We start from the raw sequence: 114,714 nt of genomic DNA, 5'->3' as shown, positions 1-114,714 counted from the left end.
CGGCTACCGACAACTCTCCCATCAGCATGATTGAAAGCATTATCATCCTTAAACCCCGTGACCAGTGGCGGGAAGGAATGACAAAGGAGAAGTTAATCCAGGAAATGAACAATAAAATAAGAATTCCGGGGGTCTCAGTGGGCTGGACGCAGCCCATCATCAACCGAATTAATATGCTGTCAACCGGTATCCGCACCGATGTGGGCATCAAGGTGTACGGGCAGCGCCTTGATTCCATCTACTCCCTGTCTTTACAGATAGAAAAAGTCATCAAAGGCGTGGAGGGATTACAGGATTTATACGTCGAGCAGTTGATGGGTGGAAAATACCTTGAATTAGCCATGAAACGCAAGGAGATTGCCCGGTACGGCCTTGATGAGGAAGATGTAGGAATGATCATAGAAACCGCCCTGGGCGGGGCGAATTTAACCAGTACCGTGGAGGGTCGCCGTCGCTTCAATGTAAATCTGCGCCTTGGGCAGGACTATAGGAACGATATTGCTGAAATTAAACGAATTCCAATCCTTACGGAGCAATATGGTACCATTCCCCTTTCCTCCGTTGTGGATATCCGAGTGACCGAAGGGCCACCAATGATTAATTCTGAAAACGCATTGCTACGGGGAACGGTACTCTTTAACGTAAGAGGCAGGGACATGGGTAGTGTGGTGAAAGAGGCTAAACTTCGCGTTGAAGAGCAGTTTAAAACACTACCGCAAGGGTACTTCATCCAGTGGAGCGGGCAATATGAAAATCAAGTCAGAGCCCAACAACGACTGACTTTCATTATTCCCATCGTGCTCCTTATCATCACTTTGGTCCTATACCTGACGTTCAAATCATTACGAGAAGTATTAATTGTGCTAAGCAGTGTACCTATTGCCTTAATGGGGGGCGTATACTCATTGCATTTCTTTCAGGTAAATTTTTCAGTGGCGGTAGCGGTCGGCTTTATTGCACTCTTTGGGGTAGCCGTAGAGACGGGTGTATTAATTCTGGTCTACATGAATCAATCCTTGGGAAACTTAGTTCGGCAGAAGGGGCAGCGCCAGGAAACGCTATCCGAAACCGATATTGAAAATGCAATTTTTGCAGGAGCTGTTTTACGAATTCGGCCCGTATTGATGACGGTAGTGGTGGACATGATTGGTTTATTCCCGGTTTTGATTTCAACGGGGGTAGGTAGCGACATCATGAAGCCCATAACATACCCGTATGTTTTTGGTCTGGTTACGGCAACAATATATGCCTTAATTATCTTACCCGTGATCTTTTCACTTGTAAAAATCTGGGAGTTTCGGCGGCAGGGCAGGCTTTCTTTTCTCACTGTGGAGAATTAATCGGTTCTTTTACCCGATATAAACACGATTATTCAAAAATCAAAGCAAATGTTTTCCATAGGTTGCTTTTATCCTTTTTCCTGGAAACAAATAATTCTGTTCCTATTGATGCTATCTTACCCGGTAGGTTGCACTCAAAAAGAACACCTGTCTGGCGAGCATCCTTCGTCTTTAGATCTATTGAATCCGCAGGAAGTGCAGTTAATGGAAGACATCGCTCAATCCACTAATCACACTGTTATTTCCAACCAGACGCTGGTTAAACCAAAGTTTGTACCACACAATCTCCGTGTTCCTATTAAGGGATATCTTACTTACGATAGTCGTCGGAACAATAAAGTAGCCATTCGGGTAGGAGGTCGGATAGAAAAACTCTACTATAAATACAATTATCAGTTCATTCACAAAGGCGATAAAATCATGGACCTTTATAGTCCAGAAATTAACACCTACCAAGCCGAGTTTCTGTACCTTTTGCAATCCGATAACGATCCTAACCTTATTGAGAAAGGACGGGAAAAACTCCGGCTGTTAGGGCTATCAGATGACCAAATAGGTCATTTAGAAAAAACGGGGAAATTTACTGAAACGATTGCTGTTCATAGTCCCTATCAGGGGTATATCCTTTTTGAAACCGCATTAGATGCAGAAACCTCCATGGGCGACAGTGGCTCCGAAACAGAACCCAATGGCATGAAAAAGATGAATAGTAATTCTGAGGAGGTGACCTCATACAGCACTTATAGGAACGATGAACTACGGGAGGGAAACTATGTAAATACCGGGCAAACCTTATTTTCAGTAAATGATTTAAACATTCTTTGGGCAATTGGATCCTACGAAACCCGAATGTCTTTTGATGTCCGATTAAACGATCCAGTGATATTATACAGCGATCTGGTGCCGAATCAGAAGTTAGCCGGAAGAGTTAACTTTATTGAGCCAATTTTTCAAAAAAACCAAAAGTTTACGCAAGTAAGGATTTATCTAAACAATTCAAGCCACCGGTTAAAGATAAACGCTCTGGTGAGCGGGATACTTATTCCGCGATCTTCAAGCCTCTTCGTTGTGCCTGTATCGAGCGTGTATGACCTAGGACGACGAAAGATTATTTGGGTATATGCGGGTAAAACACCAAGCGGCAAGAAGCGTTTTAAAGCCCGCCAGGTATTAACAGGTGTACCGCAAGACGGCTACATACCTATACTTCAAGGGCTAAATGGACAAGAGGAGATTGCCCAGGAAGCTGGCTATCTGGTAGATAGTGAAAGTTATATTGAGCCTTCGGTTTATCCTTTCTAGCCTTTATTTCCCGTGCAGATGTATAAAACTATTGGATTTCGTTCCTCGCCTATCATTTGCGGCCTGTTGTGGTGGGTCATCGGTTGCGGTATATCCACCTCCCCGGAAGGGCAACCTAAGCAAAATGTACCGACACCTCACACCGGCCACAAAACCCATAAGACTGGACCGGAAACTCATCCAGCCATAGAAGGTGATACGTTACATTTGGAAGCCTTGCCAAGCTTATTGGCTGCTTTAAAATTAGATACGGCGAAACAGAAGTCTATTTCTCAGTTCGACAACTTGGTGGGCATAGCTGCTGTGGACCAGGAAGCCATAACCGTCGTAAGTGCCCGGGTGAAAGGAAGAATTGAAAAACTTCTTGTGCGAAACCCGGGGATAGCTGTGATGAAAGGTCAGGCACTCTACCAAATGTATAGTGAGGAGTTATTGATTTACATCAATGAATACCGATTCGCCCTCCAGCAGTTGGCTGCTGATGCACCAAGTAGCCAACTGATAAGTAGGCGAATTCAGGAAGGCGCTAAACGAAAATTACTATTGTTAGGCCTCACCGAATACCAAGTCCACCAAATTGCCAGCACAGATACGCCACCTGCTATTATTACTTATTATAGTCCTGCTTCGGGCTACCTGATAGATTTACAGGTGAAAGAAGGACAGTACGTAGAAATTGGATCTCCCCTTTTCACACTGGCCGATTTGCAGACACTGTGGATTGAAACTCAACTCTATTCCAACGAGGTGCAGTATATGGATCAACAGCCAAAAGTAATGCTCCATTTCGAAGCTTCCCCCTCCCGGATCTACGTTGGCAAGTTGGTGTTTAACAATCCCAAATTGGAGGAAAATCAAAAAATAAACCTGGCCCGTTTCCGGATCGTCAATACTGACTTAAAAATAAAGCCAGGGATGATGGCCTACGTGAATTTTAATCGAAACGGAAGAAGGGCGTTGGTCATTCCGAAGTCCTCGTTAGTTATTGGCACGATGACCGTGGCATGGGTAAAAACCGGCGAGGGAATGTTTGAACGCCGAATGCTTCAAACGGGGATTGAGAATAAGCAAGAAGTAGAAGTAGTTAAAGGTATTCATGATGGAGAAATAGTGGTTACTTCGGGAGGATACTTGCTCAGTGGTGAACTTACGCTCCGACAAGGTGGATTGAAAGGACATTCTCACTCTCAATAGTCAACTCTAACCTGCTCTACTTCTATGCCAACGTAATGACCTGCCTCAACTGTACCTAAAATAATCAACAGGTCCAAGTCGATACCGAGTTCACGAGCCGCTTCCTGAAAGGAGTTTTTTGCATAGGATAACTCGACCGGTCCGCCGGCCCGGGGCCATTTCTTTAAATACTTCCGGTCCGGCGGTGCGGTCAAATACACGCCTTTTTTTCATGGCTACTTTTAGATTTGTCCCAAATCTGCCTAAAAAAAGTCTCCAGTCAAATGTAGCAAGTCCAGTCTACAAGTACTCGAAAGTACTCGACTGGGTAGAGGCTGGCGACCTTGCCACTGGCGTTCACCTTTTACCAAATGCTCGACTATCGTTTGCCAAATCTGCTTTAGTAGTGTACAGTGGCGAAAATAGTACGGGATATAAGATGGCTAGGTGAATTGGATTCGCATGAGAGGTGAAATTCAGATTCGACACGGATCGGTTTGCCACGTTAAATCTACCGCCAATACCCACTTTTTAGTGCGACGATTGGCAAAGTCACAAAAACAGTTAACCTAATTTAAAACTCACTCTTACGATTATTAATTTATCTCACGTTTTAATAATTGGGCGTTCAACGCAACAATCACCGTGCTGGCGCTCATCAGGACAGCACCCAGCGCCGGGCTCAGGACAAAATTGGGGTATAAAACCCCGGCAGCCAATGGAATAGCGACCACATTATACCCCGTGGCCCAAATAAGATTTTGAATCATTTTTCGGTAAGTGGCTTTGCCGAACTCAACCAGATTGGTAATATCGGTAGGATTGCTGTTGACCAGTATAATGTCGGCGGTTTCTGCCGCTACATCCGTTCCCGACCCAACGGCGATGCCCACATTGGCTTGTGCCAGGGCCGGTGCATCATTGACCCCATCACCCGTCATTGCCACAAATTGACCTTTTTGCTGTAAGTCTTTTACAATTCGAACTTTTTGATCCGGCAACACCTCAGCAAAAACCCCATCCAGACCCAATTCCTTCGCCACGGCATCGGCCACTTTTTGATTATCACCCGTCGCCATATAGACTTTGATACCCGCTTCCTGCAAACGTTGTACGGCTTCTTTAGAGTTTGATCGAATCGTATCAGCCAGTGCAATGAATCCAATTATTTGTTGATCTTGCAGAACAAAGACAACTGTCTCCGCTCCACTGCTATAGGCGCCTTTGGGCAATTCGATCCCATGTTCTTTTAAGTAGCCGGGACTCACTACGGCCACTTTTTTTCCATCCACGGTGGCTGAAATGCCCTTCCCCGTAATCGACTGAAAGTCACTAATGGAAAGTGGTGCCAGGTTACGGGTCTTTGCTTCCCGTACAATACCCTGGGCGATGGGGTGTTGCGATTGTTGCTCCAGGGCTGTGGCTGTGCGAAGCAATGCCGTTTCATCTACCTGATCCACGAGTGACACGACGCGGGTCACACCGAATTGTCCTTCCGTTAAGGTGCCTGTTTTATCGAAAACCATCGCTGTTATTTTACGGGACTCTTCAAAAGCTGTTCGGTTTCGGATCAACAAACCTTTTTGCGCGGAAATAGCGGTGGAAATTGCCACGACCAGGGGAATCGCCACTCCCAGGGCATGCGGACAGGACGTAACCATGACGGTCACCATTCGTTCGACAGCAAATGCCGTGTCCTTGCCGCTGAACAGCCAGAACAATAGTGTAATGACCCCTACGGTTAAAGAAATTAGGGTTAACCATCCGGCCGCCCGGTCGGCCAGCGTTTGGGTTTGGGATTTCGCACCCTGAGCCTCCTGAATCAGCTTAACAACCTTGTTGAGGTAACTGTCTGCCCCTTGGTGGGTTACTTTCACTTTTAGAGCGCCTTCGCCATTGATGCCCCCGGCTATGACGGTATCTTGTTGCTCTTTCTGCACCGGCACACTCTCCCCCGTCAGCATACTTTCATTGACAAAGCTGTTCCCTTCAACCACCTCACCATCGGTCGGAATCCGCTCACCGGGACGTACCAAAACAATATCACCAATGGTAAGCTGGTCAACTTTGACGTCACGAATTCCATCGCCATTCACTAAATGGGCATCGGAAGGAAGCATTTTAACAATCAATTCCAGTGAGCGTGAGGCTCCGGCAACGGATTTCATTTCCAGGTAATGGCCCAGCAACATAATATCAATCAGGGTAGCCAGCTCCCAAAAGAAATCCATGCCCGGCAGAATACCCAGGGCGACCACCATGCTGTAGGCGTAGGCTGCGGTTATAGCGACCGCTACCAAGGTCATCATTCCGGGTTGACGCCTGCGGATCTCACCGATCAAACCGGTCAGAAACGGCCAGCCACCGTAAAAATAAATGATCGTTGCCAAGCTCATGACGATCCAGTCGCGATAGAGAAAATCCAGGTGATAGCCCGCCACTTCCTGAAACATCATGGAAAAGGCTATGACGGGTACAGAAAGAACCAGGCATACCCAAAATCGACGCAGAAAATCGGCTATCATGGCACCATGATCATGGCCGGTATGTCCCTCATGATTCATTGAACTCCCATGGGAATGGGAATGACTCTGGTGGTGATCATGATTCATCACGTCGACTTTCCCTACGCTACCAGGGTCCGTGTCCATCGGACCGCTGTGATCATCATGCCCGATATGCTGTTGGGACTGCTGCACAGCGGGCGGCTCCTTGAGGTGATCGGGTGTCTGGTTTGGATTATTTTTCCGAGTATCGTGGGCAACTGGTGCTTCTCCCTCCGCGGCCTGGTGATGCGAGCCATGATGGGGGTGCGTGGTCGTTTCATTCCCCTTTTCGACTTCCATCAGATGAAATGACCCTACAGTAGAAACTACCTGCTGAAGTTCCGCCAAGATGGGATGTTTTTCAACGGTAACGAATACCTGGGGCGGATTTAACGTAACCTCCGCATCCAGTATGTCGGGGTGTTTTTGGAGAGCAACCCGAACTGCTTCCACTTCATGGGGTTTGGACAAGCCATGCAACCAATAGTGATGTTGATGTTTCATCTTGGAATCGAGTATGACAATGATTCGATATACAAAGTAACTCGAAAGAGGGACCAATTGCTTTACAAGGTTCGGGCTCTCACTTATAAAATTTTTGCCTATGTTTTTTATTTCAACGATCTACATCCTTGTAATTCAAAATAGCTTATCGTATCAAGTAGCTATAATCTTATAAGTTACACACAAAATTTTACAACAGTACATAAACTAGGTCGGTATACATTTGTAGTGGCAAACCAGCTTCAAAACCATGCAGCATATCAGCCACTGTTGCCCTTGATATAAGCGTTTTGAATGAGTTCTATGGCCCAATTTCAAGATCAGACAATTGCTTGATAATAGCTATGCCAGATGGCAACTCTTATTACCGATTAATGTGCAGTTCTTCAACGTAGACTTAGCTTAAAATTAAAGGGGATGAATACAGAATTGCGGATACGGGGTATGGTTTGCGGACGATGCATCCAAGCCGTCGAAGGGGAATTGAAGGCCTTGGGGTTGGTACCAACCGACGTTCAACTAGGTGTGGCAGCCGTCTCCTCTATCAATACGAAGCAGTTACACGAACTCAGTAAGCGATTAGAGACCTTGGGATTTTCCTTATTGGTTGATCGGAAGGCTGAACTCATTCAACTGGTAAAAGACCTCATCCAAGAAACCTTGCAACGATATGATTTAGGTGACAATAAAGTCCGTTATTCCGACCTGCTTGAAGAGAAAACGGGCGTGGACTACGACACATTAAGCTCGCTATTTTCTGGGTATGAGGGGATTACAATTGAAAAATACACCATTGAAAAAAGACTTGACAAAGTAAAAGAATGGCTGGTTTACTCTGACCTGACCCTATCGGAAATTGCCTATCGAACCGGCTTCAGCAGTCTCCAGCATTTGTCGAACCAATTTAAACAAGTCACGGGATTGTCACCTTCTCACTTTAAAATGATTAAAGTAGAACGCGATGAAATTCGCCATCGAATAGCGGAACACATGAACTCTTAGGATTATCACCAATAAGAGCTTACTATCCAATACAGACCAACCGTACTGAAAATAAAATGGAACCTCAGATCAGCAGAGAAGAATTAGAAGGTATTGAAAAATTAATTGTTAAAGTTAACCATGGCGAATTGCAACAACAGGTTCAAAAAGGCCATTATTCGCAAGCAGATAGTGATTCGGTTCTATCAGCTATTCGAAAACTACTGGAATTTGGTGAGAAGCATATAAAAACCAGGGCCTCTGATTATAAATTGTATCGCACCAATGGCGAAAGCAACCCCATGTTACTACTTGGCCTTGCTATTAATAACCCACAAATGATTCAGGAGCTAGTCAGCCAATACAGGCTTGCCGAACGAAATGCGGCCAAAGAGAAGTTTTTTTCAATGAAAGTTGCCGATATGACCGGAGCTGATTTAGCTCAATTCTTACAACTGGTTGGCAAATGAAACCTATTCTATAAACCGGGCAACCTGTATTTAATCTCACACTTTCGATTATGATACCATTCATACTTATTTGTCGAAAACGTAAGCCGGTGACTAAAATACCTGGAAGGGGCCATCTCGATTTTGGATAAATGCCTCGATCAATACTTAAATATTACAAAATATCTCCCGGTATTATATAACGTCCCCACTTGGCCAGCTTAGTAATTTTGCCTCATAAAGGTTAAAAGTGAACAGCTATGAAAGTCAATCCTGAAGATATAGCTCCCTCACCGGTCAAAAACCGAGGGGGTCGAGTTGTGAAAAAAAACTATCCGGTACTGGAAATGACCTGTGCCGCCTGCGCCATCAGTGTGGAATCGATGCTTAAAAATACGCCAGGCGTCGTTGATGCATCCGTAAACTATGCTAACCAGTCAACGACAGTGGAGTATGACCCCAAAGCGGTGACTCAGCAGGCGTTACAGAATGCGATTCGATCAATCGGTTATGATCTTATTATTGATGAGGAAAATCCCCAGCAGGTACAACAAGAAGCCCAGCAGCGAAACTATAAAGCCTTAAAAAAACGAACTCTTTGGGCGGTTATCCTCTCGATTCCGGTTGTCGTTATTGGTATGTTCTTTATGGACGGGGACTCCGGATCGCTGCCCTATGCCAACTGGATCATGATGGCCTTATCAGCACCAGTGGTATTCTACCTGGGCCGCCCGTTTTTTGTCAATGCCTGGAAACAGGCTCGTCACGGAAAGGCCAATATGGATACGCTGGTCGCCCTTTCAACCGGAATCGCTTTTCTGTTTAGTGTTTTTAACACTGTCAATCCTGATTTCTGGCATAGCCGCGGAGTCCATCCACACGTCTATTATGAAGCGGCAGCGGTCGTCATTGCCTTCATCTCACTGGGAAAGTTACTGGAGGAACAAGCCAAATCCAATACATCATCGGCCTTGAAGAAACTCATGGGCCTGCAACCTAAAACGATACGTATTATCGAAGAGGAGATCGAGCGCGAAATACCGATTGCCCAGGTCCGGGTTGGGCAAATTGTAATTGTGAGACCCGGCGAAAAGATTCCGGTGGATGGCGTCGTTTATTCAGGTTACTCGTATGTTGACGAAAGCATGATTTCCGGCGAACCGGTACCCGTCGAAAAAAAGGAAGGTGAAAAGGTTTTCGCCGGGACCATCAATCAAAAAGGAGCTTTTCGATTCCAGGCTGAAAGGGTAGGTGGCGATACCATACTGGCCCAAATCATTCGAATGGTTCAGGAAGCGCAAGGTAGTAAAGCCCCGGTACAGAAGTTGGTAGACCGAATCGCAGGCATCTTTGTTCCGGTGGTGATTGGAATTGCGCTGCTAACATTTGTCACCTGGATGATTGTTGGTGGTGATAATGCGTTTACCCATGCTTTACTAACGTCAGTCACGGTCCTGGTGATTGCCTGCCCATGTGCCCTGGGGCTGGCTACTCCAACGGCCATCATGGTTGGTGTTGGCAAAGGAGCCGAAAACAACATCCTCATTAAAGATGCAGAAAGCCTCGAACTAGGCTATAAAGTAAATGCCGTGATTCTAGATAAGACGGGAACCATCACGGAAGGCCGACCAAAAGTAACCGATCTGGAATGGTTTATGCCCAAAACAACCACTACTTACCTTCATGAAGTATTGTTCGCCCTGGAAGCTCAATCGGAACACCCGCTTGCGGAAGCGGTACTGGAAAGATTGAAAGCGGATGGCATCAAAGGAGCTCAGTTGGATGGCTTTGAGAGCCTAACGGGTCGCGGTGTCACGGGTTATTATCAGGGAGAGAAATACTTCGTTGGCAATCCCCGCTTGCTGGCAGAGGAAGGAATTAAGACGATTCCGCAGGCGAATGAGTTGGCTGATCGCTGGCAGAATCAGGCAAAAACGGTCGTTTATTTCTTCGATAAAACCTCCGTCAAAGCCATCATTGCGATCGCCGATCCCATCAAAGAGACTTCCCGGTTAGCCATTCAGACCTTGCAACGCCGTGGTATCGAGGTCTATATGATGACGGGTGATAATCGGCAAACGGCATCGGCTGTGGCGCAGGAAGTAGGTGTTACAGACTTCCGTGCTGAAGCCTTACCGAATGATAAAGCCGAATTTGTCAAACAGCTACAAAGCCAAGGAAAAGTGGTGGCGATGGTTGGGGATGGCATTAATGACTCCCAGGCACTGGCGCAAGCGGATGTGAGTATCGCGATGGGACGCGGATCAGATATTGCCATGGATGTCGCCAAGATGACGTTGATTACGTCCGATTTAGGAAGTATCCCAAAGGCATTACAACTCTCGAAAAAAACCGTGCAGACCATTCGGCAAAATCTATTTTGGGCCTTTATCTATAACGTGATTGGCATTCCTATCGCGGCTGGTCTCCTTTTTCCGTTTAATGGCTTTTTGCTCAACCCCATGATTGCCGGGGCAGCTATGGCTTTAAGCTCCGTTTCGGTGGTTACCAACAGTCTAAGACTTAAGGTAACTAAGTTATAAGGGAGTAATTTTGTAATCTTTAACGCTAAATATTACAAGCCGTTTAGCAGGACACTTTTTAATCAGCTGGGTTATCCTACTGTTCTGATTAGGTAGGGTACGAATCAACCGGCTTATTTACTACATAGAAGCGGCACGGGCTGATCACAAGAAGCCTGTGCTGCTTTTTTATTTTATAGTTTGAATTGGCATGATGAAAATAATCTTACTCCTTATTCTGACTCAGTGAGGTTTGGTCAACTTCTCTTTTGGGCAGTATCAGCATCACCCACAGGGTACCGCTCCAACCGACACGACCCGCTCAATAAAAGGAAGAACAGACCGTGGAAAATCTGCCCCGGGATACGAGTTCGGCAGATATGGGTCATTCAAACCAACACGGTGTGATGGATCAAATTAAATTGGCTAAACGATTTCACGTCATATTTATAAACACCGTCGTCCTTTGTGCCGAACCAAAGGTTACCTGCTTAGTCCTGTAGACTACAAAGAACATTGTCAGCGGGTTGTGAGCCTTGAGTTTTTATCAGTTTTGGTTGCCCGGCAGCTATTATTTATGATTCACTTCCCTTTTCTTCTGACAAGTCAGAAGAAAAGGGAAGTGCAAAAAAGAAAAATCAATAAAGCGGATGCAGGTATGTGTTTCATCATTTTTTCTTTTTGTCACCAAAGGATTTCAACAAACCTACACGTTTTTTTGCTGGAATCTGGTTCGGGGCTTATAAAACAATGTTAACGAAAAGCAAAAGTAGCTCTTACAAAATGATTTGGATTTTTGCCCCTATGTAGTTGGATACTATCCACGTAAAAGCCACTGTCAGACTCAGCAATAGCAACTGGTGATGATTTATCGCGCCATGGCCTACGTTTCTGCAAATATACCCAAAATCGCACCGATGGTTTTTAGTGCTTATCAGGAAGGCCTGACCATTCGGGACAACATGTAGGCTTTCTCCATTCCTTCCTCCGCTACGGTCTATAAACTCCTCAATCTAATTAAAGGGAACAAAAATACGAAAACAAGTACCTGATGATTAGGTAGTTAATTAGTGAAGGTAAAAGTTTTGTACCACTTTTACAGATTAACCTTTCCTACCGAGGAAAGGGATCTTTCTGAGCCCACTTACTTCCCGACAGACGATGTTATAAGGATTCGTTGTTTTGCATTACACCGCTATGCTTAGGTTCCGGCAAGCTTCAGCGCACCTGCGGCAAGCTTCAGCGCACTGGCGGCAGTGTTCATGATGGTGGGCGTGCTTTTCACACTCGGCCGCACAGGCTTCACAAATACGGGCACAAAGTTCACAAACCTGCGTAGTCAAGGGGCTATTGGAAGCCATAAAGGTTACGGCAGTCTGGCAAATGAGGGCGCAGGCCCGATCCAGGCGAATGCACTCCACCAGCATTTGAACGTTGGGTTCCATCAGACAGGCATTGGCGCAATGGTCACAGGCAACGGCGCAGGCCTGGCAGGCTTCGATGCAGCCTAGAAATTTTTCGTGTGACATGGATTTGGTTTTCGAATTAAGATGAAAAAGTCTATTAGAATGGTTTGTTTTTGATGAGCCAATCCTGAAGTTCCATGATCTCTTTTCGCTGGTCTTCAATCATTTTGCTGGCCATCTCCCGTATCATTGGATCATCCCCGTAGGCCAATTCGGCCATGGCCATCTCCAGAGCACTTTGGTGGTGATCGATCAGTAGCTGCGCATACGTTACGTCGCTATCTTCGGAGAGCACCCGGATGTCCTGGGCCTTCATCATTTTGTCCATGGACATCATCGATTCGGAATTAAACGTGGGACCATCGGGCTCCACGACCGGGGTGTGGGACTGCAGGTATTGCTGGAGCATGGCCTTTTCCGCCTGTTGGGCGTTAATTACCTGCTGCGCCATCTCTTTCATCTGGGGATCATCTCCGCTCTTGAGTTCCTCCTGGGACATATCAATGGCACTTTGATGGTGCATGGACATCATCATGGCGAAATCGTGATCCGGATCGTTGGTGTGTGTCATCTGGTCCATTTCCTCCATCATGCGGTGGTTGATTTGCATCAGTACGTTCTCATCATGCGGTTGGATTTCCAGACAGACCGCATCATCGCGGTGATCGGAACAACTTACTAAAAAGAAAAAAGCGCCCAGAAAGGTGTACGGATACAGCCTACGATAGATTTTATTCATGATTAAAATTTATTATAAAGGATGTGTTACTGCTACGGATAATGAATGGCTTTTATCAATCGTTCTGCAGGGCTAGTTAGCCATTCGATTCATTCCAACTGCACCTGAGGTCGCCATGAAAACTACTTTTTCCGTTAACCATCCCTATACTATTACCAAAGATTGGCTATAAATCTGGATCAGAGGCTCATACGGAAGAGCGTGCTTTGCATACAGTTTGTGAAACGACAGCCTGTAAAGAGTATAACTCCTAAAACCCGATCGTGTTTTTGCAATATTCATCCAGGAAGTTACAAAATTTTGGTCCCCCTTTTTTCTACCGCTTCTCACTAAAGCACCGTAACACGGGTGTTTTTCCGAACGACGGACTTTTGGGGATTACGTAGGAAAAGAGAAGCCTCGAATGGGTTGGGAAGTAAACCTCCTTTCTTTTCGGGCGAAGTCACCAAAAGAAAGGGCGGCCCTAGGGAAGGATGGAAGCAGAATATGCGGAAACGAAAAGTTTTATAAACCCGCTGAAAAATATTACAATACCTAAGCAATCGTATTCTATTAAGTTTGTAATGTGAAAAGTTCCGCTACTCATCTCTCCTTTTTAACCCGCCAGCTGTGTTTATGGCTGGCGGTGTCAGTGCTGCTGGGGAGTAGTGGATTTGTTGTGGTTGACCATTGGTGTTTGATGCATGGGGAGCAAGTGAAAGTTCAGCTGATGCCCAAAGAAGGTCAACGTATTACCTTATGATTTTAGGCGGTGGTTGGCCGTGTTGTTTCCCATGAATGGAATCGCTTTTGCGGCACCCCTGCTGGATGATCCGCTTATCCATTCCGCGCGTTTCAGGTTAATATTCCTCAGTATTTGGCTGGTTTGAGCCATCTTGCCAAGAACGACCCACTGGAGGCTGTAAGGCTATTACTACCAGCGTCTGGTCGCAGTTTGGAAATAGGCTGATATGTCTGTTGTTCTACGGACTTCAGCTCTTCGACCCCTGTAGGGACACATCCCTTACCTGCATTTAAATTAGACTTAAACGTATTTTTCAGACTGACCGGATTAACTCGCCATTGGGCATACTGGTCCTTTATAGTGCTCTATCATGAAACAACTCCAAGCCCTAGGATTATTGGTTTTCTTGCTGGTAAGCTTTCACATAAGTTACGCTCATCCGGGTCATCCTAAAAAGAAACCACAACCAGATACAACCCGCCTAAATTCGGACATGAATCCAGCCTATCCGGCTGGTGATCGAGTTACCGACACGATCACCAGAAAGCAGGTTCAGTCAATCGCTTCGATGCCCGCTCCCTTAGCCGACTACCCGACTTATCACCCCATGGTGGTCCATGTCCCCATCATGTTACTAATCCTGGCGGGGCTATTACAGCTGATCGCTCTGGTCAAACCATCGCGCCCTGTGCATGTGTTGACGCTCTTGCTGGCTGCCGGGGGAACGGTTGGAGCCTACGTTGCCAGTACATTAGTTCATCCCCATACATCAGGCATCAGCCAGGCCGCGCAACTGGTTCTGGAAGCCCATGAGATGTATGCCGACTATTCCCTCTGGTTGGGGGGATTCGGAACACTGTTCAAAGCAATCACGTTCTGGCAACCGCTAAAGTGGCTTGAAACGGTGACAGCGGCTGCTCTGGTGTGCGCCGGAATAGCCGTTGGGCTAGCCGGTCATCAGGGAGGTGTTTTAACTTATCAGTATGGTATCGGTCCTCGGGGGGCTTACCTGGAACAACACGGGGAAGGCCACGCAAATGGTCATGAACACGCGCACCCAAAAGCAACGCAGTAGCCACTAGGAAAAGACGGAAAGTTTTAAATAAAAACGGCTTTTAGAGTTTCATCAATATTTGAGCAAGATAATACCCAAAAATTCTATAACATTTCTGGAAAATCTTGTAATAACCCTCGGTTTAGGTCCGTAGTTATACTGAAGTCTAATCAATTACGAAACAGATGAAAAAAAGATTTTTTGCGGCAGCGGGTATTAGCTTGGCCTTGGTGCTAGCGCATCCAGCGGTGGCCCAACAGGGACAACATGCTGGTCATAAAACAACTAGCCCGGCGAGTGGCAACACTCTGATGAAGGCGATGCAATCGGGAATGGATAAAATGATGAGCATGAAAATGACGGGCGATCCCGATCACGATTTCGCTATGATGATGTTGTTGCACCATCAATCGGCGGTTGACATGGCAGATTTGGAGCTTAAGAAGGGCCAGAACACGCAGGTTAAAATGTTGGCCAGTAAAATAAAAGCTGCCAATCAAAAAGAGATCGAGAATCTGACCCAATTCATTGGTAGCCATAAACCCCAATCAGCTTCCTCGGCATTCGGAAAGGACGCGATGAAAATTATGCACAGCGGTAATCACACGATGAACGGCAAAGTCGATCATGACTTTGCTAGTATGATGGCGCAACATCACCAGCAGGGCGTTGACATGGCCCGTGCATTCCTGAAAGAAGGGAAGACAGAGAAAATGCAGACGATGGCCAGCAACGTTGTTAAGATGCAGACCAAAGAGATTGACGAATTAAAGCGGCTGGAAGCAAGCCTACGTTAATAATTAAGCCGCATCAACCAGCAAATGCTCCGGTCAGCTGATGCTATTTGATGCGGTAGCCAACGGTTTGATTACGAATCTTTTTTCGTCTTCATTTTGCTGTGATCCATTTTTTTAGCCGCCTTCGTTGACTTTTTTGGAGTTTTCACCTGTTTGGCGTCCTGAGCAAAAACTCCACCAAGTAGCAGTAGTGAGAGAGCCAGGGTAATCAGTGACTTTTTCATTATTAGTTGAGTTTTCCGTCGCTCATATGAACCAACAATATCAAAACAGCGGGTAAGGTGAATAGTTTAGCAACAGCCTGTCTGGGAGGAAAATCGGGCAAGGCCCGTAAAATAATACACGTTCCAGAAGCATGAGATGGCTATTTGTCTGATATTCTGGAAGTTCTGTAACGATATTACTAACTATTACAAGCCCCATTTCGCCCGATTGTTCGGAAGTCGAGTTCATGTAGCAGAGTCCTCAGTCGGTCAGGTATAAACTCAGGCGATCATGAACGAATCTTTTTTCTTAGCAGCAAACGGTAGTAGCTCCCCTGCCTGCAACCTGCCACACTAAAAACCGGGATTACCCTGTAGTCCGGCATCGTAGGCTGCCTCGCCATTGTGTGCGTGGCCCTCGCGGGTTGCAACTACAATACTGAAAAAGGAGCACCGATTTGGTGTCCCGCTCAACCGGGCAGTCCAGCAGGAAACAACAGGAAATGGGCGGCTAAAGGGCATAAAACTATTATTGTACGAGCCCACTGTCTATGCTAGCTTGGCCACCGACACGACTACCCAACCTGCTAATGCTGACGTTGGTCATTCGGCTACTTGCGAAATTGTCCGATCAGAAATTATACCCCAGCCCACCCCCGACAGTGCGGTACCGCGTGTCATAATCTGTGTGTAGAAAAAGGTTCTTGCTTACCGTATATTGCAGCTCAATGTGCGCCCGCACATAGCCTCCTACCAGCCACTGAGTCTGATACTGGAAATCTAAACGGGGAAACAACATCTGCTGCCCGGTAAGTTGGAAACGAACGTTGCCGCGTGTGTCGAGTTTTACCTCTGACTGAATCAAAAACGGCAGCATATACCGAATACCCGCCACGGCCCGGACGATGCGCCGATCTCCCGTTGGCTGTGCTTCTTCGGGCCGTATCCGGCGCAGGAATTCCTCATTACCGCCGTCAACCCCGGCAAACACCCGAAACCAGTCGCCGAGGTAGCGTTCATAGTCTAGGTCGAACTCGAACCGATTCGTGCGCCAGTCGTGATCGCCCCCGGCAACGATGGCGTTTTTATTATTGGAGACATTCAGATTAAAGTAATTGATCGGATAACCGGGTTGCAGAAAGCCCCAGACAAACGGCTGGTTGTCGCGCATATCGCGCAGGTGCTGCTTTTGAATGTTAGCAATGGATGAATCTGGCTTATCGCCATAGCTAACCACGCGAGCCATGCCACTAAGCATATGATAGAGCAGGTGGCAGTGAAAAAACCAGTCTTTCTCGTCATCAGCCATAAACTCAATTGTGATGTTCTCCATCGGCGATACGTTCACCGTGTGCTTCAGGGGTGAATACTGGCCCTGCCCGCTCAGCACCCGGAAGTAATGCCCGTGCAGGTGAATCGGGTGCATCATCATGGTGTTGTTCATCATGCGGATACGCACAATTTCGCCCCGCCGAATCTGAATCATATCCGCCCGTGACAGAGGCTGCCCATTGAAGCCCCAGATGTAGCGAAACATATTTCCCGTCAACGTGAGTGGTATTTCCCGAACCGGATGATTTGCCGGAAACACAATGGGTTCGGGAGATTTGAGAATGCTATAGTCGATGGTATTCTGCTCGTCCATCATACTCATACCGGCCATAGTACCGGATTTACTGTCCATGTTCATTTTGCTGTGATCCATGGCAGCCATGTTATCCGGCTTGTTGCCGTCCGTTTTCGTATTGGGCATCGAATCCATTTTCATGCCCATTTTACTATGATCCATGCCCGGCATGGAGGAGTGGTCCATCTGTCCATGGTCCAGCTCCGTCATGTCCATCTTACCATCTTTGGCCGTTTTCATGCCATCCATGTTCATACCACGATGATCCATCCCAGCCATTGATCCCACCGGTTTGGACGGCTTTGAGGCCTTTTTTGCCGGAATCGGCTGCTTGGCAGTCGGCTTTCCACCCATATCCATCTGGCTGTGGTCCATCCCAGCCATCGAATCCTGCTTTTTTGGTTTGATAGATACGGCATGTGCTGGCTTATCCTGTCCCATCTGCATCTGACTATGGTCCATGGTCCCCGTGGTCGGTTCTTTCGTGTTCGGTTTTGCTGGATTTACGGGTTGCTGGCTAGCCCCATGATTCATCCCGGCCATATTGTGCAACATAGGGCCGTTCATGTCGGAGTTAGTCTGAGCAGTTGTGTCGGTTTTGCCCATATTCATCGTACCCATGCCCATCCCACCCATTCGACTCATGTTGGCGGTTAACTTATACAGATCGGGGCGGGGAACAGTGGGAGCGTACTTCGCCTTGCCCTTTCCCAGCAAAGCCGTTGCGTAACCAGAACCGTCTTGTGCCGACGCCCGAACTTCAAAAGCGCCACCGTTTGGGACAGTGATAATAAAGTCGTAGGTCTCAGCAATGGCGATTAGCCGCCGGTCAACCTCCACCGGTTGCACGTCAAGGCCATCGGCGGAAATCAGTTTCATGGGACCGCCGGCATAATTAATGTGAAAATAAGTGGACGCACTGGCGTTGATAACCCGAAGCCGAACGGTTTGGCCCGCTTTGATTTCCGGATACCGAACTGTGTCTTTTCCATTTACCAGGAACCGGTCGTAGTACACGTCGGAAATGTCCATCGGTGCCATCTTCATCATCGACTGCCGCAGGTACGCTCCCACCGCTTTGTGTTGAATAATGCGGTTGAGCGATTGGACATTATTTTTTTTGATGGAATACCATTCATTGCGCCGTTTCAGGTTTTTCAAAATATACTCTGGGTTCTCATCCGTCCAATCTGACAATAATAGTACCAAGTCATGATCCACTTTGTAAGTGGGCTGCTGGGGCTGAATCACGATGGAGCCATACACCCCGACCTGTTCCTGATAGCGGGTATGCGAGTGGAACCAGTACGTGCCGGACTGAACCAACGGGTACTCGAATGTATAGGTGTCGCCCGCCTGAATAGGGGGTGTATTCAGATATGAAACGCCATCCTGTTTATTGGGGAGCAGTATACCGTGCCAGTGCAACGAAGTTTCCGTTTTTAACTTGTTGTGTACCCGAATCACGGCTACATCGCCTTCGGTGAACCGCATGGTTGGTCCGGGAATATCCCCATTGATGGTCATGGCCTGCTTCGGCTTGCCGGTAATGTTGACCGTCTGCTCATCAATCGTCAGGTCGTATTCGACTCGCTTACCGGTGGGTTTCACGCGGTCAAGTGCCTGTGGCCGGGAGACGGGCAGGGACGTTTTAACTACCGGAAAGTTTGATTTGTCGGGATTAGCAGGTTGCTTAGCTGCCTGATCGCCAGCCGAAATAGTGTGCTGTTTGTGTTGCCCATAACTGGCTGTAAATAGAAATATCAACAGGCTTAACGTCGTAAAAATGGTGTTTTTCATAGTTATCGTACTCAGTGTATTTATTCTGATCGAACTGAAATGCAACCCTGTCAGATGGAAGGGCTGCCTGTTATATAGATATATGGTATTTTGAACCTTTAGAATTTAGCCCTAAAAGCCGCCCATTGCTATTTGTCTAACTGGGCTAGTTTGTCCTTCATTTGCTTTATTTCCTTTTCTTGGGCTGTAATAATGTCCTGCTGGAGCTTTTGTAGGTCAGGATCCGTCAGCTTCGCTTCTTTTGCCATTAGGATAGCCGCAGCATGGTGCGGAATCATGGACTTGGCAAACTCTCTATCGCCAACAAATCCCTGCTGACGGATAAGCAGGAAGAACCCGATCAGTGTAAGGGTACTGACAGCAATGATGAGGGTATTGCGCCGTTTGTCCATATACATGGATGACATCAGCAGAACTTCAATAATGACCATAGGCATGGTCATCAGGACTGCCATGTACATCTGATTAACGTTCGGAATTACGTTGGCAAACCGGTCGACCATCGAGTACATTAGTACATACATGGACGCGAATGATAGACCAGTCATTATAGCCAGTTTTCTGTAGTGTGGCCCATGGGTGGGTCCGTGAGGGAACGTGGAATGACCTGGCTGGGCTTGCCCCTCATGTTGTTTATGTGCTTCCATAGATCGATACATTAATTATCTTATAACCAATAAGCCGCCCAATCGGGTGACAAATCGACTTACAAGATTTGGTCTACTTCTTACGAAACTTTTGGAAATCAGGGACTTAATATGAAACCTACCTGATAATCAGCCTGTTCCACGGCTTAAACGACAAGGTTGGCAACCTCCCATTATTCTACCGATGGTTTGAAAATCAAGATTATACAGATTCGCTCATAAATCTCTACTTAGGATTTAAAAAGGAGATTACAATTTTCGCACGTAAAGCGTAATCGTGCCTTGCCTGATCCGGGTCGGATAGGTATCCAATTCCCGGTCGATGAGCTTATTATCCTGGGGTACCTGACGCGTGATATAGTAGGGATCGACGAAAATGATATTCATTCGCTCGATGCGATTTCCTTCCAACCGCTCAGTGTGTTTCAACAAGTGCTCGGTTCCCGAAGCGGCCTGGGTTTTGTCCTCATCTTCAAAATAACGGTAAGAGCAATACCAATACTTGTAGTAGTGGTGGTAGTTACTAAAGCAGTACTGGTAAGCTTCGGGGTTGTCTCTGATCTGCCGCAGCAGGTCGTCGGTTTCCTGAAGCTCCTTCTGTTCCCCAATACTAAGTACACTAGTTAGAGATTTATTTAGCAGACTATCGCGGTGCTCCTTTACATGACGCATGACCTCCTGGGGATCGATATCCCGCTTAATTTTATATTTATGTTTAAAATAGAAAGAGAGTGAAATAGCGGGTCGCTCGTAATTGATAAGTTTGAGATTTTTAAGTGGCTGTCCCGGGCGATGGTAGGGCTGGTAAAATTTCATGTAGTCGGCGGGCACAAAATAATATTCCAGATCGGCATCGATTGGTAGGGCCGAAACCTGGTTCATGACCGGTTGCAGAGTTATGGCCTGATCTTTCAGCGCTAAGCGGATAGCCGCCAGCGGGGCGGAATCAATGCGTTTGGTCATCGTTGGTAAGGGAATGTTGAAGTAGGTCGAACGGGCTCCTACTCTACCGAAAGATTAATAGAGTAAATCAGTATTTCTATTACAAGGTTTGGTATAACAGCTAAATACTCTGTCGTTTACCGTAAAAGTAAACAAATATACTCTTTTTGAACCTCTTTCCCCTTTCCAATAAATCACTTTTTTGATTTTTAATCTTTATCTTTTTTTTATTTGATTGATTTAAGAGGCCCTTAACCTTTTGATTCACAAAAAGTTACAAGAAGAAAAACAAGGTTTAGTAGGTCGAAAAACAAGGTTTGGTAGGTTTTAAAGACATGTAATAACAAGGTTCAGTAGGTACTATTACAAGTTTTGGTAGACTCAATAACAAGGTTTGGTAGGTACCCGATTTGAAAAACAAGGTTTGGTAGGTACTACAAATAGAGGTCTAATTTTAGTACTAAAACTATGTTTTATAGTACTACTACTCAGTCCTTAGTCTCTTCTTCTCTTTATTCTTTGTAAATGCCATTAGCCTAAATGGGTAAAAACAAGGTTTGGTAGGTTGAAAAACAAGGTTGCAACTTATAAACTTGTTATATATATTTACAACTAGGACCTCCACTGCATAAGCTTATGGATCAAGAACCTTCGGACTCACTGGCATTTACTCAGCCAACCTTTATTAAATACTCGACCAATTACCAATCTAACCTCTTCACGGAGTCACGCCAGGAGTTTACCGAACTCGAAAAAAACATTGTGACCTTAGTAGTGAACCAGCTTGGCAACATGGCCGTAAAAGGAAAAATAGAGCCCCGTGTAAATGTCCTGATTCAAATTCCGATTCAACAATTGACCAAATCAAGATACGATCAGGTTGTTAAAGCGGCTGAGTCATTAAGTAAAAAAAGAATGTCATTTAGGGATGACAAAAAGGGTGATTTCACTTTTATAACACCTTTCCCTCTAGTACAATCTGGAATTGGGGCGGATGGCCTAAAGGTTATTGAAATTACCATGCTGGCCAATGTAGTGCCATATTTTGCCGAATTGGGTCAACGCTATACCCAATATGAAAACGAAGTCATGCTTTCGCTGGCTTCCGTTTATGCGAAAAGAATGTTTGAGATTGTCTCAATGTATTTTCACCGTGGCCAGTACCGGTTTCGGTACGCAGTCGATGAGCTTCGCAGAATGCTTAATTGCCCGGAAACCTATCGTTATAATGATTTTGTACTGAATGCGCTCGTTGTTTCTCAGAAGGAACTGCATGAAAAGGCAAACATTGCCCTCGACTGGAATCCATCCCAAAAGTCAGGTAAGAAGGTCCTGGAGCTCGAATTTACGGTGAAAACTGATCGACAATTAGCCGAGCAAGGCGTTGAGCAGGACCGACAAGCGCTCAGGGGGATGTCAATTCATGAGGCAGTTCAGTTAGCCTGGCCTTTGCTGGCAAAATACAAATTGACAAGGTGGCAAAAGGATCTGATTACCTCTGAATTTGAGCTTCTGGATACATTCTACCGGATTCATTCGGAGTTGACTAATGGTTTACGTCCAGGCGTAAAGAATCCCACTGCCTATCTGGTTAAGTCCTTGGGAATCGATCAGGTTAAACCCGATAAAGCCACTAGCGCTCCCGAATTGACATTCACGCAGACGCCCGCGGAAAACAAGCGATTCGGAGGGGTACAGACATTGGCTAGTATTATTAATGGTGATTTGTTTAAGCAATAAGCGATCACTATTCGAATGTAGTATAGCAATCTGAAGCTGGCAAAAAACCGGACTTACGAGCAACCCTCTACTGAGGAAAGTGGAAAATATCCCAATTTGCACTAATTGATCCAATCCAATAATCATACCCAGACAGTTTTGTAAACGACTATACGCGCAGCCGCTTCAAAACCTCAACGACGGCTACCATTTGCTCCGGTTTCCAAAGTTCCGGCTTTAGCGATCGCTGATAATACTGAGCATAAGGGATATGGGCCTGCTCGATGACAAGCCCAACGTGTGCAGTACCTTTCAGGCGCTCCGATAATGCTCGCTGCGCGTTCCCTAAATTAGCGATCGCCTGTTTGTCGACGTCAGATCCAAGGGCGTTGATAATACTATCGACATCATTCTGAGATAATGGCCGGTGGCCGTACCGTTTCAGACTGATGGTACCCGGAGAACCGGAAATGAGCCGATCTTCCGCTTTCTCCAGTAATTGTTTAGCATGCTCAGCGGCCGCTAAATGATTGGTTGCAACCTGGAGTATGTGCTCATCGATCTGTTCCAACACAGTAGCAATTGTTCAGTGGGATTCAATATTACAAAATTTGCTTCCATGAAGTAATTATTTTATTAGGTTCCATGTAAAAAATCTGCGAGGAAAGTACCGCTCTGTCTATTCTTTTCCCGGATTATTGGACACCAGTTGAGCACGTGCCTGGCTGCTCAATTCAGGATCAACAACCGGATCAACCTCAGCATCGACGGCAGCCTGATTGCACTCGATACCATACAGCCGAAACAGTATATTTCGAGCATGGGCAACGGTATATCCTTTGCGGGTCCAGTATTGTTTGAACCGCTTTTTATTGAATTCGGTGAGTTGATCCGTGATGGCCATGGCATTAATTTGAGTTCTTGTAGATTGTAAGTTTTAGGTTATCCGTATCCTTGGTCATAACCACTTTCGTCAGAAAGCCCCATGCCGTTTCTTTTGACTCTCCGATAATCAGGATTTCGTAGTTGATTGCAATTAGACTGGCGAGGGCATTTTTAATGTCCTCAATCTCCTTTCCAGCGGTAAGCAGTTCAATAGTGGCCTTGGCCTTCATGATCAAAATAGGGTTGGTTTCCAATTTGAACCCTCAAACTGGAATAAGGATTTGTATAGTCCAGTATGGGCAATTTAAATCGTGTACATACCGTACGGTATGTACACGATCCATTTTCTAATTAGAAGATCGAGGTTTGTACGCCTTCGACTGCGGCTTGCTCACCAATGCCCAGCGTTTCGCCAAAAACACCCTTCTGTTGATACAAATTGATTTGAACCAGCCCATGTATGCCGGTAAGCAAATCGCCCACTACGTAGGCTTTTTGAAGGTAGGCTTTGAGAGGTGTACAGCGGTTGTACCGGGCATTCGCCCGGAGAACCATCGTGTGTAAATGGGCGTAAAAATCTTGAGGCTCCTCCACGTTCAAGCCGTCGAGTTTGGCAACCTGCTCCCTTAAATAGGTCTGTAGGCTGTTTTTGGGATTGTGCAGCGTCGTAATTTTAGCGAAAAACATAGCTTTAAGGGGTTATGGGTTAGCTGGCCTGACGGGTTAGCGGTTGAATGGCGATGGTATTAAGCGCCCAAGACGATGGCTGAAAATTGCATTTGCGGACTTCCCGGAGCAGGGCCTGATATTTCTTCCTGCCTCCTTCAATACAACCCTTGCAGGCGGTTGCCTCAAAATAGAAGATGCTAAAGGGAGCCTGTTTCTGAACCCCCAATAAAACGAACCGGTAAGCATGGGGTTTGCTGTCGATAGAACGCGCTTTGGCGACGGTTGGCCGCTGCCATCATAATCGCACTCCAGACAACTGGCTAAAAATTCCCGGTAATTGCGCGCGCTGGTGGTCTTTACGTCCACAATCATCTCTTCGGATGGTAGCCACAGATCGAGTCGGGATTTACAGGGCAATCCCGTTTGATCATCGTCCCATAGTTCGATAACCTCCTTTCGGGCTTCCTGTAACACCAGCCGGGCGAAGCTGTCTTTCTGCAACGCATTTCGAATCTGGTCGACCTGTTTCTGACGAGCGGTCGTCAGTTCGATGGTTAATTCCTGTTCTAAGATCAATTCGTGGAAGGCAGTACCAAACTCCTGAGCGGGACCCATTGGCTTTACTGGGTAGCCAGAAAACAGGTTGCGAAACTCAGTCAGATCGCTGTTTGTGTAGCGGGAAATGGAACGGTAATCCATCGTTGTAAAGGGGAGTAAGGTTTGAAAGAGCACCCGGCGAGGGAGTTGCCGGGTGCCTAAAGTGAGTTATTGAAGTTCAGGATGAAGCGGGATAATTTTACCTTGTTCGCTCTCCCCTTCCGGGATGACGTCGATCAGTCGTACCCCTTTGTCATAGAGGTCATTTAAAAAATCGTCTGACTCGTCTCCCTTCACGATGTAATCAATCTGTGATGGGCAAAAGGCGGTGAAAATGCCGGGCTTCAGCTCAATCCCGTTTTCGGTTTCAAAGGGGCATTTCCGGTGCGCCAGCAGAATCCAATCGACGCCAATGGTAAATCCTTTCGGGATGAACGGTAACCGCTTGGAAACGCCCATTTTGGCGGCTTCGGCGGAAAAGGCAGCCGGGGTTTTATAGAACTTCTCCCCTACCCACATCAAACCGTAACGCTTCATGACTTTGAAGGGGAAACAGTCCGAGCATCCGGCCAGCCGACAGGGTTGCTGTTCGATCAGAACCGAAGACACCCACGTAAAGCCGCGATTGAATTGAATGCCCTGACTACAGCAAGGGCAAATGCTAACTTCGATGGGAAGTTTAGCACAGGGTCGGGCTGATTTCCCGGCGACAAAGTAAAACCCTCCCGGTTTCCGGTAGCCGCAACCTCTTTTCTGTTCCTGACTAGTGATAATCTGATACATAGCGGATTGGATTAGGGTAGACTACCGATTGCAGTCTACCCGGTTTGACTAAAAAGAGGTGACTCGGAAATAGGGGGCGGTGTAAGCGGCTTCCAGCCACGACACCATTCTTTTAGCGGCTTCGATGCCCATTTTAGGCTCCGTCGTTTCTCCTTCTTCGTCGCTTCCAGACAAGACCGCTATGCCGTGAATGGGGCCATATCCGCCGAATGAAAAGGCCAGTGGCTGCGGTCGTTGAAAAAGGGCCTCATCATCTACCGTGAGGGCGTCACCGTCCCCTTGCCGGGCGCAAACGTCGATGCAACGGCAGCCGATAATCTGATAAAAATCGTGGAGGGTAGCAGCCGTATCAATGACCTCAATGGTCTGGGCTGCGGGGTCGATCTTGATAAGTTTCATAGTTTTTTTATCTGATTTACTCTATAAAAATAAGCACTTTTTACATAAAAAGCAAGTTAGAAATTATTTTTAATGTAAAAAAAGTGAACAGATTTGCCTCTTTTTTCCCCTTTCCAATCTGATCCTGTACTTTTGGGGATAATTTTTATCTGATTTATAGCAGAAGCCAGCCGGATGCCGGCTGGCTTCTCTTATTTAGTCCTTACGCGGCCAGTAGCAGTCCGGTATCGGTATCGTCGTTCTCTCCAAATGGATTATACCAGTTATAGAGTCGGGAAATATTGGCGCGGTCGGTGGTGGTTTCCTGACGGAAAAGCCGGTTTGATTGAGCGTAGGCGGTCAATTCCTGGGTTAGCTTGCGGTCGGCCATTTGATAGCCAAAGGTTGCAATGTAGTACGTCCCTTTCGGCTGGATTTTTGTATTCTCCTTCTTCTCCGCCGTGGCGGTTATTACCACGTCAGCGAGGGTTAGATCAGCGTAGAAAAGGGGTTCGATTAGTCGGAAAATGTTATCGACGGAATAGCCGTGAAACAGCACCGATGAGACACAATTGGCGGCATCGACGAAGAACAGTTCCGCCCACGTTTTTTGCCCCATATTCAGAATACTATCGGTAAAAATCCGCCACGCTAGGGGCTGGAAAGTGAGGGTGTTGCCGAGTACTTCCGTGCCATTAATATTAAACACGCCCTGTTTGGCGTCAAAACGGTATTGGCGGGGATGTCCTTCGAGGTATTTGAATTTGAAAGGGTCAGTTACCTCGCCGGTTTCTTCATCTACCTGCTCGTTGAGAGTTGGCGTAACTGCTTCGCTTGAAACAACTTCGGTTTGGCTGGTGGCCGGGGTTTGATTCTTTTTCATGTCAATTAGTTATCTGATTTACAGTATTAAGATAGCCATTTTTTACATGAAAAACAATATTAATATTAGTATTATAGTAAATATTTTGTAAGAATTAAGCCACCCCTTTTCCCCTTTCCAACAAAAAAAGCCCCCTATTCAGAGGCTTTTGATTTGTTCGAACTATTGCGAAGATTCTGCCTTCGATGTTCAAACTCCCGAAGTTCGACTGCATACAATTTGCAGGTTGCCGGAAATTTCTTTTTAAGGTTAATCAGGTTTTTCTCGATGAGCTTATCGGTTCTAAGGATCATTGGCTCGTCGCCCTGGGGAGCATCCAATGCAACTGCTGCACCGGAATCGGTCATATAAAACTCACGACCGGTACCATCTGCTAAATTGATCACAAACGCCATTTCAAAGTTTTCGGATTCATCGGTAAAGTTACTCATTGGGGCTTGATCTTTGGTGTGGATTTTTGTTGCACAGGTTCATTTATAGACTGATCTTTCCCCTGAACCTTTTCACTCCGCTCCCTCTTTTCCTGTAAAACCTGTTTCTTGAATTCTGGCTGTTCTACTGCCTTTACTACCTTGCCGTTTTTTATCTCCAGATAAGCCTGTTGCTTATACCAACCGTCGGGCTGACTCAGCATTAACTGAAAGGTTTTATTCTGTTTATCTCCGGTATGCTGATGCTGTAACATAATCAGCGTGCGTTGCGCCGTAATCGCCGAATTGGTATTATAAGCACTCTCCCCTGATTCGCTGGTAACCGTATAGGCATACCGTTTTGTTTCGGCCATATGGGTTTTCAGCTCCTCGCAATAATCCTTACTACAGGATTTAACAACCTCGATCCGTTTACCAAAGCCCGTTAATTCAAGCAATGCTTCACTAATCGCACCCATTGCCGTCATGGTTTCCGGTACGTGGAGGGCAACTTGCTGATTATTCAGCGTGGCGATGTTAATGAGCTGGCTACTCAGTTCTTTTCGGGAAATTTCATCACCATCCGCATTTTCGATTTGGCTACGAATAGTATTGTTGAAGGATTCAGCCCGGCCAATTAATGCCTCCCGGATGGGACCGTGCGCAGCTCCTTCCGGGAGTAAAAGACCAACCCGGTTTGCGGTGGCCACGGTTGGCGACGTCGGAAAGTTTGGAGCAACCAATTGCTGAACAAACATCAGGTCGAACCGGTGACCCTTGGCATCATTATCGAATGCCAGAATGATCTTCCAGTCGTCCGACTTGTCCAGAGCGGAAACGTACCGTGAAATTGTATTGGTTTGTTCCTGCGTGAGCTGGCCACCGGTGGAAAAATAAACCGAGTCGAATGCATCATTGCCATTAACCGATTGCAACTGCTTATGGGCCATTGCATCCAGTACGCTTTCCATAACAATAAAGCGCTGTGGCTTGGGCGGGATGTTGGAAATAAAAACACTGGTGTAGCGATCACTGCCCGGCGCATGCTGTTTTAAATTTTCATTTCGGATCTCGAACCCCATTACCTCCGCCGTTAGCCCGTTGTAGTAGGGGAAAGCGACGTTACTGAAGTTTATATATTTCCGATCGGGATTTGCTTTTGCCGTTAAAAAGCCTTCCGTCCGTCCGGTTTCCGGATTCAGATACGATACCTGGGTAACGGCCTTGCCCGCGAATTCCGGGCTTTGAATGATTCGGGGATCGATATGGCGTTTGAGCAGGTAGTTATCCTTCTCCAGCGATCGAATGTCAAATAGCTCCTTGGCAAAGGTCTGCTTGCTGGAATCAGTATCAGTAGGTATTATTTTTCGGTTTCGGGCAACCTGAACCGGATCAACCCGCAGGTAATCGTAGAGGACATTGGTGACATTTCTGAATTCATGCTGGCCAGGGTGATTGAATACTGAAAACACCGTCGGTAAGCGATTCCGAATGAAATCAATGATGGTGCCCGAATCTGAGAAGTCGTCGGCGCGCTGATACACCTGCTGACTGGCATCCTGCGGATTTTTAATAATAATCGTATCGCCGTGTCCCGGATGTTGAAGTACTGGACGACTGCGGCCTTTATGAGTCAGGTGTTCATAGCCATACTGAACAGCCAGTTCAATGATTGAAACATTCGCTCGAAGTTCGGGTACCGGAATCGTATTAGGGAAGCGCTGTTTTAGCTCCTCAAATTTTGTCATGGCCAGGGCGGAGGTGGAGTTTGTGTTGATCCGGTTTTTCATCAGGATCCATCAAACGTTTGATTGTTTCAGTTTGGGCATTGGCGACAGTTGATTGACCCGCCCTTTCCTCTAAACCGCGCGTATGATCGGTTTTGGCCCCTTCGTTATTCTGGCCCAACTGCTGCTTGAATTTCTCATCAGGCTTCAGTGATAGATCGGGACGGCCGATATCGGAGAACTGGAGGCCCTGCTTTCCAGCAGAGATTGATACGGTAGCGTCGAACGGCTCGCCCTGCTTGTCTTTTAAGCCACTCAGTTTAACAGGGTGGCCACATACCAGGGCAATCTGCTGATCACGCGTTAAATCAATTCCCAATAGCTTCGAGGGCAACGTTTCCGGATTAACCCGCCAAAGGTCCACGGTATTGGTTTGGTTGTCAACTCGCAAAAAGCCTGAAACAAAGCCGCCATTCTCTGCAATGGCGAGTGACCGATCGACATATCCCTTTTGCTCCAGCTCGCTCCGCTCCTGAGGTGTTAACTTCAAATCGCCGACCTTCTCAGGTATTTCTAATTCGGGATGAACCGGAGTTATTCGAAGCTGAGGACCCTGATCAGTCAGGGCAATCCGTAAACGGCCTTGTAATTCCAGTTCATTGGGCAATTGAATGGTAACCACTGGTGTTTGCTTTCCGGAAAAGAGGGCTTGTTCCACTTCGGGATGCATTGCCAAATAAACGCGGTCAATCCCAACCTCATCCAGTTTTTTTTGAAGTACAGGACGCTCAGTTGCGATCTGGCGCAATACCGCTTCCTGTTCGGATGAACTTAGGAAACCGTCCGTTACCGCATATTGAGAAGCTGCTGCGGCTTGGGTAGCGGTTGGTGCAATGTTGTCAAGGCCATCGGCCTGGGTTCGGGCAAAGTCCTGATTTTGCATGATAAATGTGCTTACATCAATTGATCAAAGTTTCTTGTGGAGTAAATCTATAAAATTGCGAATTAAAATTTACGTATTTTGTAGTTTTGTTAAGAGACTTCACAAAATATGTATTCTCCAAAGCAAATAGTATGCCTGTTAATTAGCTTCTACCTCGGTAGTCAGGTTGTAACCTACGGTCAGATGGCGGAAAATGAGGATTCACTCCGCGTTTCGTGGGATTCACTGGAGGTAGAATTGCTTCGAACCACGCGAACCTATGAGCAGGTTGATCGACTGATCCAGGCTATTCCTTTGCGACCTGAGTATCTAAACCGGCTTCCCTCCACTTTTCCGGTTGAGGTACCGCTTCATGAATTCAAAGTATCCTCTCCCTTTGGACTTCGCCGGCATCCGGTGTATAAGAAAACACTATTTCATGGAGGTATTGATGTCAAAGCACGAACGGGAATGCGAGTAAAGTCCACCGCGCCGGGCATCGTGAAGCGCGTCGGTTATGATCCCGGCTTGGGTGCGTTTGTGCAGGTGCTGCATAGCTTTGGCTTTGAAACCATTTATGGCCACCTCTCAGGCTATTGTGTTCAGCCTGGTCAAAAGGTTGAGCGGGGGGATGAAATTGGCAAGGTCGGACAAACCGGTTTAGCGACTGGGTCGCACCTGCATTACGTGGTCAGGAAGAACGGCCAGCCGGTCGATCCCCTACACTTCTGTTATTTGCTGCGCAGGCGGGTTTGGCTGCATCAAATTGGATCAGGCAGTACTATTTTCTCATCGTTGGGCACGATTTGATTTACGTTCTGAAAACCTAATTTGCGGAGTTGTCCAACAAAAGCCTCCTGTTCAGTGTCAAAAAACGCCTTCACTTTCAGGAGCGTGTCATTGATCACCCACAGGTCCTTAGCCAGGGCATCTTTTGACACTGGAACAATCATTGGAATTTGTTGATTATCCTCTTCCAATATCCAGTCTGAATTATAGCCCTGTTTCCGGTAATACCGAACGAGCGTAACCAGTGATTCGGTACTGCCCTTTAAACCGTTTTCCAACCGGGCTAATGTGTAATGTTCCAGCCCGGCCCGCTGGGCAAGTTCCAGTACGGACAGATCTTCTCCAAGCCGTCGACTCAGGTCTTTTCGCAAATAAAGCAGGCGTTTGCCAACAGTTTCTTTGATCACTTTTTCCCCCGGTTTTTAGGTTCTGGCAGTGGGATATTATGCTTTTTGGCAATACGTTCCGTTTCGGATTCAATAAACTCCCTGACGTCTGCTTTTATTTGCAGGTAGTTGTCCTGTACTAATTTCGCCAAATCGTTACCCTCTTGAGCAAAATTAGAAAAATTGGGAAGTTCTTTATACTTCTGTTCCTTATTAAAATCATCCACGTTAACCAGCACCTTCGCTCTGACTGCTTTCAATTCACTGGGCTGTTCAGCGGTGTCCGCAATCACGCCCACAAATTGCCCCTGACTGAGCTGGCTGATTTTAGCGGCCGGCGCGATAAAATTCATTTCGGTTGAGAAACCGTGCGTGGTATCTTCGGACTGAATGTTGATACTTTCCTTTTGTTGCACATTCTTTCCCAACCGGTTTTGCATCGCTTCGGCGGTTGCTCCCGATGCCTGACCACATAGGACCGTGCCGCAGCTATTTTTGATCACATCGGCCTGCGCCTTACCGTATTCGGCATCTAACTGGGAATAATCCTGCAAAGCCAGGGTCACCGCAATTCGGTTCGACCTTCCCGTATTGATCAGGTTGCCAATCCCGTCGAAAAACAGGGTAGGTATCTCATCGATCACAACACCGGATGGATGTTTACCTTTCTCATTGATCTGGTGGAGAATGCGACCATTGTAAAGACTCAGCGCGGCCCCGTAAATCTTATTTTTCTTGCTGTTATTACCTACACAGACAATCTTCGGCTCTTTTGGATTGTTGATATCCAGCATGAAATCATTCCCGCTCATCGTCCAATATAGACCCGGGCTCGAAAGTTTTGCCGGGCCACTTCTGGCACTGGCCATTTGTCCCTCCAGCTGCTCCATTGCTCCGCCTTCAAAAGCCGAAATAAAGATGGATGCTCGTGTTTCCAGATCCGGACGATCAACCAGTAATGGAAAAACCTTTTTGTAATCCATCGAAAGCAGCTCGATAACGTGCGGAAGGGTACAGTATTGGCCATCCTTGTAAGTCCTCAATAACCAGATGGCACAGGTAACATAGGACATCGGCGTACTGACAAAAAACTCGGATTCTTTGCCGATCCATGACTTGTTTAAATTGAGCATCATCATTTTGGCGCTCTCCTCAGCGTCTTCAATGCTCGGCAGATAAACCGGATGCAACGGATTGCACCGGTGCGATTTGGCCGGATCATCAAAGTTGATGCAGTAGAACTTCATGTTCTTGGGTTGATTTTTCCGGAAGCGTATCAGGGCATTAAAGGCCACGATCGACAGGTCCGCAAACTTGAAGTCGTAGATGTACATTGAAAAGCCTTTTTCGATCTGCTGCCGGATGATGGCATAAATCAGGCTGAACGTCTTACCTGAACCGGCACTACCCACAATCAACAAGCCCCGAAATGGGTTGACTATGTTGATCCATCCCCGCCGTAATCGTCTTTTGTAGGTAAACTCGGTAGGAATATTCACGGAGTACTCATTGGTGAGCAGGCGTTCCTCCTGGGGGAAAGTTTCATTTTCGACGTTAAAGGGGTCTTTCCCCAATTGAGAGTTCATCAAACGGTTGATACCCTGACTGCCTTTGAGGAGGTACAGCAGGCCGATGATGGTAAGCGTCAGGTAAATGAGACACCCTCCCATCAATCCTGCTTTAGCCACCAACCATTGCGTAGAGTCAGGAACCAAGAAGGTACCGCCCAAAAACAAAATAACACCTATTGCCAGATCGATGGCTACGGACTGAGGCTTAAGGCTTCTTGATTTCACTCCCCTGCTGCTGATCCCGAAGGCGACAAGAGCACCGGCCGCCAATAACTTCAGTGGCCACGGAGAAGTTAAAACACCAAAGCCAGCCAGTAGCTTTCTGATCAGGTTGTCGACAAACGGATTGGACCAGCCTAAGCTTTTGAACAGTCCGTGCCACTCCAAAAAGAAGTGAGCCAGTAAAAAGATGATTGACGCCCATAGGGCAATCTCGTTAATTTTAGCCTGGTCTTTGCGGTCCTCTCTCATAGTCTTGGTGTTGTTTTTCGGGTCATTTTCTTTAATTCCTGTTCACTTTCCTGCTGATCGTCGATAGCGCCCGCGGCATACAACAGCCGACGGATTAATGACGTATTCGAATCGAGGGTCTGCTCTTTTTCGGGGGCGGTTGGTTTATGTTCCGTTTCAGCTTGTGGCTTTCGTTCAATGGTTGGCTTGATATCTTCCTTGGGTAAGTTCTTGAAATCCTCTCCAAGCTGTTTTTTCAGCGTGCCTGCCGTAAACGCCTTACCCAACTCACTACCGGAATAAATCGCCTTCTGTTTAACGTCGAGGAAACTGATTCCAAATAGATCGCCGTCTTTGCCCTGGTGAGGAACAACCAGAATGTTTATTCGCTGGAGCTTCTGTTGAAAGTCGATCCATGAACCACTTTCGGAAAGGCGCCCTTCAATGAGCCGGCGCAAATGGGAGGCAGAATCTGCTTTTACTTTTTTTCCTGACTTGATCCGGCGCTCGACGGTTTCCCTCGTAGGTTGTTGTCGGAGGCTACTGGATTTAAACGCAATTCCTTCCCGCTCCTGCTCTCTGGCCACGGTATACACCATGCCGGGTTTCTTTCCTTCAAGCGGTACTTCAACTGCCTGAACGTTGTAGAGCCTCAGCAGCTGATTAAACTGCGAAAAGCTACTGAAACGGAAATCATTGATCACCGTCAGAACGACATTGGTCATGGCCTGTTTCAAATCGCCCTGTCCGTAATGTACAGGCTTGAGTTCAGGCAGCGACCTGTTCAATACTACTCTTTCGGCTTCAACCAGGCTAAATTCTTTTTCGATCTGCTGCCGCAGCTTGTTGGAACGTTCGCGTTCAAATTTGTCAGGTATTTTATCCCCTTTCTCATCAACCCGTATCGTGACTACGTGAACGTGGGTATGGTCCGTATCGAAATGCTGATAAACGGCGTAAGGCTGGCCACCGTACCCCATACCGTCCATGTATCGATCTGCGATCGCAAGCAATTCTGCGGAATCGGGTTTTTCGCCCTGAGCCAACGATAGGCTTACGTGGAAAGTAGGTTTGGATATACGCGGATTCAAAGCGGCCTGTTGTTCCAGCATATAGGCCACTTGCTGTTTTTGCATGAGGTCAGGATCGACGAGGATTCCGACGTAATTGCGCAGTGCCAACCTTTCCGCTTCTCCCTGCTCCACTTTCATTTCGTTGTAATAAACCGCTCCTTTTGGATTGGAGCCACTGCTAATCCGAGCTACCATTTTAAACTTACGGTTGGAATCTGGAACCTCCGAAATTGGCTATCAAACTATCAAAGTGTTGTTCCATTGCTGCGACTTTTTCGCCTATCCTCATGGTTTCCTGTTGCAGATCCTGATAGTCTGTAGTGCTGTTGATCCGCTTGGATGACTGGTTAATATTCACCCCGATACGCACTAAATCAATCCGAATTTCACGCAGTAAAGACAAGGCTTTTTCTTCCTGAGTAGACATCTCATTCTTTAAAAGCAGCGGCTTTTCCAGACAGATAGACCGGACAAAATCCGATAGACTTCGCGCTGAGGTAGATGATTTCCGGGTCTGTAATAACTTATACTCATCCGGTTCCATACGTACCCTCAGTATTTTTATTGCCCGTTTGCTCGGGTCCTTTTCGGGTCTGCCTCCTTTTTTTCTTGTCGATTCTTCCATGCTATTTATGTTTTACAGCCGACTTCGGAGGCTGGTAAATCGTTCGGACTGCCAAAGTACGAAACAGTTTTTGTACTCACAAAAACACATCTTGCTTTTCTCAGCCGAGAAACTTTTTTGCAATCCCTCCCTCCCGGCCAGACTGGGTTTTTGATCAATACACAGATACAGAGATAAATTAGTGTATTCGTGTATTGGAAAGGTCAGGGCGTTGATTTGCCTGTTTCCTGCTGAACTGCCAAGAAAATACATTGATAAATATATACATCCGTGTATTAACAATGTAATACATCCCTGTATTGAAATGACAATGTATTCCTGTATTGATACATCAATCATTCAATGTTTAAATACACTAATAAAGGGATAGAACGATGTATGAATGTATAAATTTATTGATAAAGGCTTGCACTTGTCAGAATTTCAATTTTGCTTTGGGTCCAACATACTCTTTGACTTACTTCTTATGGCACCTCCAGGGCTCCCCAAAAAACCCACTGTACTCGCCTTTGCAACCCAAAAAGGTGGAATGGGTAAAACAACTCTATCGGTGATAGTTGCGTCTTACCTCCACTACAAACGCGGCTTAAAGACCGCCCTTTTAGATGTCGACGGATCTCAGCTTTCGGTTCATACGCAACGGTTGCGGGAAGCTGAAAATCTTGATGAGGATGCGCAGTTTCGTATGGAAGAACGGAGAGAAAAGGAGGGGATCGACCCTTTCGAAATCCTTTCCGGCTACCCGAAGGATGTTCCGAAAATGATAACGATGCTGGCTCCGGATACGCAGGTGGTGTTCGTTGACCTTCCGGGTAATATTGAGATTGCGGGATATGACCTGGCCATTAAGTCGGTTGATCTGCTGTTGGTGCCAATGGAAACTTCGGAATACAGTGTAACAACGGGATTCCAGTACCTCACTGCGATTAAACAGATCGGCTTAGTCCCGATTGAGAATTGCTGGGTAGTCTGGAACAAATACAAGCCTTCCCGGGATGCCAGCATGGTTGAGCAACTGGAAGATAGTTTCGTTAGCTACGGACTTCAGGCATTGAAAAGCCGGATACCACAACGCGACTCCTATCAGGATCCTGCCAACCGTTCCACCTTATTTCCGATGCCGCCGGCGTACCTGCGCAACTCGGGACTGAAAGAGTTATTTATTGAAGTAGAAGAGCTTATCATGAAAAACAATCAATTACATGGACAAACCAAGTAGTTTGGTAGACGCTACCAAAAAAAGTCATGCTACCCGTTTAGCGGGTTTTGCCAATTCGCTAATTCCGAAGTCGGTAAGTAGCACTGAAGAGCCAACGAGCGAACCGTCGGCGCCAGTCGCTCAGCAGCCCAGTCCGGAACCTGAGCCAACAGTCGAGGTACAAAAGCCAGTACCTGCCGGGGCTGAGCCAGTAACACCCAAGCAGGAGCCAGACGCAACTCCGGTTTCAACACCAAAACCCGCCACGGCTTCGACTCCTAAATCAGAGCGCAGGAAAGTCGCTGGATCTTCTATCGTTCTGGAAGAAATTCTCCAACAACCGGCTAATAAGTCGACCGAGTACAAAAAATACATTGCGATCTCAAAGGAGAATCACAAGTTGCTACGGGATCTGAATTACAAGTACGATGTACCCATGAATGTAATTCTGAATAATGTGCTTGAAATCGTGCAACGGACGGTCACCAAAGAAGAGGCCAAACTGTAAAATCAATAGGCTGGGTCGCAACAAAACGACTCAGCCATTATTCGCAAACCATAAACAGCTATGTTCAGCCAGTATACATGGGGCGATTTCTTTAAAGTAACTGGAATCGCAGCCGTCATTTATTACGCATTTGTTGCCTGGAAGTTTTACCGGGAAGATATCCGCGACTGGGTGATTGGCCGCGGATCTAAAAACCCGATCCAGCAACCCAGTGAGAAAGGGCCTATTGATGACGAAGAGGAGGAAGCCGACCTTTTCATGGTTCGCAATTATCCCGCTACGCCCTCCATCGGGAACACATCGGCCGGGCTTGCTGGCCAGGTAGAAAAGCCTACCGTTGAGAACGTCCAGGATGTCAAGGCAGAAAAGCCAAAGTCCGTCCGGAAGCGGCCTGCAAAGGCAAAATCAACAATCGAAAAACCTCAGCAGGCGATCGATTTACCAGTAGTGCCCGTTGCCAGTGAAATTGACCCCAACAGCCTGTTCATGCCCATTACTGGCATAGTTGTGCCGCAGGGAGAGAAACCGCTTGATGAGGTTGTTACATCTGCAAAAGAGATTGAAGTTCAATCCGACGGTACCGTGAGCGCGAAGCCTGACAGTGGAGAGGAGTCCAACTTATTGGCTGAAGTGATCAATGGGCAAAAGCGTAAGAGCCTTGGGGATATCCTGTCTAAATCATAATTTTTACTTCGATGAACGCTGGTTTTGGTTTCTGGGATTTTGTGACATTGGCGGTTTTTATCGCTCTGGTCACCTTCGCGGTTCGGGCTGCCCGTTGGCTGGGTAACGCATCAGAGCGCCTGGTGATGATACTGGTCAGAGTCGGTTTGCACGGGGCTGCCAAAGCTGCGCTATGGCTTATCGGCTACGACCGCGCCACATACCGGAAATCACGAATGAGTTACTGGAATGCCGTAAGCGTTCGTTTTGCTTTGTTTTGGGGTGCCTTGATGGTATGGGCTGGATTGCTCCACTTTCTCAAAGAGGGGCGTACGATTAATGCGGTTTCACCTTACTGGGGTATCGGTGTCGCAGCGTTTGTTGCCCATCGTCTGCTTATGGCTCACTATGCGGATCAAAACGACCAGGCTGATCAAGATCAACGGGATTCAACAGAGGTATTCGATGATATGAATTCCAATGAAATGCGTCACAGTCGTAATTATAGCCAGCTTGTAAGAATGCGCCAATGGGATTATTTGGATGATCTTTTTCATATATGAGATTTTTTTTGTCCAATAATTCGCATATTCAGGGAATTTGTTTTTATCATTTACTAAATTTGTGAAAACGCTTTAATTTTAATTATTTATTTTTCTTCACTTTTATCTCTTTTTGTTATGTTCAACCGTACTCTTTTCTCTACAAAAAGGCTATTGTCGGTAGCCGCCCTGTTCACTGTTAGCAGCCTGGCCATGGCACAACAACCCGCGGCCGGTAATGGCGCTGCGGCACTCAGCTCAACCGCTACCACCATCCGGAGTTACGGTGTGGCCGCAAACACCATTGTACTGGCCATCGGTCTGATCATTGGTTTGGTTGGCGCTATTCGGGTGTATTCAAAATGGCACAATGGCGACCCTGACACGATGAAAGCGGTTACCGGCTGGTTTGGTGCAGCCTTATTTTTGATTGCAGTGGGCACGGTATTAACCGCCTTCTTCGGCGCGTAATCCATGCTGGAAATCAACAAAGGCATCGGAAAACCCGTAGAGCTGAAGGGTCTGAAAGGCACCTACCTCTACTTAGCAGTGGGGATTGTAGCGTGTAGTCTTTTTCTGGCGCTGATTCTCTACGGGCTCGATGTTAACACGTATCTGACCACCGTTATCGTACTTTCTCTTACCCTCGGCGGCGTCTGGTACTGTATGCGAATGTCGGCCAAGCATGGCATGTGGGGCCTTGTCAAACAGGAGGCTACCCGTTCTCAGCCGAAAGCAATCATCATTAATTCAGCCAAACCGTTCGCCAAACTCCGTGAAACTAAACGCCCGAACACTCGAAAAGGCACTTCCACTACTGGCCGTTGAAAACAACTGCCTGATCAGTAAACTGGCCGACGTTACGGTAGGCTTTCGCCTGTTACTTCCGGAAATCTTTACCCAGTCTCCCGAGGATTACCGAAGCCTGCACAGTGCCTTGTGCAAAGCCATTAAAATGCTGCCCGTCGGTACGGTGATTCATAAGCAGGACTGGTTTATGGAAGAAAAATACCAGGCTGATCAGGAGCATGATGACACCAGTTTTTTAACCCTTGCCTTTCAGCGGCATTTTATTGAACGTCCATTTCTGAATCATTACTGCTACCTCTACATCAGTAAACTTCCCAAATCCCGGCAAAAGCAGAAGAGCACGCGTCATTCATTAACCCGACGTCGGCTTGTCCCGAGGGAGCAGGTTGATCCGAAGGAATTGCAAAGCTTCTTTGATGCGGTCAGTCAGTTTGAACGGATTTTGCAGGATGGCGGCATTGCGGCTGAACGGTTGACGGATGATGATTTTGTCAGTGGGAAAGGGGATAGGGGTATTGTTCCGAACTACTTCCGATTACAACCCGACGGCCGGCGCAAGGTCACATTGGAAGACTGGGACATCGATGGCCACGTCCGGATAGGGGATAAGGAGGTGATGTGTTTTACCCTTTCTGACGTTGAAGCGCTTCCGCATATGGTTGACGTCATGGCTGGTTACGGCCCTCTATCTTCGGATAGCACCCAATTCGCGGTGGGTAATGTACTACCGGTGGGCCTGATGCTGCCCTGCAATCACATGTACAATCAGTACATCTGCATCGAAGATGGACCAGCGGCCCTTCGGGAATTTGAGCAGCAAACCCGGTACCTTAATTCGTTATCGATGTATTCCAACGAGAACGCAATCAATCGGGACTGGACGCAAAAATTTATTCAGGAAGCGATTACCGCGCAACGCACGGTTTGCCGATCACACTTCAACCTGATGGTTTGGACGGAAAAGCCGGAACAGATTGACTATCTGCGTTCCCGGGCCTCAGCCGCCATTGCCCAGTTGGATTGCCTTCCGAAACACAATACTCAGGATGCAGCCCGGCTTTTATGGGCGGGAATTCCGGGTAATGCCGGTGACCTTCCCCTGGATGATACGTTTTACACCTTCGTCGAGCAGGCGGTTTGCATGTTCAATCTGGAATCGTCTTACCGCAGCTCACTTTCCCCCTTCGGGATTCGGCTTTGTGACCGGTTCGGCAAACCGGTGTGGGTAGACCTGTCGGATGAACCAATGGAGCGGGGCTGGATTACGAACCGGAACAAGTTTATTATTGGCCCTTCCGGATCCGGGAAATCCTTCTTTACGAACCACATGGTTCGCCAGTATTACGAACAGGGAACGCACGTCCTGTTGGTCGATGTGGGTCACTCGTACCGCGGCCTCTGTGAGATGATCCACCGGAAAACGCGCGGACGGGATGGGGTGTATTTGACCTATGAGGAGGACAATCCAATTACGTTCAATCCTTTCTACGCTGAGGATGGTGTTTTTGGCATCGAAAAGAAGGAATCGATTAAAACGCTGCTGCTGACCCTCTGGAAGAAAGAAACCGAACAGTTTACCAGAACCGAAGAGGTTGCCCTATCAGATGCGGTCGAGCAGTATCTGAAGCTGATCAAAAAGACGCCTGGCAAAGGTAGCTTCAACGGCTTTTACGAATACTGCGACGATGAGAACGGATTTCGGGCTTACCTGACTGAGAAAAAGTACGAGAAGGACTATTTCGATGTGCAGAAGTTTCTATTGACCATGCAGCCTTTCTACAAAGGCGGTGAGTACGATTACCTGCTGAATTCCGATCTGAAAATTGATCTTCTCAACAAACGGTTCGTGGTTTTCGAGTTGGACAATATCAAAGATCACCCGATCCTGTACCCGGTGGTAACGCTGATCATCATGGAGACGTTTGTGGCCAAAATGCGCCGGCTAAAAGGGGTTCGGAAAATGATGCTGATTGAGGAGGCATGGAAAGCCATTGCCAAAGAAGGCATGGCCACTTACATCCAGTACCTGTTCAAGACCGTTCGGAAATACTTCGGAGAAGCGGTGATCGTCACGCAGGAGATTGATGATATCATCGGTAACCAAATCGTCAAAGATGCGGTCATCAACAACTCGGATTGTAAAATTCTGCTCGATCAAAGCAAATACCAGAACCGGTTCGATGAAGTCCGCCAACTGTTGGGTCTGACCGAAAAGCAAAAACAGCTCGTCCTGTCCGTCAATAAGGATCTGGACCCGATGCGCAAATACAAAGAGGTTTTTATTGCATTGGGGCACCGGTCCAAAGTCTATGCCACCGAGGTAAGTCTGGAGGAATATGCTGCCTACACCACGGAAGAAACCGAAAAGTACGAAGTGCAGCAACGTACCGTAGCCAATGGTGGAGACATTCAGGTTGCCATCGTGGATTTTGCAGATTCCAGACGGGCAAAGGCTTCAGTCTAACCGGTCCGTTTTCAAAGCAAATAAGATTTGGCTGTCAATCAAAGCTTTACAACCCCTGTCGTTTTTCAAAACAAACAAACTTTCTATCCGATCGGCAATGATTTTACTACAGGCAGCTCAGCCCGGCGCGGGAACCTACGTTGACTACGATTTTTACCGCAAGTTCGAGTCTTTCGAGGCATCGATCACGCAGGCGTATAAAGAAGTGCTCCAGGGCATGGGCAATTTTGGCGACGTCGCGGCTTCGATTGCCGGTATTGCCGCCAGCCTCTTCATTGGCTTTAAAATTCTGCGGCATCTGGCCTATGCGGAGGGAGTCGATGTATGGCCGCTGCTCAGACCCTTCGCCATTGGTTTTCTGGCACTCAATTTCACGATCGTTACCGATTTCATTGGCGCGTTGATCAAGCCGCTGGAAACGTCGACGCAAAACATGATCGATGTGCAGACCACCCGAATTCAGCAGATTGAAAACCTGCGTCAGCAAAAGATGCAACAGCGGTTAGCCGAGATGGATCAGAAACTGGATGAAATGAACGGTTGGCAGATCGGGCAGTACATGAGTCTGGTGGTCGAAAAATACCGACTGTATATCAATGAAGGATTCAATGACTTTCTAAAAAACCTGTTCTATGCCGTCTATTTAGCGGCCCGACTGGTGATTCTAACCGTCAGGGCCTTCTTTATGATTGTGCTGACGATGATTGGGCCACTGGCGTTTGCGATCGCCATTTTTACCGGGTTTCAGGATAGTCACCTTTTATGGATTGCCCGGTATGTGCAGGTATCGCTCTGGTTTCCCCTGGCCAACATTCTGGGAACGATTGTCACCTATTTACAAGGCAAGGTAATCGCTCTCCAGTATCTGGAATTGACCAATAATATCCCGGATGAGGCCCAAAGCGGGAAGATCATTTACATCGTGTTTATGATCATCGCTACGCTGGCCTACTTCACCATTCCAACCATTGCCAGCTACATCATTTCCTCTTCCGGAGTTGGCTCAGCCATGCAGCGAATATCCAGTATGAGCACCGCGATTTCAGCCGCTGCGGTGAGTGCGGCAATGCCGGCTGCATTGGGTACGGCCGGAATGGTTGGCAAGGGAGGTGTAGCCGCTGGAGGGATGGTGGCCGATGCTGCCAAGATGGGCTTAGGGGCGACGATTATGGCTGGTCAAGCGATGGGTCAACAGGCTCAGTGGTATGGCCGCGCGGCTCAGCACGAACTACGAAACATTACCGGTTCCAACAAACAATCTTCTTAACTCATGGCTCAGGATCAAACCTTTTTCAAATCCCTCCGCAATCTGGAGACCTCCTACCGGAACATCCGCATACTGTCGATCATCATCATTACCGCCTGCGTGATGATGACCATTGGCAGCCTGGTATTTGCTTACAAAGTCGATTCCGATGCGGATAGCCGGGTCTACGTGGTCGAGCAGGGCAAAACCCTGATTGCCGCCCTGAGAAAAGACGTTCGGGAGAATCGACCCGTTGAAGCCCGTGACCACATCCGGCGTTTCCACGAATTATTCTTCACGCTAGATCCGGATGGTAACAGCATCGAGGAGCACATCCGGGAGGCCCTGCCCTATGGGGATGAAAGCATTCAACGGCTGTATCTGGATACGAAAGAAAAGGGGTACTACAATAACCTGATTCAGGCCGCGGCTTCGCAGGAGATTCAGGTGGACAGCATCCGGCTTGATCTGAATCAGTATCCCTACCGGTTTCGCTCATTTGCCCGTCAGCAGATTATTCGCTTAACGAAGGTTACCACACGCCGGCTCATCACAGACGGCTACCTGCGGAATGTCAGCCGATCCGAGGTAAACCCACATGGTTTTCTCATTGAGCAACTGGATATCGTAGATAATTCGGACATCGAAGAACGGCTACGGCGATGAGACTATTAGGGAAAGCCATTATGGGCGTCGGCGCCTGGATTGCCGGGTTGTCCGATCGGGCTCGGCTTGGATTGACGGCCGGATTATTTTTTATACTGATTGGCTGGAGTGTCTATAAGCTGGCCACCGCCTGGCCGAAGTTACAGCAGCCGGCACCAAAGCTTAATCCGCAGGAAATTATTGAGCCCATGCAGCAGCTATTTAATCAGGTAAAGAATCCCAGTTCAAACCTCAGGCAGGATCGACACATCAGTCGACTGGACAGTTTGGCGAAAGAATACCTCAGCAAACAACCCCGGAAACGATGAACACGACCGCAACGCTCATCCCCAATTCTGATGAAGCATTTTATCACCAACGAAAAGCCTATTTGGTATTTCCCCTGATTGTATTCCCCTTTCTGGCTGGACTGTTTTACGTAAGCGGTGGCGGGAAAGGGATTCCGAAAGAACGGCAGGGGCAAGCCGCCCAATCAATTGGTTTTAATGCCAAAATTCCCACCGCTGAGAACTCCGAACTAAAGCGGCCATCGATTGGCCATTCCGTGGTGGGTAGTGCTGAGGGGCAAATGCTTTCGGAATTTTCCAATACACGGAAAGTTGAGGTCACCAACAGCCTGAGGGAGATACCGACGGATGAAATTCCAAATGAACGCGCAAATAACGCACAGCCGACCGCTGGTCTGTCAAATATAAGCGCTCAGCCCATGATTCAACCTGTAACGGCTCCAATACCCACTCAGCCAGTTAAAAGCCGCAGAGGGCGTAAATCGGCAAATTCTCAAGGATACCAATACCATCCCCCACAGCCCTATTATGTGGGAACGAATCAGACTGATCAGCAACTGGAGAATCAATTGAGCACGTATCACGCAAGCCGATCGGCAGGGCAGGTCCAGGCTCCTCAGCCTCGACCAAATGGAACAACTGCGGCTATGCCAGAAACGCCCGGTGTACCCAATCTGATTCAATTGGCGGATAACACAACGGCGTCAAGGTTGGCCGAACCTACTCCGGTTGTTGAAAACCCATTCAATACCGCCGAGGTCGGCACAACACGCCGGGAGTCTCAAAAAACGAGCCTGCAAAGTTCGGGATACAATAAACGGGCTGTGGCCACGATGATACCAGCGGTCATTCACGATGATCAGAGCGTGCGAGCTGGCCAGCCGGTGAAGCTGCGGCTAACCAAAGCGATTGTCGTCGATGGTATCAATGTGCCGGCTAATACCATTGTACACGCCATCTGTAAACCGGAAGGTGACCGAATTTTCCTGATTGTTCGCAGTCTCCAGCTCAACAGTCAGTTGATTCCGTTGGATCTGGAAGCGGTCGACCTCGACGGCGGTACCGGAGTCAACGCCCCGGGTCTTTCTGAACAATTGGGCGGCCAATTGAAGTCATCCGCCGTGCAGGGCGTTCAGGTGCCCACGGGTAGCGCCTTATTGAATACCGTTCTCAGTACTGCCCGATTCGGTGCTTCGTCGGCCGTCAGACAATCTACCATTCATTTGAAAGGTGGCTATCATCTTTACCTCAAATCAATCTAACACCATGAAACCACTACTCCTTTTTGGTCTATTACTGCTTTCTGCAGGAGCCGCGCGCGCGCAGATTGCCTATTCGCAGAGTCTGGATAAAAATACTTTTCAGACTTCCTATGCAATCAAGGTTAGCTCCAACAAAACCACTCACCTGATTTTTCCTTTTGAAATCAAGTATGCCGATCTGGGAAGTAAAGATTTGTTCGGTGAAGCGGTGGCCAGTGCCGGCAATGTCTTCCGGATAAAGGCTATAGGCCGTTCTTTTCTGGAAAGTAGTTTAACGGTCATTACGTCCGACGGCCGACTATTCAGCTTTCTGGTCAGCTATGAAGATAATCCGCTGGTTCTAACCTATGACCTGACCAAAGTAGGTATGGGCGCGGTTGTCCCCAAAACGGCCAAAGTAAGCACCGGTTCACCGGCTCGCCTGGCTGATCAACTCAATGGTTTAGGAGAGCGGGCTATGACTGCCAAACGTCGTATCAAGCACATTGGAACTGAGCAGCAGGGCATGAATATGCACTTGAAAAACATCCTCTACAAAGATGATGTGATGTTTCTGGTTTTGGGTCTGGACAATGATTCGAAACTGGATTACGACATGGATTTTATGCACGTATTTGTCTCTCAGTCCAAAAAAACGGGTGAAAGCTCCGTTGCTCAGGATGTGCCGATCGATCTGATCAAGGTTTTCAACACATCAGAAAACAGCGTGCCTCATCGCAAACAGATCACCAAAGTGATTGCCATAAGCCGGATGACCCTGGAGAAGGATCGTCGATTAATGGTCCAGGTCAATGAAAAGGAGGGAGGGCGTATGTTGACGCTACCCATCGGAACCGAAGAATTAGCCTCAGCTCGTCCGTTATGATCAAACGTTGGATTTTCGCGCTATTTATGACGGGCATCGGTACCGGTGCTTATGCCCAACTCCACCAAACTGGCCAGACTGCTGTCGAGGTATCTGTCGGTGCATTGGATGGCTTTCGTCTGCCCAAACAAGACAATTTTGGGTATTTCACCGGAATTGCCTTCAGTAAATACCATTCACGGTACCTCTACTGGAAAGCCGGGATTCACATGAATCAGAAAAGCTACGCTTACGATGCGGACCGCGTTCCCTTGCAGCAGTGGCTCGGTACCGCTGAAATTTATACCCGGATTTTAGGCCGCGTGAGTCAGTCGCTGATCATCAATGCCGGGATTGGTGCAGCAGGTGGCTATGAATCAGTGAACAGCGATCGCCGATCGGTAGAAGGGGCTATGATTGGAAACCGTTCAAAATGGGTGGTTGGTCCGACTGCGGCAATCGAAGCGGAATACCTGCTGACCGGCAATTTAATCCTGATCGCCCGGGTGAAAGAGCACTATCTGTTTCGATCATCAGTCATCAATACCCGGTTTAATGCCGGCGTGGGGATTAAAATCATTTTACCATCCAAAGACGACGAATGAAAAAGCTATTCACAAACTCTTACCACGGTAAGACTATTCATTTTTTTCTTTCTGTGCTTCTTTTGGCACTACCGGGCTGCCAATCGGAAAGTCTGGAAATAGTAGCCCCCTATAAAATCAAGCTCAATGTGGCGGCTGAAAGCAACGTGCCCAAGGTGGGGCAGTCGGTTTGGGTCGATCTGCAATTGGTAACGGATTCGTATTACTCCGAAACCGGTTATCAGCTTGTCTTTTTTCAGGAAACCGGCTTAGGTCGACTGAGACAGGATACGATACCCGTCCCTCAAAAGGTGGGTGTACCGCTTCCATTGGGCAAATCCCGCTGGATGTTCACCCCTGCCGCAGCGGGTGATTGTAAAGTTGTTTTAGTGGCCATGCAGGAGCGGGGTTATACCCGGCCTGACACGGTACGGCTGAATTTTCAAGTTAAACCTTAATCCCCATTCCCATGAAAAAGCTATTCACATTCCTTCTGATTGCCCTGATAGTGGCCATGGTGCCAGCCTCGGCTCAAATCAATATTTCCGGTGATGCCAACACGGAAGCCGCTGCCAAACTGGAAATCATTCGCATCATTCAGGAGCGGATTCAGAAAATGACCATTGCGGAAATTAACTCCCGGATCGTGGTTTCCAAAGGCGTAACGAATTACTACAAAGTGGATGAGATTCTGAAAATGCACACGGAGTTGTGGGGTCTAAGGTCAAAATACGTAAACATGGCCAGTGTTCTGGAACAAGGGAATTCGGGTTTTAGCGCTACAACCGGTAATGGGTTTTCGTTCAAGTACATGGAGCAGTATAATGGCGCTCTGGCGAAGGCTAAGGCAATTAAAGATCAACTTCAAACGGTTACCAAGTCCGGCAATATGATTCAGTTGCCGCCGTTGCCCGTTTTTAATATCTCTTTCGCTTCGAATAACGGATCGAATCCAGCTAATGACCTGGCACAGGCTATTAGTGATTTGATGGCTTCATATAACGTTTTGGCACCCGAAGACTGGGACAAGTTAGATGCAACAACCCGTCAGGAACTGGAAACGAAGGTAGCGCAGTTGAAAGATGAGCAGTACCGGCAAACCATGATAAAGGGCAACAGCAATGCCAGTAAACTCGTAACCCTTGTGGCCAACATCGTTGCCCCTGGTCTGGGAAACGTACTGGCCGGCGTGTCTTCCGGAAAGGCTGTTTCTACGCTTGTTGGCTATGTTGTTGATAACTTTCAGATGCCTACCGAGTTCTATACATCCGAAACATTGAAGCTAACCGATTCGGAGCGTATCAAAATCATCGATGAGCTACATATGCGGATGTCAGAAACCTATCAGCAGACTATTGCTCTGGGAGCCAATATGAGCAGTGAAGCCAAAAAGCGTTACGGTGAGATTACCGAGCAGCGTAACGATCTGATTCTGCATGGTCCTAAAAAGTAATTCATTGATTCGTATTTGTAGTTTCATTTAAAACCAATCGTATGAAAAAGGTCAGCATTTGGCTGGTGGGGTTGCTTTTTGTGGGATTGTCTGGCTGTAATAAGGAGCCGGAACCCGATCTACCCGCTTATTTGGTTATGCCTTCGAACCTGGCCAGCTATAAGGGATCAGGAAGGGTTTCGATAACTGGCGACCTTACCGTAAGTGCGGAAGGTCAGGAGCGTGTACAGGATGGCGGGAAGATATCGGGAGTGCAGGCTACGGCATCGGCAGGAGATGAGGTTTTTATCTATGCCACGTTTAATCAGCCTCGCAATTATGCCGAAAGTTCGATGGTTCCGTCTGAATTTCGTTCGAATGCGGTTCTGAGTATTATGAGAACCATCAGTGCCGGCACGTACCCGATGGGCACCTTAATGAAACCAAATCCCCGTGGTGAAATTTCGGACCTGGTGTTAAATCTACCTGGGCCACAACTTTACAATACCGAACAAGGCAGCTTAACCGTCGAATCTTCAACAATTATTCGTCAGGAAGGCACCTATTCGCTTTACCGGATCCGTGGCAATTTTAATGCAACACTGGGCGGGTATGGCACTGGTATCACCAATAAACACCCGCAGGTATCAGGCACGTTTGACGTGTTGGCTGTAGCCAGTAATTAGAGCTAATTTCCTCTATTTTAACGTTATACATTGAGCATGCTCCTTATAGAGCTTCTGCTCTGGGAGAGGTATGTCCTCTTGAAAAATGCGAGCTTAACGGTGGCGATACCATAAAGACCCAACATGGTCAGTTGATAACCTGAGATTTTTGTGGTGAGTGTATAGAGGTGCTGGCCAAAATCATTTATAAACACTACCCCCAATGTCAAATTTAAGTGGGTCATGACTGGCAATGAAAATCACATCCCCTTTAGCATCACTTACCGCAATATTTCCAGCCACAGTAATCGACTGATTCGAAAACACTACAGACACTCGAGGGCGCGACAAACAAAAGAATATTTGCGGGATGTGGGGCTAATGGTTCGTCAGACCCAAATCGAGGAGTTTCTTGCTTTTTAAGGTCGGTTGCATCTTTACCTGACCTCAATAATGTCACTCCATTTTGTGGTATAGCTGGGGGGCAGGTGGTCTTGTTTCATCTTCCAGGACTTATCGTAACCTTGAAGGCCGAGCCGAATTTTATCCCGGCCATACTTCCCGTTCAGCTTGTCAACCACTTGGCTGAGCTGGGCCTGCCGGGGATTGGGCGTGTCGCTATAGAGTAGCTGTTGCTGGTGGCCCTCCGGAACAATCTCATTGAGAATCAGACCGACCTCCTGGTAGTCATAACCGGTTTTATAAATAGACTTCAATACCGGTTCAGCATATTGCAATAGCTCCATGGTAGAACTGGAAGGATGCGGCAAGGTAATGGACTGGCTGGCTGAATGGTGTGGGCCAACTTTATCAAACCGGTTGGTGTGAATAAACACCGTAACGACACCAGCGGCCGAGGAATGCCGACGCAGTTTCTCGGATGCGCGGGCTAAATAAGTAGCCAGGGCTTCACACAGGGTTCCATAGCTCCAGACTTTACGGCCAAACGAAGGGGCAACGCAGATGGATTTCTTGTGGAGCGGTTCCGTATCCAGATCGCGGCACTGAATGCCCTGAAGCTCGTAGACCAGCCGTAGTCCCTCCACGGTCATAAACTGTTTGATCCAGTCGTGGGGCAGGCGGCTTAGTTCCAGGGCGGTTCGGATGCCGTTCTGTTTTAACAGGACTTCATACTGACGGCCGATGCCCCATAAATCACCCACCGGAAATTCTGCCAGAATGGATTCGCGCAATTCCGGATTATCCATCACAAAAACGCCCTGGTATTCGGGATGTTTTTTGGCGTGTCGGTTGGCTACTTTGGCCAGCGTCATGGTCTCTCCAATTCCAATCGATACCGGTATGCGGGTCCACTGATCAACGGTTTTGATCATCATTCTGGCCATGTCGGCGTGGCTGCCGTAAATCGACTCATAACCGGAGGCTGAAAAAAACAGCTCATCGATGCTATAGGGAAACGTGTGTTCCATGAAGCGGCCAATTGTATTGAATACCCGCCGGGACATATCACCAAAAAGCTCATAATTGCTGCTGAACACCTGGACGTTATAATCACTGACCTTTCTCTTGAGCTGAAACAAGGGCTGCCCCATTCGGATGCCGAGGGCTTTGGCTTCGTTCGAACGGGCGACGACACATTTATCATTGTTTGATAAAACAATAACCGGCTGTCCGATTAGTTTCGGGTTAAAACTTCGAATGCAGCTCACGTAGAAGTTATTGCAGTCTCCAATGCCGACCAGGTTCATACGGGCTTGACCAGGATGCGGGTGACGACTCCGAAGACTCGGAAATCATCCCCCGGGTGAATGTAAATGGGCAGGTATTTCGGATTGGAAGACTCCAGCACCACCATTTCGCCGACATAATGGATGCGCTTGACCGCATGTTCTCCATTAAGTATAACCACCACAATCTTGTCTTCGCTGGGCTCCTGCGAGCTGTCGACGATTAGGAAGTCTCCATCATCGATCCGATCACCAGACATGCTGTCACCCCGCACCCGGACAAAGTAGGTGGCATCTTCATTGGCAATGCAGAGATCATTCAGATCACAAACTTTGGTAATATAATGCTCCGACGAATTGGGAAATCCTGCCGAAACGTAAGAGGAAAATAAGGGGATTTTTAGCCGCTTGCCGATGGCGATACGGCGGATATCATCCAGACGGATGTGGTTTTCAAATTCGATCATGGTAGGATATTTTAACGTGCTCTGTGCAACTATAACACAAAAACTACCATAATACCAAAATACATGTAATAATTATATTATATTTTCGAGATAGCGGTACGTTATACGAAGGGAATGCGGGCTGTTTATTTTAGCTTTCGGGCGGGAAGACAGTATTGATGTACCGAATCTGTTCCTCTAATTCTTCCAGCGTCGGCTCGGTATCGTTTTTCCTCATTACGGTATTAATTAATTGTAGGTAAACATAAACGTAAGCTCCTGGCGGTCACAGGTACAAATCAGCGCGGCCGATGGAATGACTGTATAGCCAGGCCCATCCGATGTGTATTCAATGAAATACACGTCCGGATGATAGGCAAAGAAGTGTAGCATTTCGAAGGTTCTTTCGAACGAAGTTAGGCAATTTCTGAGCCAGAATAACTTAGTAATCAAGTTCTGAATAGCACAGATTTTGAAAAATAGCCGTCGGAACGAGTCAATTAACTTTAATCGACGAACCTCCGTTTTTATAAAATCCTTCCCATTGGAAAGGGGATAAAGGATACCCCGATTTTAATCAACTATTTTGTTTTTATGGCCGCAATACTTCGCTGATGCAACCGCATAACTTGCCTACCTTGAAACGGATAGCCCCTAAGTGTTTTTAAACCAAATTCATTCAATCGCTCAGCAATTGCCCCATACGTTTTTCTGATGGTTGGAATCAGAGTGGTGCGTCGCAACGGCGGGGGAGAAAGGTTTCTTTTCCGGCCAAAATTTATTGCTTTTTGAACCTTTCACCCCTCGATTTAAATGATGACCCTATTTTGGGTCAACAAGTCAGTTCATAAGTATATAGACGTTGGGTGTTGAACAAAACGCTCGTACTGCCGTGTCGGATCAAAATATTTTCGGCTTGTAGTCTTGACCGTGGACTATAGTCCACGGTTTATCTTTACCGAAAAAACATGAAACCAATGGTTTTCACCGGCCTGGCTTGTTGCTTTATCCGGCTTGGCCCAGACATCAAAGAAAATGGCATCCACAGCCCAGTTAAAAGAAAAAATCGCCCTGGCCTGCAAACTCACTGACCGGGAGCAGATTAAACGCATGAACGAACTGCATCAGACCATTTTTAGAAAAGTGGATAAAGCCCTCGAGAATAAGAACAGTTACAAATTGGTGTTCCAGGAACCGGATAGCAGTTTGAGCGGCCAGCTATTTGAGTTCATCAAATTTGAACAGCTATGCTGCCCCTGGCTAAACTTTCAACTGAACATCCAGCCGGGGGATGGCCCAATTACATTGGAAATGGGCAACTCGGCCGAAACCAAGGAAATGGTCAATCTGGTGATGGAAATTGATAAAATCGGAAAACCCCGCTGAATTCCGTATTTCCCCGGACGGTTACCGCTTGGGGTATCCTTTCGATTTCGGGTATTTTTTCTACCTTTATCCTTCTATCCATGCCGCAATTTTGAAACGGATCGCCTTCATACTGGCCTGTTACGTTTTGCTTTTATCGCTCTTACCGGCGGCAGGAGCAACGGGCTGGGTATCCGTTAAAAAAAGCTGCTCGCATTGCTGCCCTAAAAAGTCATCTTCTCCCAAAAAGGCAGCGGAAACCGCGCAGGCGGTTAATCCGTTTTACGGCTGCTCTCAATGTGCTGCGTCGGTTGTACCGGCAGGGTTTGTGTTTCTGCTCTTTCCCCAGGCTGTGGCACGTACTTTACCCATCTTGCAGTCAGCAATTGCCTACACAGCCCCTCATTTTGACTTCTGGCACCCGCCAAAAACGGCATTAGTCATATCGTAAACCAGCTTAACCACCTTTGATTAGGTGCCTGGTATGTCTTTGCATATTTTCCCAACACTGACCTATGAAATCAATTCATACGTGGCTGCTCCTATCCTTATTGGTGATAGGGCAGGCCAGTATTGCCCAGCGCATGCCGGTCATAAAATATCCCGCTTTGGAGCGGTTATTGACCCGACCGACCGATACGGTTCTCGTGGTTAATTTCTGGGCTACCTGGTGCGCTCCCTGCGTGGCGGAACTGCCGTATTTTGAACAGCTATCGGCGGCTCATGCCACCGACAAAGTAAAAGTGATTCTGGTCAACCTGGATGGGATCGGGCAGCTCGTCAAAAAGGTGCAACCATTCATTGCCAGAACCGGCATAAAATCGCCGGAAATGCTTTTGCTCGATGAGCCTGACTACAATAGCTGGATCGGCAAAGTTTCGCCCGATTGGTCGGGTGCATTACCCTTTACGCTGATTATCGATCCCAGCCGGAAACAGCGAAAAACCTTTGAAAAAGGGCTTACCCTGGCCGAGCTGGAAACCGAATTGCGGCCGTTCATTCAATAAATTATCAAACGATCAAATTCATTATGAGAAAGCCATTTTTTTTAAGTGTCATCGGCCTGATATTATTGACCCTGTCGGGTTTTGTAACACCACCACAAGGTTACCAGGTGGGCGATAAAGCCATGCTTTTTAAGCTCAAGAATGTAGACGGCAAAATGGTGGCCCTGGGTGATGCTTCGGCAACGAAAGGGTACATTGTCGTTTTTACCTGCAATACGTGTCCGGTCGCTCAAGCCTATGAAAATCGCATGATGGCGCTGAACCACCAGTATGCCGCGAAGGGCTACCCGGTCATTGCGATCAATGCCAATGACGGGACGCTCTCACCAGGTGATAGCTTTGACGAAATGAAAAAGCGGAGTGCCAGCAAGGGCTACGCTTTTCCCTATTTGCTCGATGAGACGCAGGAAGTTGCCAAAACCTATGGCGCTCGCAGCACACCCACGGTTTACGTGGTGAAGCGTACCGGCTCTGATTTTATCGTCAGCTACATTGGAGCGATCGATAACAATCGGGACAATCCATCCGAAGCGGGCGAAAAATACGTCCAGAAGGCTGTGGATGCTCTCCTGGCGGGTAAACCAGTAGAAACACCGACCGTTAAAGCCATCGGCTGCGGTATTCGATGGAAGCAGGCTTAAATCATTGACGCTCTGGAAAGCGGAATGTCCTAATGACGGGACATTCCGCTTTTTGTGGTTCTGCTATTTTCTGGGGGCATAGTAGATAATACAGACCCCGACCAGGGCAATCAGCGCGCCGATCAGGTCGTATTTATCCGGCTTGAAACCATCCACCTTCCACGCCCAGATTAGGGCCATGACAATGAAGATTCCGCCATAGGTGGCATACACCCGGCCGAATCCCGCTGGTTGCCAGGTAGCGACGACTCCATAAAGTGCCAGGATGATACCGCCCAAAATCCCATACCAAAGTGGCTTGTCTTCTTTCAGCCAAAGCCACACCAGATAGCCCCCGCCGATCTCACAGAGACCCGCCAAAACGAAAACTGATAAGGATTTTAAAACGATCATAAGGGACATTTTAGCCAACAGTCGTTTGATCGACTCGGATTTGTTTAGGGTTGCAATTGCAAGCGGTGGAACAGACCGCTCCAGTCGTCTTTTTTCTCAGCCGCACCAGCAAAAAAAACACGACGCCCACGCCCAGCAATAGGATGGCAAGGCTTTCCAACCAAGTGGCCAGTGACGCCAGCACGGCAACACCAATCAGTGGGCCGAGAATCGGCAACGAGCAGCAGACACCGCAGGCAAAGATACTCAACCCGCCTAACCAGACACTTTTTCTATTTTTCATGGGTTCTTATTTTAAATTTTAGCAAAGCTAAACCGTGGAGTATAGGCCACGGTTAGTAGCCAGAACCAAAAAAATTTCATCATGTTGATCGGCGAATTATCCAAGCAAACCGGCCTATCCCGCGATACGATCCGGTTCTACGAAAAACAGGGACTCATTCCGGTGGGCCGGAAAGAAAGACGGTTCAATAATTACAAAGAATATACAGCCATCACCGTCGAGCGACTGCAACAAATCAAGCGGATCAAAGCATTTGGTTTCACCCTGAATGAAACGGCCGAATTTCTGGATATGATCGAGATGAACCAGGCTTCCTGCGGAAACGTGTCAGAGAAGATTGCGGATAAAGTCGCTTTGATCGATCAGAAAATTGCTCAGCTTCAGGAAATTAAAACGCTCATGACAAATAGTGTGGAAAAATGTTTGCAAGACTGCGCTCCAGCCAATCCGGATGAAAATTGTCCCATATTAACGTCCGATACCTTCGCTGAACAAAGTCAGGTTAAAAACGGGTCAATGCGCGTTGGGTATTGAGGAAGACTGAAAGAGCTTTTAACCTGACTTAGTTCTGTGCTGGTCTTGCGCCCTTCGTATGCAGCCAATCAACCAAACTATTGGCTCCCTGACGCTGAGCGGCATCTAAAGGGGTCAGATTTTCCCATTCCGGTATCCAGTTTAAGTTAGCCCCTTGGCCAAGAAGATATGCAGCGGTGCTTTTTTGGCCGCCGTGGCACGCCCCCCAAAAAGCATGATTTACGGCTTCTGCTTCTGGTTTTGAATCTCCATTGAAATAGCTTTCAACGCGATCCATTAGGCCTAGTGTCGCAGCATCAGCAAGTGTCGTTTGTGCTCCACGTTCAACCAGACGATGCGCGGCTTTCCATTGTGCGAAAGCTCTGGCATCCGCCAGCGGAGTTCCCCCGCCGATAACTGCCCCTGGTGCTTCAATATTGGCACCAGCATCAATCAATGCATCAATGGCCTCAATGTCATCACTACTGGCTGCCCAATGCAACGGCGTCTCAATATGAGGGCCAATAAACTGAGCATTTACATCCGCCCCAGCTTCAATCAGCATGGCTATCGTTCTCGCCACATTGGGGAAGTGACCGGGCCAATCCGTTGCGACATGAAGGAGTGTACGAGACATACCGCAAGAATCATCATCGCCAAGCCAGGCTTGGGATAGTCCTGGATGTTCAACTAACAAACGGCTGAGTTCCTGAAGATTGCCCGTTTGAATGGCTTTGACTACCGCAATGGCTAGTGGTTCCTCGGTATCGATATAGACCATGATTATTTAAGCACAGCAACTTTTCCCGATCTGTAGGGGAGGGCACTTCACCGGACTATACGAGCAGAACACGCAGCAATCTCCCGCCAGTGGCTTTAATAAGACGGTACAGCCCGGACACTGATAGAAGTACATGCAGGCATCCAGGGGCATCGTTTCCTGCTGCTGATGTTCACAATTTGGGCAAGTGATAACGGCTTCGGTGATAACGAACATAATCAAAGAATTCTAGTACTCGTGGCTTTGTAGCCGGTCGCATCGACAGCCTTTTTAATTTCCGACAATGATGTATTGCTCCCGTCGTATTTCACGGTAGCGTTCCCTTTTTGATACGACACATCCACGGAGACAATGCCTTTTAACTTGTTGACCTCCTGTTTGACGTGATGCTCGCAGCCTTCGCATGTCATGCCTTTGATGCTTACAAAGGCCGTTTGGGGAGCCGATGTGATTGATTGTAGTTTGGGTGTGTTGTCTTGAAAGATTAACCCGGAATAGCTGGGAAAGGTTAACAGCAACAGAGCGGCCAGGGTCGTACCGCTTAGAAATATTTTCGTCTGCATAAAGGTCTTTTTTTGTGATTCACAGCCGCAGGAATCCACGGGTTGGGATTTCAATTGCTGATACCAGGCAAATCCCAGCAGGCTGATAGTGAACACCAGCAGATAGGGTCGTAATGGTTCCAGCCAGGCAAATGAGCCTGCTAGGCTACTGGTCCCAGCCAACAGGGCCAACGCGGGGGCAATACAACAAAGCGATGATGCAACAGCCGCAAAAATGCCGACAAATAACGATGCAGTTTTCATAGTCACTAAGGTACAAAATCTGAGCGAGCAAACCCCTCTTTGGGTTAAACAGACGCTCCAATTCAGCACAATTGAAAGCGCTAAGTTAGTCCCAAATGGATCTGATGGGTATGTTTTGACGTTATTGCGGGGAATGTGGTATCTTTGTAGAAAGGATGGAAACCATGCAACAGACCTTTGAAATCCACGCAGGCCAGGCCGACGCCCAACGGATCGCTTCAGAAATCACGAAGCGCGCTGGCCGTAAGGTGCGTGTGACCATCGAGGACATGGAAGCAGATGCACCGGTCAGCCAAAAAGAATTGGCAAAGAACGTGTTGGCACTACGTGACCGGTTCGCGCATGTAAAGGTCGATCCCAACTTGGATTTGTCCGCTTTAGCCAATGAGATGTTCGGCGAATGAGTAGCTCCCGCCCATGATCTATTTCGATACGGACGTTCTGATCAATCTTCTGATCCCTCAAGATCCCGCCAAGCATCAATTCACGAAAGAATTCTATCAATCGGTTGTTGATCAAGAGCGTTTTTTCATTTCGCAGCTTTGCATTCTGGAAACAGCCTTTACCCTGCGTAAGCTCGGCCAACCAACGTCGGACATTGAAGCGATGGTTGATGCCCTGATGGCCTATGAACCCGTTTCATCAACACACGATGAAATGAAACGCGGCCTGGCTTTAGCCAAACTGATCGGTTTTCAAAACATTAGCGATTGTCTGCACACAGCCATCGCCGAAACCCATTGTACTGAGCTGGTCACCTTCAATAAAGCCGATTTCAAACGCATCCAGAAGCATACGCGCCTTAAAGTCACCATCCTATAAAAGGGGACGTTCGACCGGTTGAAAATGCACTCTGATGGTGTGGACCTCGCCCAAACCGGGATTCGAGAGCCGCAGCTTTCGGCCGGTCAATCGACGGATGAAATGCGCATCGATGACCGCATTCCCACTAAACACCTGGACGCGACAGATACGGGAATCCTCGCTTACCTGAAATTGTAAGACGACGATTCCCGAAATGCTTTTTTCCGATAACCTTGGGGAAGTCAGCAACAGAGAAAGTTGCTGATGTAGGGCGGGCCGGATTTTCAAACAGGGTGCTCCACCGATTGCCGCACTCTTGCTCGCAATCAGCAAGACGAAGAAGAGAATCAGCGCAACGGATCTCATCGCGTCGGTTGTTTATTTGGCTAAACGCAATGCCTGAGCATAGGCGTCCGGTAGTTCGCTTTGCTCGACGGCTACGGCCGCGCGTTCCACATCGTAAGGCACTCGCACAAACTCGACGCTCACGCCTTCGGCCGAACCCGGCCGGGCGGTCTCGGAAAGGGTCAGCAGCACATAGCAGGCACGCGGATCGCCGTCTTTGGGTTTGCCGACGGAACCGATATTGATGGCATGTCGCCAATAAGGTGTTTCTCCTTCGCCCAAGGCATTCACCACCTTGTGGTAGGGTTTGTGTGTGTGACCGAAGCATAGAATATCGGCCGACGCGCCTTCCAGAACGCGCGCCAGGCTACGATCTCCCCGGTCTTCAAACAGGTATTCATTGACGCGCCGGGGGCTACCATGCACCAGCAAAAGGCTCACCGTTTCGGTGTTCGTCCATAAATGCTCCGGATCATTGGACAAATGAAAATCCACCTGGATATGGGCGGGCAGGGTGCGCAAATAGGCTCGCTCTGCATCGCCCACCGTTGCATTGGTGTAGGCAATAGAAACCTTGCCATTGGCTTTCTCCTCGTCGGTTTTGTAGGCACAGCCGCAATCATCCGATGATCGACCAATACCGAAATCATAGTTTCCGGCGATGGTGGGGATATTGCGTCGGCGGATCTCGGCGATCACTTCGTTGGGCCAGATGTTATAGCCCACCAAGTCGCCCAGGCAGTACACTGCATCCGGTTTTTGGCGGTCAATGTCGGCCAGTACCGCATCGAGGGCGGGCAGATTGGCGTGAATGTCGGAAAACAGGGCAATTTTCATGGGTGGTTTTGAAAGGTCTTTTTGTAGTGGGGCGCAAACTTCTTCTGCTGTTTCAGGGCAAAATTGACCATCAGGATCAGCACCGGCACCTCGATCAGCGGGCCAATGACAGCGGCAAAGGCCGCGCCGGAATTGATACCGAAAACCGCAATGGCGACGGCAATCCCCAATTCAAAATTGTTCCCCGCTGCGGTGAAAGCCAGTGATGTGGATTTGGCATAATCAGCTCCGGCCCGTTTGGACAGGTAGAAGGCCGAAAAAAACATGATGGCAAAATAAATCGTCAGCGGTAGCGCAATGCGCAGCACATCGAGCGGAATGGAAACGATCAACTGCCCTTTCAGGCTGAACATGACGACGATCGTAAACAGCAACGCAATCAGGGTAATGGGACTGATGGCGGGCAAAAACATCTGCTCGTACCATTGACGGCTGAAAACGCGCGTCAGGACCAGCCGCGACAACAGCCCGGCCAGGAACGGTACGCCCAGATAAATAAACACGCTCTGCGCTACTTCGCCGATCGTGATATCGACGGTGTACCCTTTTAGCCCGAACAAAGGCGGCAAAACGGTAATGAAAAGCCAGGCATAGACCGAATAGAACAGCACTTGAAAGATGCTGTTGAAGGCTACCAATCCGGCCGCATAGAGCCGATCGCCGTTGGCCAGGTCGTTCCAGACGATCACCATCGCAATGCAGCGGGCAATGCCGATCATAATCAGGCCGGTCATGTATTCGGGTTTGTCGGGCAGAAAAATGACTGCCAGAAAGAACATCAGCAGCGGGCCGACAATCCAGTTTTGCAGCAGGGAAAGCCCCAGAATCTTGGTGTTGGCAAATACCTTCGGCAATTCCTCGTAACGCACCTTCGCCAAAGGCGGATACATCATCAACACCAGCCCAATGGCCAGCGGTACATTGGTCGAGCCGGAATTAAACTGATTGATGAAGGTCTGCGACTGCGGGAAGAAATACCCGATGCTCACGCCGATCAGCATGGCCAGGAAAATCCATAGCGTGAGAAAGCGGTCGAGAAATGAAAGTTTAGGCATGGGCGGCTTGGCTCGTTACATTCTCCTCGATGAATTGTTGGCTGTACGCTTTGATTTCGTCGCGTACCGCGCGAAACTGCGCCAACCTGTCATCGCCGGGTGCATGGGATGGATCGGTAAAGCTTTGATGCACCTTCTTGGCCGTGGATGGGAAGAACGGGCATTGTTCGCGGGCATTATCGCAAACCGTGATGACGTAATCGAGCGGTAGGCTGGTATATTCGTCGGCATGGTTGGAAGTGTGATGGGAAATATCAATGCCATCCTCACCCATGACCTGAATTGCCAGGGGATTGACCCCGTGGGGAGCAACGCCCGCGCTGTAGACCTGGGCGCGCTCGCCCGCGAAATGTTGCAGATAGCCGTGGGCCATCTGGGAACGGGCGGAATTGCCCGTGCAAAGCACTAGGATATTTTTCATGTTAGTTGCAGCAGCCGGGCGCGCAGCAGGCGTCAGTGGCTTGGTTATTTTCGGTTGGCTTTTGCGCAAACACGGTTACGCTGTAAATGCCTCGGTCTTGCTGGCGGTACTCGGCTATCTCAGCGGCTGACAGGATGTTTTGCAATACATCGTCGGGCAGGGTGATTTCCCGCTCTTTCTGGATTTGAATGCTGGTGAATCCGGCATCCTGCACGAGCTGCAAATAGGCGTCTTTCTGGATGGCTCCCGATACGCAGCCCACATACAATTCAGCGTCGCGCTGCAAGCCTTCGGGCAGTTCGCCTTTCAGCACAATATCGGAAATGCTGAAATGGCCACCCGGCTTTAAAATGCGGAACGTTTCCGAGAAGGCTTTTTGCTTATCGGGAACCAGGTTCATGACGCAATTGCTTACCACCACGTCAGCCAGATTTTCCGGCAATGGCATTTCCTCGATGTCGCCATAGACGAATTCGACGTTGGTAAAGCCTAACGCTTTCGCATTTTTGCGGGCGCGGTCGATCATGGGTGGGGTCATATCCAGGCCAATCACCTGGCCCGTTTCTCCGGTTTCGGCACGCGCCACAAAGCAATCATTGCCAGCCCCTGAACCCAAATCCACGACCGTATCGCCGGGTTTGATCTGGGCGAATTGCGTGGGCAGGCCACAGCCCAACCCCAAATCGGCATCGGCCACATAGCCTTTTAGCTCCTGGTAGTCCTGAGCCATGACAATCGGCACATTCGCGTCGATCTCCGGGCCACAACATGAGGTTGGGCCACAGCAACCATTGGCGTCTGGTTGTTCGGCAATCGCGCCGTATTTCTGGCGCACGACTTCTTTGATTTGCTCTGCGGTTTCCATAACTTTTCCTATTGATTTATTGTAATATTACGATTGATAAGGGCAAAAAAATACCTGCTCTTTTAGGCGCAGCAGGTTGCGGAATCGAACGACTCGATCAAGGCACCAAATGCTTGGCGGGCTTCCTCCCATACGGGTGGGTTAATGCAATAGCACACGCGGGGCGGGTTGATTTCGCCCTGAATGATGCCAATGCGTTTTAGCTCTTTCAAATGCTGGGAAACCGTTGCCTGGGCCAAGTTCAGTTCGCCCACCAGATCACCACAGACACAAGCTTTCTTGGCTATAAGCATTTGCAGAATGGCCACCCGTGCGGGATGTGCAAAGGCTTTGGCCAAATCCGCGATGCGATTTTGCTCGTCGGTGAAGATTTCAGTTTTTGTCAGTCCCATGCCACAAAGGTAGCAGAATAATTATCCATTGCAATATTACGATTAATATTAAAACCTTCTCCCTTTCTCATATTCGTTCGTATCTTCGCATCGTGAAATGGTGGCGAATTATATGGGCGATGTATGTGCTGGTGCTTTCGGGGCTACCCTGTGAAGCCTTTTGCCCCGATGAACCTACCATGCAACAAGCCCCGCGCCCGGACGATCACAGCCACGATGCGGGGTGTTCGCCCTTCTGCCTTTGCGCGACCTGTCCTGGCTGCACGCTGACGCACGCTCCGCAATTGATCGGCGTTGCCGCATCTGGAAATCCCCTTATTATGGCGGTGCTGCCTTCCTACCAGACTCCGCATACGCTCGATGTATCGGGGCGGATCTGGCAACCTCCCCGTTTGGGTTAGCTCTCTTTTTGTTCGCTCCTGGTCGGCTCTGACTGGCCGGGCGGCTATTGCTAACCAAAATACATTCTTTTCATGAAAACCCTTATTGTGTCGCTCTGGCTGACACTCTCCATACTACCCATAGCCTGGGGGCAAAGCTCCCTGCGCGTTTTGATTCAGGATGCCGAAACTGGCAAACCGTTGATCGGTGCAACCGCCTTGCTCAACCCTGGACGGATTGGGGCCGCTGCGGACACTGCCGGGCGGCTGGTGCTAACCGTGCCCAATCCGGGCCGCTACGCGCTCACCTGTTCCTTTGTGGGCTACCTGTCCCAAACCGACAGCCTGACACTGCCGGGACGGTCCGAAGCTTCGGCTGATTCGCTGGTGGTTCAGCTCCGGGAAACCGAAGGTGAAGAGCTGGAAGAAGTGGTGGTCACTTCCACCCGAAGCAATCGCAGCATTGACGACATTCCCACCCGCATCGAAGCCATTACCGGCGAAGAGCTGGAAGAAAAATCCAACATGCGACCGGGCGATATTCGGATGCAGCTCAACGAAAGCACGGGTATTCAGGTACAACAAACCTCGCCCGTTTCCGCAAACGCGAACATTCGCATTCAGGGCCTGGATGGGCGGTACACACAGATTTTGCAGGATGGCTTGCCGCTTTATTCCGGCTTTGCTGCTGGTCTGAGCATTTTGCAAATTCCCCCGCTGAATCTGCGGCAAGTCGAAGTCATTAAAGGCTCGGCCTCAACGCTCTACGGGGGCGGGGCCATTGCGGGCCTGGTCAACCTGATTACCAAGCGACCGAGCGAAAAACGCGAGTTGAGTTTCATGGCCAACGGCACCACGGCGGGGGGCCTCGATCTAAGCGGTTTTTGGGGGCAAAAGTGGGAAAAAGTCGGTGTGACTCTGTTTGCAGCTCGCAACACGCAACGCGAATATGACCCTGGCAAAATCGGTTTTTCGGCTCTGCCCAATTACGAGCGATATACCGTCAATCCCCGGCTTTATTTCTATCTCAATCCCACGGCAACGCTCACGGTGGGCGTGATCGGCAATACCGAAAACCGGATCGGGGGAGATATGGCCGTCCTCGATGGCAACACCGACAACACCCACCTCTATTTCGAGCGGAACCGCTCGGATCGGGTGGCCTCGCAGCTCCAATTCGATAAACGCTTTGAACGCTCGGTGCTGACACTGAAAAACAGCGTGAGTTATTTCAACCGAACGCTCACCCAACCCGATTACCGCTTTGCCGGGCACCAGGTAGCCAGCTTCACCGAAGCCAGTTACAGCCATACCGGGGAACGCTCCGAATGGATCGGCGGGGGCAATCTGTGGACGGAGCAATTCACCGAAACCGGGGCCAGCAATGGACCATCCAGCCGGGGCCGCAATTATCAGTATGTGACGGTGGGAGGGTTTGTGCAGAACAGCACCCAGCTTGCGCCCTGGTTGACGCTGGAAACGGGTCTGCGGGGCGATTACCACAACCGCTTCGGCTTCTTTGCGCTGCCGCGTGTGTCGGCCCTGTTCAAGCTCTCCGACCGGCTGACTTCCCGGCTGGGTGGTGGCCTGGGCTATAAGGCTCCAACCATCTTCACCGAAGATGCCGAAAGCGTCGCCTTTCGCAATGTGCGCCCGATTGATCAGGCCACGGCAAAGGCCGAAACCTCCATCGGTGGCAATTTCGATGTGAATTACCGCACCCGGCTTTTTGATTTGCTCGATGTGTCGATCAATCAATTATTCTTCTACACCCAGCTTAATAACGCGCTGGTGCTGGATATTCCGGCCATTATTCCCACGGGGCCAAATTCAACGGTGTACCAGTTTTCCAATGCCAACGGCCCAATTGACAGCCGGGGTCTGGAAACCAACGTGCGGATTGGCTATGAAGCCTTCAAGCTGTATGCAGGCTATAGCCTGGTGGATACACGCCGGAGATATGCCGGAGAAGCGTACAACAGCCCGATTCCACTCACTGCCAAACACCGGGTCAACCTGGTGGCTGTGTATGAACTGGAAGGCAAGTTTCGGTTGGGATTGGAAGCCTATTACATTGGCCGAAAAGCCCTTTCCACCGGGGAATATTCAAGTCCGTTTTGGTTATTGGGTATTATGGGGGAACGGCGGTGGAAGCATTTCAGCATCTTTGCCAACCTGGAAAACATCGGCAATATCCGGCAGGATCGCTTTGAGCCGGTAGTGCTGCCTCCGGTGGCCCAACCTTCCTTCCGGGAAGTCTGGGCACCGCTGGAAGGCTTTGTGGCAAATGGTGGAATAAAACTCATGTTGTGACGATCAGACCATGAACAAAACAACCTACAACGTGGCCAAGATGGATTGCCCTTCCGAGGAGCAATTGATTCGTATGAAACTGGCCGATAAGCCGGGTATTGAGCAGCTTCAGTTCGATATTCCCAACCGCAAAGTGACGGTGTTGCACGATGGGGATGCCGAATCCATTACGCGCGCCCTGGCGGATTTGCGCCTGGATAGCCGGTTGCTGGAAACCGAAGATGCGGACCTGGCCGAACTGACGGAAGAAGCCCCGCGCGACCGGCGTTTGCTGCTAACGGTGCTGGCCATCAATGGCTTCTTTTTCGCCCTGGAAGTGCTGGCGGGTATCCTGGCCGATTCGATGGGTCTGGTGGCTGACGCTCTCGATATGCTGGCCGATGCCTTGGTGTATGGCCTAGCCCTCTATGCCGTAGGCAAGGCCGTAAGCTCACAAAAAAAGGTGGCCCGAATTAGTGGCTATCTGCAATTGATTCTGGCCGCTGGGGGCTTGGTGGAAGTGGTGCGCCGGTTCATCACGGGCGAAGCCTTGCCCGACTTCGGGCTGATGATGGGGGTTTCCCTGCTGGCCCTGATCGGTAATGCGATCTGCCTGTATCTGCTACGCCGGGAAAAGAGTGACAAAGTCCACATGCAAGCCAGTGAAATTTTCACCTCGAACGATATTGTCGTGAATATGGGCGTCATTCTGGCCGGTGGCCTGGTCTATCTGACCCATTCGCCTTATCCCGATTTGATTATCGGTTTGGCGATTTTCGGGGTCGTGGCGCGGGGAGCATTGCGTATTTTCCAACTGGCCAAATAAGAAAACTCTTTCGTTATGAAACTGATCAAAGTAGCCGCTGGCGCACTGAATCAAACCCCGCTCGATTGGGCGCACAACACCCAAAACATCATCAATGCCATTGACGCGGCCCGCGCTCAGCATATCAGCCTGCTTTGCCTGCCCGAACTCTGCATTTCGGGTTATGGCTGCGAAGATGCCTTCTATGCCCAAAACACCATCGACCAGGCGATTCGCTCGCTGCTCGATATTGTACCGCATACGGCGGATATAATCGTATCGGTCGGCCTGCCCATGCGCCACGGCAACCGAACCATCAACACGGCTTGCCTGATAAGCAACCGGCGCATCCTGGGATTTGTGGGCAAACAGCATTTGCCCAATGATGGCATTCATTACGAAGAGCGGTGGTTTCAGCCCTGGCCCGCTGGAGTGCGTGATGAATTGACCCTACTGGACGAAGCAACGGCCTATCCATTTGGTGATCTGCTCTTCGATGTTTCCGGTATCCGCATTGGCTTTGAAATTTGCCAGGATGCCTGGATCGCCGGGCGACCGGGGCGAAGTCTTTATGATCGGGGGGTGGATATTATCCTCAATCCTTCGGCCAGCCATTTTGCCTTCTTCAAATCCGAAGTGCGGGAACGGTTGGTGGTGGATGCATCGCGGGCTTTTGGCGTGAGCTACATCTATACCAATCTGCTCGGCAATGAGGCCGGGCGGGTGATTTATGACGGGGATGCGATGGTAGCTTCCAATGGGGTGCTGCTGGTGTCCGGGGCACGGCTCAGCTACGAAGATTTTGTGATTGTTCCGGCGGTGGTGGATGTCGAACAAACCCGGTTGAGCCAGGTGCAGAACCGGGGCAAGTTGACCCGGATGCACCCTGAATTGCGGGTGGTCGAACGGTTCGGCTGGCCACGGGTGGCCCCGCTGGTGCAGCAAGCGGAGCTGGAAGCCTGGGAAAAGGGCGGCTATCTGAAAGAAGAAGAATTTGCCAGGGCGGTCGCGCTGGGGTTGTTCGATTACCTGCGCAAAAGCCGGTCGCAAGGCTATGTGCTGTCGCTCAGTGGCGGGGCCGATTCCTCGGCTATTGCCGCCACGGTGTATTTGATGATCCGCATGGCGGTGGAAACTATCGGCCTGGAGGGGGTTAAGAAAAAGCTGGCCTACATACGCGCCATTCAGGATTGCGACTCGCCTGAAGCGATGATGGGCCAACTATTGACGGTCATGTACCAGGGCACAGAAAATTCCTCCGATAATACGTTCAACTCGGCCAAACAGCTCGCCGATGACATTGGCGCGACGTTCCTGCGCATCAACATCAACGGCCTGGTGGAAACCTATCGCGGCCTGATCGAAGCGCAATTTGGCCGGGTGCTCTCCTGGGAAACGGACGATATTGCTTTGCAAAACATTCAGGCGCGGGTGCGCGCTCCGGGCATTTGGCTGATCGCCAATCTGAAAAATGCGCTGCTGCTGAGTACGTCGAACCGCTCGGAAGCAGCGGTAGGCTATGCCACGATGGATGGCGATACAGCGGGCAGCATTTCGCCGATTACTGGCATCGACAAGCATTTTCTCCGGGGCTGGCTGCGCTGGCTGGAAACGGTGGGGCTGAACGTCAAAAACCAGACCATTCCCACGGATCGCACCAGCCAGGGAACGGGACCGGTCGGGGCCGATGAGCTGATTCGGGTGAAGGGACTTCATGCGGTGAACAACCTGCAACCCACGGCGGAACTACGCCCACTGGACAAAAAGCAAACCGACGAAGATGATTTGATGCCTTACGATGTGCTCAATTCCATTGAGAATGCAGCTATTCGAGACAAGCAAGCCCCGCTGGATGTACTCTCGCTGCTGGAAACCCGGTACGCGGATCGGTACGAGCGGGCAATGCTGGCGGTGTGGGTGGAACGATTTTTCAAACTGTGGAGCCGCAATCAGTGGAAACGCGAACGCTATGCGCCCTCCTTCATGCTGGACGATCACAATCTCGATCCGCGTTCCTGGTGCCGTTTCCCGATTCTGTCAGGTGGTTTCGAGCGAGAGCTTGCCGAAATGTTTGCCTCGATCCAAGCCTCAAGCGGGTTGCTGTGATGGATTAGCGGACGCAAAAAAATGACGCACTATGGATCGGTTTACTTTCCGTTCTGCATGCCACAATTCATAATTTTTTTGCAGGTTTACCCAGAACTGCGCGGTATTGCCGAACGCCTCGGACAATTTCACGGCCAGTTCTGGGTAAACCTGCCCGTTCGTTCACAATAGCCGACAGATCAGCCCGGGCAATGCCCAAGCCTTTCGCTACCTCGGTAATCGTCAAGCCGTGTTCCTGAATGTATTCTTCCCGCAAAATCTCGCCGGGATGTACGGGGGCCAAATTACGCTTCATGGCTGATTCCTTTCTTTAATGATAATCGACATAATCCACGTTGCAAATGTCTCCACCCTCAAAGCGGATAATGATCCGATAATTCGGGTAATGGTGATTGACAAAATTCCGCCATATCGCCCGTCAGCTTATAGCTTTCTGAACCCGTCTTTTAATACCGGTTTTTATCACTTGATCTCCAAAAATCCAGGGCCATAAAGTAGGTTCAGAGGCTTTTTTTGACTTATATTTATGGCCCTAACTTCTTGAAACCGATTTCCCCGTCATGAAAGTATATTACTTCAAGCGCCATCAGCGGGATGACCTTTGGAATTATTACAAGCTAATGGATGATCGAAATCCGCCCGCGCAGGAAACGGTTAATTTTCTCAACCCGCAACCAATTATTTCGTTTCGAGAATTTGATCTAAAAGATGCAGGCAGTAAGATTGAATATGATGCGATGTGGGAAGCTTACACCCGGATCGATGCGGCCGAATATGAAGCTGCCTACAAACGGGCAACAGCGGACGATTTTACAGTCTATATCAATGGAAAACCGCAGAAAAGTATTTCATGAGCATCCCAGGCAACAACCCCACCGCTGCAAGTGACCCAAACTTGCCCGCGATACTCCAGCAGATGCTGATCGACATTCAAGATCCGGAATGTTGCTACTGGATAAATATCAATTATTTCGATGTGCAGCCGCCCACCGATCGGACGATTACACAGTGGTGGCAAGCTCCTTTATATGTGAACTACGATGCTATCTGGGATGCCGAGTTCGTTGAGGATGGCATGCTCTGCGATGTGATCCTGAAGAACGAGTTACCCGCTGAACGAGAACGCATTAAAATTCTGTATGACCAGATTTATGGGATTAGTCGATTCAAGACGGAGCAGTCCGTAGCCGATAAAGACAGTCAACTTTATTATGATACCACTAAATTTAAAATGCCTCCTATCCATTAACAGTCATGCGACATCCCATCGAAAAATATAACGAGCGCCAGGCTGAAGTATTAGCCTCGTTACCTGAAGGACAGCGTGACTACATGGCCCGCATGTTTCGTATCGGCAATGCAACCTATTGCTACTACAACCGGGCAAAAGAATTAACCGTTTTTGACTCCGCTGATCAACAGGCAGCACCGGCAGAGGAACTGATTGAATGGCTGGAGCAGCAGCTCAATTACACATCGGATCGTTCCAAGGTTGAAAGCGGCTCCGCCCGAGAATTGCTCGAAGTTTATTGGGAAGAATATTTAGAAGGATTGCCTCACGACGGACTACGCCGGGCGGAGAAAGAAGCGGGCCTGGATAAAGGAAAAAGTAGTTTTGCTTTTAGACGCTATTTACTCGAAAGGCATGATATAGGGATGGATGAGTTCCTACGGATGAACCTTAGTGCCGAAGATTATGCCTTTCATGTTGAATGTGGTAAACCCTTAGAAGACAATGAATCAGCCCGGTAAAGAATTAAAAACAGTCTTCATCATCGCAGCCGGCGTACCCGGCGACAAGTCGGTAGAGTCCATGGCCATCTACTATCGGGGCATCGTTCAACCTTATGAGATGACGTTTAATCCCAATGGAGCCAAACGCTTCTCCACCAAGGCTAAAGCCGAAGCGTTTCGCAGGACGCTCGAAGGTTCCCATCGATTTACGGTTGTTGAGCACGTTCTATATCGTCAGATTGTGAAATAGACCTTGACTTTTTTGAGGATTGGCAGTAGAAACCATTTCCATAAACTACTGATAATATGACAGTTAAATTGTTTGCGAAAATTTTACGCAGGTCCGTCATTGCGGTACCAGAGCCCTAACATTTGACGACTTCACCCTCCATATTAATGGCAAACCGCAAAAAATAGTTTATGAGTAAACCACTTGATGCCCAGTGGGCCGACGATGCTCGGCTAACGTTTGATCGTTTGCCGATCGATGCGCAGGCTGCTCTGATCAAACAGTTTCCAACTTTGGCCGCCAAATACGCGGAGTTATGGGCGAAACGGCCAGCTGGTATTCCAGCCGTTGGCTCAGTATCCCATATGCAATTACCTGACTGGAACATCTGGCTACGAATGGATATCGATTATGTGGAGGATGAAATGGGGGCCGTCCTGTTTATCAACGAATTGACCGAACTGACCGCCAAAGAGCTTGAGCAATCGGTTGCCGCAGCCAGGCAGATGCCCGGTCGGATCAATCCACCAAACTTATAACGCGATGAATAAAGTATTTGGTTACGCCCGCGTATCTACCGTCGATCAGAACCTGGATACTCAGATTGATACGCTACAGAAGTTCGGTTGCGACGAAATCTTCCAGGATAAACTTTCCGGAGTTCACATCAGTCGCCCAGCTTTGGACGAATTACTTTCTAAATTACGGGAAGGTGACACTGTGGTCGTAGCCCGGTTTTTTCGGTTGGGTAGGAGTAGAGACCACCTCATTTCCCTAATCAGTCAGTTTGCCCAACGAGGTATTCATTTTCGGGCACTGGATTTGGGGGTAGATAGTTCTACACCGGCGGGTAAGATGGTCTTGCAAATTTTTGCCGCCTTGGCGGAATACGACCGGGAAAGTATTTTAGAGAAAACTAGGGCTGGCCAACTTTTGGCCAAAGCGAAGGGCAAACACATTGGTCGACCCAGTGGCATTGATCCCGAGAAATTCAAGAAGGTGAAGAAAGCCTTAGAAAAAGGCTTGTCCGTTTCGGAGACCGTGAATCTGACCGGGATTAGTATGTCCAGTGTCAAGCGGTATCGAAAACAGATTCAAAAATAACTAATTCCCCTTTAGAAATTTAAGGTACTTTCAAGCTATTTGTTGGCTCTCGCTTTACCGTAAGAGTTCTCAACCGACCCTTTTATTTACCATCCTTTCCCAAATCGTACGTGGATAATTTAGTAGCAGAGATTCGTCAGATTATTAGCCAATCAAGGGAAAGTGCGACCCGGTCGATCAACCATACCCTAACCTTAATGTACTGGCAGATTGGCCATATTATCGTCGAGGATGAACAAAAGGGAAAGGAGCGGGCGGGATATGGAAAAGCACTGATCAAGAATTTGTCCATTCAATTGGTGGCGGAGTATGGAGAAAATTTCTCCAACCGAAATTTGCAACTCAGTCGACAATTTTACCTGACGTTTCCAAATGTGAACTCAGTGAGTTCACAATTAACCTGGACGCATTATAAAGCTTTGGTTCGAATTGATGATCTCAATAAGCGAGACTTTTATCTGGCCGAAGCGGGAAAGAACGCCTGGACCGTACGCCAGTTGGAACGACAAATCAACAGCTTACTCTACGAGCGTTTGTTGATGAGTCAGGATAAAGAAAGTGTGTTAGCAATTGCCCAGGATCAGAAGAAGCCAACCCAACCGCATCAAGTCATTAAAGACCCCATGATATTGGAATTTCTGGGTCTTAAACCACAGGCAAGCTATTACGAACAGGATGTTGAAAATGCCATTATCACCCATATCCAGGAGTTCCTGCTCGAATTAGGGAATGGCTTCTCCTTTGTGGCCCGACAAAAGCGGATTGTGATTGACAGTGATGAATTTAAAATCGACCTGGTTTTCTACAATCGGCTATTACAATGTTTTGTCTTGTTCGATTTGAAGATGGATAAGATTACTCATCAGGATCTGGGTCAGTTGCAGATGTACGTCAATTACTACGACCGTGAAATTCGGGAGTTGTACGAAAACCCGACAATCGGTGTTTTACTGTGCGCCGATAAGAATGATGCCGTTGTTCGATATACGTTGCCAGAGAATAACACCCAACTCTTTGCCAGCAAGTATCAATTGCACCTGCCAACCGAGCAACAATTGATTAATGAAATTCGCAAAGAATTAGGTGAAAATGAATGATAAAAAGTGGTTCGGGAGGGTCAACGACCCATGAAACGGTCTAATTAACCATAGAAAAACGCTGAACGATACCTTCCCTTCTATTTCTCGGAACCGTTCGGATAGTTATTCAAGGTCGTCCTACATGCCATAAACAAGCAAATTCTATTGCTAACTGATGGTCGTTTGCCCAACTATTGAATGAACGGCGGGGCGGTGACTAAGCTATGACTAAGTAGTGACTAAGTCTAAAGCGAGGTGAGGTGGTCCGGTTTAGCCTGACAGGCTGGCCGATTGATCGGCCTATAGCAATTCTGCAACACCCTGTTGCAAAATTAGAGGAAGGGGGCTATCAAAACTTTTTAACGAGCCTTGGTTGCGGGTGGAAAGCCCTCCCATGCGTGCATCTTGCCAGATGCCTTGTCACTAGGTCACCGGAGCAATGAAAATCTTTTGCAACCCGAATTCTTTAGGGCGTCGATCTGCAAATCTGGGTCTGGTCGATAGGACTGACCCGAAGCCAATAATCATGTCTAAAGTTTGATTTAACGGATGGAATCGCATATATCAAACTTTGATTTATTGTACGAGTTTATCAAACTAAAATAGGGGAGGGGCGATGTCAATTCAACCGAAAGTGGAGAGTTTGATTAAACGGTCGTTTTTTCAAACAGATCCGACCAGTTCTAAGCTGCTTTGCGTCATGCTCAGCAAAGAGTCATAAAAAAGTCATAATCTGTTTGGCGAGCATGAAGGCTACCAAGTTGCAGTTCACTTCTTCGAAAGCGGGACAACCGGACCGAACTGCTGACAGCTATTTTGCGGTTTTCTCAGTCCCAGACCGGTTTTACCCTAACGATTGGCGGAGACGCAGTTATAAGCAATGGATTTTCTCATCCTAAATCAACGAATTATTCTTCGTTTGAAGACACCGGTAGGGTGTAAATAGCGATGGTGGGGACCAATTCTCCACTGTCTGCAATGGGAGCGCCTTCCCAAATCTGGCCTTCTTTCAAGAACAGACGTACTGTCGTTTCATCGCCTGTTTTGACCTCTACCGTAGAACTCGGGTTGCTCTTTAAATAATCCACTATCGCATCCATAAAATAGTGAGGTATATGCCCCGATTTCCAATCCGTCAAATCATCAAACTCAATTTTCATGGTGTCTTTGGTTTAGTCCTGTGCTTCTATAGTGTTTTTGTCCTACAATAGACGCTGTTTTACTATTGTTAAATACCTTAATACAAGGGAGTGAAGTTTGAAATGATTGGAGAAAGATAGTCCTTAGGTATTAAATCCGACCTTTCTAGAACTACCTGATGTCTGTTATAACTTGAGTTGCGCAAAGTCTGTTAGAACATATCGACCGGATTTTGGCGCTCCTTCAAATACCACTAAGCCTGCTTCTCGTAACAGGGCCATGTCCCTCTGGGCTGTTTCGCGCGAAATCTTGAACACATCTTTCAGTGTGCCGAGGCTAATACCTTGATATTGGTAAATAAAATGCAACTCTTCTTTTAAACGTTTACGCACGGTATCGCTAATCGCTGCTTTTACAGCGTCATTTACAGCGTCATTTACAGCGTCATCAACAGAACTTGGTTTTATCTCCGTAGACTGACTAAAATGATAGGAATGGTCAGCCGTCTGCACATTGGTACTCATCAAAATTTCGTCTAATGGGATAATCGTGCGAAACATATCCCCTTCGATGAATTGCGCGGATTGGCCATTGGCATACGCTCCCATATATTTTGTTACATTCCGAATACCCGACCCCAATTGATCCATAAAGCCGGTTTCTTTAAAGAAATTAGCCAGCGTTGGATTTTTAGTGCGGGGACTGAAGGTGTCAGGATCGAGCAGGCCTTGGTAAAATGCCCGGTTGGGATTCTCAAAAACAACTCGATCCCGGTAAATCATCATCCGGGCCGTAAAGCCGCTACTGTATTCACGATGAACAAGGAGATTGACTATGACCTCCCGAAAAATGACGCCTCGAATACTGATTCGCTGAGCGCCTTCCAAGTAAAAGGGGTCGTAAAGGTGTTTGCTAACAAATTCAATGAGCCGATCGTAGGTGTTGAACAAATTATCCCGGATGTAGTCTCGATCATCATAGCGGTCCTCATCGACCCGGCGTAACAGCGCATCCACAAAGAATTGAGGTAGGGTAGTCAGGAGCGTCTGAGGTGTACCAAACAGCAGGACAGCAGCCAGAGTATATCCTTCCCGAAATGGACTAGAGGTAGACTGTGGATCACGTTGCCAAAGGCCAGCACTTCGAAGCATCTCTTCATCATTCATCGTTCCCCAGGGGTGTTGGCGATCTCGAAAAACTTGCGCCAACTGACGGGCACGTTGAATGGTAGTTCGGTCAAAATCATCCAGTGTAAGATGCGGAAACACTTGGTTTTCGGAGAAATAGGAGACCTTCCGTAAATACATCAACCGAAGGGTTTCTGAATCAGTTACCCGAAAATCCCCATCGGCGGAGCGGTCATAGGGATAATTTTTGGTGCGGTGAATCTGAGATCCGGGCGGGATAGGAATGTATACGATTAGCTTTCCCTCAATTTCGATGGTTTCGGGGAAAAGCATACAGATCGGTGATAGTTTCTCCGTGCTGTTAGCCTGCGTCACGATTTCTTTGGTCAACTTGTTAACCTTACCAGGATCGACTCCTACAAGGGTGCCATCGTCGCTAACACCAAGCAGGATCGTTCCGCCCTCACGATTCAAAAACGCGCAAATGGTTTCAAACAGTGATTTGGGTAAGTCCGTACGAGCTTCTTTGAATTCGACTGTCAGTCCCTCACCCTGCCGTAAAAATTGAGCAATTCGGTCGATTTCGGTCATGGTAAGTCTAACAGAATTATTTGCCCAAATAGAATTAAAAAATGGATACAATCACCCAGCCTGTATACGTATAGGGTAAAGCGTTCTATCCACAGCATCTGCTTCACATATAAGCATTCCCATTAATCCACTGGTACTGGGCAAGCCAAAATGATCAATTAATGATTATGTGGAATGAGCCAGTCTAGAAGAAAATCAGATGCATGCGATGTAAACATAGAAGGCCAAATTACGCGTTTTTAGTGAGTTTAGGTAGCAAGTTTACGGTCAATTAAGAGCTTTCTATATCGATCTCAGCTTGAGCAACTTGTTAAATAGAAGAGAAAACCTACCGTTAGAAAAATTTAGAATTGGAATAACCCTATTTTATCAAACAATAATATATATTACGCTTCAATCCATGATTTCTTCAATAAAGACTATTAAAGTGTAAATCAACACGATGGGGCACGAGCGCATTGGTCATTTACCGGCGACAAAGAGGTGGCGCAACATCGTAGCGGAACTAACGGAGTTTTCGCAAAAAAACAATAATGTAGCGTCAATAGCCACGCAAACTACCAAAAATGTAGCCAAACAACTGGAGCAAATGAACCAGGATAAAGGCGTGCTGGCTTCGTTCTCCTATTTGCTTACCCTGCTTCATGCCTCAAAACAGCGCGATCCTCAGGCTTTTCTACAAGATAATGGGATTACATTGTCAAATTCCTTTTCGCTGCTGGAACTGGCCCGGTCAATTAAGCAATTTAACCAGGCTAATTGTGAGAGTACAGAGTATGCTACAATCGCTTCGCAAGCCCTCATTGATACTGTGAGCTCTTGGACAAAACGAGAGCAACAGCAAACTACTTTATTTTTTGGTGGCCAAGATGATCCTTTCGCCCCCTGGCGTCGGGCGGCTGATGCCGGAGGATTTAGTGAAATTTCGCGCATTTATTTCTCCAATTTCATCGGCCGCTATTTAAAGTATTTCCTTGAGCGGGAAGCCTCTGCCTCGTTCACCAATCTGTTTGACCGAAGTGACTTCAACAAACGACTGGATGCCCATTTAGATGACATATCAAAAAGTGCCTTTGAGACAACGAAGGTAACGCAGCAGTTTGCCGCCGGCTGGTACGCTAATAATGCTGCTAAAAAATTTCCAGAAGTGACAAATATTCAAGGGTTTGTAGGCTATGCATTGAAAAAGCTAAAAAATAACCTCGTGTATAATCTGGACCTTGAAGACTGATACACGACATATTATCCTCTGCGATGGAGTGGCTTTGCCGGACTCCTTGATAGGTATGCTACCACCACACCGAGTTTTAACTCTGACCAATCGGGAAGAACTACCGGATCGGAATATGACTGTTAAAATTCATGATTTCGCTTCACGGTTGATCGCAAGAATACCGGACCGAACACGCGACTTGATTGAAATTGCAGCCTTTATTTATGCTGCTGACCGGCTGATCAAGCGGGGAGAAACCAACCAGGTTGAGTATGAAAATTGGGCCAGAGAATTAACATTTTGCATCCCTGTGCGGGATTTTAACTTCTGGCAGCAAGCCGAAGTTTCCAATAAGCTCGCTGAAGCTTTAGTATTCGTATCGGGTGATAAGTCATACAAATTTCACTTTACGTCGAGAATCGGAATCGACCCATTAACGGGTTTATTCCACAACATGGATACGAATCCTACGTCATCTGATTCAAATGAACACTACCCCATAGCCTTATATTCTGGCGGATTAGACTCGTTAGCCGGTGTTGTTTCTTTATTAGAAACAACTTCCAGTAAAGTTGTTATAACCAGCCACCGATCAAATCCGTCCACGACGCAAGTTCAGAAAAGGGTATATGCTGCCTTGTCAAAAGCTTATCCCGGTCGCTTACGATATCACCCTCTGGATTGTAATTTAACACATGGAGAGAGGGCCAGTGAAGAAACGCAACGAACCCGGTTTTTTCTATATACCAGTGTTGGATTTGCGCTGGCACAAGCCTATAGCCAACATGAATTGAATATTTTTGAGAATGGTATTACCTCGATTAATTTAAGTAAACGCCAGGATCTAATCAATGGTCGAGCCAGTAGAACTACGCATCCTAAAACATTGGGATTACTTCAAGCGGTATTTTCTAGTATCTCGGGCCAATCATTTGTCATTAATCATCCATTCATCCATCTCACAAAGACAGAAGTCGTTAGTTTATTAAAGCAGTACGAACGACCGGAACTAATAACAGCAACGGTAACCTGCACCAAGACGTTTCAAAAGTTTAAAAATCGCTCGGGTGCTTCCCACTGTGGTTATTGTTCGCAGTGCGTCGACCGCCGATTTGCAATGTATGCTGCTCGGCTCGAGAAATACGATGCTGTCTATGATTTTGACTTAGCGACGGAGGCCTTTCCGGGTAAGGATGCACAAACGCATGTTGTCGATTACATTCGCCACGCTCATACATTTGCCACGACTCATTTTGGAGAATTCTGCAATACGTATCTGGAACCGCTTGCTGATCTAACCGAATATTGTCAGCCTGATCAGGCTGAAGAAGAAGTGAATGCTCTTCATCAACTATACCAGCGTCATTCCATGGCTATAGAGCGGGCTTATCGACGGATGGTAGCCACACATGATTCTATATTTAAACCACCCAAACCCAACTCCATCTATGAAATCGTGAATGCCCGTCGTTTTCAGCGTGATCGAGCGGAATGTTTAGCTACGGACGTTGCTCAAATGCTGAGCACGACACTGCCTATTGCCTTAGCCAGCACCGTAATAAATCATGAAAATGCTCTGAATAATCAAATTCAGGCTTTGTTAAGGCGTGATCAAGCGGACTATGAGCGTGAATACCCGGCAGTTCGCTTTTCGTTCGCAACTGTGGTACCAGACCATTCCTCTACAAAGGCGGATGCCGATCTGTTTATTGAAGCTAAATATGTGCGTAAAACCATGATGCCGAGCCGGATCACAGACCAAATTGCCGCTGATCTAATGAAATACCCGCTGGGGGCGTATAAACTTTTCATCGTCTATGATCCGGAGCGACGCATCAAAGACGATAATGGGTTTAAACGGGATTACGAGCAGCGTAGTAATTGTACAATCTGCGTTATCCGCTAGTGCAAAAGAAATAAAAGTACGTTTAATCTTGATGACAGCTAAACGGTGGTATTTATATTATATCATCACTGAACTATGTGGAACGATAAAGAATCAACGATTGATTTTTTGGGTCATGCAAAAATTGCACAAACGATTACCAGTATCATTGAAGAACAACATTTGCGCCCTTTAACAATAGGCGTTTATGGGGATTGGGGAGCTGGAAAGTCATCGGTCCTAAGTTTTATTCAGGCTCAGTTTGAAGGGGATAGTACAGTATTGGCCGTGACGTTTAATGGTTGGCTATTTCAAGGCTACGAGGATACAAAATCAGCGCTGATGGAGTCAATCGTTTCCGAATTGGTTCGTCATCAGCCTAAAAACCAGAAAGTATTAAGTCTGGGAAAGAAACTGCTTGCAAAAATCAACTGGTTTAAAGTGGCGAAAGCGGGGGCAGGGGCAATGATGTCGCTAGCCGCTACGGCGGCTACTGCAGCCCTTGTTCCCGAGGCTGCACCGGTGGTCGCTGGGCACGGTGCGCTCTCCTTTATTGCTAATTTATTTGCTGGAAAAAAACAAGAGAAAGACAGTAAGGAAGACAAACAGGGGAAAGAGATTGATTATGAAGAATTCATCCGGGATGAGATAAATGGCACCGTACCAGGCTTATTTCATCAATTTCGCTCGGAGTTCAAGCAACTTATTCAAACGGCTAATGTCGAAAAACTAGTGGTCTTAGTAGATGATCTTGATCGGTGTTTACCCACAACAATTATCGAAATCCTAGAAGCTATTCGGCTATTCTTATTTGTCGAAGGAACAGTATTTGTTCTCTCTGCGGACGAAAATCTAATTGAATATGCCGTGCGTAAACATTTCCCGGACCTCCCTATTGATCGGACCGAATACACCCGGAATTACCTGGAGAAGCTGGTCCAAATTCCTATTCGAATTCCGTCCTTAAATCGGCTACAGACTAGTAACTACATTGGTTTTCTTCTGCTACAAAATCACCTGCAAGCTGAGGCTGAAACGTTATCGCTAATTGCGGCAAAATTCGAGTCATCTAAGAAAACGCCTTTCGACAATGTAGTACTGGATAGTAAACTGATTGAAGATGCGTTAGGGCACGAAGCGCCAGAAATTCGAACGGTAATAGCAATCGCGGGTCAATTGGGAAATGTGCTGGCGGATGGATTAAAGGGCAACCCCCGCAACATAAAACGGTTCTTGAATACGCTTTTTTTACGGATGCGCATCGCTAAAATATCGGGAATTGGTAAGCTAGTTGAGTTAGACATGTTAGCTAAACTGATGATTTTAGAGCGATTTTACAGCCAACAGTTTCAGGTAGTTATGGATGAATCACTGGCGGCTGAGGATGGAAAATCAAAGTCTGTAGCAGCTGTAGAGGCTTTAATAGGAGAATCTGACTCTAAATCAACAGCGGCCAAAAAACAAGCTAAAAAACAAGGTGAGGATGCTAATGCATTTAACGAAGATCTATACAAATGGGCTTCGTTGAAGCCAGCTCTGGGAATGATTGATCTACGGCCTTATATTTTTATTTCCCGTGAAAAAACAATCTCTTTCGGGTCAGATCAGGAGCTACCAAAAAAACTGAGTGATTTACTGACCATGTTGAGCACGGGTAACCGGTTAACATTAGCTCAGGTAGAACCAATACTTAAAGGATTACAACCCGCCGAATCAAAAGTAATCTCAAATCGGCTGTTAGACGAACTTCGGCATAATACTGGTTGGGCAAGCAGCCCACCTATTTTAGATGGCCTTTTAAAGTTAAATAGCCATTTTTCAGAAGAAGCCCGAGAATTAGAAATATTGAGTCTGCTGGAATCAATAAATCCTGGCGAACTGAAAGCATGGGTGGTTTTTAAATTAGATGAATTAACCTCGTCTACAGCACAAGCTAAGGTTGCTACAATGAAGCAAAATTGGCTGCAATCGACGGAGGTCAATGAGACCTTCAAAAAGTTGATTCATGGACGAAAGAAAACCACTAAACCTTTAAAGTAAATTACACTTTGGGAACCTCTACCTCTAGAAACGGTCCACGGCCGACAACGCCACTTTTACCTGATTGGCCTACGCTACCGCCACTGCCCCCTCTTCCTCCTGATCCAGATCAGGAATATGAAGAAGACCCAGACAACCAAACCAAGCCGGACGATACAGTTCCGCTTGAAAAACCTCCTATTATTCCAGTCCCTCCTCTAGTTCAACAGCCTGCAAATCGGTACCGTGTTGCGCGTAGTAGTTTTAAAGAATATGTCAGATCAAGGGGGTCGGATAAAGGTAGCTTACAAAAAGCACTGCGGGAGTACATCCGGACATCCAGTGGGGGAAGTACTGTACTTTCCCGGCGTATGTACTCCTCCGTTCAGACGGCACAGAATCTAAGTGACGTTCTCAATGAATTTCGCCAGAGTGGAGAAACTAGTATATTAACACGTTTAGATTTAGCAGCCTATACAGGAGGGTCTGTATTGGATATACTTAGTGCCCTCAGCGATGTAGTCAGTCCGGTTACTGGCCTATTGGATGATGCATTAGCCCGTCAGGCCTATGCGTTGGCTGTAGAACGAGTGGTATCCGTAGGCACTGTCGATCTAGACAACCTTACCGTGGCCGAGATCAACGAAATAGTGGCAATTTTTATTGAGGAAAGCTTAGTATGCCGGGTAATTAATGACATTGGTTCTTCGCTGACCACTGAAGAACATGATCCAGCCACGTGCGTTACAATAATCGATGACTTATACCAAATTATAAGTGGAGCGGTACACAGTGATATCATCGCCGAATTGTCAGATACCAATCCGCAACTCCCTGATGATGTAAATGTAAGAATGGAAAGCATTTATCAATTAGCATTAACGGTTCTGGAAAAATGAATAAGGTAGCCTTAATTTTTAAAATTGGACCAACGGATAACGGCCCTGATTTAACGGGTCAACCGTTTGATCGAATTGATGTAGCCAGTTTTGGTGACTATCATTTTTTGGGTTCAGGTATAAATATCAATGGACTCGTTGAGCAATTGAAAAAAATGCATCTGCATCCGGGTGAAGATACAATGGACTTGCTGATGCTGGCGAGTGCGGTTTTTACAATTGATATAACAGTTAGTCGATTTCATTATAGTCAAGATTCCTGGACACGGGAGTTATCCTTATTTGTTCCCGTAAAGAACGTTGAACTCTGGAATAGCCAAAAAGAATTAATCCAACGCATTTTACAGTTCCTAACCGGAGACTTTTGGTCAATATACTTTCGTGATCGATCAGATCCAGAATTTACCTTGTCACCAAATAAGTTATATGCCAAACGTCATATTGGTCTGACGCATAAACCAGATGATGTATGCCTGTTCTCGGGTGGGTTAGATAGTTTCATTGGCGCGATCGATCTACTTAGTGATAATCGAGTTCCGTTATTGGTAGGGCATTATAAAAGTGCAGATGTATCTCCTTTTCAAAGAATTTGCCATGAGGCATTAAAAGTACACTTCCCATTTGCCAATATAATTCGCTTCAAAGGTTATATTAGGGCACCTAAAAACAAGGCACTAGGAGTGCGAGGAGAAGAAAAAACAGAGCGAGGGCGTTCATTTCTATTTTTTGCCCTTGGTATTATATGTGCAGCTGGCATTGGAAGTAATACCCGTGTAATCGTACCGGAAAATGGATTAATAAGCTTGAATTTGCCGTTAACTCTTAATCGTCAAGGTGCTTACAGTACCCGAACTACACATCCATACTACATTCAATTGATGAACCAATTATTAACTGGACTTGGCTTAACAAATTCCTTCTACAATCCATATCAGTTTAAAACAAAAGGGGAAATGTTAAGCAAATGTGCCTATCCAACGCTTGCCGCAACATCTGGAACGATGTCATGCAGTCATCCGGCCACAAGGCGATCCTCAACAACGGGGTATGGGAATCGACACTGTATGCATTGTGTGCCCTGCTTAATCCGGAGTGCAGCCTTTCAAAAAGCCGGTTTAGTCGATACCTCACCCAATAGGGGAACTATCATTGGCTCAACTATTTTTCTAAGCACAAAAAAATCAGAAGGCGCTGATACAATGGCCTTTAAATATATGTTAGAAATGCGAAAAAGAAAACCTAATTACATTGCTTCCGCCATCCGACTAACTGGTCCATTAAAAAATGTAGCTGATTATGTCGATCTATATAATCGTGGTTTGGACGAAGTCGAAGCTTACATTAGCCAAGTCAATCTTAAATAATGGTAACATACATTGATACTCACTGTCATTTAGACCTATTTCCGAATATTCAACACAACCCACAAATTGAAAATAATGGTATAAAGAGCCTTACAGTGACTAATGCACCTTATCTGTTTATTCCAAATCAATCCTTATTTGCTCAATGCTCCAATATTAAAGTTGCTTTAGGCTTTCATCCAGAAGTATTAGCCGACGACCGTATACAAGTTCAAAAAAAACAACAATTAACAATATTCAATCAATGTAGCGGGTCTACCCGCTACATTGGTGAGATTGGCCTTGATGGCTCAGCTTCCTTAAAAAATACTTGGTCAGAGCAAATAAGCGTATTCAATCATATTATTACCCAATGTGAACGGTCAGAACGTAAAATCTTAACGGTACATAGCAGAAACGCTGCAACGGAAGTGATCAATTACTTAAAATCAAAAAAACTGGAGTTTAATGGTACTAAAATAATAATGCACTGGTTTTCTGGTAACCATCACGAATTAAAGGCAGCAATAGAAGCAGGTTTTTACTTTTCAGTTAACCATAGAATGCTGCTATCTAATAAAGGGAAGCAGTTGGCCACTTTAATTCCTATCGATAAATTAGTAACCGAAACAGATGCGCCATTTACATTAGACGAACAAATATCCTCACGAATATTGAGCCTAAAAACGACAGTCAGTGTGATTAGCCAGATTTGGAATAAGGATTACGAATATATTAAAGAAACAATATGGGGAAATTTTAAATTCTTATTATCATAATATGATATTAAAATTCAATAGAAGTATCTGTATAAAAAATAATAATTAAAACCACTTTATATTTAATGACAGAATAAAACTCGACTAAATTTCATCAAAATTGGATACCTTAAACGGAATAATAAATTAGTAGAATTGCAAGTACTTTAACCAGTTGACATTAATCTAGAACATAGATCATGAGTGGTAATTTGGGCCTTTAATTAAACTTAACATTAGTAAAAATATGATACAATCAATTGAAGAGGGTAGAAAGGAAGATGGAAATAGGTCAATAGCAGAAAAAATATTGAAAAGGCTTCATGATCTTGAAAAGACTAAAGAAAAAAATCAGGGTAGATGGGCATGGGAATTATTACAAAATGCGAAAGATAACATCGCCGACGATGAGCAAAAATCTTTATCAATACAAATAATTTTAAATGAAAATAGCGTAGAATTTAAACATAATGGACTTTATTTTTCAGAGCAAGATATTAGAGGAATAATAAATCAAATATCATCTAAAGAGAAAGAAGAAGGCTGTGAAACGAAAAAGACAGGGAGATTTGGTACAGGCTTTTTAACAACCCACATTTTAACAAAATTAATAAAAGTTAAAGGTGTGGTAGAAGATAATGAAAAAAATCATCATCTTTTCGAATTTACATTAGATAGAACTGGTAAATCTACAAATGAACTAATACCACAGATCGAAAATGCTTGGATAGAATTTCATAAGTCAACAAAAAAAATAAATTTAAGTGACCTTGAAAATGGGTTCAACACATCATTCTATTATTTTTTAGAAACAGATAAGCAGAAAGAGATCGCAAGAATAGGTTTAGAAGAATTTTTAATTTTATTGCCATACGTTCTAACTTTTATCCCGAAAATAGGAGATGTAGTAATAATAGACAATATTAAAGACAAGAATGTAACATACGAAAATACTAGCATTGTACACAATAAATATATAAAAACAATTACTAAATCTGAAAATGGAAATAAAACAGATATACATATTCTATTTTCAACTAAAGACGAAGTGTGTATTGCAACAGAAGTTGAGATTAAAAATGAAGAATATAAAATAAAATACATAGGAGACATTCCAAAATTATTTTGTGATTTTCCTCTAATTGGCACTGAAACATTTTATTTACCTGTAATTGTAAATAGCTTTTATTTTAGTCCACAAACAGAAAGAGATGGCATCTGGCTAAAAGGAAGTGATGACCCAGAAGTAGATAAAAATAAATATCTACTTGAAACGGCAATGGAAATTTATATCGATTTGATTAATGATTTACAAAACAATGAATTTAAAAATTTATTTAACATTGTAGAATCTAGATTTCCTTTGACAAATCTAGATTATTTTGACGAATTATGGTTTAAAAATCATATCCATAAAAGAGTTAAAGATTATGTATTTAATGCCAAGATAGTTGAAATAGAAAGCGAAATAGGTGAAAAAAAATCTATCCAAGATCTATGGTTTCCAATGAAATCATATGAAAATAAACTAAGAGAAAAAATTTGACAGTATAATTTTGATTTATTTCCAAGCGCTGTTTGTAAGAAAGAGCACTTACATCGATGGTGCGATTTAGCTTGGGACGAATGGAACAAACTTGGATATAAAGAGCTAATAATTGATATAGAAAAAATAAAAAATATAACAGATTTAGGTAGTAACCTAAACAAAGACGATAGTGAAGTTTTTACATGGTTGAATGAAGTATGTTCTTTTTTATTTAAAGAAGAGCTTAACGATGTTTTATTGAGAAAACATGCAATCATACCAAATAAAAATGGTGTTTTTAAAAAGTATGATGAATTATACTTAGATAAAATAAAAGACAATACTTTAATTGAAATATTATCTTTACTAAAAGTAGATTGGAAAGATCTGTTGTTGCATCAAAAGGTTAATTTTGGCAGATATCAGGTAAAAGAACAAAGAGATATAGCGTCAAAAATAACTGAAAGAATCAAAATTCTCAAAGTATATGATAAAGATTCTATCCTGGCAATCAGTATGTTGTCGGAGTGGTTTGAAGCAAATCCCGCTTTAGGTAAAAGCTTATTTGCCGATTTATATAATAATCGAGCCGAGTTATTTTTGAATACTATAGAGGATAAAGAAAGCTTATATAAAGTGATGCGGGCAAAAACTGATCTCTCAAAAATAGCTGAACTTGCTGAAGCAATAGAAAGTAATCCAAAGATATTTGAAAATATTGATGAATTAAAACTTTTCTTTAAAACAAGCAATATTTCCAGCTTAGAGGATTTAAAAAATAAATTCCAACTTATAATTAACAATGTGAATGTATCTAAACAAATCGAACTTACAAAAGAATTACTTGCTAGTTTAGGTATTTCCAATGATGAAGATTTAAATTCTGCTTTTGGAGATTTAAACATTTCAAATCAATTTATTCATTCATCAAAACCAAGCTTAGAAATGTTCCACTATGCACAGTCAATTATTAAACGTGCAAAGAATAATATCATAGATCATTTAGCATCGTTACAGAACTACGATTGTACTGAAATAGATGAATTAGCAACAACAGTCATTGGAGGCATTAAAAAAGATGGTTTATTTATTAATATCGTAATACGTCCCTCAGATAATGGGGAAGTAATCTTATATTATTCTTCTGAAAAAGATTCGTTATATTATGATAATGCAGAATTATGGATTGATAATGGAAGGGATCTTCCTAGACAATTAACTTTAGGGGAAATTTTAAAAACTATTGGAATTAATAGAATCCCCGTTTAACTATGGATATTACACAAGAGGTCTCGCAAATAATAGAAGAACGAGAAGAGCAAAAAATAGAATATAGGGCCGTCCTACCTCCATCACGAAATTTAGCTCAATTAATAAGTGGATTTGCTAATACGGAAGGTGGCTATATTTTATTAGGTATTTATCAACATTCAAGTGGTAGAATTGAGGTCATCGGGTTAAGCAACGATTTTCATGCTAATTCAATAACTCATAAAGCTTTAGATTTATTGACTCCTCAAATCTCAATATTATATCAATATGTATCCTTAAACGACAAAAAAATATATGCGATTAAAGTTGAAAAATCAGAAACTCTTATTTCAGTTGAAGGAAAAATATATAAAAGAGATGGTATTTCTAACTATATCTTTAATCCTAGCGAAACAACGTTTAACCTAAATGGGTATAAAAGAATTAAAGAAATCAATTCTCGTATCGAAATTCAAAAGTTAAACGCCACAAGTTCAAAGATAAAATTACTGGAACATTATCAAAGCATTTTAAAGATTATTGATGATCTTAAAACAATTCTTTATCCTGAAGATGTTACAATACCCACTACAAATATAGAAGGCAGAATATTATCTAAAATATTGTATTCGTCTTTTGTAGACAACTTCGAAACTTATTTATCTGATATATTATATGAAATATATTTAGCCAACCCATTAACATTAAAATCAAAAGAATTAGTTACAATTGAGGAAGTATTAAATTGTATTGATTTACAAGAATTTGTAAAATATTATGCAAAACAAAAATTGCTTAAATTGCAGAAAGGAAGTGTCAAAGGATTTATTAAAGAAAATAATCAAATAAAAGATTTGAATGTTTTCACGGAACCAATACAACAAGAAGTTGAAAAACTCCTTCAAATAAGGCATTTATATTCTCATAGGAATGGAATAATAGATGAAAAGTTTCTTCAATATTTCACGGAAAATCTTTCTCTCAATACTGAATATTTAATGTCTGTAAGTGAAATATGTGACAAGCTAGAATATTTGTTTGAACTTGTCCACAAATTAGATATTTCGGTAGTAATTAAGTATAAATTATTATGAATTTATTTATTTACGATATTGCTTTATAACCCTTGCTCTGAATATTGGAAAATTAATTTAACTTGGAGGGATAAGATAGTTTGTTTCAGTAAATTTTTATTACTTCAGAATAAAATGACTTACGGAACTTAATGAACATTAGATTTGATATTTAGTTAACATAATGATATTATAAAACAAGAAACAATATAGGTAAATCGTTGTAAATTAATGATTTATAAAACTAAATAGTTGTTTTTATGTGCAATCACGGCAATAAAATTTATTTCTTTTTGGGTTCTAAACCCGGGGCATTTTAACGCTTAATAACTGCGGACTACGTGAATCTAAATGCGCTACTTTTTTAAAGCCGTTTAATGATTTCAATGACCTGAGCAATTCTTTCGATTTCGGCCTGATCCCACAAACGGGGGTCTTTTTGTTTCCGGTGATAACTGGATGTATTAATACCTAACTTCTTACAAAGGAAGGTAACGGTAATCTGGGTGTTTCTCAGACTATCCGCAACCGTTTCACTCAACTGCTGGCCGAATTCAATGGTTTCTTTATATCGCTGCGCGATGGTGTCATTTTGCACCAGTTTGGTTAACGCATCAATTTCTTGTTCAGGGATGTTCTGAGGATATTTTAAGCGTTGGTAGTACATCGCTGCGGTAATATCCAGCGCTGCCTGCACTGCTTTCAGGCTGGCGTTTGCGCGGACCTGCGCTTTGATAGTTTGCGCTAATGCCTGTAATTTTTCCTGATAATCTAAATAAGCCTGCTTGATGGGTGATTCCATGGTAGGTAACCCGAAATTTTCGTTTAATCAAATTGGTCTTCTGAACCGATTCAGTATCTAGGTGCGGATCGCACAATATTCTATAAACACATCCCTTTGCTGTCCATTGAAGGCATTTTTACTAATGAAAGTAGGGCGTAAAAAATTCCAGTTCATAATCAATCAAGACCTCTTGCTCCCCCGCGTACTGATACCGTAATAGGGTGTTATGATCGAATTCCATTTCATCTGGGGGAATATGACAACATGCACCGTCCATCGTAACCCAAACAAAACGGTTGGGTTCGAGTAGTATCGCAACGGTTGGGTTCGCTTGCAGTACACTCCGGGCAAGGTCACCCACTTGCCAGAAGTGTTGCTTTTTTACGGGCAATACGTGATTTGAGTTGGTTTGTTCCATGACGATTTTACAAGTCAAAATTTCAGGTTCCGATAGGACGATAAAAACGTGCCTATCCGGGTCATCCGGTCAGGTAAAACGAATAGCCGCCATTGGGCGGTGTTACGAGCCGTTCGGTGATCGCTATGCTCGAGTCGGTACTCGGTACCAACGACCTCAAAACCCAGTAAGAGCCCTCTCGGTTGCTGGTCAATAGGCGTAAATCCGCACAAATCAAGTGGTTTTCCCATCGATTCGCTAATTTTCACCCCAATGGTTGTTCTGGGATCCCGGCAAAGCCGGGCCGTTGTGAAAAAAAGTGGCCCGCTTTACTGCGGGCCTTTGGCTGGCGTTATTCCAGGGGTTCGGGCTGTAGATCGCTCAGGACCGGAGCGATGAACTGAACCGCTTTTTGTGCCTCTTTGGCGGCCCAGAAAATGAATTTCTTATCGTCCCGTAGCGGCTTCAACCAGCCTTTTAAGTAGGCGGCTGAATTATCCAGTAAAGTTTCATCAGCGATGCCGGTAAACGTATTTAGAAAGGCGGCACCCAATTCGGCGACTAATTCTTCCTTCGAATAATTGGTCGAACCAAACGGGCAAAGCTCCGTGACTCCCTCCCGGTTCAACCGGCTTTCATGACCGGTACTGTGGGTCAGCTCGTGGAATAAAACGCTGTAATACGTCTTTGAACTGGAAAACTGTTCTTGATCCGGCATATTGACTAAATCAGCCGAGGGGCTGTAATAGGCTCGGGCTTTGTTGGTGTGCCGAATAGCGGGGGCTTGCGGCATCTGGGCAACGATGGTTTCACAAATCTGAATCGGTTCATTCGGATTCGTTGGGAGAGCGGGCAACACAAAGTCAATGCCTTCGACATCGCGGATGTTAAAGACGTTGTAATACTTGATAAAGGCCTTTTTCTTAGGTTGCTCGGTTCCATCGGGGCCCGTGATCGTTTCGGTTTTGCTGTCCACAAAATTCCAGTAAATAACCGGTAGTGATTTCGCCCCTTTTTTGATGGTGCCGCCGTTTTCCCGGGCCTGGTTAAAGGTGCAAAAGAACGGTACATCATACGGGCTGAGCGACAGCAGGAACAAATTAATCCCCTGATACGTATTTTTATTGAAATAATTCTGGGGGACCAATCCCACGGTAGACCACGATTTAACCCAAGGGTTCACGCCGTTTTCGAGCTTTTCAATAAACAGGTTGGTGACCTTTTGAAACACATCAATGTCATTAGCGGAGGTTAATTTCTTAGGTTGCATAGGGGTCAATAATTACGTGTTTAACTCATTGATTATGATATAAATATAATCATTTATATCATATAATACAACTATTTAATATATAAAATAAGACAATTAACACATTTTTTCGTTATTTTTTTTGTATTTAAACCGGGATTAGCGGACCAGCAGTGCCTAAAATCAGCAGATAAACCCTCGAAAGTGTCCTTGATTTCGGTAGTCAATGTTGGGGTTTCCTGTGTAATTACTTCATCAAACGTTTGCCGTAGTCAAGATTTAGATCCGCACTATTTCCTGATTTGCATACCTGGGCTTGCTTTAAACACCTTTCATCATACGGATTAAAAATAGTAGATCAGGAATTTATATACCTGTATATCATTGCCTTACAAAAGTAATCATTGCGTTTTTGCATCTAATCGTTGGGCACTCATGGCAAAGAATTTGTTCCCTCTTCGGGTTCGATAGCCCATAGCATTTAAGCGCTCCGCGACAGCCGCATACGTGAGTCCATCTTTACGATACAACCGGACGAGTTCAGCCGCTTGCAAATTGGCCTGATGGCTGCGCGCGTTCTGCTGACGGATTTCCAAACCCTTCTGCGTAATGGCCGGCGTGATATTGGGCATCCCTAATGTATACCCCTGGGCTTTCTTGGCCTGCAAAGCGGCTCGCGTCCGTTCGCCAATTAATTCCCGTTCGTGCTGGGCGAGTACCGCCATGATTCCTACGGTGAGTGTATTGGCATCGGGAATGTCGCAGGCCACAAAGTCCACCTCAGAATTACGCAAGGAAAAGATAAAGGAGACATTACGGCTGAGTCGATCCAATTTGGCAATCAGTAAACGTGCCCGGTGTTGTTTGGCAAAAGCGATGGCGGCCGTCAGTTGGGGACGGTTATTATTCTTGCCCGACTCCACTTCGATGAATTCGGGTAAGAGTTCATCTTCGGTTTTGAGGAACCGGTTCACAATTTCCCGTTGCGCCGAAAGACCCAGGCCACTCTTTCCCTGGCTGGCGGTCGAGACCCGGTAGTAGGGTACGTATTTCATTCCTTATATATAGAGGTATTGGAATGGGGAGAAAAAATGAACCCTTCTTCCCCTTTCCAACAAAATTTGATTCTTGCAGGTGTTCCACGGATAAAAGTAAGAAAAAAAGTGCTCTTATAACGTTTTCGCAACGCACGTTTAGAAAATGTAAAATTAGCATTATTTTTGTAATCATGATTTCAACCCCTACCCACTCGAACCAATATGTAGTTTACTACCGCGTCTCCACCCAAAAGCAGGGAGCGAGTGGGTTAGGCTTGGAGGCTCAGAAAGCGAGTGTAAATTCCTTTTTAGGAAAAGAAGGAAAAACACTCGCCGAGTTCACCGATATTGAGTCGGGTAAGAATAATAACCGACCCCAACTTCTCCAGGCGATCGACTTCTGCAAGCAAAGTGGAGCGGTGCTACTGATCGCCAAACTGGACCGGCTAACGCGTAACATTGCTTTTATTTTTACGCTTAAGGATTCAGGCGTTTCTTTTGTGTGTGCGGACATGCCCCAGGCTAACACCCTAACCATTGGTGTGATGGCGAGTATGGCCCAGCACGAGCGAGAGCTAATTTCGGAACGAACCCGGCAAGCTTTAGCCCAGAAAAAAAAAGCAGGTTTTCAACTGGGTACGCCGGCCAATCTCACTCAAGCGGCAACCCAACGGGGCCTCGAAGTCCGCCAGCTCAATGCCCGCCAGCATCTCAACAACCGCCGGGCGCTGGCCTTGGCTCAGTCCATGCGACAGGTCGCTCAGTCCTGGACCACTATTGCCAATACACTCAACGAACACGGTTTTCGCACGCGACGGGGAAAATTATTCCAGGCCGTGCAAGTTCAGCGTCTGCTCAAATTAGGGAATGGATAAAACTAGTTCAGCGTATCATAAATAGGCGTTACTAAAATTTCACCAAATGAAAAAAGATACATTTACTGTCATCGCTGCACTACTTTTTACAATAGCGGTGCTGGTGCTTGGCTATATACTACTTGGGCTCCTGCCTATGTTCTTTTTTGCGTCCGGTTTTTTAGGCGGTTTTATTCTATGGCTGATTATATCAACTAAACCCTCTTTTGCGACCATTAAAATGCCTTACTTCTTATCACTTGCTTTCTTTGTTCTGCATAAATACGAAGAGCGTCGGATGAACTTTTTCCCCCGGCTTTCTGAAATTACCAGGGTGCCTGTCCCAGAAGCAAATTCGTTTCTCGCTTATCTGCTTTACGCTTTTGCAGGAACCTGGCTTCTCATTCCGTTTCTGGTGAAGCGGAGCAATAACTTCGGTTACTATCTTTCCTGGACATTTTTTACGGCGATGGGAATCACCGAACTTGCTCATTTTTTCTTGCCTTTTTTTACCTCAGATCCATATGGTTATTTCCCAGGCATGGCAAGCGTGGTGATTCTTGCACCAACAGCCTGGTGGGGCATCTACAGGCTTTCACGAAAGACCGTTTAAACTCGTATTTAGTGTAACAGTTAACCTAATAAAATCATCAATCACTCCGAAAGCCAAGCCGTCAATGCAACTGTGCCGGTAACCCGGTCGTTCAGCCTACAAGAGAGAGGCATTCGGGGATTGCTGGCCAATTCGTTTTAAAAAGGCCAAAAAAATCTAAACCTGTATAGTCGCCACCTTTCATTGTATTACTGCAAAATTTATAAACTATCGACCGCTTTTATTATACTTCCTAAAAAACCGCTATCTTACTGACTCTTAGGCCCTATCCAGTGACTGCACTCAATTCGATCCGTCGACCGTTAGCAAGCCTGCTCTTCGCATTTTATGCGCTGATCCTGTTTAATAACGTCTTTTTCCAGCACGCCCATCGGCTGGCGGATGGACGGGTTATTGTGCACGCTCACCCATATTGGCCAACGAAAGGTAATTGCCCCTACCTGCCAAATAATCACACCCGAAACGAGCTGACCTTACTGCAATCGTTCGGACATGCCAGCTATCTTCCGTATGATTTTCTTCAGTTTGAGATTACTCCGTGGGTAACTGATACGACAATCAGTCGGATTTTTCAATATACAGCCAGAAGTTGGTCATCCGTTTTCTTTACTTTTTCACCTCGAGGCCCTCCGATTCTTTAATCCAATTACACCCAACTACTGCTGGACTCTATCTGCTTATTTCCCCACCAGGAAATAAGCTTAGTCAGTATGCGCGGTTGTTGCCGTCAATTTTGCTGTATTCGGGCAAAAGTCACTCCCCCTTTGCCCGAACCTGCCACTATAGCCTGTTACCCAGTACTTCTAGTAAGGGGGAATACTTTAAATCGACTCTTCATGAAAACCATATCCGTTTTGCTCATTTTGAGCAGCCTGTTCTGGTTAGTCAGTGCCTGTGATGCCCTGCTACCCGGAACACCGGCCGACGACCAATTACTTGATGGTCCAATCGGCGATTTGACTCCCGAACAAAATGCCCAATTTTTGCGGGGTGATGTAGCCTTTAATAATGAAGTTTTCACCGCGGCCACCGGCCTGGGACCTACTTTCGTAGCTACCTCCTGTGGGAGTTGTCATGCTGGTGATGGGAAAGGTCACCCATTTACCACCCTGACCCGTTTTGGTCAGATTGATGAAACGGGAAATACATTTATGCAGATGGGTGGACCTCAGCTTCAGAACCGGGCCATTGGGGGACACTCTCCAGAGACGATACCTGCAGGAGCCACTTTTTCCCGATTTACGCCACCAGCTAATACGGGCCTGGGATTATTGGGCGCTTTGTCTGATGAACAAATACTGGCTAATGCTGATCCGGATGATAAGGATAGTGACGGCATTTCCGGGGTTCCCAACCTGATTGACGCTCCGGCCTACTTTCAACCGCAATGGTTTCATAAACCGCAAACCACCGTGGGTCATACCCCACGCTACGTTGGCCGATTTGGAAAGAAGGCGGCCGCAGTCGATCTACAGCACCAGACTGTCAATGCCTATAAGCAGGATATGGGCATCACCAGCCCGTTCGATCCCGTCGATCCGATTAATTACGCAGTTTCCGGCCAGGCGGGCGATGGTGTTCCCGATCCGGAAGTACCAGGGTCGCGGGTCAACGATGTGGTTTTTTACCTGCGCACATTGCGCGTACCGGTCCAGCGTAATGCCGCAGATGCTAATGTCATCGCTGGCAAGCAACTATTTGTGCAGGTAGGCTGCGCCAAATGCCATACACCGGAGTGGACAACGCCCCAATCGGACGTGGCCGTCTTGTCAAAAAAGACGTTTGCGCCCTATACGGATTTGCTGCTGCACGACATGGGTAAGGGGCTCGACGATGGGTATACCGAAGGTACTGCTAAAACCGCCGAGTGGCGAACTCCTCCGCTTTGGGGACTGGGTTTGTCGAAAAACTCGCAGGGCGGGCAGGAATATTTGCTACACGACGGCAGGGCCCGGTCGGTGGACGAAGCCATTCGCCTACACGCCGGAGAAGCCGCCAAAACCACGGAACGTTACATCCAACTCGGTGCCGATGATCGTTCAAAACTCCTCCAATTTCTTAACTCACTATAAGAACTCTTAATCGAAGTTTCGTATGCAATCAACTCATACCATCGACCGCCTGACATTTCTGAAATCCTGTGGCGCCACCTGCGCTGGTCTCATTGGCCTTTCGTTGTTCACGGCCGGTTGTAAAAGCGTGTATTACGCCCAATTGCCGGTTTTAAACGGTAAAATTATTCAGATCAACCGAAAAGAATTTGAAGCGGTATCCAAAAAGGGGGAAGTCAGTATCCGCCCGTTTATATTGGTCGAACTCAAAGGTCAGTCGCACCCGATTTATCTCTACCGTCGGAGTGCTGACGACTATTCGGCGGTTTTGATGAAATGTACCCATCAAGGCAATGAACTCAACGCGCACGATGGTCACCTGACCTGCCCGGCGCACGGTAGCGAGTACGACAGCTCAGGCAAAGTCACCGAAGGCCCCGCTGAGAAAAACCTAACCGCTTACCGCGTATCGACTGATCCACAAACCATTTTTATCCACGTTGGCTAACTATGAAAACCATTTTACGACTTATGGTCGGGCTGCTGGTGTGGACAACCTCGTGGGCACAAACCGACACCACAAAGTCCAACCCGGCGGCTTTCGATCAATTATTTGGTCGGGACACGACCCTGCGAACGGCCAAAGATGTTCAGCTCAAACTGAATATGGACGCTACCTATGACCGACCGTTTCTGTCAGTGGGCAAATCACCCGTGTCGGTTGGTGGTTACCTGGAGGCCAACACGCAATACATGCAAACGGATGGCGTTACCGAAGGGCTGTCGTTTCAGATGCGCCGGATGACGATCTTCCTGGCTTCAACGATCAACCGACGGATCAAATTTTTGACGGAACTGGAATTCGAGGACGGCACCAAAGAAATCAATATCGAATTTGCGGCTTTGGATATTGAACTAAATCCCATGTTGAACCTGCGCGGGGGTATCATTATGAACCCCATCGGGTCGTTCAACCAGAACCACGATGGCCCCAAGTGGGAGTTCATCGACCGGCCACTTTCTTCGACGACCATTATTCCTTCCACCTGGAGCAATGTCGGATTCGGCATTTACGGGAAAGTTTACCGGCGCAACTGGGTTTGGGCTTACGAAGGCTACGTGACTAATGGGTTTGATGACCGGATCATTGTCAACGGTGAAAACCGGACCTGGCTCCCCGCCACCAAAGCGAATGAAGATCGATTTGAAGAAAGTTTCAATGGGGTTCCTATGGTGACGCTGAAAACCGCCCTGAAGCGCCGTCGGGTTGGTGAGATCGGCATTTCGTGGATGGGTGGCGTATTTAACAAATTTCAGGACGATGGCCTGGTCCTGGACAAACGCCGTCGCGTCGACGTGTGGGCGCTGGATTTCAATACTGTTTTGCCGACCAAAACGGTTCTCAATGGCGAATGGTGCTGGGCCAGCGTGGACGTGCCGACCACGTTTTCCCAGCAATTTGGACGGATGCAGCAGGGAGGTTGGCTGGATGTCGTTCATCCGATTGTCAGACGCCGGGTTTTTGGCTGGAACACCGCCGTACTGAACCTCGCACTGCGGGTCGAACGGGTAGATTACAACGTCGGCAAGTTCACGGAAACCAGCGATCCCATCTTCGATGAACTCTGGTCGGTGGTGCCAGGAATCAGCTTCCGACCTTCACCGACAACGGTGATCCGGGCCAATTACCGCTACCTCTGGCACACCGATTTATTGGGCAATCCACCCGCCAGAACCGCTGGGTTTCAGTTTGGTTTTTCGACGTATTTCTAAAACTGCTGTCGAACACCACTCGGTAGGGCTTGATAATGTAAACAGCGATCCCATCGACTGACAGATAAAAATTATGGGACTTATATGACAAAGGGGAGGTATCAGGTTGATACCTCCCCTTTGTCATATAAGCAATCCAGCTGGTATTGCTTTAACTGACTACCACAGCAATTCCACCAATCACTAAATTGGCAATTGACCAGTAGAGAATTCCTTTCAAAAAACTAACGAATAGGTTTGATCAGAAAGATTAGCCCAGTAGTTCCATCATTGACCTTGTACACTTTTCGCTTGAGGTTCTATTCTTTGGGCAATAAAAAAAGGTGAAAACGAACCCCTTTGATTCGGTTATATTCCAGTGAGGGTGCCGCAACTTTGAAGAATTGGGCTGTTCCTATCAGTCGTCTGGTTGAGGGATTCAGTCCTTCTAATCGGGAAAAATCTACGTCAGGTGAAAGAAAAAATTGTCGATAACGTTCAAATTGAATAGCACGACCGTTCTGATCGACTACAGTCGGATTTTTCATTCCGCCAACCATACCCGCTCCGCTATATCCAAAACTTAAGTTAAGCCACTGCGGAAACTGGGGTCCTGTGGGAATTACCGAAGCCAAGTTTAAGGAAAACCAGTATTGCTGCCCGTTATAATCTTTCAGCATCTGTACCCCAGTTGATTGTCCCAATACCCTGGGGCGGTAGGGTGGGTAAATGCTCTTGCGAAATCCGTACTTAAGGTTGAAGACTTGTTGACCTACGCCAACCTGTTGGCCAACAAATAACGCAACTCCTGTAAAATTGGCCAATATATCACCCTTGGAAAATCCCCAACCTTCGGAATAGCCATCAAACACTTCCAGCGTCGTCTGGAACAATAGCGCCAATAATCCACCCGTTACGATACTTCCCCGTTCACTAACGCCACTCCATCGCATTAATTCATAACTGCCCCGGCTTAGTCCGTAAGCAGTTGCCGCATGTCCAATTTTGTCCATCTGGAGCCATTCCGCATTATCATTAAACTGATGGAAACGAACCCTCTTTTTATACCATTGTTTTCGTAACGTCAGTAAGGTAATGGTATAAAAAGTCGCCGTACCAACCACCACGCCAATGAATTTTCCTTTCTGAATACCTACTGGGTGAGCGATATTGGCCACTGGCGGCATGGGTTGCGCTCGAGTTGGCTGACTGACTAAAATTACGGTCAAGCCCACCAATCCCACTAAACGAGTCCGTAATTTCATTTGTCGTTTTGGCAATCAAGGGTTAATTAACTACGTACGGTTAAAGATTTTGCAGGGAGGTCGGAGCCGTCGAGTCTTCATCTCATTTTTCAGTCGAACCCAGCTCATTCCAACACTGATTATCCAGTGGCAATTTATTGAGAAACATGTATTCCCAACTGTAATTTTATGCCTATTGGTTGATACGCCCCCATGCATTCACGGTTGTAATTGATATGATCGGTAGGGGAATGATCGTTTTCTAGTGGGAAGTAAACCAACATAATGAGTCTATTCGTTATCTATGCATACAAGCACAATAAGCAAAAAGGGTTGCTTTCGGTGCAGTAATGAATCCAAACTGCATGAAAAAGCTATTTACTGTACTTTGTTTTCTGATTCCTCTCCTTGCACAGGCTCAAACCGGTGGCATTTTTTCCTTTCGCTATGACGCCGGCGCGACCGTTAAAATTGTAGGTAAAAATCTGATAAATCCGTGGGCGGGGGGCATCAACGGCGCGCAATATTCCACCATCCACCTCAACGCCGACACCATCCCGGACCTGGTCACGTATGACCGACAAACCAGCCGGATCATGACATTTCTAGCTGAAAAGCAAGCTGATGCCAGTTATCTATGGCGATACGCTCCGCAGTATGAAGAGCAGTTTCCGGCCATTACATTCGGCACCTGGATGCTCTTGGTCGATTACGACCACGATGGTAAAAAAGACCTCTTTACGCACACCAACGGCGGGCTGCGGATTTTGCAAAACGCTTCGGAGAACGGTAAATTGTCCTGGAAAACCATCGCCGACCCGGTTTATCACGAGGGACTTTCGGGCACGCTAAACCTGTATATCAACTCAGTCGATATTCCGGCGATTCTGGATGCTGATGATGACGGTGACATCGATATTCTTACCTATGACATCAATGGCGGGACCGCGAATCTTTACCAGAACATGAGTGTTGAGCGAACAAATAACCCCAATGGACTGGATTTCAAGCGAATTGGTTTTTGCTGGGGAAATTTTAGAACCGACGGCGACTGCAACGAATTTACGTTTGGGCTGGATTGCATATACGTTGGGAATGAAACAAAGGGTGCTAATTCCGGGGCACGGGTGATGCACAATGGAAATTCCATGCTGGTGATTGATATGGATGGTGACGGAAACAAAGATTTGCTGGTAGCTCACGTTACCTGTCCGAACGTTTCGCTTTTAATTAATGAGGGTGGTAATGCCCCTAATACCCGTTTTACGACCTTTAGGGGCGCCTTTCCGACCGCCAATCCAATATCTTTCAATACTTTCCCTGCACTATACTCCGAAGATTTAAATTTTGACGGTATTAAAGACTTGATTGCTTCCCCCAATACGTACGGTAATACGGATTATCTGATTGATTTCAGGGCTTCCAATTGGTTTTATAAAAATACCGGTACGAACAAACTTCCTAACTTTCAGTACGTCGGCAAAAGTTTTTTGCAGGAAGACATGATTGACTTAGGCGAAGGAGCGACACCATTTTTGGCCGATCTCGATGGCGACGGCGACATGGATTTGCTGGTGGGAAATGCGGGCGTTCGATCGGATAAGGGATATCAGGCCAGCATTGCGCATTTCGAAAATACCGGCACCAAAAGTAAACCGACGTTTGAACTGCGGACGACGGATTATCTCAAACTCTCCGAAAAATTTCTGCTGACTGATCTGAAGGTTGCCATTGCGGACATCGACGGAAACAACAGTCTTGATCTGATTTTTACCGGAAACTCGATCAATCGCGTTCCGGAAATCCGGTATATTCGGAATCAAGGCGTGCGGGGAGCTGTTTTTCAACTTGACGCCACTAACGTTCAGCAAATTCCGATGCCCGACCGGCTAGGCATCATTGACATGCCGACTTGGTATGACGTGGACCGTGACGGAAAAACCGACCTGCTGCTTGGGAAACAGAATGGAACGATTGAGTATCACCGTAATACCGGAACTGCCACTGCCCCAAAATACGAATTAGCGCGGCAAAATTATGGACAACTAAATGTATTGCCCGGCGCTACCAGTCCGTCTATTGTGATCATCGACCTCAACGGTGACCAGCATCCTGAACTAATAACGGGCACTCGCGACGGTAATATAAAACTCTACCAGTTGCCCGACCAACCTACTAATCCCATGCAATTGCTCGATTCTACACTGGTCATCAACGAATTGACACAGGCTTCGGATATAGCCATACCGGGTGGAAACCTGGCCCTCGCTGCCGCTGATCTGAACGATGACGGTTTACCAGAACTCTTGGTTGGAACCCTGACCGGTGGTGTTCGCTACCTTCTCAATACGTCTGAAAAGATAATTCATACTGGCACGGAGGAAGAAGAAGCGAAACTGCCGTGGGTGTTTCCAAGTCCGACCGACCGTTTTTTAAAGGTAAAATCACCTAATAACGGCATTGTTCAGGTGCTGAACCTGCTTGGCCAACCCGTAACGACCCGGCTGGCGGTACAAGCGCATACAGAAGCCACGATTGATCTGGGTGCATTGCCGATTGGCGTTTATTTGGTTCGTTTGCTGCGCGACGGGCAACCCACGTGGCATAGGAAGGTAGTTTTGTCGAAATAAGCACAATCCTTTTGGAAACAGGATTACGCCCCGATTACACCAGCCGCAACGCTTTATTTGTGCTACCCCGGAGTCAGTGCTTTATAAATTTACATCGCACATAACCGGGCGGGCAGGCGGTTCTTTAAGTGCATTTGTGAATTTTGAATACTTCCTCGATACCCGGCAGAACCGCTTTGAACACAGCTCTGCCGGAGCCATTCACAATTACAAAAATAATAAGGTCTAACCAACGGCTACTTTTACAGTAGTGGCCTTAAGCACATCACTCAACAATAGCAATTGGAACGAGATTGGAAGAGCAGGTGAAACTACTAAAGGCTACAGCTTTTCACTCTATTTTGCTTACCGGGATAAGCGAACTTTCCTGTTCGCTAAAGCACTCATCGGGTTAACATTGGGGTATCTGTTCAGTCTCATCGACTTACTTACAGACTTTATTCCAATGCTGGGCATGCTGGACTATTTGATGTTGGTATTGCTGCTAATCCGATTATTTCTACGATTTATCCTAAGGATATACTGATTAAAAGTCGCCAAAAGCATACAGTTTAGCGAATCAGTCTATCTTAACAAACCGTTGGTTTGCTGGAGATTTACTTCACTATTTATATAGCTCTCCTATACATCTATTGAAAATTTTTAAACTTATCAAAAATCGTTTTATTTTTAAAAAATTAAAAATGAATGTAATATTCTTATACGAGAACCCATTGATTATTATATATAATATTAAAGAATTACTTTATTAATTCACTTTTATATTAATGATTTACGGCATATACTAATATTAGTATATCCTCAACATGTTGAGAAATTTTTGATAAAAATTGTCCTATTAAGAAGATATTATAAGAAATTAAAAGACATTTTTTTGTAACAACCTTCGGCCTAATAAGGTTATTTTGTATCTAAAATACCTTTCATTATAAATTTATAGTATGCGTATTATGCGAGAACTTTACTAATTTCATCAAAGTAGATAGACTTATTTTATCTCAAGATTTTATGAACAATATCATCAACAACAGTAGATAAAAATAAAATTAATTTGATTGCATCTTTAAATCAATATTAGCTGTTTTATTTTATTTCAATAATTTACATTCAATAATTTTTTAATAATTCCAAATTATCCGTAATATATATTTAAATAGTACGAAGTTATTTATGAGTTGATTTCCATAAATTCAATTTCAAATTAACCAGTGATTATGAATAGGTGCAGTAAAAATAGAGCCGTCCATTCGATTGTCTTACCTTAATAATGTTCTATTTCCGGTTGAATATCCTACCGCATCAGCGGTTCCAAAGTTGAACAAATACACGACGCCAATTTAGTAGACCATTTCGAATTCATTTACTCATAATGCTCAGGAGCTTGTCTTCGTTCAGAATGGCAGGCTATTCGGACCAAAATTATTGAAGCGTTCTAAACGCTCGTTAAAAAGATCGAGGGCTTCATCGCTACCAGCATCTTCCCATAATCTTTGTTGAAGCAGTGCCCCTCTTCTACCTTTCTGCTCAGCCGCAACAAGTTCAAAACCTAATTCATTATTAATCCAATCAAATGATTTATCTAATTTATTTGCTTGATTTACAACTGCCATAAAAATGGAGGCCGCCAGATCAAGGTCACCTACTTTAATCCAAAGACGGCTCAGGATAAAGGCGTATCTAGTAAAACACCTATGCTCTGAATCAACCGGCTTTTCAAAAGCAAGCTGCTCAATAAGTCGTTTAGCTTCTTTTTGATTGATGAGCTTTGGATTGTGATTAGAATTATTCATAGTAACTGTTCAAATCTGTCCTATTTTAGATCACAATCCAAATAAGTCAATGGTGTGTCTTCTTAAATTTTTCTTTTTTAAACCTGCTTTAATAGGAATATTACAATTTTCAAAAAATACATATTTTTGAAAATCTTCGTTCGAAGGGGGAATGAAATAGGTTTTTATAACCTATCTCATTCCATATATAATTTTGTGTTCATAAAATGATTATAAACCGATTCTAGTATTTAAGTATCCACTAATCTGACTACCTTATAATTTATTACTTTTTTTCATGACTGGTCTAACATTTTCTTTTAATGTTAGTTATATATGAACAACAAAACTTTATTAATAAAATGGCTCATAATCATCACCAGGAAGCGGCATACCATTTTGGAGAAGCCGCTAAGCATCACCAGAAAGCTCAGCAACTGCACGAATCGGGTGACCACGAGCAGGAAGCTCATGAGGCTTATCAGGCTTATGGTCACCATAATCTAGCTGATAAACACGCCCAAGATGCCGCTGAACATCATGCCGAAGGGCATGATAAAAACCACAGCGATCCGATTGATTGACCTGTTGTACCATCCATGAGAGAAGGTTGGTTTCAACTCTTCTTTCATGGATATACATCGACACCTGCTTTTAATTAAATAACTTACTAATCGTTACTGAACACAAGCGCCAGAATTAGTCAACTTGTATCGAAAGGGAATAAGCTATTCGCACAACGGGATAGTCTTTGCCTCTATACTGGCCAGGTATTTTATCAATTTGTTCAGATTCTATAATGTACAAACCTGGCCCTGATGGTATGAAATGGGCTGTTCCAACCTCATTCGTTACTAAGTTCTTTTCCCAACCTTGTGGATTTAATACGGTTAGTTTGGCTTTGGCAAATGGTTTTTGACGAAGGAAGGTGTTCAATATCAATTGACCTCCTTCATTTCTATCCAAAATATCGATGTCAGTCTGTGGTTTGGCCGTGCTAACATTACTTTTCTCACCAACCCAGTAATTGGCGCGTAGATACACTATTGGACGTATAATGCCTAAGCCATGGGAAGTCAAATCCTGCACTTCGCGTGTATCATTCACCCCAAACACCTGATAGTTTCCTGCTTTTGTCGGTTTAAACCGACCTTCCCAGCAGGTTTGGGTTTGAACCAATTCAATGGTCAACTGCTGTCCATCGGGGTCAATCAGGTAAGATCGGAACTCCTTCATTCCTGCCAGCCGAGGACCTTGCTCACGCAGGTTGTTTTCATACTCACCAAAAAAGATTTTCACTTTTACCTCAGTTCCTAATTTGCCAGTCCCGTCAAGTTCTAGCCAGTAGCCGTGAGCTGTACTTAGAAAGGGAAGAAAAAACAGTAAGCTAGTGATGAAATTAATTTTCATGTTTGAAAGTGGTTTACATTGGTTTGATTTACTTTATTTCCAGATTTTGTACGCACACTCAGGCTTAGGTAGACTCTGATTTAGGTACCGGCAAATCGATACCGATGTCTAAATTTTTTGCATTAACTTCTATTCCCCAATGCCAGCAACTCCAATAAACAATTCAATAGTTTGTTAAGTATCTTAGTATTAAAGTATAACACATCATCTTATTCGTTTTCTGCTGTAAAGCGCTTGTTTGGAGATGGAAACAGACGGTTTTTTCTGAAATTTCCCACCCATTGGTTTTGCCTCATTACCATGTGCCATAGGCTTGGATGGCTTAATACAAATTAAGCCGACCCATCCTGCTAAACGCCATAAGCACCAGCTGAGGAGGATAACGAGAACAGCCAATCCCAGAATAGTTTGTAGGTTACGAATTGTGAACTCCATCATTTTGGTCCTTAGAGTGTATAAAAGAGTGATGAAGGGACTTGAGGTATTGTTGCTGGACTGCCGACTAACTGGTTTAGTGACTCTTCGATACCCGCTGCTATCGAGGTCATTGGTGTATCGGTAGGTCGATTCTCGAAGGGGTCTTGCAATTGGATAGCGCTTTTTTCTATCAGAAAAAAAGCAGAGGCAACCAGTGTAACCAGAGGTACTTCCAAAAAAAACAGATTTTCCACGAAGCCAAATGGCAGCATGGCCGTAAATAGAATGATGAATACTTGTAAATAGAAGGTATAGGTCCTGGGAAATACGGTTTTTTTAAGCCGTTCGCACCGGCCCATCAAGTCGGTCAGGCGCGTCAGGGTAGCGTCGAGTTGTGCCAATTGGATATCCGTCAACTGATCGTTCTGGTAAATTTGCCGTAGTTGTTCAGCCTGATTTTGGAGTACGGCTAAGGGTCCATGAGCGGAGCCCAGGATGCCGGATTGTTCAGTCTGGGGAATATAGGTTTTTACCAATTGTTCTGTGGGTTGACCCCGCAAGGTCTGGCCTAGCAAATAGCACCAGCCCATTTGCCGCCGGGCGAAAGTGGGAATGGTCGCCAGCCGAGCGGAGTCATCAAGAAACGTCAATAGCTGTCGTATGAATGTTCGGCTTTCGTTAACAATACCCCCCCATACTACTCGTGCTTCCCACCAGCGTTCGTATGCCTGGTTTGTGCGGAAGGCCAGTAACAACGAAATACAGGTCCCCACTAATGCCGGAATGGCTATAGGAATGGATAGTATTTCCATTCCTACATAATGCCGTAGGACAAAAACCACGTTCGCGAAAACAAAAATAGCCAGGACTTCAAATTTGATTTTCCCCAGTAAAAACGACAGCGGAATGGGTCGGTTAAGTAACATAATTATAAGCGTTTATAGTAATTCACAGCAACTGAAGCTGCCTTGCCCCGTTCGCTGAGGGTAAAAAACCCATTTCCTTCTTTATCAAAGCAAATTGCTTCGCCTTGGGGCTCAATAACATAGTTTATTGAACGAGGCTGGGTTTTTCGCAGTGCCTGATCCACGCTTTCACCGGTGAGACGTGGCCAGTAATAAACCCCGAGATATGTTTTGAGTAAAATTTCCCGCCCACTTGGCGCAATGCTTCCAGACGTCACGATACTGAGCGGAATTTCACCTTTGAAAAGAGCCGTGGTAACCGCCGTGGTTGATTGTGGGTAAGGCAGATGATAAAGCCGGACATTCGTTTCGTTTTTACTGATGATCCAAAGGTCCCGCGTCAACGGGTCAAGCATAAGTGTTTCAGCATCACGAGGGCCATCGGCATAGCGAAATGTGATTCGCTCAACAGCCGGTGCAGAATCGGTCAGATTTCTAGGCTCGGGTAGTCGGTAGATGTAATTCACTGAATTAATACCCGTGTTATCCCCAATGTCAGCCAGGTACAGGTAGTTGACGCCCAATTGAGGGCCAGGTCCAGCAGTCATGTCTTCCCAGTCGCGATTCTGAACACCCGGTAAAAGCAGCCGGCCCACCAGCTTTCCATTGCGCGCGAGAAGATTGAGTTGGGCGGGTGTATCGCTATCTTCATTAACCCATAGGTGGTTATCAATCATCCGGCTATCGGCCAACCCCGAAGCTTCGTCAACCAAACCGGGTGACACAGGAACTAGCTCGGGTGTCGAGGTAAAGTCAATGGGATTAGTCAATTTTTTTTCCGTACAAGCTCCTAAGAGTGAGAGTACTAATAGGCCAATTATTGCTTGAACTATAAATGGGTTCAAATAGCTGGAAGTCATACTTACATCATTGATTACACTACAGCAAACTGGATATAGTATTGATACTCAAGGCAATAATGAGGGTATTAAATAAGAACGATAATACACCGTGTAAAAGCGTCATTCGTCGGATCCGCTGGGAAGTAACGGTTACATCAGATACTTGACAAGTCATGCCGACGACAAACGAAAAGTAAGCGAAGTCCAGGTAATCAGGCGGTACTTTGCCCGGAAATTCCAGGCCGCCTACCTGGCGGGTATCATTGGCGTCGTAGTAGTAAAGGTGAGCGTAGTGCAGCGTGAAAATACTGTGAATGAGGGTCCATGCACCAACCACCGTAAAACCGGATAGCACGACGTGCCGGGAGGCTTCTGATGGGTCTAATTGCTTCAAAGAACCCAGCAGCACCACCACGGCAAACAGACTAATCAAAGCGGCTCCGATCGTAAAAAGAAAGATAGCGACCCGGCTATTGTCTTCCCGTTGCGCCATTTGTCGTGCATCCGCCCATCTGATGATGAACCAGACAAAGCCCAGTACGGTCAGGGCGTACCCCAAACACGATAGCAGGAATCGGGTTTGCCAGACAAACCATTTTCCGGTTAGAATCCAGATCAGTATACCGACGACAAGAGCGATTAGCGACCGGTAAAAAGCAGTCAGTGCCGGTCGGCGGTTCGGTTTTTTCTTCATGGTAACAAACAAGTCAGGGGAAATAAGATGAGGCAATAAGCTATCGTTACGTTTGATCGGGATCCGATTAGGCTGATGAACCCTCCACAAACCATTCCCAGGCGGCGGTCTTCTGCTCCAGGGTGAAGAGCCGTAATTCGGCTCGAAATATGGCCTCCATAACGGGACGGATGAGCGGTAGGGTATCCGTCGTGCCAACCAGGGCGATGCGGGCAAAATCGGCCGTTACCGTCAGATCGAACTGTAAATCCTTCCATAGCCCATCGGGTTTCCAACCTCGGAAATAGTCCATTTCCCAATAGAGACGGGCTGTATCGGAACTGTGCAGGGCCGTATCTAAAAGCGGCCGCAGGTCGTTGTAATCATTGGTCGTAATGTAATCGGCAACACGCAGTGCCAGCCGGCCGGGTTCATTGAATAAAATCGCGTACATAAGCAATTAGTCAATTGATATAGCGTAGTCAGGCCACCATACCCAGGATTAAAAACAGTAAGAAGCCCGCAAAAAAGGTTGCCGTCAACCACGGCTTTTCCGGCCCCTCATGGGCCTCGACCAGCAGTTCCTCGGTCACGAGAAATAGCAAAGCCGCCAGTCCAAAAGACAAGAGAATATCCAGGCCCGTTTCGGGTAAATTATGCAGCAGGGTGGCTCCGCCTACGGTACTGGCAAAAAAAAGGGTCGACAAACCCAGCAGCAAGCCAATGATTCGCTGACAGGGGATATTAGCCTCCGACAGGGAAGTGGCGGTAGCCAGTCCCAACGAGAGTACCTCGACGCCCAGCGCCAACGCCAGCAAAATGCCTTCTTTCGCCCCGGCCGCGAAGCCGATCCCCAGCAGTAGCCCGTCAATAAAAATATCCACGCCGATGGCCAGTAAAAACGCGACCGAAAACGACGGGACTGACTTTCCGATGGGTACTGTTGCGCTGTTTGTTACGCCATCGCCGGGGGAGACTTCCCCCGGCCGTTCGGTCAGTCGGCGAATCAGCAACATCAGCCCAATTCCCATTCCAAATCCAACTACGGTCCGGAGTGGATCATGCAAGCGCACCACGTCGGGCAAAATTTCAACGGCCACCACCGAGAAGACGACCCCAGCCGCAAAATGCAGAATAGCCGATCGCGCCTGCAGGCCAAAGCGAATAAAGAGAGCCAGTAGGCCCCCACCCGTTAAAGCCAGCGTTGGCAACAGGGCGTACGTGATAATTTGTTGAAAGAGGGGAGTCATGGCCGTTCGTCAGATGGGTATCGAAACAGTAAGTAAGACACAATGCCGTCTTTATCGTGGTCATAGGTGCCATGCCCAATTCGGTAGGCTCCGTTTGCCCCTTTCTGCCGACCCACTTTTTGCAATTCAGCCTCTACTTTCGGATGAATGCCGAAAACGGAGCCATAGATATGAATGGCGACCGTGCCTAACGGATCAAACGTGGCAGGAAGATCGCGCTCCAGCAGAAAGATTCGTACGGCAACAGAATCCGACGATTCTTGCACACCTGCCGAACGTTGAATGGGCTGAAACTGCGTGGTTGTACACCCGGCCGTTAGGTGAACCAGGCTAAACACATAACTTCTGATCAGGATCTTCATGTGCCTGCGTCGTTTAGGGGCGTTTCCGGGTTGGTCGTATAGTACAATCGAATCAAAAAATCCACAGGTTCCCGATTCGATTGTACCATAGCTTCACCGCCTTCGGTTTGGTTTACCGAAATTTGCAGGCTCTCCCAAACCGCAAAATCTCGTTCGATCACCGCTACCTGGGGCTTATCGGGACGAGCGAAGCTCGACAATTCCTCACTCCACAGGACCAAGCCCGCTTCGTCCACGACCGCCAGCGTCAGATAGTAAGCAAACGGCTGTTCATTTTCCGACACCAACCGGATAATCCGCACCGCTTGAATATTGTCGCGGGCGTGGAAGTGAACCCGGTCACCCCAGGGTGTTAGCAGCATGCTGTCTTCCTTGCTCATTTTTTTTGCTGGTAGGCTAACAGGCGCAACGCATTAAAAACGACCACCAGCGTAGATCCTTCGTGGGCGATCACGGCTGGTCCTATTCGGGCAATACCCAAAATAGTGAGCGGAATCAGTACGCCAACCACTCCTAAACTGATGTACAGATTCTGCCGAATAATGCGCCGGGCGGCCCGACTTAATCCAATCGCAAAAGGTAATTTCTCCAGCTGATCGCCTAGCAGGGCAATGTCGGCTGTTTCCAAGGCCACGTCCGAACCGGCGGCACCCATCGCAATACCCACCGTACTTTTAGCCATGGCCGGCGCGTCATTGACCCCGTCACCCACCATCGCTACTTTGCCTTCCTGTTCCCGCAGTTGTTGAACGGCCTTCACTTTGGCTTCTGGCAGCAAATCACCTTGCGCATCCGTCAGCCCCACCTGTTTGGCAATGGCATCGGCCACCCGTTGGTTGTCGCCGGTGAGCATAATCATGCGCCGGATGCCCAGCGCTTTCAGATCAGACAGGGTATGCTGTGCTTCGGGGCGGGGGGTGTCCATGACCCCCACTATTCCCAAAAAGGTTTCACCCTGTCGCACGATCATGGCGGTGTTTCCGTCCGCTTCCAATTGGTCAGCTCGCTTACGCACCTCTTCGGTTAGCGTTTTCTGTTCCTCAAACAAGGCTTTGTTTCCAATATAAACGGGCTGACCGTCCACCTCGGCCTGCAAGCCACGCCCGGTTAATGCTTTGATATTTTTAACTTCAGGCAGTGGTTTATCGCCTATTTTTTGCTTCCCGCCCTGGACGATGGCGGAGGCCAGGGGGTGATCACTCTGGCTCTCCACGGCCACCGCCACACGCAGCAGTTGCTCCTCCGTTCCGGATAGAATAAGTACCTGCGTGAGTTTGGGTTTGCCCTGGGTCAGTGTACCCGTCTTGTCAAAGGCAACGGCCGTCAGCTCCCCCAAATCCTCCAGTGGCCTTCCCCCCTTGATCAGTACACCATCACGAGCCGCCCGTGCGACGCCACTGAGCACGGCCGAAGGGGTAGAAATAGCCAGGGCACAGGGGCTTGCGGCTACGAGTACGGCCATCGCCCGGTAAAAGCTGACGGAAAATGGTTCATCAACCACTAGGTAGGCAAAACACAGGGCCACCACCAGGATGAGCACGGCGGGAACGAACCAACGCTCAAAGCGGTCGGTAAACTGTTGCGTGGGCGACTGCTGGGATTCGGCTTCGTTGACGAGTTTGATGAGCCGGGCCAGCGTGGAATCCTGGGCGGCTTTGCTCACCTTAATTTCCAGGACACTGGTTCCGTTGATGGTTCCGGCAAAAACCCGGCTTTCGGGCTTCGCACGGGTCGGATCGGCGTCTCCATCGGCTAAGGCCACTTTGTCGACCGGAACGCTTTCACCCGTAATGGGGGCCTGGTTGACCGGTCCAGTTCCCTTGACCACTACACCGTCGGCCGCGATCTTGCTGTTGGGTTTGACGATGATAATGTCCCCAACCTGCAAGGAACTAACGTCGACTTCCTCGGTGTTGCCATTTCGCCGAACAGTCGCCGTCTTGGCGCTCAGATCGGCCAGCGCGGCAATGGACTTGCGGGCGCGGTTCATGGCGTAGTGTTCCAGCGCATGACCAATACTGAAGAGGGCCAATAGTAGAGCCCCTTCCGCCCATTCGCCCAGAATTCCCGCGCCTGCTGCCGCAACCAGCATCAGAAAGTCAATTTCAAACTTACCCTGTCGGATGGTCTCGACGGCTTCCTTGGCCGTAAAGAAACCACCGAAAAAATAGGCCAATCCGTAGAGGCTCAGGCTGACCCAGGGTGGCAGGCCGGCCACAAACGATAGTCCGAAGCCGCTGCCCAGACAGACGGCACACAAACTGGCGAAAATAAGTTCCGTATTGGGACCAAAGATGCCGCCGTGCTCGTGATTATGCCCATCGCCCGGCGAATGAGCCTGGGCCTCACCACCAAGGGCTTTTTTATTGTCTTCGTGGGAGTGACTATGTTTTTCACCCGGAGCGTGCTCGTGCTCCGGGTGAGGATGGCCGTGTTGATCAGCCGGAGCCGGTGGAAGATCCTTTTCGTTGGTGGGAGCATCGCTTTGTTGATGCCCCTGAGCGGGGGTATCGTTCTGGATTAACCGGTCAAATAAGTCGGTTAATTGAATCTCTTGCTGGTCGAACTCCATATGAATCGCTCCCGATGCGGAAACGGCGGCTTCCAGAACCCCGGGCCAGCGTCCAATTTGTTCCGACACGGTACGGGCGTGTCGGGCATGCCGGATGCCCGACAAATACCCCACGAAATGACCGTACCGCTGGGTGATTTCAGCTCCGGCCTGCCGGGCTAGTATCTGCACGCGGTCAAGCGAAATGATTCGAGGATCGTAATGAATACAAAGCTGGCTCCCTTCGGATTGATTATTCTCCGCGGACCGGACGTGAACTTTGTCAATGCCGGGTCGATCATCCAGCAAATCCATTAACCGCTGCACACACTGGTCCCGCGCGTCGGGTAAGTCCGGCAGCAATACGGGCAAATCAAGTTGTAGTTTTTCCATGAGCGTTGGGATTTAAGGGCCCGCTTGACACCGTCAAGGCGTCAAGCGGGCCTACCAATTAATGCGCGTGACCTTCTTCTTCACCACCTGCTGCCTGAAGTTGAGACAATACGGCGTAAGCCCCCTTGATGACGACCTGTACCTTACTCAGGTCGAGTGTGGTGGGCAGCGTTACCTGTGAGTACCCTTCCTGGGTAACGCCCCGGCGCACGGGGATTTGCTTAAAGGCCGTACCGTGTTGTTCCGTTTCGCCCGCAGTGTGGTCGTGATCCTCTTTGGCGGAATGGTTGGCTTCCTCTTCGTTGTGCTCGTGTTCTTCGGGGGCTTTTTCATCCGTCACCACAAAGATGTAGTCTTTCCCCTCCGCGGAAACGATCGCCCCTTCGGGTAAAGCCGTTACCCGACTATTGCCCAGATCCAAACTCGCTTTCAGGAAGGTGTTGGGTGCCAGACGGGCATCGGGCTGATCAAGCCGGGCCACCACCCGTACCGAACGATTGGCGTCAATGATCCGGTTAATGTACGTGATCCGTCCCGACCGCTCTTTGCCATCCTCGTTGTTGAGCCGCATACTCACCCGTTGTCCCTCCCGAATCTGGGGCAGGTCTTTTTCAAACACGGTCAGTTCCGCGTACAGACCCTGACTACTGGTCAGCTGCGCTATAATATCCGCGGGTTGTACGTATTGGCCAACGTTCACCGCAACCTGGGTGACCACACCCGCCACCGAAGCCGTTACGTCGTAGTAGGCACTAAACTTCCCGTCCAATGCAGCCTGCGGGGATATGCCGACCAGGCGAAGGCGCTGGGCTAGACCGCCCAACCGGGAACGGACCTGATTTCGTTCCGCGGAGGTTTGCTGGAATACTTTCAGAGCTCCGACATTCTGGTCGCTCAGTTCTTTTTGGCGCGCATATTCGGCCTCCAAATACGTCAGGCGGCTCTGGTTTTCAGCGTACTCCTGCTGGAGACCAATCAGATCCGGGTTTTCAATGCGGGCCAGCAACTGACCTTTACGGACCGGCTGCCCCGGAAGTAAGGGTAAACTTCGCACAAAACCGCCTTGCAGGGCCGTAATGGCTACCTGACTCTGAGCGGGTACGGCCAGCCGACCGTTGATCTGGAGCAACTGACCCAGATTACGGTACTCGACTTTTCCCAGGCTAATGGCCCCAATGCGGAGTTGGTCGGTAGTGAGTTCCACGACGTCGGCCGGTCCTTCCTCGTGGCCGGCCTTTTCCTCCGTAGCCTCGGCAGTGGGTTTAGTCTCCGTGGTGGTAGTGGGGTCTTTTTCGGTGGCTTCTCGACAGGCACTGGCCAGCCACAACAGACCGATACTCAAAAGAATTCGTTTCATGATTGTTATCAGGGTAAGCCCAGAATTTGCTCTAAGCGAATGACGGATTGATTGTATTGACCCAGCACGTCGACGTAACTGGCACGGGTCTGGTAAGCCTGGGTGAGGGCCTGGGAATATTGAAGGTATCCAATGTCACCGGCTCGAAAAGCGATCCCCGCTTTATCAGCCAGCAACCGGGCGGTCGGCAGTCCGGTCTGCTCATAATAAGTCAGGCTGCTTTGCAACTTGCGGATTTCCTGGATTGTCGTCGATAGCTCACCCTGCAGATTGCGCTGGGTAAATGCCAGGGTGGCTTCTCCCAGTTGCTGACCCAGCCGGGCGGCTTCAACGCGCGCGCGCTGGGGTTTGGTAAATAATGGGATCGCAATTCCCGCGGTGACTCCCTGAAACCGTCTGCCGCCCCCGTACGTTACTTCCTGGTTGTTTACCGTATACGTACCGATGAGCGACTGGTTGAAATAACCCAGCGAAAAACTGGGCAGCAACCGGGCCTGCTCGACGTCCGTTTGCCGGGCGGAAACCTCAATTTGCTGGCGTAAAAAGGCTAATTCAGGGGTTTGGGCCAGCGTTGCCGAGTCCGTAATGATTGGTAGAGCCCGGCGGGTCAGGGTGCTATCAGAAAGCCTCAGCGGCTGGTTGGTGTTCAGCAGCGTTTGCAGCCGACTCAGCGCGATTTGCCGATCCGCTTCGGTCTGTCCCAGTCCGTTGCGCACCTCGCCCAGTTGGTTGGCAGCGGTCGCTACTTCGATGGCGGTTCCTTCACCGGTTTTGAGCCGCAGGTCGGTAGCCGACCGGAAGGCGACCAGCAAACTATCCTGTGACCGGAGCAGGCGACGCCGTTCGACGACATACAGCAAATCGTAATAAGCGGCCTTTACCTGCGCCCGCAGGGCGTTCTGGTTAATCCGGGCCTGCCCTTCACTACCGACCACATTGGCATCGGCCAGCCGACCGAGCTGGCGAACCAGTTTGGGATTGGGTAAACTTTGAGAGAGGGTAAGATTATTGTCAAAGTTAGGACCATTATACTGGCCTCCCATCCAGGAAAAAGTAGTGGGACCCATATCGCGGGCCGCTCGCCGACCTGTCTGTTGCTGACTGATCGTCAACGCATTGATCCGGGCCGTCCCGTTGTTGGTCGCAGCCAACTGAAGGACCCCATCGAGCGACAGCGGCTGGCTGGCCTGGCTGCCCATCGCGGTTTGCGGACCCTGGGCCTGAACCGGCAGAGTCGAGCCCATACCCAAAGCCCCAATCAGTAGCCAACCGGCTATTTTACCGGCCACCGCGGGCCTTTCCGCAGTTGTCTTCCTCCCAAAATTTGTCTGTTCCCACCAGTACAGGCAGGGCAATACCAGCAGCGTCAATAGCGTGGCCGAAACCAGTCCACCAATGACGACAGTAGCCAGCGGCCGCTGCACTTCGGCCCCCGCCGTGGTGGCTAATGCCATCGGCAGAAATCCCAAGGAGGCCACCAACGCGGTCATCATAACCGGGCGGAGCCGGGTAGCAGTACCCTGTAAAATACGTTCCCGCAGGCTCAGATCCGTTTCGTCTTTGAGGTGATTGAACTCGCCGATCAGGACTATCCCATTCAACACCGCTACACCGAAGAGGGCAATAAAGCCCACCCCCGCCGAAATACTGAAGGGCATATCCCGAAACCATAGCGCAAAGATCCCGCCGATAGCGGAGAGCGGAATCGCCGAAAAGATTAGCAAACTTTGCCGTACCGACCCGAAGGTGAAGAACAGCAACAGAAAAATCAGTCCCAATGCCACGGGAACGGCAATACTGAGGCGGTCTTTGGCCTCCTGCAGGTTTTGGAACTGGCCGCCGTAGGTCACGTAATACCCTACCGGTAATTTGATTTGCGTGTCCAGTTTACCCTGCAGTTCGTTCACTACGCTTTCCACATCGCGTCCCCGCACGTTAAAGGCTACGATGATCCGTCGTTTGGCATCTTCCCGCTGAATCTGGTTAATGCTGTTCTGAAACGATACATTGGCGATTTGACTCAAGGGAACGTTCTGGCCGTCTACGGTGGTGATCAGCAGATTTTGCACATCTTCCAGCCGCTGACGGCTCTGCTGCTGCAAGCGTACCACCAGGTCATACCGTCGTTCGCCTTCGTACACCAACCCGGCCGCTGACCCGGCAAAGGCGGCTTGCAGATAGCGATTGGCTTCTTCGACCGATAGGCCAAAGCGGGCCAGCGCGTCGCGGTCGTAATTCACCACAATCTGGGGCAGACCCGAAACTTGTTCGACGTACAAATCCTCCGCGCCGGGTACGATACTGACGATCCGGCCAATGCGGGCGGCATAGTCAGCCAGTACGCCCAAATCCTCGCCGTATAGTTTCACGGCAATATCCTGTTTTACCCCCGAGATCAATTCACTAAAACGCATCTGGATAGGTTGCAGAAACCCGAAACTGACCCCTGGTATTTGATTGAGTTTTTCCTGCATTTTTTCGGCCAGTTCCTCCCGACTCGTCGCCGAGGTCCACTCTTTTCGGTCTTTCAAAATCACCATCAAGTCCGTGGCTTCAATCGGCATGGGATCGGTTGGAATCTCGCCGGCCCCGGTCTTGCCAATCGTTTCGATTACTTCGGGGAAATTTTCCTTTAAAATACGGCCTGCCTGCAGGGAAGCATCCGCGGATTGGGACAGCGATGAGCCGGTCATGACGCGGGTTTCCACGGCGAAGTCCCCTTCGTCTAATTGCGGAATAAATTCCCCGCCCAATCGGCTGAAGATAAATAGCGCAACGGCGAACAGGACGACCGATAGCCCGGTAACCCAGCCTTTATGGCCTAACGTCCAACGGATGGCCGGGTCATAGACCCGGTGAAAAACGCCCATGATGCGGTCCGAAATGGTTTTGGTGCCTTCCTTCACGGGTTTCTTGCTCAGGAGCAGGGCCGAAGCCATGGGCACGTACGTCAGGGAAAGAATGAACGCCCCCAGAATGGCAAAGGCCACGGTCTGGGCCATCGGCCTGAACATTTTCCCTTCGATTCCAATTAGGGCCAGAATCGGCAGATAGACAATCAAGATAATGATTTCACCGAATGCCGCGGAGGAACGGATGCGGCTGGCCGATACATACACCTCTTCATCCATTTCGGCCTGAGAAAGGTGGTGCCGAAAATTCTTCAGGGCAATGTGGTGCAGGGTGGCCTCGACGATAATGACGGCCCCATCGACAATTAAGCCGAAGTCAATGGCACCTAAACTCATGAGATTACCCGATACGCCAAAAAGATTCATCAGACTGACGGCAAAAAGCATTGCCAGCGGAATGACGGAAGCCACCACCAAACCCGCTCGCCAGTTGCCCAATAGCAGTACCAGGACGAAGATCACAATCAAAGCTCCTTCAACGAGGTTCTTTTCGACGGTACCAATGGCCCGGTTGACCAGCTTGGTGCGATCCAGAAAGGCGTGTATTTCGACGCCTTCGGGCAGCGATTTTTTGATCTGCTCAATACGCTGTTTGACGTTACCGATCACTTCGGACGAATTAGCCCCTTTGAGCATCATCACAATGGCACCGACCACTTCACCCTCCCCGTTGCGGGTCATCGCGCCATACCGGACAGCCTGTCCAAGTTGAACCTGGGCCACGTCGCGCACCAGTACCGGAATGCCGTTCGGGGCTCGGCGCACCACAATCTTTCCGATATCCTCGAGGGTGCCGATGAGCCCTTCGGAACGGATGAAGTACGCATTCGGGCGACGGTCAATGTAGGCTCCACCCGTATTCTCATTATTGCTTTCAAGGGCCCTGAACAATTCATCCATCGTTACGCCCGAAGCCCGGAGCCGCTGGGGATCGACAGCGACTTCGTATTGTTTGAGAAAACCTCCAAAACTGCTGACATCGGCGACCCCTTTGGTGCCCATCAGTTGGCGCCGAACGATCCAATCCTGAATCGAGCGCAGTTCCATGGCCGGGTAGCGTTTTTCGAAACCGGGCTTGGCCCGAAGAACATACTGGTAGATTTCACCCAAGCCTGTCGTAACGGGGGCCAATTCAGGATCGCCCGCATTGGCCGGTATTTGGGAGCGGGCCTGCTGGAGCCGCTCGAATACCTGCTGACGGGCGACATAGACATCAACGTCGTCGTTCAAAACAATGGTGACGACCGATAAGCCAAAGCGGGAAATAGACCGGACCTCGACCAAATTGGGCAGCGTGGCCATGGTCTGCTCGATGGGAAAGCTAATGAGCCGCTCGACATCTAAAGCCGATAAGGCTGGGCTTTGGGTAATGACCTGCACCTGGTTATTGGTGATGTCGGGCAGGGCGTCGATCGGCAGTCGGGTTAGTGAATACCCCCCCCAAATAACGAGGGCGAGGGTAAAAAGTCCGATAATGAGTTTATTCTGAATGGAAAAACGGATGATGGCATCCAACATGATACAAACTTGCTAAGATGGAACAAGAGAAATAGCCGCGCGTTACCCTGCAACGATGTTGCAGCGAATGGGAAAGACGCACGTATCCAGTCTTAGCTTAATTGGGGGGGTTGCCAGGTCGTTAGTGCGACCAAGGGTAAAGCAGGCATAGTCAGCATCGGCACAACTTGTGCGACGGGTTGCCATTCCTGAAATGTGTGGGGTAAAATGAGAGGTTGATCGAGCACGGTGCCACAGCAATCGCAGCTACAAAGGGGCGAACACAGATCGCTCGTGGCGGATTGACTGTCGTGGCTATGCTGGTCGTTGGCGATCTGAGTCGGCTGGTCACGAACGAGCATATACGAGCAACCATCGGCGCAGGGCAGCACCGACAGGATCACTATATAGAAGCTCGTTAACAGGCAAAACACCGATTTCATGCGGCAAAGATACGACAAACTCGTTTGCAACAGGGTGTCAAAAACAAAAAACAAGTAAATGGAGTGAAATTTTCAACAAAAAATGGGAGTGCTCGCTGAACTGTGTCAGTGGGTTTAATCAAAGCGATGTGGCTGAATTCGTTCAGTAAATATAATAGAAACTTGGGCTAAGATCTCCTTCCAATTATACGTGGTGGTTTCCCACTTGAT

Annotated in this window: 119 protein-coding genes (1 of these 119 only partly in view); 63 read left to right on the top strand and 56 right to left on the bottom strand. The window is 47.3% G+C overall.

Features of this window, described 5'->3' with window-relative positions:
• The 3 genes in view from DUE52_RS23885 to DUE52_RS23875 are tightly spaced (at most 48 nt apart) and all read left to right on the top strand, a layout consistent with a single transcriptional unit that may run on beyond the window.
• A protein-coding gene (locus DUE52_RS23885; RefSeq protein WP_114408585.1) for an efflux RND transporter permease subunit crosses the window boundary here: on the top strand, positions 1–1,340 show its 3' portion. It extends 592 nt beyond the left edge of the window; only the last 1,340 of its 1,932 coding nucleotides appear in the window; its start codon lies off the left edge, out of view; the stop codon is at positions 1,338–1,340.
• A 48-nt stretch (positions 1,341–1,388) separates the two neighbouring features.
• Entirely contained in the window at positions 1,389–2,642 is a 1,254-nt protein-coding gene (locus DUE52_RS23880) for an efflux RND transporter periplasmic adaptor subunit (RefSeq protein ID WP_114408584.1), read from the top strand.
• Between the two features lie 18 nt (positions 2,643–2,660).
• Complete coding sequence (locus tag DUE52_RS23875) at positions 2,661–3,836, top strand: efflux RND transporter periplasmic adaptor subunit (protein WP_114408583.1); 1,176 nt, start codon at positions 2,661–2,663, stop codon at positions 3,834–3,836.
• 575 nt (positions 3,837–4,411) lie between these two features.
• Here the strand turns inward: DUE52_RS23875 and DUE52_RS23865 are convergent.
• The gene (locus DUE52_RS23865) at positions 4,412–6,379 is read right to left on the bottom strand and encodes a heavy metal translocating P-type ATPase (RefSeq protein WP_374755923.1); all 1,968 of its coding nucleotides are present in this window, start codon (positions 6,377–6,379) and stop codon (positions 4,412–4,414) included.
• 903 nt (positions 6,380–7,282) lie between these two features.
• Between DUE52_RS23865 and DUE52_RS23855 the strand changes: the two genes are divergently transcribed.
• From DUE52_RS23855 to DUE52_RS23845, 3 genes are all read left to right on the top strand, one after another.
• Positions 7,283–7,867 (top strand): helix-turn-helix domain-containing protein, encoded by a 585-nt coding sequence (locus DUE52_RS23855; protein ID WP_114408580.1) that lies wholly within the window; start codon positions 7,283–7,285, stop codon positions 7,865–7,867.
• A 56-nt stretch (positions 7,868–7,923) separates the two neighbouring features.
• Positions 7,924–8,316 (top strand): hypothetical protein, encoded by a 393-nt coding sequence (locus DUE52_RS23850; RefSeq protein WP_114408579.1) that lies wholly within the window; start codon positions 7,924–7,926, stop codon positions 8,314–8,316.
• Between the two features lie 239 nt (positions 8,317–8,555).
• Complete coding sequence (locus tag DUE52_RS23845) at positions 8,556–10,838, top strand: heavy metal translocating P-type ATPase (RefSeq protein ID WP_374755922.1); 2,283 nt, start codon at positions 8,556–8,558, stop codon at positions 10,836–10,838.
• A 1,166-nt stretch (positions 10,839–12,004) separates the two neighbouring features.
• On the opposite strand, the gene DUE52_RS33230 is transcribed toward DUE52_RS23845, so the two are convergent.
• Both DUE52_RS33230 and DUE52_RS23835 read right to left on the bottom strand, forming a co-directional pair.
• A complete protein-coding gene (locus DUE52_RS33230) occupies positions 12,005–12,346 on the bottom strand; it encodes a four-helix bundle copper-binding protein (RefSeq protein ID WP_114408578.1) in 342 nt (113 codons plus the stop codon).
• Positions 12,347–12,380: 34 nt separating this feature from the next.
• Positions 12,381–13,022 carry a DUF305 domain-containing protein gene (locus DUE52_RS23835; protein ID WP_114408577.1) on the bottom strand — a complete coding sequence of 214 codons (642 nt, stop codon included), beginning with the start codon at positions 13,020–13,022 and terminating at the stop codon, positions 12,381–12,383.
• A 1,094-nt stretch (positions 13,023–14,116) separates the two neighbouring features.
• Between DUE52_RS23835 and DUE52_RS23830 the strand changes: the two genes are divergently transcribed.
• Both DUE52_RS23830 and DUE52_RS23825 read left to right on the top strand, forming a co-directional pair.
• Entirely contained in the window at positions 14,117–14,821 is a 705-nt protein-coding gene (locus DUE52_RS23830; RefSeq protein WP_229312284.1) for a DUF2231 domain-containing protein, read from the top strand.
• 164 nt (positions 14,822–14,985) lie between these two features.
• Complete coding sequence (locus DUE52_RS23825) at positions 14,986–15,597, top strand: DUF305 domain-containing protein (protein ID WP_114408576.1); 612 nt, start codon at positions 14,986–14,988, stop codon at positions 15,595–15,597.
• A gap of 71 nt (positions 15,598–15,668) precedes the next feature.
• Here DUE52_RS23825 and DUE52_RS32495 read toward each other — a convergent pair whose 3' ends face one another.
• The 4 genes from DUE52_RS32495 to DUE52_RS23810 form a co-directional block, all read right to left on the bottom strand.
• Positions 15,669–15,821 (bottom strand): hypothetical protein, encoded by a 153-nt coding sequence (locus DUE52_RS32495; RefSeq protein WP_165841019.1) that lies wholly within the window; start codon positions 15,819–15,821, stop codon positions 15,669–15,671.
• A gap of 610 nt (positions 15,822–16,431) precedes the next feature.
• Positions 16,432–19,227: a multicopper oxidase domain-containing protein gene (locus DUE52_RS23820; RefSeq protein ID WP_114408575.1), complete on the bottom strand. Its 2,796-nt coding sequence runs from the start codon at positions 19,225–19,227 to the stop codon at positions 16,432–16,434.
• A 128-nt stretch (positions 19,228–19,355) separates the two neighbouring features.
• Positions 19,356–19,682, bottom strand: a complete 327-nt coding sequence (locus DUE52_RS32850; RefSeq protein WP_229312283.1) for a DUF305 domain-containing protein — start codon at positions 19,680–19,682, stop codon at positions 19,356–19,358.
• 441 nt (positions 19,683–20,123) lie between these two features.
• Entirely contained in the window at positions 20,124–20,837 is a 714-nt protein-coding gene (locus DUE52_RS23810) for a hypothetical protein (protein ID WP_114408573.1), read from the bottom strand.
• 615 nt (positions 20,838–21,452) lie between these two features.
• Here DUE52_RS23810 and DUE52_RS23805 point away from each other — a divergent pair.
• Positions 21,453–22,556, top strand: a complete 1,104-nt coding sequence (locus DUE52_RS23805) for a replication initiation protein (protein ID WP_114408572.1) — start codon at positions 21,453–21,455, stop codon at positions 22,554–22,556.
• A 148-nt stretch (positions 22,557–22,704) separates the two neighbouring features.
• Here DUE52_RS23805 and DUE52_RS23800 read toward each other — a convergent pair whose 3' ends face one another.
• The 11 genes from DUE52_RS23800 to DUE52_RS23750 all read right to left on the bottom strand — a co-directional run bounded on the left by DUE52_RS23800 (position 22,705) and on the right by DUE52_RS23750 (position 29,810).
• A complete protein-coding gene (locus DUE52_RS23800; RefSeq protein WP_114408571.1) occupies positions 22,705–23,106 on the bottom strand; it encodes a hypothetical protein in 402 nt (133 codons plus the stop codon).
• Between the two features lie 108 nt (positions 23,107–23,214).
• Positions 23,215–23,439, bottom strand: coding sequence for a hypothetical protein (locus DUE52_RS23795; RefSeq protein WP_114408570.1), 225 nt, complete (start codon positions 23,437–23,439; stop codon positions 23,215–23,217).
• A 4-nt stretch (positions 23,440–23,443) separates the two neighbouring features.
• Positions 23,444–23,650, bottom strand: a complete 207-nt coding sequence (locus DUE52_RS23790) for a hypothetical protein (protein ID WP_114408569.1) — start codon at positions 23,648–23,650, stop codon at positions 23,444–23,446.
• Positions 23,651–23,771: 121 nt separating this feature from the next.
• Positions 23,772–24,107: a hypothetical protein gene (locus tag DUE52_RS23785; RefSeq protein ID WP_114408568.1), complete on the bottom strand. Its 336-nt coding sequence runs from the start codon at positions 24,105–24,107 to the stop codon at positions 23,772–23,774.
• Between the two features lie 36 nt (positions 24,108–24,143).
• A complete protein-coding gene (locus tag DUE52_RS23780) occupies positions 24,144–24,788 on the bottom strand; it encodes a PD-(D/E)XK nuclease-like domain-containing protein (RefSeq protein ID WP_114408567.1) in 645 nt (214 codons plus the stop codon).
• A gap of 66 nt (positions 24,789–24,854) precedes the next feature.
• Positions 24,855–25,469: a hypothetical protein gene (locus DUE52_RS23775; RefSeq protein ID WP_114408566.1), complete on the bottom strand. Its 615-nt coding sequence runs from the start codon at positions 25,467–25,469 to the stop codon at positions 24,855–24,857.
• A gap of 48 nt (positions 25,470–25,517) precedes the next feature.
• Positions 25,518–25,868: a DUF3846 domain-containing protein gene (locus tag DUE52_RS23770; protein WP_114408565.1), complete on the bottom strand. Its 351-nt coding sequence runs from the start codon at positions 25,866–25,868 to the stop codon at positions 25,518–25,520.
• A 202-nt stretch (positions 25,869–26,070) separates the two neighbouring features.
• Complete coding sequence (locus tag DUE52_RS23765) at positions 26,071–26,730, bottom strand: hypothetical protein (RefSeq protein ID WP_114408564.1); 660 nt, start codon at positions 26,728–26,730, stop codon at positions 26,071–26,073.
• Positions 26,731–26,864: 134 nt separating this feature from the next.
• A complete protein-coding gene (locus DUE52_RS23760) occupies positions 26,865–27,161 on the bottom strand; it encodes a hypothetical protein (RefSeq protein WP_114408563.1) in 297 nt (98 codons plus the stop codon).
• Positions 27,158–28,930, bottom strand: a complete 1,773-nt coding sequence (locus DUE52_RS23755; RefSeq protein WP_229312282.1) for a toprim domain-containing protein — start codon at positions 28,928–28,930, stop codon at positions 27,158–27,160. Before DUE52_RS23755 ends, DUE52_RS23760 begins: the two co-directional genes overlap by 4 nt.
• The gene (locus tag DUE52_RS23750) at positions 28,875–29,810 is read right to left on the bottom strand and encodes a DUF3945 domain-containing protein (protein ID WP_114408562.1); all 936 of its coding nucleotides are present in this window, start codon (positions 29,808–29,810) and stop codon (positions 28,875–28,877) included. The genes DUE52_RS23755 and DUE52_RS23750 overlap by 56 nt, the downstream gene beginning before the upstream one ends.
• Positions 29,811–29,993: 183 nt before the next feature.
• On the opposite strand from DUE52_RS23750, the gene DUE52_RS23745 reads away from it, so the two are divergent.
• The gene (locus tag DUE52_RS23745) at positions 29,994–30,599 is read left to right on the top strand and encodes a M23 family metallopeptidase (protein WP_165841018.1); all 606 of its coding nucleotides are present in this window, start codon (positions 29,994–29,996) and stop codon (positions 30,597–30,599) included.
• On the opposite strand, the gene DUE52_RS23740 is transcribed toward DUE52_RS23745, so the two are convergent.
• The 4 genes from DUE52_RS23740 to DUE52_RS23725 are packed head-to-tail and all read right to left on the bottom strand — an operon-like array spanning position 30,551 to position 34,683.
• On the bottom strand, positions 30,551–30,985 hold the full coding sequence (locus DUE52_RS23740) for a nucleotidyl transferase family protein (RefSeq protein ID WP_114408560.1): 435 nt from the start codon (positions 30,983–30,985) through the stop codon (positions 30,551–30,553). The two genes, DUE52_RS23745 and DUE52_RS23740, sit on opposite strands and share 49 nt — an antisense overlap.
• Positions 30,982–33,006, bottom strand: coding sequence for a YWFCY domain-containing protein (locus DUE52_RS23735; RefSeq protein ID WP_114408559.1), 2,025 nt, complete (start codon positions 33,004–33,006; stop codon positions 30,982–30,984). The genes DUE52_RS23740 and DUE52_RS23735 overlap by 4 nt, the downstream gene beginning before the upstream one ends.
• Complete coding sequence (locus DUE52_RS23730) at positions 33,003–34,253, bottom strand: relaxase/mobilization nuclease domain-containing protein (RefSeq protein WP_114408558.1); 1,251 nt, start codon at positions 34,251–34,253, stop codon at positions 33,003–33,005. The genes DUE52_RS23735 and DUE52_RS23730 overlap by 4 nt, the downstream gene beginning before the upstream one ends.
• Before the next feature lie 7 nt (positions 34,254–34,260).
• Positions 34,261–34,683, bottom strand: coding sequence for a plasmid mobilization protein (locus DUE52_RS23725; protein ID WP_114408557.1), 423 nt, complete (start codon positions 34,681–34,683; stop codon positions 34,261–34,263).
• 382 nt (positions 34,684–35,065) lie between these two features.
• Between DUE52_RS23725 and DUE52_RS23720 the strand changes: the two genes are divergently transcribed.
• The 16 genes from DUE52_RS23720 (at position 35,066) to DUE52_RS23645 (ending at position 47,875) form a co-directional block, all read left to right on the top strand.
• Positions 35,066–35,902 (top strand): ParA family protein, encoded by an 837-nt coding sequence (locus DUE52_RS23720; protein WP_114408556.1) that lies wholly within the window; start codon positions 35,066–35,068, stop codon positions 35,900–35,902.
• Complete coding sequence (locus DUE52_RS23715) at positions 35,886–36,389, top strand: hypothetical protein (protein WP_114408555.1); 504 nt, start codon at positions 35,886–35,888, stop codon at positions 36,387–36,389. The genes DUE52_RS23720 and DUE52_RS23715 overlap by 17 nt, the downstream gene beginning before the upstream one ends.
• 60 nt (positions 36,390–36,449) lie before the next feature.
• Positions 36,450–37,073, top strand: a complete 624-nt coding sequence (locus DUE52_RS23710; protein ID WP_114408554.1) for a hypothetical protein — start codon at positions 36,450–36,452, stop codon at positions 37,071–37,073.
• A gap of 11 nt (positions 37,074–37,084) precedes the next feature.
• Complete coding sequence (locus DUE52_RS23705; RefSeq protein WP_114408553.1) at positions 37,085–37,615, top strand: hypothetical protein; 531 nt, start codon at positions 37,085–37,087, stop codon at positions 37,613–37,615.
• Positions 37,616–37,732: 117 nt separating this feature from the next.
• Complete coding sequence (locus DUE52_RS23700; protein ID WP_114408552.1) at positions 37,733–38,065, top strand: DUF4134 domain-containing protein; 333 nt, start codon at positions 37,733–37,735, stop codon at positions 38,063–38,065.
• Positions 38,066–38,068: 3 nt separating this feature from the next.
• The gene (locus DUE52_RS32845; RefSeq protein ID WP_114408551.1) at positions 38,069–38,422 is read left to right on the top strand and encodes a DUF4133 domain-containing protein; all 354 of its coding nucleotides are present in this window, start codon (positions 38,069–38,071) and stop codon (positions 38,420–38,422) included.
• Entirely contained in the window at positions 38,370–40,868 is a 2,499-nt protein-coding gene (locus DUE52_RS23690) for a TraG family conjugative transposon ATPase (protein ID WP_229312281.1), read from the top strand. Before DUE52_RS32845 ends, DUE52_RS23690 begins: the two co-directional genes overlap by 53 nt.
• 97 nt (positions 40,869–40,965) lie before the next feature.
• The gene (locus DUE52_RS23685; protein WP_165841016.1) at positions 40,966–42,135 is read left to right on the top strand and encodes a TraJ family protein; all 1,170 of its coding nucleotides are present in this window, start codon (positions 40,966–40,968) and stop codon (positions 42,133–42,135) included.
• Between the two features lie 3 nt (positions 42,136–42,138).
• Positions 42,139–42,780, top strand: a complete 642-nt coding sequence (gene traK, locus DUE52_RS23680) for a conjugative transposon protein TraK (RefSeq protein WP_114408548.1) — start codon at positions 42,139–42,141, stop codon at positions 42,778–42,780.
• On the top strand, positions 42,777–43,088 hold the full coding sequence (locus tag DUE52_RS23675) for a hypothetical protein (RefSeq protein ID WP_133299931.1): 312 nt from the start codon (positions 42,777–42,779) through the stop codon (positions 43,086–43,088). Before traK ends, DUE52_RS23675 begins: the two co-directional genes overlap by 4 nt.
• The gene (gene traM, locus DUE52_RS23670) at positions 43,085–44,329 is read left to right on the top strand and encodes a conjugative transposon protein TraM (RefSeq protein ID WP_114408546.1); all 1,245 of its coding nucleotides are present in this window, start codon (positions 43,085–43,087) and stop codon (positions 44,327–44,329) included. The genes DUE52_RS23675 and traM overlap by 4 nt, the downstream gene beginning before the upstream one ends.
• 4 nt (positions 44,330–44,333) lie before the next feature.
• Entirely contained in the window at positions 44,334–45,194 is an 861-nt protein-coding gene (gene traN, locus DUE52_RS23665; protein WP_114408545.1) for a conjugative transposon protein TraN, read from the top strand.
• Complete coding sequence (locus tag DUE52_RS23660; protein ID WP_114408544.1) at positions 45,191–45,778, top strand: conjugal transfer protein TraO; 588 nt, start codon at positions 45,191–45,193, stop codon at positions 45,776–45,778. The genes traN and DUE52_RS23660 overlap by 4 nt, the downstream gene beginning before the upstream one ends.
• Positions 45,775–46,215: a TraQ conjugal transfer family protein gene (locus DUE52_RS23655; protein WP_114408543.1), complete on the top strand. Its 441-nt coding sequence runs from the start codon at positions 45,775–45,777 to the stop codon at positions 46,213–46,215. The genes DUE52_RS23660 and DUE52_RS23655 overlap by 4 nt, the downstream gene beginning before the upstream one ends.
• Before the next feature lie 11 nt (positions 46,216–46,226).
• Complete coding sequence (locus DUE52_RS23650) at positions 46,227–47,210, top strand: hypothetical protein (RefSeq protein WP_114408542.1); 984 nt, start codon at positions 46,227–46,229, stop codon at positions 47,208–47,210.
• 41 nt (positions 47,211–47,251) lie between these two features.
• Complete coding sequence (locus DUE52_RS23645) at positions 47,252–47,875, top strand: hypothetical protein (RefSeq protein WP_114408541.1); 624 nt, start codon at positions 47,252–47,254, stop codon at positions 47,873–47,875.
• A gap of 416 nt (positions 47,876–48,291) precedes the next feature.
• On the opposite strand, the gene DUE52_RS23640 is transcribed toward DUE52_RS23645, so the two are convergent.
• The 3 genes from DUE52_RS23640 to DUE52_RS32490 form a co-directional block, all read right to left on the bottom strand.
• Positions 48,292–49,563 carry a Y-family DNA polymerase gene (locus DUE52_RS23640; RefSeq protein ID WP_229312280.1) on the bottom strand — a complete coding sequence of 424 codons (1,272 nt, stop codon included), beginning with the start codon at positions 49,561–49,563 and terminating at the stop codon, positions 48,292–48,294.
• Positions 49,560–50,009, bottom strand: coding sequence for a LexA family protein (locus tag DUE52_RS23635; protein WP_114408540.1), 450 nt, complete (start codon positions 50,007–50,009; stop codon positions 49,560–49,562). The genes DUE52_RS23640 and DUE52_RS23635 overlap by 4 nt, the downstream gene beginning before the upstream one ends.
• A 228-nt stretch (positions 50,010–50,237) precedes the next feature.
• The gene (locus DUE52_RS32490) at positions 50,238–50,381 is read right to left on the bottom strand and encodes a hypothetical protein (protein WP_165841015.1); all 144 of its coding nucleotides are present in this window, start codon (positions 50,379–50,381) and stop codon (positions 50,238–50,240) included.
• 642 nt (positions 50,382–51,023) lie between these two features.
• On the opposite strand from DUE52_RS32490, the gene DUE52_RS23630 reads away from it, so the two are divergent.
• From DUE52_RS23630 to DUE52_RS23620, 4 genes are all read left to right on the top strand, one after another.
• Entirely contained in the window at positions 51,024–51,374 is a 351-nt protein-coding gene (locus tag DUE52_RS23630; RefSeq protein ID WP_114408539.1) for a hypothetical protein, read from the top strand.
• A complete protein-coding gene (locus tag DUE52_RS32200) occupies positions 51,349–51,804 on the top strand; it encodes a hypothetical protein (RefSeq protein ID WP_133299930.1) in 456 nt (151 codons plus the stop codon). Before DUE52_RS23630 ends, DUE52_RS32200 begins: the two co-directional genes overlap by 26 nt.
• 64 nt (positions 51,805–51,868) lie before the next feature.
• Positions 51,869–52,360 (top strand): TlpA disulfide reductase family protein, encoded by a 492-nt coding sequence (locus DUE52_RS23625; RefSeq protein WP_114408538.1) that lies wholly within the window; start codon positions 51,869–51,871, stop codon positions 52,358–52,360.
• A gap of 23 nt (positions 52,361–52,383) precedes the next feature.
• Entirely contained in the window at positions 52,384–53,001 is a 618-nt protein-coding gene (locus tag DUE52_RS23620; protein WP_114408537.1) for a thioredoxin family protein, read from the top strand.
• A gap of 63 nt (positions 53,002–53,064) precedes the next feature.
• Here DUE52_RS23620 and DUE52_RS23615 read toward each other — a convergent pair whose 3' ends face one another.
• On the bottom strand, positions 53,065–53,394 hold the full coding sequence (locus DUE52_RS23615) for a YnfA family protein (RefSeq protein WP_114408536.1): 330 nt from the start codon (positions 53,392–53,394) through the stop codon (positions 53,065–53,067).
• A gap of 10 nt (positions 53,395–53,404) precedes the next feature.
• Positions 53,405–53,677 carry a hypothetical protein gene (locus DUE52_RS32195; RefSeq protein ID WP_133299929.1) on the bottom strand — a complete coding sequence of 91 codons (273 nt, stop codon included), beginning with the start codon at positions 53,675–53,677 and terminating at the stop codon, positions 53,405–53,407.
• 81 nt (positions 53,678–53,758) lie between these two features.
• Between DUE52_RS32195 and DUE52_RS23605 the strand changes: the two genes are divergently transcribed.
• Positions 53,759–54,211, top strand: coding sequence for a MerR family transcriptional regulator (locus DUE52_RS23605; protein WP_114408534.1), 453 nt, complete (start codon positions 53,759–53,761; stop codon positions 54,209–54,211).
• 28 nt (positions 54,212–54,239) lie between these two features.
• Here the strand turns inward: DUE52_RS23605 and DUE52_RS23600 are convergent, their stop codons facing one another.
• The 3 genes from DUE52_RS23600 to merTP are packed head-to-tail and all read right to left on the bottom strand — an operon-like array spanning position 54,240 to position 55,777.
• The gene (locus DUE52_RS23600; protein ID WP_114408533.1) at positions 54,240–54,971 is read right to left on the bottom strand and encodes an ankyrin repeat domain-containing protein; all 732 of its coding nucleotides are present in this window, start codon (positions 54,969–54,971) and stop codon (positions 54,240–54,242) included.
• A gap of 6 nt (positions 54,972–54,977) precedes the next feature.
• Positions 54,978–55,187 (bottom strand): GDCCVxC domain-containing (seleno)protein, encoded by a 210-nt coding sequence (locus DUE52_RS32840; protein ID WP_114408532.1) that lies wholly within the window; start codon positions 55,185–55,187, stop codon positions 54,978–54,980.
• Positions 55,188–55,189: 2 nt separating this feature from the next.
• Positions 55,190–55,777: a mercuric transport protein MerTP gene (merTP, locus tag DUE52_RS23590; RefSeq protein ID WP_114408531.1), complete on the bottom strand. Its 588-nt coding sequence runs from the start codon at positions 55,775–55,777 to the stop codon at positions 55,190–55,192.
• Positions 55,778–55,932: 155 nt separating this feature from the next.
• Between merTP and DUE52_RS23585 the strand changes: the two genes are divergently transcribed.
• The 3 genes from DUE52_RS23585 to DUE52_RS32485 are packed head-to-tail and all read left to right on the top strand — an operon-like array spanning position 55,933 to position 56,779.
• On the top strand, positions 55,933–56,181 hold the full coding sequence (locus tag DUE52_RS23585; RefSeq protein ID WP_133299928.1) for a hypothetical protein: 249 nt from the start codon (positions 55,933–55,935) through the stop codon (positions 56,179–56,181).
• Between the two features lie 13 nt (positions 56,182–56,194).
• On the top strand, positions 56,195–56,599 hold the full coding sequence (locus tag DUE52_RS23580; RefSeq protein WP_114408529.1) for a type II toxin-antitoxin system VapC family toxin: 405 nt from the start codon (positions 56,195–56,197) through the stop codon (positions 56,597–56,599).
• A gap of 24 nt (positions 56,600–56,623) precedes the next feature.
• Positions 56,624–56,779 carry a hypothetical protein gene (locus tag DUE52_RS32485; protein WP_165841014.1) on the top strand — a complete coding sequence of 52 codons (156 nt, stop codon included), beginning with the start codon at positions 56,624–56,626 and terminating at the stop codon, positions 56,777–56,779.
• A gap of 180 nt (positions 56,780–56,959) precedes the next feature.
• On the opposite strand, the gene DUE52_RS23570 is transcribed toward DUE52_RS32485, so the two are convergent.
• The 5 genes from DUE52_RS23570 to DUE52_RS23550 all read right to left on the bottom strand — a co-directional run bounded on the left by DUE52_RS23570 (position 56,960) and on the right by DUE52_RS23550 (position 60,496).
• Positions 56,960–57,763: a metallophosphoesterase family protein gene (locus tag DUE52_RS23570; protein WP_114408527.1), complete on the bottom strand. Its 804-nt coding sequence runs from the start codon at positions 57,761–57,763 to the stop codon at positions 56,960–56,962.
• Complete coding sequence (arsB, locus tag DUE52_RS23565; RefSeq protein ID WP_114408526.1) at positions 57,760–58,818, bottom strand: ACR3 family arsenite efflux transporter; 1,059 nt, start codon at positions 58,816–58,818, stop codon at positions 57,760–57,762. Before arsB ends, DUE52_RS23570 begins: the two co-directional genes overlap by 4 nt.
• Positions 58,811–59,239 (bottom strand): arsenate reductase ArsC, encoded by a 429-nt coding sequence (locus DUE52_RS23560; protein WP_114408525.1) that lies wholly within the window; start codon positions 59,237–59,239, stop codon positions 58,811–58,813. Before DUE52_RS23560 ends, arsB begins: the two co-directional genes overlap by 8 nt.
• Before the next feature lies 1 nt (position 59,240).
• Positions 59,241–60,104, bottom strand: coding sequence for an arsenite methyltransferase (locus DUE52_RS23555; protein ID WP_114408524.1), 864 nt, complete (start codon positions 60,102–60,104; stop codon positions 59,241–59,243).
• Positions 60,105–60,166: 62 nt separating this feature from the next.
• The gene (locus tag DUE52_RS23550) at positions 60,167–60,496 is read right to left on the bottom strand and encodes an ArsR/SmtB family transcription factor (protein WP_114408523.1); all 330 of its coding nucleotides are present in this window, start codon (positions 60,494–60,496) and stop codon (positions 60,167–60,169) included.
• A 92-nt stretch (positions 60,497–60,588) separates the two neighbouring features.
• Between DUE52_RS23550 and DUE52_RS32190 the strand changes: the two genes are divergently transcribed.
• From DUE52_RS32190 to nadE, 4 genes are all read left to right on the top strand, one after another.
• A complete protein-coding gene (locus DUE52_RS32190; RefSeq protein WP_133299927.1) occupies positions 60,589–60,897 on the top strand; it encodes a hypothetical protein in 309 nt (102 codons plus the stop codon).
• Between the two features lie 72 nt (positions 60,898–60,969).
• On the top strand, positions 60,970–63,189 hold the full coding sequence (locus DUE52_RS23545) for a TonB-dependent receptor (RefSeq protein WP_114408522.1): 2,220 nt from the start codon (positions 60,970–60,972) through the stop codon (positions 63,187–63,189).
• 10 nt (positions 63,190–63,199) lie between these two features.
• The gene (locus DUE52_RS23540; RefSeq protein ID WP_114408521.1) at positions 63,200–63,994 is read left to right on the top strand and encodes a cation efflux transmembrane domain-containing protein; all 795 of its coding nucleotides are present in this window, start codon (positions 63,200–63,202) and stop codon (positions 63,992–63,994) included.
• Positions 63,995–64,009: 15 nt separating this feature from the next.
• Positions 64,010–66,079, top strand: coding sequence for an NAD(+) synthase (nadE, locus tag DUE52_RS23535; RefSeq protein WP_114408520.1), 2,070 nt, complete (start codon positions 64,010–64,012; stop codon positions 66,077–66,079).
• Between the two features lie 67 nt (positions 66,080–66,146).
• Here nadE and DUE52_RS23530 read toward each other — a convergent pair whose 3' ends face one another.
• On the bottom strand, positions 66,147–66,374 hold the full coding sequence (locus DUE52_RS23530) for a HigA family addiction module antitoxin (RefSeq protein ID WP_374755921.1): 228 nt from the start codon (positions 66,372–66,374) through the stop codon (positions 66,147–66,149).
• A gap of 265 nt (positions 66,375–66,639) precedes the next feature.
• Here DUE52_RS23530 and DUE52_RS23525 point away from each other — a divergent pair, with 265 nt between their 5' ends.
• The 7 genes from DUE52_RS23525 (at position 66,640) to DUE52_RS23495 (ending at position 70,243) form a co-directional block, all read left to right on the top strand.
• Complete coding sequence (locus DUE52_RS23525) at positions 66,640–66,933, top strand: hypothetical protein (protein ID WP_114408519.1); 294 nt, start codon at positions 66,640–66,642, stop codon at positions 66,931–66,933.
• Positions 66,930–67,328 (top strand): hypothetical protein, encoded by a 399-nt coding sequence (locus DUE52_RS23520; protein WP_114408518.1) that lies wholly within the window; start codon positions 66,930–66,932, stop codon positions 67,326–67,328. Before DUE52_RS23525 ends, DUE52_RS23520 begins: the two co-directional genes overlap by 4 nt.
• 5 nt (positions 67,329–67,333) lie before the next feature.
• Positions 67,334–67,831 carry a hypothetical protein gene (locus DUE52_RS23515; protein WP_114408517.1) on the top strand — a complete coding sequence of 166 codons (498 nt, stop codon included), beginning with the start codon at positions 67,334–67,336 and terminating at the stop codon, positions 67,829–67,831.
• Positions 67,815–68,063 (top strand): hypothetical protein, encoded by a 249-nt coding sequence (locus DUE52_RS23510; RefSeq protein ID WP_114408516.1) that lies wholly within the window; start codon positions 67,815–67,817, stop codon positions 68,061–68,063. The genes DUE52_RS23515 and DUE52_RS23510 overlap by 17 nt, the downstream gene beginning before the upstream one ends.
• Positions 68,064–68,233: 170 nt before the next feature.
• Positions 68,234–68,581: a hypothetical protein gene (locus DUE52_RS23505; protein ID WP_114408515.1), complete on the top strand. Its 348-nt coding sequence runs from the start codon at positions 68,234–68,236 to the stop codon at positions 68,579–68,581.
• A 4-nt stretch (positions 68,582–68,585) separates the two neighbouring features.
• Positions 68,586–69,146 (top strand): recombinase family protein, encoded by a 561-nt coding sequence (locus DUE52_RS23500; RefSeq protein WP_114408514.1) that lies wholly within the window; start codon positions 68,586–68,588, stop codon positions 69,144–69,146.
• 110 nt (positions 69,147–69,256) lie between these two features.
• A complete protein-coding gene (locus DUE52_RS23495; RefSeq protein WP_114408513.1) occupies positions 69,257–70,243 on the top strand; it encodes a PDDEXK nuclease domain-containing protein in 987 nt (328 codons plus the stop codon).
• Between the two features lie 890 nt (positions 70,244–71,133).
• On the opposite strand, the gene DUE52_RS23490 is transcribed toward DUE52_RS23495, so the two are convergent.
• Together DUE52_RS23490 and DUE52_RS23485 are read right to left on the bottom strand one after the other, a co-directional pair.
• On the bottom strand, positions 71,134–71,385 hold the full coding sequence (locus DUE52_RS23490) for a hypothetical protein (RefSeq protein ID WP_114408512.1): 252 nt from the start codon (positions 71,383–71,385) through the stop codon (positions 71,134–71,136).
• Positions 71,386–71,550: 165 nt separating this feature from the next.
• Positions 71,551–73,083, bottom strand: coding sequence for an RNA-binding domain-containing protein (locus DUE52_RS23485; protein ID WP_114408511.1), 1,533 nt, complete (start codon positions 73,081–73,083; stop codon positions 71,551–71,553).
• A 442-nt stretch (positions 73,084–73,525) separates the two neighbouring features.
• On the opposite strand from DUE52_RS23485, the gene DUE52_RS23480 reads away from it, so the two are divergent.
• From DUE52_RS23480 to DUE52_RS23440, 9 genes are all read left to right on the top strand, one after another.
• On the top strand, positions 73,526–74,314 hold the full coding sequence (locus DUE52_RS23480; protein WP_114408510.1) for a hypothetical protein: 789 nt from the start codon (positions 73,526–73,528) through the stop codon (positions 74,312–74,314).
• A gap of 55 nt (positions 74,315–74,369) precedes the next feature.
• Positions 74,370–76,202 carry a PD-(D/E)XK nuclease domain-containing protein gene (locus tag DUE52_RS23475; protein WP_133299926.1) on the top strand — a complete coding sequence of 611 codons (1,833 nt, stop codon included), beginning with the start codon at positions 74,370–74,372 and terminating at the stop codon, positions 76,200–76,202.
• A gap of 75 nt (positions 76,203–76,277) precedes the next feature.
• Positions 76,278–78,221: a Qat anti-phage system ATPase QatA gene (gene qatA / locus DUE52_RS23470; protein ID WP_114408508.1), complete on the top strand. Its 1,944-nt coding sequence runs from the start codon at positions 76,278–76,280 to the stop codon at positions 78,219–78,221.
• Between the two features lie 8 nt (positions 78,222–78,229).
• Positions 78,230–79,099, top strand: a complete 870-nt coding sequence (gene qatB / locus DUE52_RS32185; RefSeq protein WP_133299925.1) for a Qat anti-phage system associated protein QatB — start codon at positions 78,230–78,232, stop codon at positions 79,097–79,099.
• Positions 79,096–80,463 carry a Qat anti-phage system QueC-like protein QatC gene (gene qatC / locus DUE52_RS23460; protein WP_114408506.1) on the top strand — a complete coding sequence of 456 codons (1,368 nt, stop codon included), beginning with the start codon at positions 79,096–79,098 and terminating at the stop codon, positions 80,461–80,463. Before qatB ends, qatC begins: the two co-directional genes overlap by 4 nt.
• A complete protein-coding gene (gene qatD / locus DUE52_RS23455; RefSeq protein WP_114408505.1) occupies positions 80,463–81,221 on the top strand; it encodes a Qat anti-phage system TatD family nuclease QatD in 759 nt (252 codons plus the stop codon). Before qatC ends, qatD begins: the two co-directional genes overlap by 1 nt.
• Before the next feature lie 226 nt (positions 81,222–81,447).
• Positions 81,448–82,746 carry a sacsin N-terminal ATP-binding-like domain-containing protein gene (locus tag DUE52_RS32670; RefSeq protein ID WP_165841013.1) on the top strand — a complete coding sequence of 433 codons (1,299 nt, stop codon included), beginning with the start codon at positions 81,448–81,450 and terminating at the stop codon, positions 82,744–82,746.
• Positions 82,747–82,935: 189 nt separating this feature from the next.
• Entirely contained in the window at positions 82,936–83,997 is a 1,062-nt protein-coding gene (locus DUE52_RS32665; protein WP_114408503.1) for a hypothetical protein, read from the top strand.
• A 2-nt stretch (positions 83,998–83,999) separates the two neighbouring features.
• Positions 84,000–85,073 (top strand): AlbA family DNA-binding domain-containing protein, encoded by a 1,074-nt coding sequence (locus DUE52_RS23440; protein ID WP_114408502.1) that lies wholly within the window; start codon positions 84,000–84,002, stop codon positions 85,071–85,073.
• 343 nt (positions 85,074–85,416) lie between these two features.
• Here the strand turns inward: DUE52_RS23440 and DUE52_RS23435 are convergent, their stop codons facing one another.
• From DUE52_RS23435 to DUE52_RS23420, 4 genes are all read right to left on the bottom strand, one after another.
• On the bottom strand, positions 85,417–85,854 hold the full coding sequence (locus DUE52_RS23435) for a hypothetical protein (protein ID WP_114408501.1): 438 nt from the start codon (positions 85,852–85,854) through the stop codon (positions 85,417–85,419).
• Positions 85,855–85,975: 121 nt separating this feature from the next.
• Positions 85,976–86,254 (bottom strand): hypothetical protein, encoded by a 279-nt coding sequence (locus DUE52_RS23430; RefSeq protein WP_114408500.1) that lies wholly within the window; start codon positions 86,252–86,254, stop codon positions 85,976–85,978.
• A gap of 331 nt (positions 86,255–86,585) precedes the next feature.
• The gene (locus DUE52_RS23425) at positions 86,586–87,503 is read right to left on the bottom strand and encodes an ArdC family protein (RefSeq protein ID WP_114408499.1); all 918 of its coding nucleotides are present in this window, start codon (positions 87,501–87,503) and stop codon (positions 86,586–86,588) included.
• Positions 87,504–87,883: 380 nt separating this feature from the next.
• On the bottom strand, positions 87,884–88,537 hold the full coding sequence (locus DUE52_RS23420; protein WP_114408498.1) for a recombinase family protein: 654 nt from the start codon (positions 88,535–88,537) through the stop codon (positions 87,884–87,886).
• A gap of 173 nt (positions 88,538–88,710) precedes the next feature.
• Between DUE52_RS23420 and DUE52_RS23415 the strand changes: the two genes are divergently transcribed.
• The 6 genes from DUE52_RS23415 to DUE52_RS23395 all read left to right on the top strand — a co-directional run bounded on the left by DUE52_RS23415 (position 88,711) and on the right by DUE52_RS23395 (position 93,810).
• Entirely contained in the window at positions 88,711–89,394 is a 684-nt protein-coding gene (locus DUE52_RS23415; protein ID WP_114408497.1) for a recombinase family protein, read from the top strand.
• A gap of 46 nt (positions 89,395–89,440) precedes the next feature.
• Entirely contained in the window at positions 89,441–89,986 is a 546-nt protein-coding gene (locus tag DUE52_RS23410) for a hypothetical protein (RefSeq protein ID WP_114408496.1), read from the top strand.
• Positions 89,987–90,258: 272 nt separating this feature from the next.
• Positions 90,259–90,627: a DUF8478 family putative metalloprotein gene (locus DUE52_RS33225; RefSeq protein WP_510186375.1), complete on the top strand. Its 369-nt coding sequence runs from the start codon at positions 90,259–90,261 to the stop codon at positions 90,625–90,627.
• Positions 90,628–90,822: 195 nt separating this feature from the next.
• Positions 90,823–92,058 (top strand): di-heme oxidoredictase family protein, encoded by a 1,236-nt coding sequence (locus DUE52_RS23405; RefSeq protein WP_114408495.1) that lies wholly within the window; start codon positions 90,823–90,825, stop codon positions 92,056–92,058.
• 22 nt (positions 92,059–92,080) lie between these two features.
• Positions 92,081–92,545 carry a QcrA and Rieske domain-containing protein gene (locus tag DUE52_RS23400; protein WP_114408494.1) on the top strand — a complete coding sequence of 155 codons (465 nt, stop codon included), beginning with the start codon at positions 92,081–92,083 and terminating at the stop codon, positions 92,543–92,545.
• A 2-nt stretch (positions 92,546–92,547) separates the two neighbouring features.
• Positions 92,548–93,810, top strand: a complete 1,263-nt coding sequence (locus DUE52_RS23395) for a hypothetical protein (RefSeq protein ID WP_114408493.1) — start codon at positions 92,548–92,550, stop codon at positions 93,808–93,810.
• 299 nt (positions 93,811–94,109) lie between these two features.
• On the opposite strand, the gene DUE52_RS23390 is transcribed toward DUE52_RS23395, so the two are convergent.
• Positions 94,110–95,054 carry a DUF2279 domain-containing protein gene (locus DUE52_RS23390; protein WP_114408492.1) on the bottom strand — a complete coding sequence of 315 codons (945 nt, stop codon included), beginning with the start codon at positions 95,052–95,054 and terminating at the stop codon, positions 94,110–94,112.
• A gap of 344 nt (positions 95,055–95,398) precedes the next feature.
• Here DUE52_RS23390 and DUE52_RS23385 point away from each other — a divergent pair, with 344 nt between their 5' ends.
• Positions 95,399–97,663: an FG-GAP-like repeat-containing protein gene (locus tag DUE52_RS23385; protein ID WP_165841012.1), complete on the top strand. Its 2,265-nt coding sequence runs from the start codon at positions 95,399–95,401 to the stop codon at positions 97,661–97,663.
• Between the two features lie 250 nt (positions 97,664–97,913).
• On the top strand, positions 97,914–98,189 hold the full coding sequence (locus DUE52_RS32975; protein WP_262511006.1) for a YkvA family protein: 276 nt from the start codon (positions 97,914–97,916) through the stop codon (positions 98,187–98,189).
• Positions 98,190–99,054: 865 nt separating this feature from the next.
• Here the strand turns inward: DUE52_RS32975 and DUE52_RS23375 are convergent.
• Positions 99,055–99,453, bottom strand: a complete 399-nt coding sequence (locus DUE52_RS23375) for a hypothetical protein (RefSeq protein ID WP_114408490.1) — start codon at positions 99,451–99,453, stop codon at positions 99,055–99,057.
• Between the two features lie 302 nt (positions 99,454–99,755).
• Here DUE52_RS23375 and DUE52_RS23370 point away from each other — a divergent pair, with 302 nt between their 5' ends.
• Positions 99,756–100,016, top strand: a complete 261-nt coding sequence (locus DUE52_RS23370) for a hypothetical protein (protein WP_229312279.1) — start codon at positions 99,756–99,758, stop codon at positions 100,014–100,016.
• 115 nt (positions 100,017–100,131) lie between these two features.
• On the opposite strand, the gene DUE52_RS23365 is transcribed toward DUE52_RS23370, so the two are convergent.
• The 12 genes from DUE52_RS23365 to DUE52_RS33145 all read right to left on the bottom strand — a co-directional run bounded on the left by DUE52_RS23365 (position 100,132) and on the right by DUE52_RS33145 (position 114,504).
• Complete coding sequence (locus DUE52_RS23365) at positions 100,132–100,842, bottom strand: nickel transport complex, NikM subunit,transmembrane (RefSeq protein WP_229312278.1); 711 nt, start codon at positions 100,840–100,842, stop codon at positions 100,132–100,134.
• A 446-nt stretch (positions 100,843–101,288) separates the two neighbouring features.
• Complete coding sequence (locus tag DUE52_RS23360; RefSeq protein WP_114408489.1) at positions 101,289–102,185, bottom strand: bestrophin family protein; 897 nt, start codon at positions 102,183–102,185, stop codon at positions 101,289–101,291.
• A gap of 2 nt (positions 102,186–102,187) precedes the next feature.
• Positions 102,188–103,084 (bottom strand): YjiK family protein, encoded by an 897-nt coding sequence (locus tag DUE52_RS23355; protein ID WP_114408488.1) that lies wholly within the window; start codon positions 103,082–103,084, stop codon positions 102,188–102,190.
• A gap of 19 nt (positions 103,085–103,103) precedes the next feature.
• Positions 103,104–103,760: a DUF1345 domain-containing protein gene (locus DUE52_RS23350; protein ID WP_114408611.1), complete on the bottom strand. Its 657-nt coding sequence runs from the start codon at positions 103,758–103,760 to the stop codon at positions 103,104–103,106.
• A gap of 67 nt (positions 103,761–103,827) precedes the next feature.
• Positions 103,828–104,193 (bottom strand): SpoIIAA family protein, encoded by a 366-nt coding sequence (locus DUE52_RS23345; protein WP_114408487.1) that lies wholly within the window; start codon positions 104,191–104,193, stop codon positions 103,828–103,830.
• Between the two features lie 28 nt (positions 104,194–104,221).
• Complete coding sequence (locus DUE52_RS23340) at positions 104,222–104,989, bottom strand: ZIP family metal transporter (protein WP_114408486.1); 768 nt, start codon at positions 104,987–104,989, stop codon at positions 104,222–104,224.
• Positions 104,986–105,351, bottom strand: coding sequence for a hypothetical protein (locus tag DUE52_RS23335; protein ID WP_114408485.1), 366 nt, complete (start codon positions 105,349–105,351; stop codon positions 104,986–104,988). Before DUE52_RS23335 ends, DUE52_RS23340 begins: the two co-directional genes overlap by 4 nt.
• The gene (locus DUE52_RS23330) at positions 105,348–105,731 is read right to left on the bottom strand and encodes a hypothetical protein (RefSeq protein WP_114408484.1); all 384 of its coding nucleotides are present in this window, start codon (positions 105,729–105,731) and stop codon (positions 105,348–105,350) included. The genes DUE52_RS23335 and DUE52_RS23330 overlap by 4 nt, the downstream gene beginning before the upstream one ends.
• Positions 105,728–108,295 carry a heavy metal translocating P-type ATPase gene (locus tag DUE52_RS23325; RefSeq protein ID WP_114408483.1) on the bottom strand — a complete coding sequence of 856 codons (2,568 nt, stop codon included), beginning with the start codon at positions 108,293–108,295 and terminating at the stop codon, positions 105,728–105,730. Before DUE52_RS23325 ends, DUE52_RS23330 begins: the two co-directional genes overlap by 4 nt.
• 58 nt (positions 108,296–108,353) lie before the next feature.
• Positions 108,354–109,652, bottom strand: a complete 1,299-nt coding sequence (locus DUE52_RS23320) for an efflux RND transporter periplasmic adaptor subunit (RefSeq protein WP_114408482.1) — start codon at positions 109,650–109,652, stop codon at positions 108,354–108,356.
• 8 nt (positions 109,653–109,660) lie between these two features.
• Complete coding sequence (locus DUE52_RS23315) at positions 109,661–114,082, bottom strand: CusA/CzcA family heavy metal efflux RND transporter (RefSeq protein ID WP_114408481.1); 4,422 nt, start codon at positions 114,080–114,082, stop codon at positions 109,661–109,663.
• A 92-nt stretch (positions 114,083–114,174) separates the two neighbouring features.
• Positions 114,175–114,504: a DUF6660 family protein gene (locus tag DUE52_RS33145; RefSeq protein ID WP_374755920.1), complete on the bottom strand. Its 330-nt coding sequence runs from the start codon at positions 114,502–114,504 to the stop codon at positions 114,175–114,177.
• Between the last annotated feature and the right edge of the window lie 210 nt (positions 114,505–114,714).

It is taken from the genome of Larkinella punicea, assembly GCF_003334855.1.
In the GTDB taxonomy this organism is placed as follows: Bacteria; Bacteroidota; Bacteroidia; order Cytophagales; family Spirosomataceae; genus Larkinella; species Larkinella punicea.
This window is presented reverse-complemented; position numbering and strand designations above follow the sequence as displayed.

Excerpts from the sequence above, each read along its gene's own strand:
- DUE52_RS23425 (WP_114408499.1), bottom strand. The coding sequence starts at position 87,503 with ATGCAACCTAAGAAATTAACCTCCGCTAATGACATTGATGTGTTTCAA.
- DUE52_RS23720 (WP_114408556.1), top strand. The coding sequence starts at position 35,066 with ATGTATAAATTTATTGATAAAGGCTTGCACTTGTCAGAATTTCAATTT.
- DUE52_RS23725 (WP_114408557.1), bottom strand. The coding sequence starts at position 34,683 with ATGGAAGAATCGACAAGAAAAAAAGGAGGCAGACCCGAAAAGGACCCG.
- DUE52_RS23420 (WP_114408498.1), bottom strand. The coding sequence starts at position 88,537 with ATGAAATACGTACCCTACTACCGGGTCTCGACCGCCAGCCAGGGAAAG.
- DUE52_RS23525 (WP_114408519.1), top strand. The coding sequence starts at position 66,640 with ATGAAAGTATATTACTTCAAGCGCCATCAGCGGGATGACCTTTGGAAT.
- traM (WP_114408546.1), top strand. The coding sequence starts at position 43,085 with ATGAACACGACCGCAACGCTCATCCCCAATTCTGATGAAGCATTTTAT.
- DUE52_RS23700 (WP_114408552.1), top strand. The coding sequence starts at position 37,733 with ATGTTCAACCGTACTCTTTTCTCTACAAAAAGGCTATTGTCGGTAGCC.
- DUE52_RS23750 (WP_114408562.1), bottom strand. The coding sequence starts at position 29,810 with ATGCAAAATCAGGACTTTGCCCGAACCCAGGCCGATGGCCTTGACAAC.
- DUE52_RS23810 (WP_114408573.1), bottom strand. The coding sequence starts at position 20,837 with ATGACCAAACGCATTGATTCCGCCCCGCTGGCGGCTATCCGCTTAGCG.
- DUE52_RS23875 (WP_114408583.1), top strand. The coding sequence starts at position 2,661 with ATGTATAAAACTATTGGATTTCGTTCCTCGCCTATCATTTGCGGCCTG.
- DUE52_RS23350 (WP_114408611.1), bottom strand. The coding sequence starts at position 103,760 with ATGAAGAAAAAACCGAACCGCCGACCGGCACTGACTGCTTTTTACCGG.
- DUE52_RS23345 (WP_114408487.1), bottom strand. The coding sequence starts at position 104,193 with ATGTACGCGATTTTATTCAATGAACCCGGCCGGCTGGCACTGCGTGTT.
- DUE52_RS23630 (WP_114408539.1), top strand. The coding sequence starts at position 51,024 with ATGGCATCCACAGCCCAGTTAAAAGAAAAAATCGCCCTGGCCTGCAAA.
- DUE52_RS23545 (WP_114408522.1), top strand. The coding sequence starts at position 60,970 with ATGAAAACCCTTATTGTGTCGCTCTGGCTGACACTCTCCATACTACCC.
- DUE52_RS23775 (WP_114408566.1), bottom strand. The coding sequence starts at position 25,469 with ATGTATCAGATTATCACTAGTCAGGAACAGAAAAGAGGTTGCGGCTAC.
- DUE52_RS32195 (WP_133299929.1), bottom strand. The coding sequence starts at position 53,677 with ATGAAAAATAGAAAAAGTGTCTGGTTAGGCGGGTTGAGTATCTTTGCC.
- DUE52_RS23415 (WP_114408497.1), top strand. The coding sequence starts at position 88,711 with ATGATTTCAACCCCTACCCACTCGAACCAATATGTAGTTTACTACCGC.
- DUE52_RS23780 (WP_114408567.1), bottom strand. The coding sequence starts at position 24,788 with ATGGATTACCGTTCCATTTCCCGCTACACAAACAGCGATCTGACTGAG.
- DUE52_RS23500 (WP_114408514.1), top strand. The coding sequence starts at position 68,586 with ATGAATAAAGTATTTGGTTACGCCCGCGTATCTACCGTCGATCAGAAC.
- DUE52_RS23880 (WP_114408584.1), top strand. The coding sequence starts at position 1,389 with ATGTTTTCCATAGGTTGCTTTTATCCTTTTTCCTGGAAACAAATAATT.
- DUE52_RS23710 (WP_114408554.1), top strand. The coding sequence starts at position 36,450 with ATGTTCAGCCAGTATACATGGGGCGATTTCTTTAAAGTAACTGGAATC.
- DUE52_RS23805 (WP_114408572.1), top strand. The coding sequence starts at position 21,453 with ATGGATCAAGAACCTTCGGACTCACTGGCATTTACTCAGCCAACCTTT.
- DUE52_RS23635 (WP_114408540.1), bottom strand. The coding sequence starts at position 50,009 with ATGATCGAATTTGAAAACCACATCCGTCTGGATGATATCCGCCGTATC.
- DUE52_RS23505 (WP_114408515.1), top strand. The coding sequence starts at position 68,234 with ATGAGTAAACCACTTGATGCCCAGTGGGCCGACGATGCTCGGCTAACG.
- DUE52_RS23585 (WP_133299928.1), top strand. The coding sequence starts at position 55,933 with ATGGAAACCATGCAACAGACCTTTGAAATCCACGCAGGCCAGGCCGAC.
- DUE52_RS23625 (WP_114408538.1), top strand. The coding sequence starts at position 51,869 with ATGAAATCAATTCATACGTGGCTGCTCCTATCCTTATTGGTGATAGGG.
- DUE52_RS23685 (WP_165841016.1), top strand. The coding sequence starts at position 40,966 with ATGATTTTACTACAGGCAGCTCAGCCCGGCGCGGGAACCTACGTTGAC.
- DUE52_RS23850 (WP_114408579.1), top strand. The coding sequence starts at position 7,924 with ATGGAACCTCAGATCAGCAGAGAAGAATTAGAAGGTATTGAAAAATTA.
- DUE52_RS32495 (WP_165841019.1), bottom strand. The coding sequence starts at position 15,821 with ATGAAAAAGTCACTGATTACCCTGGCTCTCTCACTACTGCTACTTGGT.
- DUE52_RS32490 (WP_165841015.1), bottom strand. The coding sequence starts at position 50,381 with ATGCTACACTTCTTTGCCTATCATCCGGACGTGTATTTCATTGAATAC.
- DUE52_RS23660 (WP_114408544.1), top strand. The coding sequence starts at position 45,191 with ATGATCAAACGTTGGATTTTCGCGCTATTTATGACGGGCATCGGTACC.
- DUE52_RS23375 (WP_114408490.1), bottom strand. The coding sequence starts at position 99,453 with ATGAATAATTCTAATCACAATCCAAAGCTCATCAATCAAAAAGAAGCT.
- DUE52_RS32670 (WP_165841013.1), top strand. The coding sequence starts at position 81,448 with ATGATACAATCAATTGAAGAGGGTAGAAAGGAAGATGGAAATAGGTCA.
- DUE52_RS23835 (WP_114408577.1), bottom strand. The coding sequence starts at position 13,022 with ATGAATAAAATCTATCGTAGGCTGTATCCGTACACCTTTCTGGGCGCT.
- DUE52_RS23825 (WP_114408576.1), top strand. The coding sequence starts at position 14,986 with ATGAAAAAAAGATTTTTTGCGGCAGCGGGTATTAGCTTGGCCTTGGTG.
- DUE52_RS23645 (WP_114408541.1), top strand. The coding sequence starts at position 47,252 with ATGAAAAAGGTCAGCATTTGGCTGGTGGGGTTGCTTTTTGTGGGATTG.
- DUE52_RS23785 (WP_114408568.1), bottom strand. The coding sequence starts at position 24,107 with ATGTTTTTCGCTAAAATTACGACGCTGCACAATCCCAAAAACAGCCTA.
- DUE52_RS23705 (WP_114408553.1), top strand. The coding sequence starts at position 37,085 with ATGAACGCTGGTTTTGGTTTCTGGGATTTTGTGACATTGGCGGTTTTT.
- DUE52_RS23400 (WP_114408494.1), top strand. The coding sequence starts at position 92,081 with ATGCAATCAACTCATACCATCGACCGCCTGACATTTCTGAAATCCTGT.
- nadE (WP_114408520.1), top strand. The coding sequence starts at position 64,010 with ATGAAACTGATCAAAGTAGCCGCTGGCGCACTGAATCAAACCCCGCTC.
- DUE52_RS23845 (WP_374755922.1), top strand. The coding sequence starts at position 8,556 with ATGAAAGTCAATCCTGAAGATATAGCTCCCTCACCGGTCAAAAACCGA.
- DUE52_RS23745 (WP_165841018.1), top strand. The coding sequence starts at position 29,994 with ATGGCGGAAAATGAGGATTCACTCCGCGTTTCGTGGGATTCACTGGAG.
- DUE52_RS23820 (WP_114408575.1), bottom strand. The coding sequence starts at position 19,227 with ATGAAAAACACCATTTTTACGACGTTAAGCCTGTTGATATTTCTATTT.
- DUE52_RS23510 (WP_114408516.1), top strand. The coding sequence starts at position 67,815 with ATGAATCAGCCCGGTAAAGAATTAAAAACAGTCTTCATCATCGCAGCC.
- DUE52_RS23360 (WP_114408489.1), bottom strand. The coding sequence starts at position 102,185 with ATGTTACTTAACCGACCCATTCCGCTGTCGTTTTTACTGGGGAAAATC.
- DUE52_RS23480 (WP_114408510.1), top strand. The coding sequence starts at position 73,526 with ATGGGGCACGAGCGCATTGGTCATTTACCGGCGACAAAGAGGTGGCGC.
- DUE52_RS23735 (WP_114408559.1), bottom strand. The coding sequence starts at position 33,006 with ATGAGAGAGGACCGCAAAGACCAGGCTAAAATTAACGAGATTGCCCTA.
- DUE52_RS23390 (WP_114408492.1), bottom strand. The coding sequence starts at position 95,054 with ATGAAATTACGGACTCGTTTAGTGGGATTGGTGGGCTTGACCGTAATT.
- DUE52_RS23615 (WP_114408536.1), bottom strand. The coding sequence starts at position 53,394 with ATGATCGTTTTAAAATCCTTATCAGTTTTCGTTTTGGCGGGTCTCTGT.
- DUE52_RS23365 (WP_229312278.1), bottom strand. The coding sequence starts at position 100,842 with ATGAAAATTAATTTCATCACTAGCTTACTGTTTTTTCTTCCCTTTCTA.
- DUE52_RS23540 (WP_114408521.1), top strand. The coding sequence starts at position 63,200 with ATGAACAAAACAACCTACAACGTGGCCAAGATGGATTGCCCTTCCGAG.
- arsB (WP_114408526.1), bottom strand. The coding sequence starts at position 58,818 with ATGCCTAAACTTTCATTTCTCGACCGCTTTCTCACGCTATGGATTTTC.
- DUE52_RS23600 (WP_114408533.1), bottom strand. The coding sequence starts at position 54,971 with ATGGTCTATATCGATACCGAGGAACCACTAGCCATTGCGGTAGTCAAA.
- merTP (WP_114408531.1), bottom strand. The coding sequence starts at position 55,777 with ATGAAAACTGCATCGTTATTTGTCGGCATTTTTGCGGCTGTTGCATCA.
- DUE52_RS23730 (WP_114408558.1), bottom strand. The coding sequence starts at position 34,253 with ATGGTAGCTCGGATTAGCAGTGGCTCCAATCCAAAAGGAGCGGTTTAT.
- DUE52_RS23385 (WP_165841012.1), top strand. The coding sequence starts at position 95,399 with ATGAAAAAGCTATTTACTGTACTTTGTTTTCTGATTCCTCTCCTTGCA.
- DUE52_RS23515 (WP_114408517.1), top strand. The coding sequence starts at position 67,334 with ATGCGACATCCCATCGAAAAATATAACGAGCGCCAGGCTGAAGTATTA.
- DUE52_RS23765 (WP_114408564.1), bottom strand. The coding sequence starts at position 26,730 with ATGAAAAAGAATCAAACCCCGGCCACCAGCCAAACCGAAGTTGTTTCA.
- DUE52_RS23675 (WP_133299931.1), top strand. The coding sequence starts at position 42,777 with ATGAGACTATTAGGGAAAGCCATTATGGGCGTCGGCGCCTGGATTGCC.
- traN (WP_114408545.1), top strand. The coding sequence starts at position 44,334 with ATGAAACCACTACTCCTTTTTGGTCTATTACTGCTTTCTGCAGGAGCC.
- DUE52_RS23315 (WP_114408481.1), bottom strand. The coding sequence starts at position 114,082 with ATGTTGGATGCCATCATCCGTTTTTCCATTCAGAATAAACTCATTATC.
- DUE52_RS23760 (WP_114408563.1), bottom strand. The coding sequence starts at position 27,161 with ATGAGTAACTTTACCGATGAATCCGAAAACTTTGAAATGGCGTTTGTG.
- DUE52_RS23570 (WP_114408527.1), bottom strand. The coding sequence starts at position 57,763 with ATGAAAATTGCCCTGTTTTCCGACATTCACGCCAATCTGCCCGCCCTC.
- DUE52_RS23650 (WP_114408542.1), top strand. The coding sequence starts at position 46,227 with ATGAAAAAGCTATTCACATTCCTTCTGATTGCCCTGATAGTGGCCATG.
- DUE52_RS23405 (WP_114408495.1), top strand. The coding sequence starts at position 90,823 with ATGAAAACCATATCCGTTTTGCTCATTTTGAGCAGCCTGTTCTGGTTA.
- DUE52_RS23320 (WP_114408482.1), bottom strand. The coding sequence starts at position 109,652 with ATGAAACGAATTCTTTTGAGTATCGGTCTGTTGTGGCTGGCCAGTGCC.
- qatA (WP_114408508.1), top strand. The coding sequence starts at position 76,278 with ATGTGGAACGATAAAGAATCAACGATTGATTTTTTGGGTCATGCAAAA.
- DUE52_RS23435 (WP_114408501.1), bottom strand. The coding sequence starts at position 85,854 with ATGGAATCACCCATCAAGCAGGCTTATTTAGATTATCAGGAAAAATTA.
- DUE52_RS23790 (WP_114408569.1), bottom strand. The coding sequence starts at position 23,650 with ATGAAGGCCAAGGCCACTATTGAACTGCTTACCGCTGGAAAGGAGATT.
- DUE52_RS32485 (WP_165841014.1), top strand. The coding sequence starts at position 56,624 with ATGCACTCTGATGGTGTGGACCTCGCCCAAACCGGGATTCGAGAGCCG.
- DUE52_RS23550 (WP_114408523.1), bottom strand. The coding sequence starts at position 60,496 with ATGGGACTGACAAAAACTGAAATCTTCACCGACGAGCAAAATCGCATC.
- DUE52_RS23655 (WP_114408543.1), top strand. The coding sequence starts at position 45,775 with ATGAAAAAGCTATTCACAAACTCTTACCACGGTAAGACTATTCATTTT.
- DUE52_RS33145 (WP_374755920.1), bottom strand. The coding sequence starts at position 114,504 with ATGAAATCGGTGTTTTGCCTGTTAACGAGCTTCTATATAGTGATCCTG.
- DUE52_RS23395 (WP_114408493.1), top strand. The coding sequence starts at position 92,548 with ATGAAAACCATTTTACGACTTATGGTCGGGCTGCTGGTGTGGACAACC.
- DUE52_RS23440 (WP_114408502.1), top strand. The coding sequence starts at position 84,000 with ATGGATATTACACAAGAGGTCTCGCAAATAATAGAAGAACGAGAAGAG.
- DUE52_RS23640 (WP_229312280.1), bottom strand. The coding sequence starts at position 49,563 with ATGAACCTGGTCGGCATTGGAGACTGCAATAACTTCTACGTGAGCTGC.
- DUE52_RS23330 (WP_114408484.1), bottom strand. The coding sequence starts at position 105,731 with ATGAGCAAGGAAGACAGCATGCTGCTAACACCCTGGGGTGACCGGGTT.
- DUE52_RS23325 (WP_114408483.1), bottom strand. The coding sequence starts at position 108,295 with ATGGAAAAACTACAACTTGATTTGCCCGTATTGCTGCCGGACTTACCC.
- DUE52_RS23410 (WP_114408496.1), top strand. The coding sequence starts at position 89,441 with ATGAAAAAAGATACATTTACTGTCATCGCTGCACTACTTTTTACAATA.
- DUE52_RS23605 (WP_114408534.1), top strand. The coding sequence starts at position 53,759 with ATGTTGATCGGCGAATTATCCAAGCAAACCGGCCTATCCCGCGATACG.
- DUE52_RS23715 (WP_114408555.1), top strand. The coding sequence starts at position 35,886 with ATGGACAAACCAAGTAGTTTGGTAGACGCTACCAAAAAAAGTCATGCT.
- DUE52_RS33230 (WP_114408578.1), bottom strand. The coding sequence starts at position 12,346 with ATGTCACACGAAAAATTTCTAGGCTGCATCGAAGCCTGCCAGGCCTGC.
- DUE52_RS23340 (WP_114408486.1), bottom strand. The coding sequence starts at position 104,989 with ATGACTCCCCTCTTTCAACAAATTATCACGTACGCCCTGTTGCCAACG.
- DUE52_RS23620 (WP_114408537.1), top strand. The coding sequence starts at position 52,384 with ATGAGAAAGCCATTTTTTTTAAGTGTCATCGGCCTGATATTATTGACC.
- DUE52_RS23560 (WP_114408525.1), bottom strand. The coding sequence starts at position 59,239 with ATGAAAAATATCCTAGTGCTTTGCACGGGCAATTCCGCCCGTTCCCAG.
- DUE52_RS23795 (WP_114408570.1), bottom strand. The coding sequence starts at position 23,439 with ATGGCCATCACGGATCAACTCACCGAATTCAATAAAAAGCGGTTCAAA.
- DUE52_RS23580 (WP_114408529.1), top strand. The coding sequence starts at position 56,195 with ATGATCTATTTCGATACGGACGTTCTGATCAATCTTCTGATCCCTCAA.
- DUE52_RS23830 (WP_229312284.1), top strand. The coding sequence starts at position 14,117 with ATGAAACAACTCCAAGCCCTAGGATTATTGGTTTTCTTGCTGGTAAGC.
- DUE52_RS23770 (WP_114408565.1), bottom strand. The coding sequence starts at position 25,868 with ATGAAACTTATCAAGATCGACCCCGCAGCCCAGACCATTGAGGTCATT.
- DUE52_RS23755 (WP_229312282.1), bottom strand. The coding sequence starts at position 28,930 with ATGAAAAACCGGATCAACACAAACTCCACCTCCGCCCTGGCCATGACA.
- DUE52_RS23490 (WP_114408512.1), bottom strand. The coding sequence starts at position 71,385 with ATGAAAATTGAGTTTGATGATTTGACGGATTGGAAATCGGGGCATATA.
- DUE52_RS32850 (WP_229312283.1), bottom strand. The coding sequence starts at position 19,682 with ATGGCAGTCCTGATGACCATGCCTATGGTCATTATTGAAGTTCTGCTG.
- DUE52_RS23370 (WP_229312279.1), top strand. The coding sequence starts at position 99,756 with ATGTTAGTTATATATGAACAACAAAACTTTATTAATAAAATGGCTCAT.
- DUE52_RS23430 (WP_114408500.1), bottom strand. The coding sequence starts at position 86,254 with ATGGAACAAACCAACTCAAATCACGTATTGCCCGTAAAAAAGCAACAC.
- DUE52_RS23475 (WP_133299926.1), top strand. The coding sequence starts at position 74,370 with ATGCTACCACCACACCGAGTTTTAACTCTGACCAATCGGGAAGAACTA.
- DUE52_RS23520 (WP_114408518.1), top strand. The coding sequence starts at position 66,930 with ATGAGCATCCCAGGCAACAACCCCACCGCTGCAAGTGACCCAAACTTG.
- DUE52_RS23530 (WP_374755921.1), bottom strand. The coding sequence starts at position 66,374 with ATGAAGCGTAATTTGGCCCCCGTACATCCCGGCGAGATTTTGCGGGAA.
- DUE52_RS23335 (WP_114408485.1), bottom strand. The coding sequence starts at position 105,351 with ATGAAGATCCTGATCAGAAGTTATGTGTTTAGCCTGGTTCACCTAACG.
- DUE52_RS23485 (WP_114408511.1), bottom strand. The coding sequence starts at position 73,083 with ATGACCGAAATCGACCGAATTGCTCAATTTTTACGGCAGGGTGAGGGA.
- DUE52_RS32845 (WP_114408551.1), top strand. The coding sequence starts at position 38,069 with ATGCTGGAAATCAACAAAGGCATCGGAAAACCCGTAGAGCTGAAGGGT.
- qatD (WP_114408505.1), top strand. The coding sequence starts at position 80,463 with ATGGTAACATACATTGATACTCACTGTCATTTAGACCTATTTCCGAAT.
- DUE52_RS32840 (WP_114408532.1), bottom strand. The coding sequence starts at position 55,187 with ATGTTCGTTATCACCGAAGCCGTTATCACTTGCCCAAATTGTGAACAT.
- DUE52_RS23855 (WP_114408580.1), top strand. The coding sequence starts at position 7,283 with ATGAATACAGAATTGCGGATACGGGGTATGGTTTGCGGACGATGCATC.
- DUE52_RS23355 (WP_114408488.1), bottom strand. The coding sequence starts at position 103,084 with ATGACTTCCAGCTATTTGAACCCATTTATAGTTCAAGCAATAATTGGC.
- qatC (WP_114408506.1), top strand. The coding sequence starts at position 79,096 with ATGAATAAGGTAGCCTTAATTTTTAAAATTGGACCAACGGATAACGGC.
- DUE52_RS23555 (WP_114408524.1), bottom strand. The coding sequence starts at position 60,104 with ATGGAAACCGCAGAGCAAATCAAAGAAGTCGTGCGCCAGAAATACGGC.
- traK (WP_114408548.1), top strand. The coding sequence starts at position 42,139 with ATGGCTCAGGATCAAACCTTTTTCAAATCCCTCCGCAATCTGGAGACC.
- DUE52_RS23865 (WP_374755923.1), bottom strand. The coding sequence starts at position 6,379 with ATGAATCATGAGGGACATACCGGCCATGATCATGGTGCCATGATAGCC.